The sequence below is a fragment of the Sphingobium sp. RS1 genome (genome assembly GCF_056156825.1).
The window spans coordinates 1,246,905-1,357,052 of record NZ_JBLZXE010000002.1 but is presented as its reverse complement, the minus strand read 5'-3'; the positions used below and the strand labels follow the sequence as shown (position 1 = coordinate 1,357,052).

The 110,148-nt window shown below is 64.2% G+C and carries 113 protein-coding genes, 1 tRNA gene and 1 pseudogene (2 of these 115 running past the window's edge); 64 read left to right on the top strand and 51 right to left on the bottom strand.

The window, feature by feature from the left end; all coding sequences use genetic code 11:
- The 4 genes from ACNHGR_RS08185 to qhpE form a co-directional block, all read left to right on the top strand.
- Positions 1-390, top strand: partial view of a YncE family protein gene (locus ACNHGR_RS08185; protein WP_475285298.1) — the final stretch only. Its footprint begins 702 nt before the window's first position; the window shows 390 of its 1,092 coding nt (coding positions 703-1,092); the start codon falls outside the window, past its left edge; its stop codon occupies positions 388-390.
- 64 nt (positions 391-454) lie between these two features.
- The gene (locus ACNHGR_RS08180; RefSeq protein WP_475285296.1) at positions 455-1,459 is read left to right on the top strand and encodes a hypothetical protein; all 1,005 of its coding nucleotides are present in this window, start codon (positions 455-457) and stop codon (positions 1,457-1,459) included.
- The gene (locus ACNHGR_RS08175) at positions 1,456-3,156 is read left to right on the top strand and encodes an ABC transporter ATP-binding protein (RefSeq protein ID WP_475285294.1); all 1,701 of its coding nucleotides are present in this window, start codon (positions 1,456-1,458) and stop codon (positions 3,154-3,156) included. The genes ACNHGR_RS08180 and ACNHGR_RS08175 overlap by 4 nt, the downstream gene beginning before the upstream one ends.
- On the top strand, positions 3,122-3,805 hold the full coding sequence (qhpE, locus tag ACNHGR_RS08170; RefSeq protein WP_475285292.1) for a subtilisin-like serine protease QhpE: 684 nt from the start codon (positions 3,122-3,124) through the stop codon (positions 3,803-3,805). Before ACNHGR_RS08175 ends, qhpE begins: the two co-directional genes overlap by 35 nt.
- Here qhpE and ACNHGR_RS08165 read toward each other — a convergent pair.
- Positions 3,781-5,817, bottom strand: a complete 2,037-nt coding sequence (locus ACNHGR_RS08165) for a sulfotransferase family protein (RefSeq protein ID WP_475285291.1) — start codon at positions 5,815-5,817, stop codon at positions 3,781-3,783. The two genes, qhpE and ACNHGR_RS08165, sit on opposite strands and share 25 nt — an antisense overlap.
- Before the next feature lie 393 nt (positions 5,818-6,210).
- Here ACNHGR_RS08165 and ACNHGR_RS08160 point away from each other — a divergent pair, with 393 nt between their 5' ends.
- Both ACNHGR_RS08160 and ACNHGR_RS08155 read left to right on the top strand, forming a co-directional pair.
- Positions 6,211-8,868 carry a TonB-dependent receptor gene (locus ACNHGR_RS08160; RefSeq protein ID WP_475288362.1) on the top strand — a complete coding sequence of 886 codons (2,658 nt, stop codon included), beginning with the start codon at positions 6,211-6,213 and terminating at the stop codon, positions 8,866-8,868.
- A 17-nt stretch (positions 8,869-8,885) separates the two neighbouring features.
- Positions 8,886-9,182 (top strand): hypothetical protein, encoded by a 297-nt coding sequence (locus ACNHGR_RS08155; protein WP_475285289.1) that lies wholly within the window; start codon positions 8,886-8,888, stop codon positions 9,180-9,182.
- 14 nt (positions 9,183-9,196) lie between these two features.
- Here ACNHGR_RS08155 and ACNHGR_RS08150 read toward each other — a convergent pair whose 3' ends face one another.
- From ACNHGR_RS08150 to ACNHGR_RS08115, 8 genes are all read right to left on the bottom strand, one after another.
- Entirely contained in the window at positions 9,197-9,904 is a 708-nt protein-coding gene (locus ACNHGR_RS08150) for a hypothetical protein (RefSeq protein ID WP_475285287.1), read from the bottom strand.
- A gap of 69 nt (positions 9,905-9,973) precedes the next feature.
- The gene (locus tag ACNHGR_RS08145) at positions 9,974-10,486 is read right to left on the bottom strand and encodes a c-type cytochrome (protein ID WP_475285285.1); all 513 of its coding nucleotides are present in this window, start codon (positions 10,484-10,486) and stop codon (positions 9,974-9,976) included.
- A 12-nt stretch (positions 10,487-10,498) separates the two neighbouring features.
- Positions 10,499-11,044, bottom strand: a complete 546-nt coding sequence (gene mauA, locus ACNHGR_RS08140; protein WP_184265860.1) for a methylamine dehydrogenase (amicyanin) small subunit — start codon at positions 11,042-11,044, stop codon at positions 10,499-10,501.
- A 26-nt stretch (positions 11,045-11,070) separates the two neighbouring features.
- Positions 11,071-11,673 carry a methylamine utilization protein MauD gene (locus ACNHGR_RS08135; protein WP_184265857.1) on the bottom strand — a complete coding sequence of 201 codons (603 nt, stop codon included), beginning with the start codon at positions 11,671-11,673 and terminating at the stop codon, positions 11,071-11,073.
- Between the two features lie 4 nt (positions 11,674-11,677).
- Positions 11,678-12,211 (bottom strand): MauE/DoxX family redox-associated membrane protein, encoded by a 534-nt coding sequence (locus ACNHGR_RS08130; RefSeq protein ID WP_475285283.1) that lies wholly within the window; start codon positions 12,209-12,211, stop codon positions 11,678-11,680.
- Between the two features lie 2 nt (positions 12,212-12,213).
- Positions 12,214-13,392, bottom strand: coding sequence for an amine dehydrogenase large subunit (locus ACNHGR_RS08125; protein ID WP_475285281.1), 1,179 nt, complete (start codon positions 13,390-13,392; stop codon positions 12,214-12,216).
- Positions 13,393-13,547: 155 nt separating this feature from the next.
- Entirely contained in the window at positions 13,548-14,729 is a 1,182-nt protein-coding gene (locus tag ACNHGR_RS08120; RefSeq protein ID WP_475285279.1) for an MFS transporter, read from the bottom strand.
- Between the two features lie 79 nt (positions 14,730-14,808).
- Positions 14,809-15,462, bottom strand: a complete 654-nt coding sequence (locus tag ACNHGR_RS08115) for a TetR/AcrR family transcriptional regulator (protein ID WP_475285277.1) — start codon at positions 15,460-15,462, stop codon at positions 14,809-14,811.
- A 212-nt stretch (positions 15,463-15,674) separates the two neighbouring features.
- Between ACNHGR_RS08115 and ACNHGR_RS08110 the strand changes: the two genes are divergently transcribed.
- On the top strand, positions 15,675-16,151 hold the full coding sequence (locus ACNHGR_RS08110; protein WP_475285276.1) for a c-type cytochrome: 477 nt from the start codon (positions 15,675-15,677) through the stop codon (positions 16,149-16,151).
- 13 nt (positions 16,152-16,164) lie between these two features.
- Here the strand turns inward: ACNHGR_RS08110 and trmB are convergent, their stop codons facing one another.
- The 6 genes from trmB to ACNHGR_RS08080 all read right to left on the bottom strand — a co-directional run bounded on the left by trmB (position 16,165) and on the right by ACNHGR_RS08080 (position 22,099).
- Positions 16,165-16,872 (bottom strand): tRNA (guanine(46)-N(7))-methyltransferase TrmB, encoded by a 708-nt coding sequence (gene trmB, locus ACNHGR_RS08105; protein ID WP_475285274.1) that lies wholly within the window; start codon positions 16,870-16,872, stop codon positions 16,165-16,167.
- Between the two features lie 43 nt (positions 16,873-16,915).
- A complete protein-coding gene (locus ACNHGR_RS08100; RefSeq protein ID WP_475285272.1) occupies positions 16,916-18,010 on the bottom strand; it encodes a hypothetical protein in 1,095 nt (364 codons plus the stop codon).
- A 149-nt stretch (positions 18,011-18,159) separates the two neighbouring features.
- Positions 18,160-18,339, bottom strand: coding sequence for a hypothetical protein (locus ACNHGR_RS08095; protein ID WP_475285270.1), 180 nt, complete (start codon positions 18,337-18,339; stop codon positions 18,160-18,162).
- Positions 18,340-18,615: 276 nt separating this feature from the next.
- Positions 18,616-19,815, bottom strand: a complete 1,200-nt coding sequence (metK, locus tag ACNHGR_RS08090) for a methionine adenosyltransferase (RefSeq protein ID WP_184265828.1) — start codon at positions 19,813-19,815, stop codon at positions 18,616-18,618.
- 57 nt (positions 19,816-19,872) lie between these two features.
- The gene (gene lnt, locus ACNHGR_RS08085) at positions 19,873-21,462 is read right to left on the bottom strand and encodes an apolipoprotein N-acyltransferase (protein ID WP_475285268.1); all 1,590 of its coding nucleotides are present in this window, start codon (positions 21,460-21,462) and stop codon (positions 19,873-19,875) included.
- A 1-nt stretch (position 21,463) separates the two neighbouring features.
- Positions 21,464-22,099, bottom strand: coding sequence for a YqaA family protein (locus ACNHGR_RS08080; protein WP_475285266.1), 636 nt, complete (start codon positions 22,097-22,099; stop codon positions 21,464-21,466).
- A gap of 142 nt (positions 22,100-22,241) precedes the next feature.
- Between ACNHGR_RS08080 and ACNHGR_RS08075 the strand changes: the two genes are divergently transcribed.
- From ACNHGR_RS08075 to ACNHGR_RS08045, 7 genes are all read left to right on the top strand, one after another.
- Positions 22,242-23,084 (top strand): hypothetical protein, encoded by an 843-nt coding sequence (locus ACNHGR_RS08075; RefSeq protein WP_475285264.1) that lies wholly within the window; start codon positions 22,242-22,244, stop codon positions 23,082-23,084.
- A gap of 87 nt (positions 23,085-23,171) precedes the next feature.
- Positions 23,172-23,789: a DJ-1/PfpI family protein gene (locus ACNHGR_RS08070; protein WP_475285262.1), complete on the top strand. Its 618-nt coding sequence runs from the start codon at positions 23,172-23,174 to the stop codon at positions 23,787-23,789.
- 117 nt (positions 23,790-23,906) lie between these two features.
- Positions 23,907-24,554, top strand: coding sequence for a glutathione S-transferase family protein (locus ACNHGR_RS08065; RefSeq protein ID WP_475285261.1), 648 nt, complete (start codon positions 23,907-23,909; stop codon positions 24,552-24,554).
- A gap of 179 nt (positions 24,555-24,733) precedes the next feature.
- On the top strand, positions 24,734-25,267 hold the full coding sequence (locus ACNHGR_RS08060; RefSeq protein ID WP_475285259.1) for a hypothetical protein: 534 nt from the start codon (positions 24,734-24,736) through the stop codon (positions 25,265-25,267).
- A gap of 263 nt (positions 25,268-25,530) precedes the next feature.
- Entirely contained in the window at positions 25,531-25,914 is a 384-nt protein-coding gene (locus ACNHGR_RS08055; protein ID WP_475285258.1) for a hypothetical protein, read from the top strand.
- A gap of 109 nt (positions 25,915-26,023) precedes the next feature.
- Positions 26,024-26,347 (top strand): YnfA family protein, encoded by a 324-nt coding sequence (locus ACNHGR_RS08050; RefSeq protein WP_475285256.1) that lies wholly within the window; start codon positions 26,024-26,026, stop codon positions 26,345-26,347.
- Positions 26,348-26,402: 55 nt separating this feature from the next.
- On the top strand, positions 26,403-26,729 hold the full coding sequence (locus ACNHGR_RS08045; protein ID WP_475288361.1) for a hypothetical protein: 327 nt from the start codon (positions 26,403-26,405) through the stop codon (positions 26,727-26,729).
- Positions 26,730-26,748: 19 nt separating this feature from the next.
- Here ACNHGR_RS08045 and ACNHGR_RS08040 read toward each other — a convergent pair whose 3' ends face one another.
- Both ACNHGR_RS08040 and ACNHGR_RS08035 read right to left on the bottom strand, forming a co-directional pair.
- Positions 26,749-27,108 (bottom strand): hypothetical protein, encoded by a 360-nt coding sequence (locus tag ACNHGR_RS08040; RefSeq protein WP_184265808.1) that lies wholly within the window; start codon positions 27,106-27,108, stop codon positions 26,749-26,751.
- Between the two features lie 159 nt (positions 27,109-27,267).
- Positions 27,268-28,104, bottom strand: coding sequence for a hypothetical protein (locus tag ACNHGR_RS08035; protein WP_475285254.1), 837 nt, complete (start codon positions 28,102-28,104; stop codon positions 27,268-27,270).
- A gap of 186 nt (positions 28,105-28,290) precedes the next feature.
- Between ACNHGR_RS08035 and ACNHGR_RS08030 the strand changes: the two genes are divergently transcribed.
- From ACNHGR_RS08030 to ACNHGR_RS08005, 6 genes are all read left to right on the top strand, one after another.
- Positions 28,291-29,601 carry a M20/M25/M40 family metallo-hydrolase gene (locus ACNHGR_RS08030; RefSeq protein ID WP_475285252.1) on the top strand — a complete coding sequence of 437 codons (1,311 nt, stop codon included), beginning with the start codon at positions 28,291-28,293 and terminating at the stop codon, positions 29,599-29,601.
- A 115-nt stretch (positions 29,602-29,716) separates the two neighbouring features.
- On the top strand, positions 29,717-31,045 hold the full coding sequence (locus ACNHGR_RS08025; protein WP_475285250.1) for a DNA-packaging protein: 1,329 nt from the start codon (positions 29,717-29,719) through the stop codon (positions 31,043-31,045).
- Positions 31,046-31,139: 94 nt separating this feature from the next.
- Positions 31,140-31,481 (top strand): endonuclease domain-containing protein, encoded by a 342-nt coding sequence (locus tag ACNHGR_RS08020; RefSeq protein ID WP_475285248.1) that lies wholly within the window; start codon positions 31,140-31,142, stop codon positions 31,479-31,481.
- 191 nt (positions 31,482-31,672) lie between these two features.
- Positions 31,673-32,320, top strand: a complete 648-nt coding sequence (locus ACNHGR_RS08015; protein WP_475285246.1) for an NAD(P)H-dependent oxidoreductase — start codon at positions 31,673-31,675, stop codon at positions 32,318-32,320.
- Between the two features lie 98 nt (positions 32,321-32,418).
- Positions 32,419-32,757, top strand: coding sequence for a hypothetical protein (locus ACNHGR_RS08010; RefSeq protein WP_184265796.1), 339 nt, complete (start codon positions 32,419-32,421; stop codon positions 32,755-32,757).
- 107 nt (positions 32,758-32,864) lie between these two features.
- Complete coding sequence (locus ACNHGR_RS08005) at positions 32,865-33,998, top strand: phage portal protein (protein WP_475285244.1); 1,134 nt, start codon at positions 32,865-32,867, stop codon at positions 33,996-33,998.
- Here ACNHGR_RS08005 and ACNHGR_RS08000 read toward each other — a convergent pair.
- Together ACNHGR_RS08000 and ACNHGR_RS07995 are read right to left on the bottom strand one after the other, a co-directional pair.
- Positions 33,995-34,135: a hypothetical protein gene (locus tag ACNHGR_RS08000; protein WP_184265790.1), complete on the bottom strand. Its 141-nt coding sequence runs from the start codon at positions 34,133-34,135 to the stop codon at positions 33,995-33,997. The genes ACNHGR_RS08005 and ACNHGR_RS08000 overlap by 4 nt on opposite strands.
- Before the next feature lie 18 nt (positions 34,136-34,153).
- Positions 34,154-34,333, bottom strand: a complete 180-nt coding sequence (locus ACNHGR_RS07995; RefSeq protein ID WP_184265787.1) for a hypothetical protein — start codon at positions 34,331-34,333, stop codon at positions 34,154-34,156.
- A 48-nt stretch (positions 34,334-34,381) separates the two neighbouring features.
- Between ACNHGR_RS07995 and ACNHGR_RS07990 the strand changes: the two genes are divergently transcribed.
- The 9 genes from ACNHGR_RS07990 (at position 34,382) to gp17 (ending at position 40,056) form a co-directional block, all read left to right on the top strand.
- Positions 34,382-34,702: a DUF6127 family protein gene (locus tag ACNHGR_RS07990; RefSeq protein ID WP_184265784.1), complete on the top strand. Its 321-nt coding sequence runs from the start codon at positions 34,382-34,384 to the stop codon at positions 34,700-34,702.
- A gap of 3 nt (positions 34,703-34,705) precedes the next feature.
- Positions 34,706-35,137, top strand: a complete 432-nt coding sequence (locus tag ACNHGR_RS07985; RefSeq protein ID WP_475285241.1) for an HK97 family phage prohead protease — start codon at positions 34,706-34,708, stop codon at positions 35,135-35,137.
- Positions 35,138-35,232: 95 nt separating this feature from the next.
- A complete protein-coding gene (locus tag ACNHGR_RS07980) occupies positions 35,233-36,360 on the top strand; it encodes a phage major capsid protein (protein ID WP_475285239.1) in 1,128 nt (375 codons plus the stop codon).
- Positions 36,361-36,547: 187 nt separating this feature from the next.
- Complete coding sequence (locus tag ACNHGR_RS07975; protein WP_475285237.1) at positions 36,548-38,371, top strand: tail fiber domain-containing protein; 1,824 nt, start codon at positions 36,548-36,550, stop codon at positions 38,369-38,371.
- Complete coding sequence (locus ACNHGR_RS07970; protein ID WP_184265768.1) at positions 38,358-38,522, top strand: hypothetical protein; 165 nt, start codon at positions 38,358-38,360, stop codon at positions 38,520-38,522. The genes ACNHGR_RS07975 and ACNHGR_RS07970 overlap by 14 nt, the downstream gene beginning before the upstream one ends.
- Positions 38,519-38,797 (top strand): phage fiber-tail adaptor protein, encoded by a 279-nt coding sequence (locus ACNHGR_RS07965; protein WP_475285235.1) that lies wholly within the window; start codon positions 38,519-38,521, stop codon positions 38,795-38,797. The genes ACNHGR_RS07970 and ACNHGR_RS07965 overlap by 4 nt, the downstream gene beginning before the upstream one ends.
- A gap of 3 nt (positions 38,798-38,800) precedes the next feature.
- The gene (locus ACNHGR_RS07960) at positions 38,801-39,337 is read left to right on the top strand and encodes a head-tail connector protein (RefSeq protein ID WP_475285233.1); all 537 of its coding nucleotides are present in this window, start codon (positions 38,801-38,803) and stop codon (positions 39,335-39,337) included.
- 10 nt (positions 39,338-39,347) lie between these two features.
- A complete protein-coding gene (locus ACNHGR_RS07955) occupies positions 39,348-39,533 on the top strand; it encodes a hypothetical protein (protein WP_475285231.1) in 186 nt (61 codons plus the stop codon).
- A gap of 118 nt (positions 39,534-39,651) precedes the next feature.
- A complete protein-coding gene (gene gp17 / locus ACNHGR_RS07950) occupies positions 39,652-40,056 on the top strand; it encodes a tail completion protein gp17 (RefSeq protein WP_475285229.1) in 405 nt (134 codons plus the stop codon).
- A 57-nt stretch (positions 40,057-40,113) separates the two neighbouring features.
- On the opposite strand, the gene ACNHGR_RS07945 is transcribed toward gp17, so the two are convergent.
- Positions 40,114-40,437 carry a hypothetical protein gene (locus ACNHGR_RS07945; protein WP_184265752.1) on the bottom strand — a complete coding sequence of 108 codons (324 nt, stop codon included), beginning with the start codon at positions 40,435-40,437 and terminating at the stop codon, positions 40,114-40,116.
- Positions 40,438-40,573: 136 nt separating this feature from the next.
- Between ACNHGR_RS07945 and ACNHGR_RS07940 the strand changes: the two genes are divergently transcribed.
- The 10 genes from ACNHGR_RS07940 (at position 40,574) to ACNHGR_RS07895 (ending at position 49,806) form a co-directional block, all read left to right on the top strand.
- Positions 40,574-40,981 (top strand): phage major tail protein, TP901-1 family, encoded by a 408-nt coding sequence (locus ACNHGR_RS07940; protein ID WP_184265749.1) that lies wholly within the window; start codon positions 40,574-40,576, stop codon positions 40,979-40,981.
- Positions 40,978-41,292: a gene transfer agent family protein gene (locus ACNHGR_RS07935; protein ID WP_475285228.1), complete on the top strand. Its 315-nt coding sequence runs from the start codon at positions 40,978-40,980 to the stop codon at positions 41,290-41,292. The genes ACNHGR_RS07940 and ACNHGR_RS07935 overlap by 4 nt, the downstream gene beginning before the upstream one ends.
- Positions 41,289-41,486 carry a phage tail assembly chaperone gene (locus ACNHGR_RS07930; RefSeq protein WP_475285226.1) on the top strand — a complete coding sequence of 66 codons (198 nt, stop codon included), beginning with the start codon at positions 41,289-41,291 and terminating at the stop codon, positions 41,484-41,486. The genes ACNHGR_RS07935 and ACNHGR_RS07930 overlap by 4 nt, the downstream gene beginning before the upstream one ends.
- Before the next feature lie 87 nt (positions 41,487-41,573).
- Positions 41,574-42,128, top strand: a complete 555-nt coding sequence (locus tag ACNHGR_RS07925; protein WP_184265743.1) for a tail tape measure protein — start codon at positions 41,574-41,576, stop codon at positions 42,126-42,128.
- Positions 42,128-44,458 carry a DUF2460 domain-containing protein gene (locus ACNHGR_RS07920; protein WP_475285224.1) on the top strand — a complete coding sequence of 777 codons (2,331 nt, stop codon included), beginning with the start codon at positions 42,128-42,130 and terminating at the stop codon, positions 44,456-44,458. Before ACNHGR_RS07925 ends, ACNHGR_RS07920 begins: the two co-directional genes overlap by 1 nt.
- Complete coding sequence (locus ACNHGR_RS07915) at positions 44,455-45,270, top strand: DUF2163 domain-containing protein (RefSeq protein WP_475285223.1); 816 nt, start codon at positions 44,455-44,457, stop codon at positions 45,268-45,270. The genes ACNHGR_RS07920 and ACNHGR_RS07915 overlap by 4 nt, the downstream gene beginning before the upstream one ends.
- Positions 45,267-45,644, top strand: a complete 378-nt coding sequence (locus tag ACNHGR_RS07910; RefSeq protein WP_475285221.1) for an NlpC/P60 family protein — start codon at positions 45,267-45,269, stop codon at positions 45,642-45,644. Before ACNHGR_RS07915 ends, ACNHGR_RS07910 begins: the two co-directional genes overlap by 4 nt.
- Positions 45,645-45,805: 161 nt before the next feature.
- Positions 45,806-48,004, top strand: coding sequence for a phage tail protein (locus tag ACNHGR_RS07905; RefSeq protein WP_475285219.1), 2,199 nt, complete (start codon positions 45,806-45,808; stop codon positions 48,002-48,004).
- A 27-nt stretch (positions 48,005-48,031) separates the two neighbouring features.
- Complete coding sequence (locus ACNHGR_RS07900; RefSeq protein ID WP_475285217.1) at positions 48,032-48,529, top strand: DUF2793 domain-containing protein; 498 nt, start codon at positions 48,032-48,034, stop codon at positions 48,527-48,529.
- 200 nt (positions 48,530-48,729) lie between these two features.
- Positions 48,730-49,806 (top strand): OmpA family protein, encoded by a 1,077-nt coding sequence (locus tag ACNHGR_RS07895; RefSeq protein ID WP_184265727.1) that lies wholly within the window; start codon positions 48,730-48,732, stop codon positions 49,804-49,806.
- A 265-nt stretch (positions 49,807-50,071) separates the two neighbouring features.
- Here the strand turns inward: ACNHGR_RS07895 and ACNHGR_RS07890 are convergent, their stop codons facing one another.
- On the bottom strand, positions 50,072-50,335 hold the full coding sequence (locus tag ACNHGR_RS07890) for a hypothetical protein (RefSeq protein WP_475285215.1): 264 nt from the start codon (positions 50,333-50,335) through the stop codon (positions 50,072-50,074).
- 516 nt (positions 50,336-50,851) lie between these two features.
- On the opposite strand from ACNHGR_RS07890, the gene ACNHGR_RS07885 reads away from it, so the two are divergent.
- Complete coding sequence (locus ACNHGR_RS07885; RefSeq protein ID WP_475285213.1) at positions 50,852-51,385, top strand: superoxide dismutase family protein; 534 nt, start codon at positions 50,852-50,854, stop codon at positions 51,383-51,385.
- Between the two features lie 244 nt (positions 51,386-51,629).
- Entirely contained in the window at positions 51,630-52,472 is an 843-nt protein-coding gene (locus ACNHGR_RS07880) for a hypothetical protein (protein WP_475285211.1), read from the top strand.
- Positions 52,473-52,658: 186 nt separating this feature from the next.
- Here ACNHGR_RS07880 and ACNHGR_RS07875 read toward each other — a convergent pair whose 3' ends face one another.
- The 5 genes from ACNHGR_RS07875 to ACNHGR_RS07855 all read right to left on the bottom strand — a co-directional run bounded on the left by ACNHGR_RS07875 (position 52,659) and on the right by ACNHGR_RS07855 (position 57,145).
- A complete protein-coding gene (locus ACNHGR_RS07875; protein ID WP_475285209.1) occupies positions 52,659-53,018 on the bottom strand; it encodes a YciI family protein in 360 nt (119 codons plus the stop codon).
- Between the two features lie 146 nt (positions 53,019-53,164).
- Positions 53,165-54,043 (bottom strand): 3-hydroxyisobutyrate dehydrogenase, encoded by an 879-nt coding sequence (mmsB, locus tag ACNHGR_RS07870; protein ID WP_475285207.1) that lies wholly within the window; start codon positions 54,041-54,043, stop codon positions 53,165-53,167.
- Positions 54,044-54,127: 84 nt separating this feature from the next.
- Positions 54,128-54,907 carry an enoyl-CoA hydratase-related protein gene (locus ACNHGR_RS07865; RefSeq protein WP_475285206.1) on the bottom strand — a complete coding sequence of 260 codons (780 nt, stop codon included), beginning with the start codon at positions 54,905-54,907 and terminating at the stop codon, positions 54,128-54,130.
- Positions 54,897-55,991, bottom strand: a complete 1,095-nt coding sequence (locus ACNHGR_RS07860) for an enoyl-CoA hydratase/isomerase family protein (RefSeq protein ID WP_475285204.1) — start codon at positions 55,989-55,991, stop codon at positions 54,897-54,899. The genes ACNHGR_RS07865 and ACNHGR_RS07860 overlap by 11 nt, the downstream gene beginning before the upstream one ends.
- An 11-nt stretch (positions 55,992-56,002) precedes the next feature.
- Positions 56,003-57,145, bottom strand: coding sequence for an acyl-CoA dehydrogenase family protein (locus ACNHGR_RS07855; RefSeq protein ID WP_475285202.1), 1,143 nt, complete (start codon positions 57,143-57,145; stop codon positions 56,003-56,005).
- A 68-nt stretch (positions 57,146-57,213) separates the two neighbouring features.
- On the opposite strand from ACNHGR_RS07855, the gene ACNHGR_RS07850 reads away from it, so the two are divergent.
- Positions 57,214-57,519, top strand: coding sequence for a GIY-YIG nuclease family protein (locus tag ACNHGR_RS07850; protein ID WP_475285200.1), 306 nt, complete (start codon positions 57,214-57,216; stop codon positions 57,517-57,519).
- Between the two features lie 68 nt (positions 57,520-57,587).
- Here the strand turns inward: ACNHGR_RS07850 and ACNHGR_RS07845 are convergent, their stop codons facing one another.
- On the bottom strand, positions 57,588-59,084 hold the full coding sequence (locus tag ACNHGR_RS07845; protein ID WP_475285199.1) for a CoA-acylating methylmalonate-semialdehyde dehydrogenase: 1,497 nt from the start codon (positions 59,082-59,084) through the stop codon (positions 57,588-57,590).
- A gap of 101 nt (positions 59,085-59,185) precedes the next feature.
- On the opposite strand from ACNHGR_RS07845, the gene ACNHGR_RS07840 reads away from it, so the two are divergent.
- Positions 59,186-60,061: a LysR family transcriptional regulator gene (locus ACNHGR_RS07840; RefSeq protein ID WP_184265698.1), complete on the top strand. Its 876-nt coding sequence runs from the start codon at positions 59,186-59,188 to the stop codon at positions 60,059-60,061.
- 97 nt (positions 60,062-60,158) lie between these two features.
- Here the strand turns inward: ACNHGR_RS07840 and ACNHGR_RS07835 are convergent, their stop codons facing one another.
- Positions 60,159-60,803 (bottom strand): DedA family protein, encoded by a 645-nt coding sequence (locus tag ACNHGR_RS07835; RefSeq protein ID WP_184265696.1) that lies wholly within the window; start codon positions 60,801-60,803, stop codon positions 60,159-60,161.
- On the opposite strand from ACNHGR_RS07835, the gene ACNHGR_RS07830 reads away from it, so the two are divergent.
- Both ACNHGR_RS07830 and ACNHGR_RS07825 read left to right on the top strand, forming a co-directional pair.
- Positions 60,802-60,978: a hypothetical protein gene (locus ACNHGR_RS07830; RefSeq protein WP_184265694.1), complete on the top strand. Its 177-nt coding sequence runs from the start codon at positions 60,802-60,804 to the stop codon at positions 60,976-60,978. The genes ACNHGR_RS07835 and ACNHGR_RS07830 overlap by 2 nt on opposite strands.
- A 50-nt stretch (positions 60,979-61,028) precedes the next feature.
- Complete coding sequence (locus tag ACNHGR_RS07825) at positions 61,029-61,682, top strand: YjbE family putative metal transport protein (protein WP_475285196.1); 654 nt, start codon at positions 61,029-61,031, stop codon at positions 61,680-61,682.
- Here ACNHGR_RS07825 and ACNHGR_RS07820 read toward each other — a convergent pair.
- From ACNHGR_RS07820 to ACNHGR_RS07805, 4 genes are all read right to left on the bottom strand, one after another.
- A complete protein-coding gene (locus tag ACNHGR_RS07820) occupies positions 61,666-62,706 on the bottom strand; it encodes an AbrB family transcriptional regulator (protein ID WP_475288360.1) in 1,041 nt (346 codons plus the stop codon). The two genes, ACNHGR_RS07825 and ACNHGR_RS07820, sit on opposite strands and share 17 nt — an antisense overlap.
- A gap of 91 nt (positions 62,707-62,797) precedes the next feature.
- Positions 62,798-64,105: a CitMHS family transporter gene (locus ACNHGR_RS07815; RefSeq protein WP_184265690.1), complete on the bottom strand. Its 1,308-nt coding sequence runs from the start codon at positions 64,103-64,105 to the stop codon at positions 62,798-62,800.
- Positions 64,106-64,142: 37 nt separating this feature from the next.
- Positions 64,143-65,609, bottom strand: a complete 1,467-nt coding sequence (locus ACNHGR_RS07810) for a porin (protein ID WP_184265688.1) — start codon at positions 65,607-65,609, stop codon at positions 64,143-64,145.
- Between the two features lies 1 nt (position 65,610).
- Complete coding sequence (locus ACNHGR_RS07805) at positions 65,611-66,684, bottom strand: ABC transporter substrate-binding protein (protein WP_475285195.1); 1,074 nt, start codon at positions 66,682-66,684, stop codon at positions 65,611-65,613.
- A gap of 110 nt (positions 66,685-66,794) precedes the next feature.
- Between ACNHGR_RS07805 and ACNHGR_RS07800 the strand changes: the two genes are divergently transcribed.
- The 3 genes from ACNHGR_RS07800 (at position 66,795) to ACNHGR_RS07790 (ending at position 69,470) form a co-directional block, all read left to right on the top strand.
- The gene (locus ACNHGR_RS07800) at positions 66,795-67,448 is read left to right on the top strand and encodes a response regulator transcription factor (RefSeq protein ID WP_184265686.1); all 654 of its coding nucleotides are present in this window, start codon (positions 66,795-66,797) and stop codon (positions 67,446-67,448) included.
- On the top strand, positions 67,438-68,811 hold the full coding sequence (locus ACNHGR_RS07795) for a sensor histidine kinase (protein ID WP_475285193.1): 1,374 nt from the start codon (positions 67,438-67,440) through the stop codon (positions 68,809-68,811). Before ACNHGR_RS07800 ends, ACNHGR_RS07795 begins: the two co-directional genes overlap by 11 nt.
- Before the next feature lie 98 nt (positions 68,812-68,909).
- Complete coding sequence (locus tag ACNHGR_RS07790) at positions 68,910-69,470, top strand: YkgJ family cysteine cluster protein (RefSeq protein WP_475285191.1); 561 nt, start codon at positions 68,910-68,912, stop codon at positions 69,468-69,470.
- 111 nt (positions 69,471-69,581) lie between these two features.
- On the opposite strand, the gene ACNHGR_RS07785 is transcribed toward ACNHGR_RS07790, so the two are convergent.
- From ACNHGR_RS07785 to ACNHGR_RS07765, 5 genes are read right to left on the bottom strand one after another with little or no spacing between them, the layout of a single operon-like run.
- Positions 69,582-70,793 carry an acetyltransferase domain-containing protein gene (locus tag ACNHGR_RS07785; RefSeq protein WP_475285189.1) on the bottom strand — a complete coding sequence of 404 codons (1,212 nt, stop codon included), beginning with the start codon at positions 70,791-70,793 and terminating at the stop codon, positions 69,582-69,584.
- Between the two features lie 37 nt (positions 70,794-70,830).
- Positions 70,831-71,442: a hypothetical protein gene (locus tag ACNHGR_RS07780; protein ID WP_475285188.1), complete on the bottom strand. Its 612-nt coding sequence runs from the start codon at positions 71,440-71,442 to the stop codon at positions 70,831-70,833.
- A gap of 1 nt (position 71,443) precedes the next feature.
- On the bottom strand, positions 71,444-72,133 hold the full coding sequence (locus ACNHGR_RS07775) for a HupE/UreJ family protein (protein ID WP_475288359.1): 690 nt from the start codon (positions 72,131-72,133) through the stop codon (positions 71,444-71,446).
- A 50-nt stretch (positions 72,134-72,183) separates the two neighbouring features.
- Positions 72,184-72,564, bottom strand: coding sequence for a hypothetical protein (locus ACNHGR_RS07770; protein ID WP_475285186.1), 381 nt, complete (start codon positions 72,562-72,564; stop codon positions 72,184-72,186).
- A 32-nt stretch (positions 72,565-72,596) separates the two neighbouring features.
- Complete coding sequence (locus ACNHGR_RS07765; protein ID WP_184265665.1) at positions 72,597-73,340, bottom strand: DUF4198 domain-containing protein; 744 nt, start codon at positions 73,338-73,340, stop codon at positions 72,597-72,599.
- Between the two features lie 42 nt (positions 73,341-73,382).
- On the opposite strand from ACNHGR_RS07765, the gene ACNHGR_RS07760 reads away from it, so the two are divergent.
- Entirely contained in the window at positions 73,383-73,541 is a 159-nt protein-coding gene (locus ACNHGR_RS07760) for a hypothetical protein (RefSeq protein ID WP_475285184.1), read from the top strand.
- A 173-nt stretch (positions 73,542-73,714) separates the two neighbouring features.
- Here the strand turns inward: ACNHGR_RS07760 and ACNHGR_RS07755 are convergent, their stop codons facing one another.
- From ACNHGR_RS07755 to ACNHGR_RS07740, 4 genes are read right to left on the bottom strand one after another with little or no spacing between them, the layout of a single operon-like run.
- Positions 73,715-76,945, bottom strand: a complete 3,231-nt coding sequence (locus ACNHGR_RS07755; protein WP_475285182.1) for an efflux RND transporter permease subunit — start codon at positions 76,943-76,945, stop codon at positions 73,715-73,717.
- Positions 76,942-78,096 carry an efflux RND transporter periplasmic adaptor subunit gene (locus ACNHGR_RS07750; protein WP_475285181.1) on the bottom strand — a complete coding sequence of 385 codons (1,155 nt, stop codon included), beginning with the start codon at positions 78,094-78,096 and terminating at the stop codon, positions 76,942-76,944. The genes ACNHGR_RS07755 and ACNHGR_RS07750 overlap by 4 nt, the downstream gene beginning before the upstream one ends.
- Positions 78,093-79,361 carry a TolC family protein gene (locus tag ACNHGR_RS07745; RefSeq protein ID WP_475285179.1) on the bottom strand — a complete coding sequence of 423 codons (1,269 nt, stop codon included), beginning with the start codon at positions 79,359-79,361 and terminating at the stop codon, positions 78,093-78,095. The genes ACNHGR_RS07750 and ACNHGR_RS07745 overlap by 4 nt, the downstream gene beginning before the upstream one ends.
- Before the next feature lie 57 nt (positions 79,362-79,418).
- Positions 79,419-79,847: a hypothetical protein gene (locus ACNHGR_RS07740; protein WP_475285177.1), complete on the bottom strand. Its 429-nt coding sequence runs from the start codon at positions 79,845-79,847 to the stop codon at positions 79,419-79,421.
- Between the two features lie 454 nt (positions 79,848-80,301).
- Between ACNHGR_RS07740 and ACNHGR_RS07735 the strand changes: the two genes are divergently transcribed.
- The 5 genes and pseudogenes from ACNHGR_RS07735 to ACNHGR_RS07715 all read left to right on the top strand — a co-directional run bounded on the left by ACNHGR_RS07735 (position 80,302) and on the right by ACNHGR_RS07715 (position 87,404).
- Positions 80,302-83,265 carry a TonB-dependent receptor gene (locus tag ACNHGR_RS07735; RefSeq protein WP_475285176.1) on the top strand — a complete coding sequence of 988 codons (2,964 nt, stop codon included), beginning with the start codon at positions 80,302-80,304 and terminating at the stop codon, positions 83,263-83,265.
- 65 nt (positions 83,266-83,330) lie between these two features.
- Positions 83,331-84,026: a response regulator transcription factor gene (locus ACNHGR_RS07730; protein WP_475285174.1), complete on the top strand. Its 696-nt coding sequence runs from the start codon at positions 83,331-83,333 to the stop codon at positions 84,024-84,026.
- Complete coding sequence (locus ACNHGR_RS07725) at positions 84,023-85,432, top strand: sensor histidine kinase (RefSeq protein ID WP_475285172.1); 1,410 nt, start codon at positions 84,023-84,025, stop codon at positions 85,430-85,432. Before ACNHGR_RS07730 ends, ACNHGR_RS07725 begins: the two co-directional genes overlap by 4 nt.
- 6 nt (positions 85,433-85,438) lie before the next feature.
- On the top strand, positions 85,439-86,560 hold the full coding sequence (locus ACNHGR_RS07720) for an alkaline phosphatase (protein WP_184265638.1): 1,122 nt from the start codon (positions 85,439-85,441) through the stop codon (positions 86,558-86,560).
- Positions 86,561-86,771: 211 nt separating this feature from the next.
- Positions 86,772-87,404 (top strand): annotated as a pseudogene (locus ACNHGR_RS07715) (tyrosine-type recombinase/integrase).
- A gap of 20 nt (positions 87,405-87,424) precedes the next feature.
- On the opposite strand, the gene ACNHGR_RS07710 reads toward ACNHGR_RS07715, so the two are convergent.
- The 3 genes from ACNHGR_RS07710 to ACNHGR_RS07700 all read right to left on the bottom strand — a co-directional run bounded on the left by ACNHGR_RS07710 (position 87,425) and on the right by ACNHGR_RS07700 (position 88,539).
- On the bottom strand, positions 87,425-87,673 hold the full coding sequence (locus ACNHGR_RS07710) for a hypothetical protein (RefSeq protein ID WP_475285170.1): 249 nt from the start codon (positions 87,671-87,673) through the stop codon (positions 87,425-87,427).
- Entirely contained in the window at positions 87,670-88,101 is a 432-nt protein-coding gene (locus ACNHGR_RS07705; protein WP_475285168.1) for a Rieske 2Fe-2S domain-containing protein, read from the bottom strand. Before ACNHGR_RS07705 ends, ACNHGR_RS07710 begins: the two co-directional genes overlap by 4 nt.
- Before the next feature lie 87 nt (positions 88,102-88,188).
- Entirely contained in the window at positions 88,189-88,539 is a 351-nt protein-coding gene (locus ACNHGR_RS07700; protein WP_475285166.1) for a TonB-dependent receptor, read from the bottom strand.
- A 370-nt stretch (positions 88,540-88,909) separates the two neighbouring features.
- Here ACNHGR_RS07700 and ACNHGR_RS07695 point away from each other — a divergent pair, with 370 nt between their 5' ends.
- The 4 genes from ACNHGR_RS07695 to ACNHGR_RS07680 all read left to right on the top strand — a co-directional run bounded on the left by ACNHGR_RS07695 (position 88,910) and on the right by ACNHGR_RS07680 (position 93,211).
- The gene (locus tag ACNHGR_RS07695) at positions 88,910-89,995 is read left to right on the top strand and encodes a serine hydrolase domain-containing protein (RefSeq protein ID WP_475285164.1); all 1,086 of its coding nucleotides are present in this window, start codon (positions 88,910-88,912) and stop codon (positions 89,993-89,995) included.
- 13 nt (positions 89,996-90,008) lie between these two features.
- Positions 90,009-90,485 carry a nuclear transport factor 2 family protein gene (locus tag ACNHGR_RS07690; protein ID WP_475285162.1) on the top strand — a complete coding sequence of 159 codons (477 nt, stop codon included), beginning with the start codon at positions 90,009-90,011 and terminating at the stop codon, positions 90,483-90,485.
- A gap of 338 nt (positions 90,486-90,823) precedes the next feature.
- On the top strand, positions 90,824-91,807 hold the full coding sequence (locus ACNHGR_RS07685; protein ID WP_475285160.1) for a hydroxyacid dehydrogenase: 984 nt from the start codon (positions 90,824-90,826) through the stop codon (positions 91,805-91,807).
- Positions 91,808-91,831: 24 nt separating this feature from the next.
- Entirely contained in the window at positions 91,832-93,211 is a 1,380-nt protein-coding gene (locus ACNHGR_RS07680; RefSeq protein ID WP_475285158.1) for an MFS transporter, read from the top strand.
- Positions 93,212-93,278: 67 nt separating this feature from the next.
- Here the strand turns inward: ACNHGR_RS07680 and ACNHGR_RS07675 are convergent, their stop codons facing one another.
- Both ACNHGR_RS07675 and ACNHGR_RS07670 read right to left on the bottom strand, forming a co-directional pair.
- Positions 93,279-94,340, bottom strand: coding sequence for an MBL fold metallo-hydrolase (locus tag ACNHGR_RS07675; RefSeq protein ID WP_475285156.1), 1,062 nt, complete (start codon positions 94,338-94,340; stop codon positions 93,279-93,281).
- A gap of 43 nt (positions 94,341-94,383) precedes the next feature.
- A complete protein-coding gene (locus ACNHGR_RS07670) occupies positions 94,384-94,611 on the bottom strand; it encodes a hypothetical protein (RefSeq protein WP_475285154.1) in 228 nt (75 codons plus the stop codon).
- 171 nt (positions 94,612-94,782) lie between these two features.
- Here ACNHGR_RS07670 and ACNHGR_RS07665 point away from each other — a divergent pair, with 171 nt between their 5' ends.
- From ACNHGR_RS07665 to ACNHGR_RS07655, 3 genes are read left to right on the top strand one after another with little or no spacing between them, the layout of a single operon-like run.
- Positions 94,783-97,629 carry a TonB-dependent receptor plug domain-containing protein gene (locus ACNHGR_RS07665; protein WP_475285152.1) on the top strand — a complete coding sequence of 949 codons (2,847 nt, stop codon included), beginning with the start codon at positions 94,783-94,785 and terminating at the stop codon, positions 97,627-97,629.
- 17 nt (positions 97,630-97,646) lie between these two features.
- On the top strand, positions 97,647-98,321 hold the full coding sequence (locus ACNHGR_RS07660; RefSeq protein ID WP_475285150.1) for an RraA family protein: 675 nt from the start codon (positions 97,647-97,649) through the stop codon (positions 98,319-98,321).
- Between the two features lie 47 nt (positions 98,322-98,368).
- The gene (locus ACNHGR_RS07655) at positions 98,369-99,106 is read left to right on the top strand and encodes an IclR family transcriptional regulator (RefSeq protein WP_475285148.1); all 738 of its coding nucleotides are present in this window, start codon (positions 98,369-98,371) and stop codon (positions 99,104-99,106) included.
- A 321-nt stretch (positions 99,107-99,427) separates the two neighbouring features.
- Here the strand turns inward: ACNHGR_RS07655 and ACNHGR_RS07650 are convergent, their stop codons facing one another.
- The 4 genes from ACNHGR_RS07650 to ACNHGR_RS07635 all read right to left on the bottom strand — a co-directional run bounded on the left by ACNHGR_RS07650 (position 99,428) and on the right by ACNHGR_RS07635 (position 104,867).
- The gene (locus ACNHGR_RS07650) at positions 99,428-101,599 is read right to left on the bottom strand and encodes a methyl-accepting chemotaxis protein (protein ID WP_475285146.1); all 2,172 of its coding nucleotides are present in this window, start codon (positions 101,597-101,599) and stop codon (positions 99,428-99,430) included.
- Between the two features lie 541 nt (positions 101,600-102,140).
- Positions 102,141-102,215, bottom strand: a tRNA-Glu gene (locus ACNHGR_RS07645).
- A 294-nt stretch (positions 102,216-102,509) separates the two neighbouring features.
- Positions 102,510-103,310, bottom strand: a complete 801-nt coding sequence (locus ACNHGR_RS07640) for a SapC family protein (RefSeq protein ID WP_475285145.1) — start codon at positions 103,308-103,310, stop codon at positions 102,510-102,512.
- Between the two features lie 117 nt (positions 103,311-103,427).
- Positions 103,428-104,867: an FAD-binding oxidoreductase gene (locus ACNHGR_RS07635; RefSeq protein ID WP_475285143.1), complete on the bottom strand. Its 1,440-nt coding sequence runs from the start codon at positions 104,865-104,867 to the stop codon at positions 103,428-103,430.
- 80 nt (positions 104,868-104,947) lie between these two features.
- On the opposite strand from ACNHGR_RS07635, the gene ACNHGR_RS07630 reads away from it, so the two are divergent.
- Both ACNHGR_RS07630 and ACNHGR_RS07625 read left to right on the top strand, forming a co-directional pair.
- Entirely contained in the window at positions 104,948-105,382 is a 435-nt protein-coding gene (locus ACNHGR_RS07630) for a hypothetical protein (protein WP_184265621.1), read from the top strand.
- Between the two features lie 124 nt (positions 105,383-105,506).
- A complete protein-coding gene (locus ACNHGR_RS07625; protein ID WP_475285141.1) occupies positions 105,507-106,943 on the top strand; it encodes a DEAD/DEAH box helicase in 1,437 nt (478 codons plus the stop codon).
- A gap of 147 nt (positions 106,944-107,090) precedes the next feature.
- Here the strand turns inward: ACNHGR_RS07625 and radC are convergent, their stop codons facing one another.
- On the bottom strand, positions 107,091-107,792 hold the full coding sequence (gene radC, locus ACNHGR_RS07620) for a RadC family protein (RefSeq protein ID WP_184265614.1): 702 nt from the start codon (positions 107,790-107,792) through the stop codon (positions 107,091-107,093).
- A 126-nt stretch (positions 107,793-107,918) separates the two neighbouring features.
- Between radC and ACNHGR_RS07615 the strand changes: the two genes are divergently transcribed.
- Positions 107,919-110,148, top strand: partial view of an intermembrane phospholipid transport protein YdbH family protein gene (locus tag ACNHGR_RS07615; protein WP_475285139.1) — the 5' portion only. Its footprint extends 1,001 nt past the window's final position; 2,230 of the gene's 3,231 nt are visible here — the first part of the coding sequence; the start codon lies at positions 107,919-107,921; its stop codon lies off the right edge, out of view.

Genomic DNA, 110,148 nt, shown 5'->3' with positions numbered 1-110,148 from the left:
ATCCACAGCAAGATGTTCGGGCTGGCGCGCTTCGACCTCAACAGCCGCCAGTTCGATTTCACGCCGATCGGCCCGGCACCAGCCGCGATGGCGGGGCTGGAAATCACGCCCGACGGCAAGCAGGCCTATACGGTCGTGACCAATGGTACGCTGGGGGCGAAGCGGTGCGAATTCTGGCACATGGACCTTTCCACCAACGCGGTGGTGGACAAGGCGGAATTCCCCTGCCGATCGCGCTTCCGCTTCGGCATGTCGATGGATGGGGCCAAGCTCTATATCTACGGCGCCAGCTTCGACATCGAGGTCTATGACGCCAAGACGCTGAAGCTGGAAGCGACCTGGGATCTGGGCAATGACGCGACCGGGGCGGGCATGGTGGCGGTGCCGTGAGGATGGGGCGCCGCTCCGCTCTGCCCGTTTCTCGACTTCGCTCGAAACGAACGGGTGCGAGAGCGTGAAGCATGTGGCCATCCGGGGTAGCGGGATGGCCGCCAATGCCTGCGCGCATCTGCTGCAAGGAGCGGGGCTCCGGGTCGGACAGGAGCCAGCCCATCGCCCGCCGGTGCCCAGCCTGTTGCTGAGCGAGGCGGCGCTGGCCTTGATGCGCGATTTGTTCGCGCGGCCGGATCTGTTCGCCGATGCGCCGCGCGTGCGGCGCCGGCTGGTCGCCTGGGGCGGGGCGCCGGTGATGGTGCCGCATGAGGCGGTGCTGGCGTCGGAGGCGACGGTGCAGGCGGCGCTGGCCGTGCCGGGCGACGCGCCGATGGCCGCGCCCGATTTCACCCTATATGCCGCGACGCCGCTGCCTGTGGGCGAACTGCATGTCTTTGGCGAGCGAGATGCGGTTGCGGTCCGTGTGCGGTTGCGCGATGCGGCCTGCCGCGAGGAAGGGCGGGTCGAGGCGGTCGAGAGCGGCTGGCTGTTTCTGGTGCCGGCGGAGGAGGAAGAGGGCTGGCTGCTGGGCGTCGGCGGTGCGATCGACGCGCTGCTGGCGCAGAGCCGGCTGATCGCGCCGGTGGTCGATCCGATCGGCGGATCGTCGCGCCCGTTTCCGGCCGCGCCGCGCATGCATTTGCCGCTGGTTGGCGACGACTGGCTGGCCTGCGGCACGGCGGCGATCGGCTTCGATCCGATCTGTGGCGATGGCACCGCCCAGTCGATGCGCGAGGCGATATTGGCGAGTGCAGTGCTGATGGGAATCGCGGAGGGCGGCGATCGGGCTGCGCTGCTTGGCCATTATCAGGCGATGCTGATCGCGGCGATGCGGCGGCACCTGCTGCTCTGCGCGCAATTTTATGCCGATGGCGGGCAGGGCGAGTGGTGGCGGGCGCAGCATGCGGCGCTGATGAAGGGACATCACTGGTGTACCGGGTTGCTGGCGACGCTGCCCGAACCGCAATTTGCGCTGCACGGTCTGCGGCTGGTGCCAAGGCGGGTGCCAAGGTGGGCTGCGGCATGAGCGGGCCTGCGCCTGTCGCCGAATGGCGCAGCTATCGCCGGTTGCTGCCCTATATCCGGCCCTATCGATGCGGGCTGCTGCTGGTGCTGGCGATCAGTGTGCTGTCGACCGTGCTGGGATTGGCGCAACCCTATCTTTCCAAGCTGATGATCGATCAGGCGCTGTTGCAGCGGGACATGGGGGCGCTGTGGCGGATCGCCGGGATCATGGTCGCGGTCACGATATTGGGTTTCGGCGTCAACATCCTGGCGAGTTACCGCTATGTCCGGCTGTCGGCGGCGATGCTCTATGACATGCGCGCCGCGCTGCTGCGGCATCTCCAGACATTGTCGCCGCGCTTCTATGCTAGCTTTCGGCTGGGCGATCTCGTTTCGCGGATGAACAGCGATGTGAGCGACGTGCAGCGGATTGCGTCGGATACATTGCTGTCGGTGGTCAGCAACCTGCTCTTCTTCATCGGCTGCGTCGCGATGATGGTCTGGCTCGACTGGCGGCTGTTTCTGGTGGGCGTGCTGCTGGTGCCCGCTAGTCTTGCCGCCTTCATCCACTATCAGCGCCGGCTGACTGCGCTGACCCGCGACATGCGGGAACGGGGCGCGGATCTGGGGAGCCTGCTGGTGGATACGGTGATGGGCATGCGTGTCGTTACGGCGTTGCGCGCGGGCGAGCATGAGGTCGGGCGGTTCAAGGCGAAGAATGACGCCTTTATCGGCGCGATGCTGCGGATGCAGGTCGCCTCCTACATGACCGGGGCGCTGCCGGGGACGCTGATGGCCGGGGCGACCTCCGCTGTCATCCTCTATGGCGGCTGGCGGATCATTGAAGGGGACATGAGCATCGGCACGCTGGTCGCCTTCATGACCTATCATATGCGGCTGTTGTCGCCGATCCAGACGCTGATGGGGCTGACATCGGGGCTGGCCTCGGCACGGGTGTCGCTGGGGCGGATCTTCGAACTGTTCGATACCCGGCCCGATGTCGAGGAGCGCGCCGATGCCGTCGCGATCGGCCGGGTGCGGGGCGAGGTGCGTTTCGAGCGGGTGGCGATGCGCTATGATCGCGATCCGGTGCTGCGTGCCATGGATCTGGTCATTCCCGCTGGCAGCATCTGCGCGATTTTGGGGCCGAGCGGTATCGGCAAGTCGACCATGGCCGACCTGATGGTGCGCCATGCCGATCCGACCGGGGGACGCTTGTTGCTCGACGGGCATGACCTGCGCGACCTGCGGCTGGACGATCTGCGGCGCGAGGTGATGCTGGTCGACCAGTCGCCCTGGCTGTTTAATGACAGCATCGCCGGCAATATCGGCTTTGCCGTGCCGGACGTTCGGACCGAGGATATCGAGGCGGCGGCGCATGCGGCGGGGCTGGATGGCTTTTTGGCGCGGCTGCCCGATGGGCTGGAAACGCGCACCGGCGAGCGGGGGCTGGCGCTGTCGGCGGGGGAGCGGCAGCGGATTGTCATCGCTCGCGCGCTGCTGCGGCGGCCGTCGGTGCTGATCCTGGACGAGCCGACTTCGGCGCTGGATGGAGAGACGGAGGCACTGGTGGCGGGACGGCTGCGGGTTGCTTTGCCGGACGCGACGATCATCCTCATCACCCACAAGCCGGCGCTGGCGCGGATCGCCGATCAGGTGGTCACGATCGCCGACGGACAGGCGCATGTCGCGCAGCGGACCGAGCCGGTTGATGCCTGATCCGCTGCGCATCGCCGTGATCGACAGCGGGGTTCATCCCGAGCATCCGCATATCGACGCGGCGCGGCTGTTGCCCGGCTTTGCGCTTGCGAAGGATGGTACGGACCCGGGCGGGGACGTGATCGACCGGCTGGGCCATGGCACGGCGGTCACCGCCGCGATCCAGCATCGGGCGCCCGATGCGCTTTGCCTGCCGATCCGGGTGTTTCATGATGCGCTGAGCACGACGGCGCGGGCGCTGATCGCAGCGATCGACCGGGCGGTTGCGGCGCGGGTGGATATCATCAACCTCAGCCTTGGCACGGTCAATCCCGCGCATGGCGATGGCTTTGCGGCAGCGGCGGATCGCGCTTTGGGCGCGGGCATATTGATCGTCGCGGCACGGGATAAGGACGGGGTGCCGTGTTATCCGGGGAGCCTGAGTCAGGTGTTGGGCGTGGGGCTGGACTGGGATTGTCCGCCGGGCGCCTATCGGCTGCGCGAGGGGCTGGCCTTTGCGTCCGGCCATCCCCGGCCGATCCCCGGCGTGCCGCAAAGGCGCAACCTGTTCGGCGTCAGCTTTGCCGTGGCCAATATGACCGGGCTGATCGCGCGCGAAGGGCAGGTCGATCCGGCGGACTGGATTCAGATGGCCGGGACGTCCGGATAGGCATCCACCAATGGTCCCAGCGCGTCGGCCAGCGGGCCGAGATGGGATGCGAAGCGCTGCCAATGATCGACGCTGCCGCTGTAGATGGGCTGACGCACCTGTTCGGAACTGGCGGTGCGCACGGCGCGGTCGGTCTGCCAGAAGGACAGGCAGGCCGGTTCGAAATCGAGGCCCAGATAGGCAAGCAGCCGGTCGACTTCGCCCGGCGTGTCCGCGACCATCTGTTCGTAGATGACGCGATGGACGCGGCCGGGCGCGGCGGCGTCATAAGCGGCCATCAGGGCGACATAATCGCGATAATAGCGGCCTATGTCGGTGAGATCATAGCTGAACGCCTGACCACGGGCGAAATGCTGTTTCCAGGCCGAAAAGCAGCAGCCCATCGGATGCCGGCGCGCATCGATGATGCTGGCGTTGGGCAAGATCAGCTTGATGAGGCCGACATGCTGCCAGTTATTAGGCATCTTGTCGATGAAGCGGGGCTTGTCGCTCTGGCGGTGGACGCGGGTCTGGTCGACATATTCCTCACCCAGCCGCTTGCGGTCGGCGGGCGAGAGGGATGCGGCCATCGCGGCAAAATCGGCAAATTCGCCATCGTCCACGCGCGATTGCAGGCGGCTGGCGATGACCATCATTTCGGGCAGTTCCATCGTGCCTTCCACCCGGCTGTGGCTGGCGAGGATCTGTTCGACCAGCGTCGATCCGGACCGGGGCAGGCCGACGATGAAGATCGGATCGGGGGCAGGGCAGCCGCCATCGCCCATCGCGGCGATCAAGGGAACGGTGAAGGTGGCGGCGGTCGCCGCGACCTCGGCGGAAAATTCGTTCGCGTCGTGGCGGATCATGGCGCGACGCAGGCGATTGCCCGCGTCATAATGGCGGAAGGCGGCGTCGTCGGCCTTCCTGTCCTCCAACGCCTTGCCCAGCGAGAAATGGAGGTGGAAGACGTCTTCGCCCTCGCTCTGGCTATCCTGTGCCAAGGTGGCCAGCGCCTGTTCCATGGTTGCGATATCGTCGGCGTCGAACTTCACCGTCTTGAGATTGGCGAGGCTCCACCAGGCTTCGCCCATGGTCGGGCGGTGATGGACGGCCTGACGATAGGCATGGACGGCATCCGCCTGTAGCCCCAGGGTTTTGAGCGCATGGCCGAGATTTTGCCAGACCTGCGGCTGGTCGGGGCGGTCGGCGAGCAGGCGTTCGTAGATGGCCCGCGCGCCCTGCTGGTCGCCCAGACGCACCAGCACCGAGGCGCGGATCAGGTCATAGCCCGGATTATGGATCGGCGAGCGCGCCAATATGTCGGCATGGGACAGTGCTTCGCGCAGGCGATTGTTCTGGAGCAGCAGCCGGATGAGGAAATCGCGCGCCAGATCGAAGCCCGGCGCGAGCGTCACCGCCCGTTCGACCAGTGCCAGCGCGGTCGTCATGTCGCCGCGCCGCCACTGGACCTCACCGCGCAGACGGGTGCCGGCAGGGTCTTGCGGCAATCGTTCGGCGCGGGCGGCCAGCAGCGCGTCGGCTTCGCCCAGATTGCCCGCATTCATCGCCATGGCCGCTTCCAGCAGGTCGCGGTCGCGCGAGGCGGCATGGACTCCGGACAGGTCGGCGCGCCAGCCATCCTCTTCGCGCCCGACCATGCGGAGCAGGCCGGCGAGCAGGAACCAGCCGCCCGCGACCGCCGGTTGCAAACGGGTCAGCGCTTCCAGCGCGGCAATGGCCTGTGGCTGGTCCCCGGCCTCCTGCGCGGCCTGCGCCAGTTCCCACAGAACTGCCGGGGTTTGGGGATGCTGACGGGCGAGCGGGGCGAGGCGGGCAAGAGCCGCCTGCGGCTGGCCGAGGCGCCGCAGCGCCTGCCCGACCAGCAGTTCGGCGGGAGGAAGTCGGCCGGCGCGACGGATGATCGCTTCCGCCTGCGCCAGCGCCCTGTCGGGATGTGTTTCAAGCCAGCCGGCCGCCTGTGTCAGTGCCGTCTGGATGGTATCGGTTGCCGTAGCGGCAGGCGCGTTCCCCATAGCCCCTCATATTTGTGCGACTGCTCAAAATTCTATGGCGCGCGCAGGCCCCCGTCGAGTCAGCCTGTCGCAAAAGTTTCAAAAACTTGCCGAACCGCCGCTTGACATGCCGTGTCCTATTGGCAGTATCGAATTTAGGACAGTTGTTATGAATGCTGCCAAAGCGAACTGTCCAAGGGTGTAGACGAGATAATCAGCGTGACCGGCGCCGTTGCGGCGATCCTGAAGGGCATGTCCTTCGGGCAGGGACATGTTTGCCCTGTCCAGATCGACCGCGAGCGCAATGCGTCATGCAAGACCCGGAAAGCCGGGCATAAAAATGGGAGAGGCCGAGTCGCAACGCATACAGGGGGTATTCGTATGGCCATTCGTCTCCGTTCGCGCAGGGTGCGCATGTTTTGCGCGCTGGGTACGAGCACGTTTCTGACACCGATGATCGCACCTGCCATGGCGCAGGAGCCCGTTCCGCAGGCGGCGGACAGCGCCGAGGCGGCCGCCGACGCGGCGTCGGGCCTGGGCGAGATCGTCGTCACCGCGACGCGCAGCGCGCAGAGCATCCAGAAGGTGCCGATTTCGATGCAGGCGCTGGGGGCCGAGAAGTTGGCCGAACGGCAGGTGAAGGGGCTGAGCGATTTCGCGTCGCTGCTGCCATCGGTATCGTTCGAGGGGATTGGGCCGGGCCGCAATACCGCCTTTTTCCGCGGCATCGTGCCGGCGGGCGGCGCCTATGCCTCGGTCGGCTATTATCTGGACGATATTCCGATCACCGGCACCGAAGTGCCCGATATCCATGCCTATGACATGGAGCGGGTCGAGGCGCTGTCCGGGCCGCAGGGGACGCTTTATGGCGCGGGGTCGCTGGCCGGTACCATCCGTCTCATCACCAACAAGCCCAAGCTGGACAAGTTCGAGTTCGGATACGACGTCGAAGCCAATAAATATGGCAAGGGCGATTTTGGCGGGCAGCTTGAATCCTATATCAACGCGCCGCTGAGCGACACGCTGGCGGTGCGGGCGATGGGCTATTATCGGCGCGATGGCGGCTATATCGACAATACACCCAATAATGGCCTGCTGAACGATGGATCGCCGGCGGTCTATAATCTGGGCGACAATAATCCCAACACCTTCTGGAACCTCGACAATAGCGATATTGCCAAGGACGATTACAACACGATCAAGGAATTTGGCGGTCGCCTGCAATTGCTGTGGGAACCGGTTGATGGCTGGTCGTTCAACCCGTCGATCACGGCGCAGAAGCAGGTGTCGAACGGCTATTTCGGCTATGACCCGCGCGTCGGCGACCTGGAAGTCCATGACTATGACCAGACGAAGAATGACGACCGCTGGTATCAGGCGGCCTTGTCCATCCATGGCCATATCGGCGACTGGGAGGTCGTGTCCGCAACCGGCTATTTCAAGCGGCGGCAACGCACGCTCAATGACTATACTTATTATACCGTGACCTATGACGGGTTCGGGCCGGGCTATGAAAGCTATCTGCAATTTTTCGACAATTGCACCGGGACTGGCGCATCGCAGCAATGTTCGCTGATCGACCCGACCCAATATTATCATGCCGATACCAAGCGGAACAAGTTCACGCAGGAATTGCGGATCAGCACGCCGAAGGACTGGCCGTTCGACGTCACCATCGGTGGCTTCTATCAGCGGCAGTCGAACAAGCTGAACACCAGCTATGCCATTCGCGGGCTGGACACGATCACCGGCTATACCGCGACCGGCGGCGGCGATGTGGCGGGCGGGCTGATCGGCGTGCCGGCCATGTATGGGATCGCCTATGACGAGGATGGCAATCCCTATTTCGATACCAGCGACGTCATCAATCCGAACGGCAATCCGCTCGGCACGATGATTTTGGGGACGCAGGCGGTGAAGGGCGATGCCTTCTACTTCGTCGAGCAGGACCAGCTTTATCATGACAAGGCGATCTTTGCCGAAGGCCATTATAATATCACGCCGACGCTGAAGCTGACCGGCGGCATCCGTTATTTCTGGACCGATTATAAGGTGAAGGGCTTTGCCGGCGTGGCCGGATCGGCGGCGGGTGTGGGTTGTACGACGCCCTTCCCCGATGATGAGCGGCTGACCTGTATCAACACCAACACCAATGCCGCCGATGGCACGGGCCGGTACAAGGAAGATGGCGAGACGCACAAGATTGCGCTCGACTGGCAGTTCCAGCCGGACAAGATGGCCTATTTCAACTATTCGACCGGTTTCCGGCCCGGCGGTTTCAATCGCCCGCTGCGTATCCGCAGTCTTGGCAAGATCGTGGACGTGGCCCCGTTCGAATCCGAAACACTCACCAATTTCGAGCTGGGCGTGAAGACGACCTGGAACAATATGTTCCGGTTCAATGCCGCCGTCTATTATGAAAAGTGGAACAATATCCAGTATAGCGTCGTCGTCGCTGGCGCGCAGGGCGCGGGCATGACCGGCAATGCGGGCAAGGCGGTGGTCAAGGGTATCGAATATGATGCCGACCTGAAGCTGGGTGAGATTACCATCTCGACATCTGGCGCTTTTAACGACGGCAAGCTGAAGGGCGATTTCTGCAATTTTGCCCTGAATGATGCCGGCACCGCGATCGGCCAGTTGAGCAGTTGCGCGCCGGGCGTGGATGTCGGGGCCAACCCGCCGATCCCGTCGGTCGCGGCGGCCGGTGGTACGCGCCTGCCGCGCCAGCCCCGGTTCAAGGGGACGACGTCGGTCCGCTACGACACGATGCTAGGCGATTATAGTGCCTTCCTTCAGGGGGCTGCACTGTATCAGACCGGGGCGACGCAGGATCTGAATGTCGATAGCAATGCATTGCTGGGCAACACCAAGGGTTTCGTCAGCTTCGATTTCTCCGGCGGGATCAAGAAGGATAATTGGAGCCTGACCCTGTTCCTGCAAAATGCCTTCGACAAGCGGGGACAATTGACGCGCAATACCTTCTGCTCGATCGATTTCTGTTCGGGATCGTCGCGCACCTTCACCATCAAGCCGCAATTTTTCGGCGTAAGGTTCGGCCAAAAATTCTAAAGAGGTCGCCGAACTTGATGGCCATGCTCCGCCGGATATCCGCGCGGGGCATGGCCATTTTCCTGGGGGTGGCTGGCCTGTTACTTGCCATACCGGCGGCACCGCGCGCGCAGGAGGATCATTCCGGCCTGACGCGGGCGGACTATCGCCGCAAATGCCTGATGTGCCACAGTCGCGCCGCGCCCGAGGGGGTGGCGCCGGAGATATTGGCGGGGCTGCATCCCGAACCGGGACTGACGCCGGCCGTGGCGATGCCGGGGGTCACATGCTGGCGGCGTTGCACGACATGCTGGCCGGGGGACGGGCGGGAGTAGGGGGGCGATTGCGGTTAGTCGCGGCTGATCCACGCCCTCAACCGATCAATGATGCGAGGTGGCCCGAGCAAGCGGGTCGCATCGGGCACAGAAATTGCCAGCAGATAAGCGATTTCCTCGAAAGAGATATCAGGCCTTTCGCAGCGCAAGTCTTCCGCCGTCGCAATCAGCGCGGGCGAGCGAGGATTGAGGAATGTCCATGGTTCGCTCATTGTCCTGCCGAGCCACAGAACCTGCTCGTAGGTTAGAAACTCGTCGGGCCATTGGCTGCTTTCCTCAATGGCTTCCCGCGTGAGCGACGATATGCGGTAAAGGTAGAAATTGTCGTAAATGCGGTCGTCCTGCGCGATCATCCAGTCTTGCGTGCAGACCCGGCAATGGGAGATGTATAGCCACCATTTTTCCCGACCATAATCCATGATCGGGTCAAAATGTGCGAAAACCTGTTCGGAGTAGAAATCGCCGCCCATCCTGATGACGTCGAGATTGCACAGGGAGAGGCATTCGCATTGCTTGCTGGTTTCGAGAAAGCTTTTTAGTTCCTGTCGGAGGGGCCAAAGCTCATCCCGATTGCGATAATCGGCGAACTGCAATTGCTGATGGCGTTCTTCACCAAGCCATTTGCCCAGATCGACCTGAACGAAGAGCCATTGCTCGAAATCCGGGCCGGGCATGTCGCCCCGGACGAACTCCCAGCACGTGCGTAATTGCTCTTTGGTCATGGTAAAATCTAGACAGCAAGATGAGGTTGCTCACAAGCTGCGTCATAGCTTTTCAGTGCAACGCCGATACTACCGCCCCGCAGACGGAAACAACAGCCGCAGCGATGCTGGCGCGTGGCACTGTCTGATCGCGGCCTCCACATGGCGGGCGCGTTCGGCGGTCAGGGAGGCGGAGGACAGGGCGAAGCGCCGTTCGCGGGCGACTTCCTCGGCGGTGAAGGGGGCGCTGCCTTGCGGTACGCTGTTGCCGCCCAGGCCGAAGACGACGAAGTTCATCATGTCGGCGAGCTGCTGATTATCCCTGATCCGGCTCAATGCGACATTGGGCAGGCGGATGAGATAGGCGCGGGTCTGGGGCGTGCAGAGGAACCAGCCGACCCGGCCGCGTAGTTCGGGCAGGGCTGCGGGGGCGGCGCTGCCCTGGACCCCGTGGCAACCGCCGCAATTTTCGACATAGTCGGACCGGGCGAGATCGGGATCGGTGATCGCGGCAGGCAGCAGCCCCATGGGCGGCAGCGCGGCGCGGCCGATGCCGACTGCGCCGAGCAGCGCCAGCGATCCGATCAGCCATAGGCGCTTCACGGGTCCGTCGCCCTAGCTGGCCGCGCCCACCAGCACGGCGGTGGAGCAATGATATTCCATGCTGCTGGTGCCGAAACACCAGATCACGTCATTGTTGAGCTGGGGCATGTAGAGCTGGGTTTCGCGGTCGGTATTGTCGCAGCCGCACTGGCCGCAGGCAGGCTTGCCGCAACAGTCGCGATAGGCGATCAGATAGGCCTTGCCATCGTCCGGGTTGATGCAGGTACCGACCCAGGAGACGGGCGAAGGCTCCGACCCGGCCGGGCAGCTATGGATGCCGCCGCCGCAACAGGTGCAGAGCGCGCCGTCGATCGCGCAATAGCGCCAATAGTCGCACTTGGTTTCGTCCTTGCTCTGCGCGGTGCGGGCGAAGGCGGTCTTGGCTTCGGGCGAGCGGTCGGGCTTGGCGGCCTCTGCGCGGCTGACCGGCAGCAGCGGGAAGGCGGGGGCGGCGACCAGCGCCGCCCCCAGCCGCGAGAGCATGGAGCGGCGCGAGGTGCCGCCGGCCAGCTTGCGCAGCAGCTTTTCCCCCATGGCATCTGCGTCGAACTTCTTCATGTCACGGACCCCCTATGTTTGAAAAATCAGGCCGCCTGCGCCTTGAGCGAGCCGATATAGTCCTGCACCGTCCTGATCCCCATTTCATGCGCGACGATCAGGCTTTCCAGATGTTCGCGGCTGTTGACCAGCCCCTTGGACAGGATGGTGCCTTCGGCATCGAGCAGCACGGCGAAGGGCAGCTTGGCGACGCCATAGGCCTGACCCACATCGGGGCCGTTGACGAAGGCATAGCCGTCCAGCCCATGCTGGGCGATCATCGCGCGCTGGGCGGCGACATCATCATCGCCGACGAAGGTGAGCGCGACCCGCTCGTCCCGCGCGAAGGACTTGGCCATCGGGATGATATTCTTGCACAGCGGGCATTGGGCGGACACGAACATCAGCAGGCGCAGCGCCGTGCCATGGGCATGGCCGCCGATCGTCACCGGCGCGCCGTCGATGGTGCGGGCGTCGATCCTGACGATGGCGTCGCCGACCGCGGGGCCGCCGCTGGTGGCGAGCGCCCCGGCCGGGGCGACGCGGATATGGAGGACGCCGACCTGCCGCGCGACCGCCAGCAGCCCGACGCCAAGCGCCAATATGACGACCCAGGAGAGGATCTGCGCGATGATGAGCGAGGTCAGCATATATCTATCTCCGGTAGGCGGCGGCAGGGGCGGCGATCAGCGCGAGCAGGGCGCCGAGCAGATGGTAGGCGAGGAACAGCGCGACCCCGCCGGCGGCGGCGGTGGCGATGTCCAGCGATGACAGCGGCGGAGCGGGCAGCAGGCGCGGCGCGATCAGGGCGATGAGCAGCAGGTTGCGGACGACGAGCGGCCAGCCGATCGGATGGCGCAACTGGGACCGGCCGCAGCCGCAGTCGATATGGCTGCGCCCGCGTCGGATGTTGATCGCCATCGCGCCGGCAAAGAGGCTAAGCAGCAGCATGGCGAGCAGCACCGGCACCGGCGCCAGGCCGGCAAGCAGCGTGGCGCCGATGACGATCTCCGCCAGCGGCAGGAGAGTGGCGGCGGGCGCCACCAGCACGGGAGGCAACAGCCGGTAACTGGCGATCACGCCGGGCAGCAAAGCGCGATGGCGCAGTTTCGACAGGCCCGCCTGCAACAGGATCAGGCCGATCCCGATGGCAGCCGCCAGCGCGGCGATCGCCAGACCCAGCGCCATGGTCAGGACGGGTCCGCGACCGTAATGGTGCTGCCGCCGGCCTTCTCGATCTTGTGCTTTTCCTCCCAGGTGGCGAGGTCGATGACGATGGCGGTGCCCTTTTCCCCGTCCATGATGAGCAGCGGCTTGTCCGACTGGGTGACCTCGATATTGTTCATCGGTTCTTCGAGCGGACGGCGCTTCACCACCTTCTGCGTGGCAAGGTCGACCTCCCACACTTCCGTGCCCGACGCCTTGTGCGACCAATATTCGCCCATGTGCATCAGCACGAACAGATGGCCGGTCGCGCGGTGCAGCGCCATCGGCTGACGCCCGCCCGGATACCAGTTCAGTTCCAGCGGCTTGGTTTCGCCCGGCCGGATGCCGGCGGCCGCCTGGATCGAGAAGGGGGCGGAGATGGTCGGCGCCGGGCCGAGCTTCGCGGTCCAGACCTGGCCGGTATAGCTGAGGAAGGTGGTTTCCTTCTTCTTCCGGTCATAGGTGAAATTGTCGAAGATCGGATCGTCGGTGGACGAGAAGAAGGGCGCGCTGTGGGTGATGTCGGCCTTCGACCCGGTCAGCTTCACCGTGGCGAGCGACCCGTCGCCGCACAGGGCGGAAAAGCCGACGCCCGGATTGGGCATCATGCTGGCGCAGCCGGGCAGTTCGACATTGGCGACGAACTTGCGTTTCACCAGATCGACGATGTTCACTGATGAGGCGGGGCTGAGATTGTAGACGAAGCCGGTCTTGCCGTCGTCGCTGATGATGAAATTATTCTTGCGCGATCCGATGAGGATGCGGTCGGGAATGGTGATTTCGGTGACCAGCTTCAATTCGCGCGTGTCATAGACCGACACCATGTCCTGCCGGGTGCCGCGATCGCCCTTCGACCAGATGGTTTCGGCGACATAATAAAATTTGCCGGCCGGGTCGATCGCCATGTCGGCGAGGCGCCGGGTTTCGACCATGCCCTTCATCTTGCCGGTTTCGCCGTCGAAGATGCTGGTGCCCGGCATGTCCCAGCCGCCGTCGATGAAGAACCAGTTGGGCTTGGGCGGCTCCATCGTCACGACATCGGACGTTTCCGGCTCCAGCGCGGCCGTCGTGTCGGCGGGGGCGGCATGAGCGGTGGCGGCTGCGCACAGGGCCAGGCCCAGAGCAGTGGCGGCGAAAAATCCCCTGACGGCGGCATTCGACATCTGGTGTGATCCCCCTTGATCGGTGCGGCGCCGCCGGACTCATATGGTCCCGATTACGGTGCTGGAAGGAAGGCTGGACAAGTGTCAAGGATTGGTCAAGGGGGTAGGTCGCGCCAATGGAAATATTTTCATGCCCTTGCCGCGCTAGGGCAGCGTCAGGCGATAATCTGATGCACGCCATCGATCCGTCGGGTGCCCGAATGCCCCGGCATGCCGGCGATCAGCAGGGCGATGCAGCCGGCGATCAGGGCAACCAGTGCGCCATCGACCAGTCCCTGCGGCCCCAGCCCGTCCGACAGCATCGATCCGGCGACCGGGCCTGCAATCATGCCGAGGCTGTGGACGCACGCAACGAAACGGCGGAACAGCGGGCTGCCGCCGCCCGCCGTGGTGGCAAGGCCCGAAAAGCGGATGATGGTGGCGGTCGACCCGATATTGAGCAGGCCGATCGCCAGTATGAACAACGTCGGTGCGCCGGGCCGGGTGAGCGCGAGCGGGGTGAGCAGGCAGAGACCCGACAACAGGCCGGTCAGCGGCAACGGGATGACGCTGCGTTCGCGCATCAGGGCGATCGCAGTCAGCGCACCAATCACCGATCCGATCGCAACCGCCTCGCCAATCACGTTGTCGTCGATGCCGGCGGCCAGCGCCAGCGCGCCGGAAAAGCTCCAGATCATCATCGTGGCGGCGATGAAGCAGAACAGGGCGGCGGCCAGCGCCCATGCGCGGGGCGGAGCAGGCGTGCGATCATGGGCTTCGTCCGGCTGCGCTCGTGTCGGGACGGCGGTGGACATGAACGCGCACAGCAGCAGGACGCCGATCGGCGCCAGCGCCAGCAGTCGCAGCGCAGTGGCAGGGCCGGCGGCGTCGCCGATTGCGGGAAGCAGCAATGCAACCAGTGTGGAGAGCAGCAACTGGATCAGGAAGACAGCGGCATAGGCGCCGGTCGGGCGATGCGAGGCGGCTGCACTCATCGCATGGGTATAGGCAACGCCCATGCCGACACCGAACAGGCCGCGCACGGCGACCAGCATGCCCATCTCTTCCACCGCGGGCGTAGCGAGGCTCGCTACGGTCGCGATCAGGGCGGCGAGGGCAGGCGTCCCGGCAGGCAGATGGGCGCCGCCCCGCCATATCGCGATTGCGCCGATCGCCATGCCGCCCTGGGTTGCGCCGACGATCCAGCCATGATCGGACGGGTCAAGGCCGGTGACGGCGGTCAGCAGGGTGAGGAAGACGGGGTCGATGCCGGGCTGCAACATGGCGAGCGCGGCAGCGGCCATGCAGGCGATGCTTCGGTCGGTTGCCCATGCGGGCAAGAGGCGGCGTCCTTCCATGATGGTCCCCACAGCATAAACCGGCGCCGGTGGCGCCGCTGCCGTTCAGACCATCACTCTCCCCCCATCAAGAGCGGCGTCAGGCCGCTTCTGTCATCAAGGCTGCAAGATCGCGCGAAGTCACCGTCTTGGCAAGATGCACGAAGGAAGTCGCCGCAAGTGCGGTAAAGACCGGCATCTTGTGCGCCCATGGCTTCTGATGGCCGAGAAAGGGCGTCGATCCTTCCATCGAGGCGCTGATGAACAGGGCGACGCTGTGCACCTCATCCGGGGTCAGGGCCGGATTGATCTGGGCCACATATTCGCCGATCACTTCCTGCGCCTTGCGATAGAAGAGGCGCACCCGATCCGCGACGAACTCGCTCTGGTTGGCGAGCGCCCAGAGTTCGGTGAACAAATAGGTAGTGCGCTTGGTCTGGATATCCTCCAGACACAGGATGATGACGAGTTTCAGCCGTTCCTCTGCGGTGAGGCCGGGCTTTCGCACCATTTCCTCCAGCAGCTTGTCATAGGATTCCAGCATCTCGTCCAGCATTACCTGGATCAGCATTTCCTTGCGCGGGAAATGATAGCTGACATTGCCGACCTTCATGTCGCAGCGCGCGGCGATACGGCGCAGGGTGAAGGCATTGGCGCCTTCATCGATCAAAACGTCGAGGGCCGCCTTGAGGATCTGGTCGACCGTTTCGGACCCGCGGGCATAGATGCCGGGCCGTGAGGGAGCGAGTATCATATCAGATTTGCCTTGATCGGCTTTCTATCATGGCTTGGGTTCCCGCGCCACCCTTTGCGCGTGTCGGAAAATGAGCGGCTTGACGAATATTTGAAGCATGTCCAGTATTGCTGCATTCATATAAGATTGGGAAGAGGCGGAAAATCCGGCATCGTGTCCAGAGCGGCGCGGTTCCCGGACAGTTGTCCGCCATGTCCGGGGGAAAACAGGCGATGATTCAGGGTATCAAGCGCGTCACTCTATCCCTTCTGGCCGTCATGGCGGCGCATGTGCCGGCGGTGACGATGGCGGCGGGGCCGCAGACCTTCGCCAGTCGCTGCTCCATGTGCCACCAGCCATCGGGTGCCGGCCTGCCCGGCCAGTTCCCGCGCCTGAGCGGTCGCGTGTCGCAGATCGCGACCAGCACGGACGGGCGGCGCTATCTGGCCATGGTGCTGCTTTATGGCATTTACGGGCCGATCACGGTGGACGACAGGAAGATCACGGGATTGATGCCCGGCATGGGGACGCTGAGCGACCAGGATGTCGCCGACGTGCTCAATCATGCTGTGTCGCTGAAGAAGGCCGCAAAGCCGGCGGCGGCCTTCACCGCGGCGGAAATTGCGAAGGTCCGGGCGGGCGGCAAGATGACGGCGGCGCAGGTCGCGGCGGAACGCGGACGCCTCGCCGCCAAGGGGCTGATCCCCTGAAGATTTCCCTGCGTCAGGCCGGCAAGGCGCGGCGGCGGTAGCGGAAATACCAGACTTCGTGGCCGATGCGGCGGGCCTTGGCTTCGTAGCGGGTTTCGGGCCAGCCGCCGGGGCGGGTCTGGAAATCCTTCGGCTCGCTGGCCAGCCAGTCGAAATCGGGATGGCCGTTCATCACCATCAGCGCCCAGCGCAGATAGACCGGATGATCGGTCCCGAAGCGGAATTCGCCGCCGGGCTTCAACTTCTTCGCGATCATGGCGACCGGACCGGGGTTCATCATCCGGCGCTTGGCATGGCGCGCCTTTGGCCATGGATCGGGGTGGAGCAGGTAGACGAAGCTCAGTGAGCCGTCGGGGATACGGGCAAGCACATCAAGCGCGTCGCCCATGTGCAGGCGGACATTGCCGAGCGCGCCGTCGCGGATATGGCCGAGCGCCTGCACCACGCCGTTGAGGAAGGGTTCGCAGCCGATGAAGCCATGATCGGGCAGCATGTCGGCGCGATAGGCCATATGTTCGCCGCCGCCGAAGCCGATTTCGAAATGGAGCGGGCGATCGTAGCCGAACAGGTCCGCAGAAGTCACGGCACCCTCCGCCGGCACCGACACGGCGGGCAGGAGGGTATCGACCAGTTCCTGCTGCCCCTTGCGGAGCTTTGGCCCCGACTGGCGGCCATAGAGGCGGTTGAGGGTCGTGGGATCGCCGGATTTATGCGCTGTCATGGGCAGCGCCGATAGCGGGACGCGGCGATGGGGGCAAGGCCGCCTATTTATCCTTGATGGCGTCGGGCGAGAGGGTGACGCTATTATCCTTCCCATAGACCGTCGTGACCGAGACGGGATGTTCCGACTGGACGGCCAGGATTGCCTGAGCCGGCGGCGGCATTGCGTCATAGCTGGCATATTGGAGCCATTTGTCATGCTTCTTGACGGTAAGCGACCAGGGGACGGGGCCTTTGCTGCCAAGCAGCAGGCCGGAGAGCGAATCGCGCTCTACCACAAGCAATTCGCCGGAATCGCCGAGCGGAATGGCATAGCCGTCTTCCCGTTTTTCGCCCTGATAAATGGGCAGGCGGCCGGATATGCGATCGCTGTGGACGCACAGGACAAGCGGGGCGGGCGCTTCGCCTTTCTCCCGTGCCTTGCTGCGATCATCGGTATCGACCTTGCCGGCCATGGCGCCGAGCAGCACGGCCGCGCCGTCCAGTTTCAGCTTCTTGGCGTCCGAGCCGAAGGGGCGGGCCTTCTCGCAGGCGTGGAAGGGCGTCGCGGCGGCCAGCGGCGGGAGCGTTTTGGGCCAGCCGACCTGCCGGATCATCCGGTCCATCGCAGCGTCGAGCTGGGCAGCGTCATAGACTGGCGATGTCATGCGCAGTTTGACCACCCATTCGCCGAGCGCGATCAGCGCGACGCCGCTGCTGCGGCCAAGCTGAGTGACGGAAAAGCTCTGGCGCAATCCTGCCGAGACGGTGGCGCCGGGGATGGGGAAGGCAACAGGATCGGTCTGCGGCGTCACGGTGCCGAACTTGCTGTTGGTGGCGATCATGGTCGCTGCAACATCGAACCAGAGCGCGGTCGAGGGTTCGGCGGCATGATAGACGTAGAAATTGACGTGGGTGCGGCCGATCGGGTCGTCATAGGCGACCGAAACGTCGAGCAGCCGGCCGCCGCTCAGATCCCTGACTTCGCTGCGGGCGAAGCCGTCGATCGCGGCGGGGAAGGTGATATTGCCGGGTTCATGGACCCAGGGCTGGTCGGCCGGCGCCGTGATCGCTGTGGGCGGCGCGGGCTGGGCCATTGCAGGTGCGGCGAGCGCCGACGATGCCAGCGCGATGGCCAGAACCAGAAATCTCTTATGCATGAACTGCCCCTTCCCGAACCCCTACGGTGCAGCAGGGTAACGGGAAGGGACAGAATAACAAGCGGTTGGCGACGACGGCGAGGAGGGATGTCGTCGGATTTCGGCGGGGCCTGGCTGAAAGCCGCCCGCCGCCACCATTCGTCTTCAGGTCATTTGCACTTGATGAAACGACCCTTTGCATCCTTGCAGGGCGCCTTTTTGACGGGCGGTTTGGGGGCGCATTTGACGAACTTGCCCTTCGCGTCCTTGCACGGCGCGGCAGATGCAGGAGCAACATTGCCGGCAATCAGAGCGAGGCCGAGGAGGGCCATGGCAACCATCTTTGTCATGATATGCCTCTTTGGGGAGAGGTGTCGGGTTCGACAGGGGTTGCGAACCCGACAGGGGTTGTATGCGCCGGGCGGGGGCGCTTTCCTAATGAACTTTTCGTCATTTTATGGACAGGAACGGAGCATGAAAAAGGGCGCCGTGGAGATGCCAGGCGCCCTTTTATGATGGTGCGATGTGCCCACCCCGCTGCGGCTAACGCGCTGTGCGCGTAAGTCTCGCTGCCCTTGGCCGGAGTCACGTGCCTCCGGCCAACGCAAGCGGGAGGGGGGAGATCGTCAGGCCAGAGCCGCCTTGAGGGCGTCGACCAGGTCGGTCTTTTCCCAGGGGAAGTAATCGCCGTCGGGGGTGCGGCCGAAATGGCCGTAGGCGGCGGTCTTCTGGTAGATCGGCTTGTTGAGGCCAAGATGCGTACGGATGCCCTTTGGCGTCAGGCGGACCAGCGTCGGCAGAACGGCTTCGATCGCCGAAGCCTCGACCGTGCCGGTGCCATGCAGGTCGACATAGAGCGAGAGCGGCTCGGCCACGCCGATGGCGTAGCTGAGCTGGATCGTGCAGCGACGGGCGAGGCCGGCGGCGACGATGTTCTTTGCAAGGTAGCGGGTGATGTAGGCGGCCGAACGGTCGACCTTGGTCGGGTCCTTGCCGCTGAACGCGCCGCCGCCATGGGGCGACGCGCCGCCATAGGTGTCGACGATGATCTTGCGGCCGGTGAGGCCGGCGTCGCCATCCGGGCCGCCGATTTCGAACAGGCCGGTCGGGTTGACGTAGATGCTTTCGTCGCCGGGCAGCCAGCCTTCGGGCAGGATGTCGGCCATCACGCCCTTGACATAATCGCGCAGCTTGGCGCGGCTGTCGTCATTGTCCATGCCGGCGGCATGCTGGGTCGAGACGACGAGGGCGGTCGCGCGGACCGGCTTTTCATCGATATATTCGAGCGTCACCTGGCTCTTGGCGTCGGGCTCCAGGAAGTCGACGACCTTGGCGTGGCGGTCGGCGGCCATGCGTTCCAGGATCTTGTGGCTGTAATAGAGGGTGGCGGGCATGAGGTCGGGGGTTTCGTCCGACGCATAGCCGAACATGATGCCCTGATCGCCGGCGCCTTCATCCTTGTTGCCGCTTTCATCGACGCCCTGCGCGATGTGCGCGGACTGGCCGTGCAGGTTGTTTTCGAAGCGGAACGTCTCCCAGTGGAAGCCGTCCTGCTCGTAACCGATACGCTTCACCGTCGCGCGGACGGCGGCTTCGATTTCTTCCTGCGCGCCCGGTGCCCAAGCGCCGTTTTCATAGACGCCCTTGCAGCGGATTTCACCGGCGAGGACAACGAGCTGGGTCGTGGTCAGCGTTTCGCAGGCGATGCGGGCTTCGGGGTCTTTCGACAGGAAGAGATCGACGATGGCGTCGGAAATCTGGTCCGCAACCTTGTCGGGATGGCCTTCGGAAACGGATTCCGAGGTGAAGAGGAATTGTTTGCGCATAGGACTCCCGTAAGACGATGACGGACGAAAGGATATAAAGAAAACTTTATGTCGCTATTAGCTTTTGCCTTTGCGGAGCGCAAGGGCTGCGCCGAGCAGCAGAAGCATCAGTGCGAAAGGCGCCCAGTTGCCGAGCCGCGCAAACAGCGTGGGCGGGAGCGCGGGGGGCAGGCCGGAATCGAGGAAGCCGGCGCGGTTGAGGCCGAGCGCGTGGACGACCTGGCCGCGCGCGTCGATGATCGCGGACACGCCAGTGGGGGTGGAGCGGATGATGGGGATGCCTTCTTCCAGCGCGCGCAGGCGGGCTTGGGCGAGATGCTGGACCGGTCCCCAGCTGCCGAACCAGGCGTCGTTGGAGGGGTTGAAGAGGAAGTCGGGGCGGTTGGCCGGATCGATCACTTGCCCTGAGAAGATGATTTCATAGCAGATCTGGATGCCCATTTTCAGCGGCGGGCGGCCGGGATTGGCGGGCAGGGTCAGGCTTTGCGGGCCGGGGCCGGGCCAGAAATCCGCGTCGCCCGGCACGAGGCGGGACAGGCCGATGGGTTCGAGGATATTCCGCATCGGCAGATATTCGCCATAGGGAACCAGATGCGCCTTCGAATAGCGGCCGGCGATGGTGGCGGCGGGGGTGACGATCCAGACGCTGTTATTGGCGCCGGAAAGCTTGTTGACGAGGGTGCCGTCCTGCTCGACTGGCTTGAAATAGACCTTGTCTCCGCCGGTCATCAGCAGGTCGTTGGGGCCGAGCAGGTGCGCGAGGCGGGCGCGCCAGTCGGGTTCCATGTCGAGATAGGCGGGGATCGCGGCTTCGGGCCAGAAGATGAGGCGCGGGGCAGGGCGGGGTTGGCCCGACAGGGTCGAGAGCTTGCGGAAATTGCGATATTCCGCCTCGATCGAATATTTCTCGTCCTGGCCGATATTGGGCTGGACCACGCGAATGCGCGGCGCGCCTACGGGCGTGGTGGGGGCAGAGGACAAGATGCCCCAGAGCGAAAAGGCGAAGAAGGGCAGCAGAAGCGCGGTAGTGGGACGGGTCTGAGCACGCAGAGCGAGCAGCAGGCCGCCGGCGGTCAGGATGGTGATGGCGCCAAGGCCGTAAGTCCCGATCAGGATTGCGCCGATCGCCGCGCGCGAGGGCAGCAGGGTGACGCCCAGCGGGTTCCAGGCGAAGCCGGTGAAGAGGGTCGAGCGCAGATATTCGGTGGCGATCCACAGGGCGGCGAAGAGGAGGATGAAGGATACTGGCTCGCTTTGCTCGCCTACCCACCCCCGGCCCCTCCCTGAGAGGGAGGGGAGTTTTCGGGAGAGCCACCATGCGCCCAGCGTGGCGAGGCCGGGATAGGCGGCGAGGTAGAGGGACAGGAGGACCACCGCGCCATAGCCGAACCAGTGGGGCATGGCGTCCTGAAAGGTGAAGGCGTGGGCGATCCAGTTGAGGCCCAGGGTGAAATGGCCGACGCCGAACAGCCAGCCGCGCAGGAAAGCGGCGCGGCGGTCTGGTGCGCGCTCGATCAATAGGATCAGCACGATCAGGCAGGCGAGCGTGACCGGCCAGAGATTGAGCGGGGCGAAGCCGGTGGCGGAGGCGAAACCCGCCAGCAGCGCCGCGACTTTGGGGTGGCGGGCGAAGGCTTGCTTCAGCACGTCAGCGGATCGATTCCATCGTGGCGCCGGAGCATTTGTCGCTCTTGTGCCCGCCGCCGGTCAGCATCGAGGCGGCGATGAAACCGCCGACGATGAGGACGAGGAACAGGGCGGAGAGGAGGGCCAGATATTTCTCGATGAACGCCTTGATCGGGCGGCCGAATTTCCAGAACAGGAAGCCGACGAGCATGAACTGGAAGGCGCGGCTGACGATGCTGGCCCAGAGGAAGGTGAAGAGCGACAGGCCGACAAAGCCCGCCGTGATGGTGATGAGCTTGAACGGGATGGGCGTCGCGCCCTTGATGAGGATGATTTCCGCCCCGTAATCGCGCAGATAGCAGGCCGCGACCGGGAATTTGGCAGCAAGGCCGAGGGCGGTGAGGATCTGTTGCCCGACCGCTTCATAGAGGAAATGGCCGATGCCATAGCCCAGCAGGCCGCCCAGCACCGAGGCGAGGGTGCAGATGAAGCCGAAGCGGATCGCCTTTTCCGGGCGGGCGAGGCACATCAGGCCGAGCAGCGGGTGCGGCGGGATCGGGAAGAAGCTCGATTCCATGAAGCTGATGGCGAAGAGCCACCGTTCGGCGTGGCGGTGCGCGGCCTTTGCCAGCGTCCATTGATAGAGCCTGTTGAGCATTGCCGCCGACCTAGCCGAGATCGTTTCGGGTCGCCAGCGCTTTTGCGTGACGATTGGGCGACAGGATAGAGGGGGACGGGCTTGATTGTTCGGCGCCGTCTGGGCATGACCCCCACTTTCCAAGACCTGTTCGGCGCCGCATTTGACCTTTTCTTCGATTCCCTGGGACAAGGTGCGGCAACGTGCGGGCGGCATCGCCTTTGCGCTGGTGCTGAACCTGTTGCTGTTGCTGGCTTTGTTCACCCTGTCGCCGGGGTTCCAGCCGCCCAAGCAAGACGATCGCCTGCCGGTGACGTTCGACGTCGAGACGGGCGAGAAGACCGACCAGCAGCAGGCCAAGGCGGAACAGACGCAGAAGCGCGAAGAGAAACAGTCTTCGCCGCAAAAGCAGGCCGACCCGGTGGTGCGACCGCCGGTGCCGGTGGAGAAGCCGGCCGAGCAGCCGCCATCGCCTTTCCCCTTCCTGACGCTCAATCGCGAGCAGATGGCGTCGGCCGATATCGGCAACATGCCCAAGGGAACGCAGGGCGTGGGCGAAGGCAAGGGCGACAGTTCCATGGTGCAGGGGCCGGGCGAAGGGCCGGGCGGGGTGCAGTTGTACGAGGCGGAATGGTATCGGCGGCCGACCCATGCGGAATTGTCGACCTATCTGCCGGTCAATGCGCCGGCGCGGGGCTATGGTCTGGTCGCGTGCAAGACAATCGACCATTATCATGTCGAAAATTGCCAGATTTTGGGGGAATATCCGCGCGGATCGGGCCTGGCCAAGGCGGTGCGGCTGGCGGCCTGGCAGTTTCTGGTGATGCCGCCACGGGTCAATGGCAAGAAGATGGTGGGTAGCTGGGTGCGTATCCGCATCGATTATACGCGGACAATGGTGCCGGGCGGAGTGGCGCCGGGGCCTGAGCCGGATGATGACGCCGGGGCGCAAGCGCGGCCGCAGTCTAAGCCGCTGGCGCCGGGTGTCGCCGGACCGCAATTCTGAAGGACGCCAATTCGTCGCGAGCGGATCGGGCGGATGGGTGCGCCTGCCTCTAAGGCAATGACGAGGTTCTGGTGTGCGGAGGCGGGGATGCGGGTGGCGGTGGTCACGTTCGATGGATTCAACGAGTTGGACAGTTTCGTGGCGCTGGCGCTGCTGAACCGGGTGCCGGGATGGCGGGCGGAGATTTGCGGGCCGGGCGCGGCGGTGACATCGATGAATGGCGTGCGGGTCGATGTGCAGCAACCGCTTGAATTTGCGGGTGAAGCCGATGTCGTGCTGATCGGCAGCGGGGTGCGGACGCGGGAAATCGTATCGGATGCGAAACTGATGGCGGATATGCGGCTGGACCCGGTGCGGCAGATTATCGGGGCGCAATGTTCGGGCGCGCTGCTGCTGGCGAGGCTGGGGCTGCTGGAGGCCGTGCCGGTCTGCACCGATGTGACGAGCAAGCCCTGGGTCGTGGCGACCGGCGCGCAGGTGATCGAGGCGCCGTTCCATGCGGCCGGTAACGTCGCAACGGCTGGCGGGTGCATGGCGGCGCATTATCTGAGCGCCTGGGCGATCGGGCGCGGGGCGGGGGAAGATGCTGCTCGGGACGTGATCGACTATGTCGCGCCGGTGGGGGAGAAGGCCGATACGGTCGCGCGGGTGATGGGGGTGGTGGCGCCGTTTCTGAGGCGCGATGTACTTCGCGTCGCTCAGTGAAAGGGCTTCGACGTCGCTCAGCCCGAACGGTTCATATTGAGGGCGTATAAATAGATTGCATCCTGCTACTGGATTGGCAGGATGCCCCGCCCGACCTGACGACAGAAGGAGAGAGAAATGATTATCCATGGCGCGCGGCCGTCGCCCTTTGTGCGCAAGGTCATTGTCTTTGCGGCGGAAAAGGGGATTGCTGTCGAGGTGCAGGCGGCCGGGTTCGGACGCGGGGCCGAGGGCTATCTGAAGGGATCGCCGTTCGGCAAGATACCGGCGCTGGAGGATGGCGATTTCCTGCTGTGCGATTCCACCGCGATCATCACCTATATGGATGCCCTGCGCCCCGGCACGGAGATGATCCCAGCGGAACCGAAGGCGCGTGCCCGGACGATATGGTATGAGGAATTTGGCGATACGGTGGTGCAGCCGATCGGGCAGAAGATCTTCTTCAACCGGGCGGTGGCGAAGCGGCTGAAGCGTGAGCCGGATCTGGCGGCGGCGGATGCGGCCGAGGCTGATGAGATGCCGAAAATCTATGATTATCTGGAGAATGTGCTGCCGGAAAGTGGCTGGCTGGTGAAGGATCGCTTCACGCTGGCGGATCTGGCAGCGGCTTGCCCGATCATCAATGTGGACTATGTGTCGGATGGGCTGAGCGCGGATCGCTGGCCGAAGGTTGTGGCCTGGATCGGGCGGGTGAAGGCGCGGCCGAGCGTGGCTGCGGCGATGGAGCAGGAAGCGGAGGCAATCGCGGCGATGGTTAGAAAATAACCCATATGGAACATTTTTCTTGACATCGTCACGCTGATCTGACAGAGATTGGCACAGTGGAGAAATGTGAGTCGCCGACGCGCTGATGCGGGTGACGGCAAAAGGGCTGGTCCGGAGGGACCGGCCTTTTTTGTTTTGGGCCTTTTGGCTTTTGGGTGGGGCGGACGGGGGAGGGAGGCATGGCGGGTAAGGCGGAGCGGGAACTGGTGGCGGGGCGCCAGCACAGGGGCGGCGGCGCGCGGGGGCAGAAGCGCAAGGTGCGTGAGGATAGCTGGACAGTGGAGAAGGTGCAGGCCTTCTTTGCGGCGCTGGCGGACAGTTGCAATGCCAGCGAGGCGGCGCGCGAGGCCGGGGTTTGTCGCGCCAGCGCCTATCGCCGGCGCAAGCTGGACGCGGGCTTTGCCGAGGCGTGGGACGATGCGCTGGAGGAGGGCTATGGCGAGATCGAACTGATGCTGATGCGCGAGGCGCTGCATGGCAGCGAGGTCGAGGAAGTGGTGCTGGACGGTGAGGGCGCGGTGAAGGCGCGTAAAGTGAAGCGCGGGCGCAACCTGGCCGTGGCGTTGCGGCTGTTCGCGCTGCATCGCGAGCGGATGGAGAAGCGGCGCGCGGTGAGAGAGGCGGCTGGACGACCCGACAGTGCCGACGCGATCGCGCGGGTCGAGGCCGTGCTGGGCGAGATCGGATGGCGACGGGAAATGGCGGGGGTTTAGTGGGGGTGTGGCTGTACGGAAAGGGAGCGAGCAGGGGCGGGTAGGAAACAGGGTGGCGGATTGCGATCACTTGCGGACACCCCACATCCGTTCGGGCTGAGCCTGTCGAAGCCCTGCTCTTTCTTTTGGGCTTATGTTGGAAGAAAAGTGCGGCCCTTCGACAGGCTTAGGGCGAACGGATGTTTGGGTCTGGAAGCGACCATTTGTGGACGTTCCATCCTTGGGCACATAGGCCTACAAGCTGCCGTAGGAGGCGTGCTGTTGTGGACAAAGTGGAACGATGGATCACACAGGCGCTGGCTTCGGCTGTAACCCCAGGTATCGGACAATGGGAAGTTGCCCCGGTTTCGGTTTTCGGCAAACCGATCTATAAATTTGCGGACGGCACGATGGTGCTCACGCTTTCGGAATTGGGCTTCAGTTATGACGGGCCTATGTCTGCCATAGATTGCCGATATGACGAGATTGAAGCGCTGAAACTCGCGTCTCTTCGGGATGTCATGAGGCTGCAAGGCGATCTTGATGCGCCGATTGCTGTAGGGATTGTTATGCGAGGCGCGTCTCGTTCCCTTGAGATGCATTGGCCCTTTCGCGTGTATTCAAGCGTAGCGACGGTGCTAGATCGGATAGTGAGGGAGTTGACCTAGTCGGGTGAGCGGCCGTTATGCCTAGCTTTTCATTAAGGAGCCGACCGTCCCCTATCCACCCCCTTCCCGCCCTTGCGATCGGGGCGGGATGGTGTCACGGCGGCTGGCAATGACCGTGCTTGTCTATATCGGCGCCGCGCTGGCGGAGATTGGGGGCTGTTTCGCCTTCTGGGCCTGGCTCCGGATGGGCCGGTCGGTGTGGTGGATCGGGCCGGGCGTCGTGTCGCTGTGCCTGTTCGCCTGGCTGCTGACTTTGGTGGAGGCGGATAATGCCGGGCGGGCCTATGCCGCCTATGGGTCGATCTACATCATGGCGGCGATCGTCTGGCTGTGGGTGATGGAGGGCGTGCGGCCGGACCGGTGGGATCTGATCGGCATGGCTATTTGTTTGATCGGTGGTGCGGTCATCCTGTGGGGGCCGCGATCGGCCTGAAGATTGGGTCTGGGCCGTGATGGCCGGATGATGGGAGATGCATGTGCGCAAGTGGATGATGCTGGGTCTGGCCGCAATGCTGAGCGGGGCGCTGGCTGGCTGTGGTGATGGCGGGACGGATCAGGTCGCGGCGGAGAACCGGGTCGAGCCGGAAACCGGCGCGGCGGCGCAGGTGGCCAAGCTGGACGAGGATCTGCGCAATGGCGTCTTTGCCAAGGCGATCCGCGACAGCGGCGCGGCCTGCCCGGAGGTGACGGGATCGGAGCGGGCGGACATCCGCCATGGCGTGCGCGGATGGAAGGCGCAGTGTAATAATGAGAGCGCGCACCTGATCCAGATATTGCCCGACGGCACGGCGAAGGTGACGAGCCGGACGCACTGATCGCGGCCGGGCGCTGCCTTCAGTCCAGCAGCCAGCGTTCGGCGGAGACGGGGTCGTCGAAGAAGCGAACCCCGTCCCGATCGGTCAGTCGTTGCGCCTGAAGCCGGGCGAGGGTGGAGCCGCAGAGAAAGGCCAGCTTGTGCGATCGCACGTCCGGCGCGGCGAGCAGCGCGGAAAAGGCGGCCACGACATCCTGCGCCTGAATCTTCATCGCCTTGATATCCACCAGCGTCAGATGACCCGGCGCGGTCAGGCCGGCAAGGGCGCAGCGATAGGCGGCGGCGAAATGCCGCACATGATCCTGATCGAAAAAGCCGGCCATCCTGACCCGTATCAGATTATGACGCGGGTCTGGCCTGATGTCGAAATCCGCATCCATGCGCATCGTCTCCCGAAATGGGAGAACGACCGGAACGGCAATGGGTTCAACGGGCAGTGTTGAGGTGAGTGCGGGCGGCGGCGAGAAAGGGGGACTGGCCCTGTCTGCACCGCCGCCCGCGCGCCTGACGATCAGTTGGTCTTGATCTCCAGCGAGGGGTCACACGCCGAAGTCGAAGATGCGCGCAGTCATTGCGCCTGCCGAGCCACCCCCGGTAAGGGCGTAGATGAAACCATATTCACCGCTCTCCAACTCTTGCGTGGGGGTTACTTTGAAGACGCCCGGCCGGACCATTTCATAGTCGAAGGGGAGGCGATCCTTGTCCATAACGCCCGTTTTCGCTCCGCCGATGTTCGCGCTGCCAACGCGGGCTTCCCGACGGCCATCCTTCTTCATGAGTTTGATTAACGTAAATTCGGATGGGGAGGAGACGGTCGCTGCGGTGCCGGCTGCCCAAGCGGTATTTGCGCGCGCGGTGTCAGGATTGGATTCGTCGAAAAAGAAATAGAAGCTGGGGCGACCTGGTTGGCTACGGACGCGCGCAGCCTCGTTCTGAATGGCGGCCTTGATGCTCATCGACGCTATGCCGCCCGTAAAGGCGTAACCGATGATGCCGCCGGTTTTGGCCTGATTGGTGGTGGTGGGATCAATACGTTGCATCTTGCGGCCAGCGCCGGTGCTGGACAGGAGATAAACGCCAGCAGGATGCGGGACGAGTGGATCGGGTGAATCCATCGACATGGCCGGAGCGGTGGTAGTCGCACCGCTGTTCAGCATTGCAGCGATGACTGGGCCGGAGACGCCCTTGCTTTTAAGCATCAGCATTTCGTCGGTCGTCAGATCGAACTTAGTGCCGGATGTCTTGATCTTGGCAATTACGGCTTCGTCGCCAATGCCCGCTCCCGATAATGCGATCACGCTATCCACGGTCAAAGTTTCCGCAAAGGCAGGCGAAGCGATGGCAAGCGCCATCGCCGCAATAGCTATTCTGAACATCTAAACCCCCAAAAGAGACTCAGCTCCCCCGAGCTGAATAGCGCACTGGTGCATTTGCGGCGGGCTGGTCGTCAAGGGATAAATATTTGATCTATATTGGGGATTATTGTGCAGGCGCGAGAAAGGCGGCGGGTGCTTTACAGATGTGCGACTTTACAGGCCGGGGAATGGCGGTAGATCGGGGCGATGAGAAAGATCCTATTGCTGGCCGCAGCATCCGCCCTGAACGTTGTTCCCGCCGTCGCGCAGACCCGCGCGCCCGATCCTGTGCGCTTGAAGGCGACGGTGGAGAAACTGGTGAGTTTCGGTACGCGCCATACGCTGTCGTCGGCGACCGACCCCAAGCGGGGGATCGGCGCGGCGCGTAAATGGGGCGCGGACGAATTTGCGAAGATCAGCAAGGGGTGCGGCGGGTGCCTGAGCGTGGAGACGATATCCGGGCCGTTCACCGGGCCGCGCGCGCCCAATGGTGTCGAGGTGGCCGATGTGCTGGCGATCCAGAAGGGGACGGGTGATCCGACCCAGGTGGTGATCGTCGCGGGGCATATCGACAGCCGCGTGACTGATGTGATGAACATCAAGGATGATGCGCCGGGCGCGAACGACAATGCGTCGGGCACGGCGCTGGTGATCGAGGCGGCGCGGGTGCTGGCGGGCGAAAAGTTCGACGGCACGATCGTCTATGCGCTGCTGTCGGGCGAGGAGCAGGGGCTGTGGGGCGCCAAGCTGCTGGCCGAGACGGCGAAGAAGCGCGGATGGCAGGTGCGGGCGATGCTGAACAACGATATCGTCGGCAATACGGTCGGCCAGAATGGACAGATCGTGGCTGACCGGGTGCGGGTTTTTTCCGAGGGCATCCGCTTTTCGGAAGATGCCAAGGCCAATCTGACGCGCCGGGCGATCGGCGGCGAGGATGACGGGCCGTCGCGCGCGCTGGCCAAGAAGATCGACGGGATCGCGGAGGGCAATCCGCAGATCGGGCTGGACGTGTTCGCGGTGCGGCGGCTGGACCGGTTCGGGCGCGGGGGCGATCATTCGCCTTTCCTGGAACTGGGTTTTCCCGCCGTGCGCTTTTCGGTGGGGATCGAGAATTATGACCGGCAGCATCAGGATTTGCGGACTGAAAATGGCCGCGTCTATGGCGATACGGTCGAGGGGATGGACTTTCCCTATCTGGCGAAGGTGACGGCGCTCAATATCGCGGCGCTGCGCGATCTGGCGGATGCGCCGGCGGCGCCCGCGACCGTGTCGCTGGACGGGGCGCTGTCGATGGATACGCGGGTCTTCTGGGACGCGGTGCCGGGGGCTGCGGCTTACAAGGTTTACTGGCGGCGGGCGGATGCGCAGGACTGGAGCGATAGCCGGGTCGTGACGGGTGCGACCGAGACGGTGCTGAAGGATATCGTGGTGGACGATCATTTCATCGGCGTGGCGGCCGTGGCGAAGGACGGGGCGGAGAGCATCGTCACCTTTGGCGGCATGGCGCCGCGGAAATAACAGGTTCGCGCAGAGGCGCAGAGGAGATAGAGATTATTAAGGAAGGCCGCCTTTGTGCGGCCTTTTTTGTCTCTGCGATCTCTGCGCCTTTGCGCGAACATGGTGGGGGAGGGGCATGGAGATTCCGGGCAGGGAAATTTCGGGCAGGGAATGGCTGGCCGAGGAGGATGCGGCCGCCCGGGCGGTGCTGGACCTGCTGGACGACTTGCCGGCGGCGGAGCGGCTGGCGCAGGAGTGGCGCTATCTGGCGCGGCCGGGGCAGTTGCCGCCGCCGGGCGACTGGCGCATCTGGCTGATGATGGCCGGGCGCGGCTATGGCAAGACGCGGGCCGGGGCGGAATGGGTGCGCGCCGTGGCGGAGGCGGACCCGGCGGCGCGGATCGCGCTGGTGGGCGCAACGCTGGGCGAGGCGCGCAGCGTGATGGTGGAAGGGGCGAGCGGGCTGCTGGCGATCGCGCCCTGGTGGAACCGGCCGGCCTATGCCCCGGCGCTGCGGACGCTGCGCTGGCCCAATGGCGCGATGGCGACGCTGTTCGGCGCGGCCGAGCCGGAAAGTCTGCGCGGGCCGCAGTTCAGCCATGGCTGGGCCGACGAGATCGCCAAATGGGCGGGCGGCGAGGCGGCCTGGCATAATCTGATGATGGGATTGCGGCTGGGCACGCATCCGCAAATGCTGGCGACGACAACGCCGCGACCGGTGCCGCTGGTGCGGGGGCTGGTCGCGCGAGAGGGCGACGATGTCGTAGTGACGCGGGGGCGGACGGCGGAGAATGCGGCGCATCTGGCGCCCGGCTTCGTCGCGGCGATGACCGACAGCTATGGCGGCACGCGGCTGGGGCGGCAGGAACTGGACGGCGAACTGATCGAGGAGGTGGAGGGCGCGCTGTGGTCGCGCACCCTGATCGAGCGGTGCCGGGTCGCGCATGTGCCGGGCATGCTTCGCCGTGTGGTGGTGGCGGTCGATCCGCCGGCGTCGGCGGGCGGGGATGCGTGCGGGATCGTGGTGGCCGGGATCGGCGGCGACGGGCGGGCCTATGTGATCGCGGACGCGAGCGTGGCGGGACAGTCGCCCGAAGGCTGGGCGCGGGCAGTGGCGGCGGCCGCTCTGGTCCATGGCGCCGACCGGGTGGTGGCCGAGGCCAATAATGGTGGGGCGATGGTGGCGAGCGTGCTGCTGGCGGCGGAGGAGGCGCTGCCACTGAAGCTGGTCCATGCGAGCCGGGGGAAGGCGGCGCGGGCGGAGCCGGTGGCGGCACTGTACGAGGCCGGGCGGGTGGCGCATCGCGGCGCTTTTCCGGAGATGGAGGACCAGATGTGCGGCTTGCTGGCGGGCGGCGGCTATGTCGGGCCGGGGCGGTCGCCCGATCGCGCCGACGCGCTGGTGTGGGCGATGACGGAACTGATGCTGGGGAAGAAGGGCGAGGCGCGGGTGCGGGGGATGTGAGGGGGATTGGGGGGAGCGATCGGTGTTATATAGCCCTCTCCCGTTTTCACGGGAGAGGGTTGGGTGAGGGTTTTTCTTTCTGTATGACAGGCCGATGCATCCTGTTCGACGTCAGATCAGTCCTCATGCGGCACGGCTGCGTCGAGACGCTACAGATGTTGAACAGAAATTATGGTCTGCTTTGCGTAACCGCCGACTGGATGGTTTCAAATTCCGTCGTCAGGCAACGATCGGTCCATTCATTGTCGATTTCCTGTGTGTAGAGCGACGGCTGATCGTAGAACTCGATGGCGGCCAACATAATGAGCGCGAGGATGAAGCGCGATCGACATGGCTGCAAGCCAAGGGCTATCGACTTTTGCGCATCTGGAACCATGATGTGATCGAGAATTTCGATGGTGCAATTGAAGCCATCCGGTTGGCATTGATCCAGTAAGAAGACCCTCACCCAACCCTCTCCCGCGAAGGCGGGAGAGGGCTTTGCAGCTGCCCGTTATTGATCGTTCGCCGGGCTGTCCGACTGAATGGCCAGGACAGGATATCCAGTTTTTAAATGATACCTTTATTTCGGCGGCCAAGCCTCTACATCATGGCGTCATGCGCCGGGCTTAGGCCGGGCGCTCTGTCATGAAGAGGTATCCGATGCTGATCGACCGTTTGAACTGGCGCTATGCCACCAAGAAGATGAACCCGGACAAGGCCGTGCCCGAAGACAAGGTGGAGCGCATCCTGGAGGCGGTGCGGCTGGCGCCGACGTCGAGCGGGTTGCAGCAGTTCGAGCTGATCGTCGTCACCAACAAGGAAATCCGCGAGAAGATCAAGGCGATCGCCTGGAATCAGGAGCAGGTGACGGATGCGTCGCACCTGATCGTCTTTGCCGCCTGGGACAATTATACGCCCGAGCGGATCAACCATATGTTCGATCTCGTCAATGACGAGCGCGGCTTCAGGAATGAGGGCTGGGAAGCCTATCGCCAGATGTTGCTGGGCACCTATCCGCAGCGCGACGCGCAGACCAATTTCGAACATGCCGCGCGGCAGGCCTATGTGGGCCTCGGCATCGCATTGACGGCGGCGGCTTTCGAAGAGGTGGATGCGACGCCGATGGAGGGCTTCGACCCGGCGGCGCTGGACGAGATACTGGACCTGCGGGCGCGTGGCCTGCGGTCAGTGGCGATCATGCCGGTCGGCTATCGCGCGGATGAGGGCGATTGGCTGGTGAACCTGAAGAAGGTGCGGCGGCCGGTGGAGCAGTTCATTTCGCGGGTGGACTGATATTGCAGATGGCCCCGCCGGCACGGGAACCGGCCGGCGGGGCGCTTCGTTTCTTAGTCATTACAAATATGGTTATGGTTAGAGACGGAGTAAGTGCGATGAAGATGGCCAGTATCTGCGCGGCTGTCGTGGGTGTTTCGCTGATGGCGGGACCGGTGATGGCGGCGAGCCTGAACAGCAAGGACCGGGCGCGGGTGGCGCGTGCGGCGCCGCGCGATCGCGACGATGTGCGCTACTGCCTGCTCAAGGGCAAGCAGGGCCGTGACAAGGGCACGGTGATCGGCGCGGCCGGTGGTGCGGGCATTGGTGCGCTGGCGGGCGGTAGCCTGGGCGAGACTTTGCTGGCGGGCGCTGCCGGCGCGGTGGCGGGCCGGGTGATCGGCAAGAGCGAAGGCACGAACAGCGTGTGCGACCGGGTGCTGGCGCGGAATAGATAAACGGGGCGCTGCCCTTCTCTCAGTTTCGGTAAGCGGCTTTGCCGCCTTTGGCTTCACCAACCCTCTCCCCCGCCGGGGAGGGGGTTTTTGCGTTTGGGGATGGGCTTATGAAATGGTTCGGGACGAAAAGCGTTGCGCAGGCGGATGCGCGGCCGGTGCTGGCGCGGGCGTGGGGATCGGGCGCGGTGGCATTGGGCGAATGGCCGGCCAGTTATGAGGCGCAATTGCGCGCGGGCGTGATGGGCAATGCGGTAGCGCAGCGGGCGATGCGGCTGGTGTCCGAAGGGGCGGGGGCCTGTGCGCTGAAGGTGCGGGGCGTGGACGATGCGGCGGTGGCGGTGGTGGCCGCTCTGGTCGGGCGGGCTTCGGCGGGGCAGGGGCTGGTGGAGACTCTGGCCTGTCACCTGCTGCTGCACGGCAATGCCTATGTGCAGGTGATTGCCGGGGCGGAGGGCAAGCCGGCGGAGCTTTATGCGCTGCGGCCCGAGCGGGTGAGCGTGGAGGCGGATGCGCGGGGGTGGCCGGCGGCCTATCTGTATCGGGTGGGGGAGAGCATCACCCGGCTTTCGCCGCAGGATGGCGCGGGGCGGACGGGCGTACTGCATATCAAGGCGCTGCATCCGCTGGACGATCATTATGGGCTGGGCTGTACCGGCGCGGCGGCGGGCGCGGTGGCGATCCACAATGCGGCGAGTGTCTGGAACAAGGCGTTGCTGGACAATGCGGCGCGGCCCAGTGGCGCGATGGTCTATGATCCGGGCGACGGGTCGGTGCTGTCGCCCGATCAGTTCGAACGGGTGAAGCGCGAGATGGAGGTCGCCTTTGCCGGGGCAGCCAATGCCGGGCGGCCGATGCTGCTGGAGGGTGGGCTTAGCTGGAAGGCGATGAGCCTGACGCCCGCCGAGATGGATTTTGTCGGGCTGAAGGGAGCGGCGGCGCGGGAGATTGCGCTGGCGTTCGGGGTGCCGCCGATGCTGATGGGGCTGCCGGGCGACAACGCCTATGCCAATTATCGCGAGGCGAACAAGGCGTTGTGGCGGCAGACGATCCTGCCCTTGGTCGCGAAGATTTGCGGGGCGTTGGCGCAGGGGCTGGACGATTGGTGGCCGGGGCTGCTGATCGAGCCGGATCTGGATGCGGTGCCGGCGCTGTCGGACGAGCGCGCGGCGCTGTGGGAGCGGGTGGCGGCGGCGGATTTCCTGAGCGCGGAGGAGAAGAAGGCGTTGTTGGGGATCGCCTAATATTCGCAGGCGGCGGTGGCGGCGGACCAGCGGCCACCGCTGTCAAGGCAATGATCCTGCGCGAGCCAGTCACTGTTCCAGAGGGATACGGCGATGGCGGTCGCGACCAGCATGGTGGTGAAGAACAGACGCTTCATGACGGCGCGGAGCGGGATTCAGGGCGCGTCGGGTGCGCGGGCGGGCAGGGAATCGAGGCGGCAAAAGCCATTGTCCCAATTCCAGCTGCCGCCCTGCACCATGCAGTCGCCCGCCCGGAACAGGCCGAAATGCCAGGCGAGGGCGGCGAGGACCACAAGGGCGAGGATGATGAGGACTTTGCGAGGGGCGCGTTTCATGCGCGCGCAGATAGGCATTGTGCGGCGCGAAGGGAAGGAGGGCGGGACATGAAAGAGGAGATGCTGGCGCGGCTGGTGGCGCAGGCGGAGGGGCGGGCTTTTGGCGGTTGCGGGGATATCGTGACCATCCGTGCGCTGATCGAGGAGGCGAGCGATCTGGGCGCGGGGCGGGCGCTGGAGCGGCTGGGGCTGGCGGATCGGCGAGCCGAAGGCGACATGCGGGAATTGCGCGAATTGCTGTCCGCCTGGCGCGACGCGAAGAAGGCGGCGCGCGGCGCGGTGATCGGCTGGGTCGTGCGGATCGCGATGGCGATGATCCTGCTGGGCATTGCGGTGAAGGTTGGGCTGGTCGGGCTGGTGCGGGGGTGAGCGATGGAAGGTGATGTGCGCTTTGCCGGCTATGCGGCGATATTCGACCGGGTGGACCGGGGCGGCGACGTGGTGCGGGCGGGCGCCTTTGGCGCGATCGACCCGGCAGGCGTGCCGCTGTTGTGGCAGCATGGGCCGGGGCAGGTGATTGGCGTGGTGGAAAAGGCGCTGGAGGACAGGCGCGGGCTGCGCGTGATCGGCCGGGTGTCGCGGCGCACGGCGGCGGGGCGGGAGGCGGCGGCGGCGCTGGCGCAAGGGGCGCTGGACGGGCTGAGTTTCGGATACCGGGTGAAGGCGGCGCGCGGGGCGCGGCCGCGGGAGTTGCTGGGGCTGGAACTGGTGGAGGTCAGTCTGGTGACGCATCCGATGCAGCCATTGGCGCGGGTGGTGGCGGTGGAGGGGGGCAGTGATGCCCCCTCATCCAACTTCGCCTAGCCAGCAAGCTGGCAAGGCTGCGTATCCTTCTCCCACGGGGGGAGAAGATTTGATCGGGCGGTCCTTCCGGGCCGCCTTTTTTTGTGGAGACGGGCATGACGGATCAGGTGATGGACAGCTTGGAAGCCAGCTTTGACGCGGTGTTGCAGGGGGAGCGGATTGATGGGCTGGAGGGGGAGATTGCGGCGCTGAAAGGGGCGTTGCTTGCCGCACGGCGGCCGGCGCTGGATGGGGTGAAGGGCGGCAGCGTCGATCCGGCGCGGGCGGCCTTTGTCGATCGCTACCTGCGGCAGGGGCAGGAAGCGGGAGTGGAGCTGAAGAGCTTTTCCGGCGCGAGCGGCGCGGCGGGCGGCTATGCGGTGCCGCGCGAGATCGACCAGCTGATCGGCGCGACGCTGAAAAGCATATCGCCGATCCGTGGCATCGCCAATGTCGTGCGCACCGGGACGGCGGGGTACCGCAAGCTGGTGACGGCGGGCGGCATCGTGTCGGGATGGGCGAGCGAGACGGGCGCGCGCGCCGAGACGGGGACGCCGAGCTTCAACGAGATCGCGCCGCCGTCGGGTGAATTGTTCGCCAATCCGGCGGCGAGCCAGGCGATGCTGGATGACGCGCAGTTCGATGTCGAGGGCTGGCTGGCGGGCGAGATTGCGCGTGAGTTCGCGGTCGCGGAGGGTGCGGCCTTCGTCAATGGCAATGGCACGAACAAGCCCAAGGGCTTCCTGACCTATACGACCACCAACGAGGCGGACAGCGTCCGGGCCTTCGGGTCGCTGCAATATGTGGCGTCGGGCGCGGCGGGTGGCTTTGCCGCGTCGAACCCGCAGGACAAGCTGATCGACCTGGTCCAGAGCCTGCGCGCGCCATATCGGCAGGGGGCGAGCTTCGTCATGAACAGCGCCACGCTGGCGGCGGTGCGCAAGATGAAGACGAGCGACGGCGCCTTCATCTGGCAGCCGGGGCTGACGGGCGGGCAGCCGGCGACGCTGCTGGGCTATCCGGTGGTCGAGGCCGAGGACATGCCGGACATCGCGGCCAACAGCCTGTCGATTGCGTTCGGCAATTTCCAGGCCGGCTATGTCATCGCCGAACGCAGCGAGACGAGCATCCTGCGCGATCCGTTCACCAACAAGCCGTTCGTGCATTTCTATGCCGTGAAGCGGATCGGCGGCGCGGTGGCTAATAGCGAGGCCATTAAGTTGATGAAGTTCGCCGCTTCGTAAACGAGGCGGTGGCAAGCTGATGAAGTTTGCCGCTTCGTGATGATGAGGGGGCGGCGGCGTGCTGCCCCCTCATCCAACTGCGCCTAGCCGGCAAGCTGGCAAGGCTTCGTATCCTTCTCCCACAAGGGGAGAAGGTTTTGGGGGGAGGCTTCTGGTCTTCCCCCTTTTTGTTTTTGAGGGGGCGGCGGTGGCGATCACGGATTGGGAGATGGCGGACCTGGTGCGGGAGGTCTGCATGGATGCGGGTGCGGGGTCGCTGGCGCTGGGCGGGCCGTTGCAGGGCTATCGCGCCTTTGCCGCGGCACTGAATGCGGGGGCGACCTTTCCCTATGTGATACAGGGCGTGGCCGATCCGGGGCAGTGGGAGACCGGCAGCGGCACGATCGACGGCGCCGGGCGGCTGGTGCGGACCCCGCATGCGTCATCGGCAGGCGGCGCGGCGGTGGATTTCGTCGCGGGCGAAAAACATGTCGGGCTGGCGTTGCATGCCGACTGGGTCGCGCGGGTCGAGGCGCATGGCCATGCGATCGACGCGATCGACGGGCTGGCGAGCGCGCTGGCAGGCAAGCAGGCGGGCAGCGGTGAACTGAGCGCGATCGCGGCGCTGACGACGACCGGTTTCGGGCGCGGCGCGCTGACCCTGGGCGATGCGGCGGCGTTCCGATCCTATATCGGGGCAGGGACGTCATCGACCGGCGGAACCGTGACCAATGTGGCAGCGGGCGGCGGCATGAGCTTTGCCGCGATCAGCGGGGCGGGCAGCGTGGCGCTGGGCACGCCATCCAGCATCACGCTGGCGTCGGTGAATGGCGTGGCGGCGGGCACGCACAGCCATGCCTTCGCGCCGGGCGGGACGAGCGCGCAATATCTGCGCGGCGACGGATCGCTGGCGACATTCCCCACCGGCAGCGCGCTGGGCAAGGTGGACGATGCCAATGTGACGCTGACGCTGGGCGGCGGGGCGGCCAATGCCCTGTTGAACGCAGCGACGATCACGGCGGGCTGGTCGGGGCAATTGGCGGTGGCGCGCGGGGGGACCGGGGCGGCCAGCCTGACCGGCTATATGAAAGGCAATGGCACGGCGGCGATGAGCGCCAGCGCGACCATTCCAAGCAGCGATGTCAGCGGCCTTGGCACGATGGCGTCGCAGGCGGCCAGTGCCGTGGCGATCAGCGGCGGGGATATCACGACCACCTATTTTTCCGCGACGGCGGCATCCCCGGTGTTGCAGGCCCTGTCGACCACGGCGATCGATACCGGGACGCCCGCGTCGGCAGGGGCGCTGGGCAGCATGGTGCTGAACGCCGCGGGAATGGGTGCGGCCGCGCTGGGCGACTATGCCAGCGGTATCGCCTTTACCCGAAAGGGCAGCGGGCGGCGGGGGGCGCTGATCGTCGGCAAGCATAGCGGCACCGACATCAACCAAATGGGCATCGCCTTTCTGACGAAAAGCAGCACAACCGCCGCCAGCAGCGGCGTGGTGGAACGGATCGTCATCGACCATGCCGGCATCCTCTATCCCAGCGCCGACAATAGCGTGAGTTGCGGGCAGGCAACGAACCGCTGGTCCACCATCTATGCCGGCACAGGCACGATCAACACGTCGGACGCGCGCGCCAAATGCGATGTCGGCGCCGTGGACGAGGCCTTGCTCGACGCCTGGGGCGCGGTCGACTGGCAACGCTATCGCTTTATCGATGCGGTGGCGGCGAAGGGCGAGGAGGCGCGCTGGCATATGGGGCTGGTGGCGCAACAGGTGCGCGAGGCGATCGATCAGCACCTGGGCGACGGCGCGGCGGTGCGCTGGGGCCTGATCTGCCATGATAGCTGGGATGCGGAGCCGGCACGGGAGAGCGCGGATGGCGTGCCGCTGCGGATGGCGGGCGACCGCTGGGGACTGCGCTATGACGAATGTTTTGCGCTGGAGGCGCTGTGGCAGCGGCGCGCGATCGCGCAATTGGCCGCGCGCGTGGCGCTGCTGGAGGTGGGAGACGGCCATGCTGGCGGGTGAGGCGATCGGCGGGCGGCCGCTGGCCGATGTGCGGCTGGAAAGCTGGCAGGGTCCATGGGGCTGGGGCGTGCGGCCGGGGCAGGATGTGCGGGTGAGAGCGCCGGTCAGGGTGATGCGGCCCGAGGCGAACAGGGGGAGCAGGACAGGATGAGCCTTTATGTCAAAGACCCGCAGGCGCGGGTCGATCATGCGATCGACTGGTCCGCCTATCTGGCGCAGCAGAGCCTGGTCGCGAGCCTGTGGACGGTCAGCCCGCAGGAAGATGGCGGGTTGCAGGTGGAGGATGCCGCTTTCGAAGCGCAGCGCAGCAGCGCGCGATTGAGCGGCGGGATCGTCGGGCGGGTCTATCGGCTGACCAACCGCGTCACCCTGTCTGACGGGCAGGTGGACGAGCGGTCGGTGACGATGCGGGTGGAGGAGCGCTGAACCATGGTGGAAGAAAGCGAGAGCGGGGCGCTGGCGGCATCGCTGGCGGAACTGAAGGCCTATTTGCGGATCGAGACGGCGGGTGAGGATGCGGTGCTGGCCGGCCTGCTGCGCAGCGCGGCGGCGCTGTGCGAGCAATTTATCGGGCAATGGCTGGTACGGCGGAGTGCGCGCGAGACGGTGGCCGGGGACGGGCGCTGGCAGCGACTGGCGGCGCGGCCGGTGGTCGCGATCGACGGAGTGGAGGCGGTCGATGTCGATGGCGTGGTGCAAGGGCTGGCGGTCGGGGCCTATGCGATCGACATCGATGCGGCGGGGGACGGCTGGGTTCGATCGACCCGCGCGGAGGAGGGGCGGCGGCTGTCGGTCCGCTATCAGGCGGGGCTGGCGGTCGAGATGAATGGCGTGCCGGAACCGCTGCGCCAGGGGATCGTGCGGCTGGCGGCGGAGCATTTCGCGGCGCGCGGCACGGACAGCGCGACGCCGCCGGCGGTGGTGAGCGCGCTGTGGCGGCCGTTCCGGCGGATGCACCTGACATGAACGAGCGGCCATGAGGGCGCGACTGGTCGCGCTGCTGGAAGCGCGCGCGGGGGGACGGCGGGCGCGGATCGCGGACGCGCTGACGGATATGGGCATCGACGCCGTGGTCGAGGGAGATGGCGTGCGGGCGTCCGCGCCGGGGCTGGCGGCGCGCTGGTGGCGCGACCTGGCGATCCGGGAGGCCGGGCGACGCTGAGAGTCTGTTTGGAAAATGCGCGAGAGAGCGCATTTTCGATGCGGCACCGGGCCGGTGCGGATGCGCCAGAGGCGCATTTCCAAACAGGCGCTGAGAGCAGGATCGGGGAGGACGGGATATGAGCGCGGAAGTGGCGGCGCGGGCGGCGGTGATGGCCGGCCTGCGGGCGGACGATGCCCTGATGCAGGCGTTGAACGGCCTTCATGATGGCGAGCCGGCGCGGGCGAGTGCGCCCTGCGGCCATGTCGGTGCGTGCATCGGCGCAGACTGGGGCGGGAAGGATGTCGACGGGCGCGAGGTGCGGCTGAGCATCGGCCTGCGCGTGGCGGACGAGACGCCGGCGCGGCTGGGCGGGATGATCGCCCGGGTCGATGCGGTACTGGCGGGGCTGGGCGCGCAGGATGGGTGGCGGATCGTCACCGCCCGGCTGCTTCGGTCACGGGTGGCGCGCGACGAAGGGCGGCCGCCAGCGGAATGGCGGGCGTTGATCGACTATCGGCTGCGGCTGGTGCGGGAAGAGTGAAGGTGGGCCAGCCCCGGCGTGTTCTGGCGCGTCGGAGCTGGTTCCTCGTTCCCAATATCAGCGCGGCTGGCTATTCTCGTCATATTCGCTGGAAATCTTGTCGACATATTCGCTGATCTGATCGTCCGCATCCGAATTGGCGGCGGCGTCCGACATCTTGTCGGCCTTGTCAGAGGCGACGATGGCGGCGCGGAAGGCCGCTTCCTTGTCGGCGCAGGCGGATTTCAGCAGCGCCTGAAAGTCGGCGATCGGCAATTTCTTGTCGAGCGCGGGCTGCATCTGCGCGCTCAGGCATTTGGAAAATTCCTTGCGACCAGTGCCGACGGCGTCGGCGGACGGCGCCGCGGCCAGCATCATCACGAGCGAAGCAGCAACAATCATAACGACCTCTCCATAAGCGGCGGATCGATGCTGCGACCCTTTGGCCGCGCTCCCGCCGAGTCCCCTCATTTTTCGCGATTTTCCGGGCGGCAACAGGGTGTTTCCGACGCGGGATCGCTTGTCTGGAGAATGCGCCATGGGCGTCGAAAAGGGAAGTGCGTTTCTGTTGAAAGTGGGCGATGGCAACATGCCCGCAACATATGCGACGGTGGCCGGCATGCGGACCACGCAACTGTCCGTCAATGGCGAGGCGGTGAACATCACCAGCAAGGATTCGGGCGGCTGGCGCGAATTGCTGTCGGGGGCCGGGGTGCGGTCCGTCAGCGTATCGGCGGCGGGGCTGTTCACCGGGTCGGCGGCGGAGGTGCGCATCCGCAATCATGCACTGTCGGGCACGATCGAGGATTATGAACTGAGCTTCGAGAGCGGCGAGCGGATGCGCGGGCGCTTTCTGGTCACGCGGCTGGACTATGCCGGCGATTATAATGGGGAGCGCAATTATGCGCTGAGCCTGGAAAGCAGCGGCGCGGTGGTGAGCGAATGAGCGCCGGGGTAGTGAACCCCATGCGGGGCGAAGCGGCGCTGGACCTGGGCGGGGAGCGGCTGGCGCTGCGGCCGAGTTTCGGGGCGCTGGTGGCGGCCGAGGCGGAACTGGGGCCGCTGTTCGATCTGGTCGAGCGGGCGGCGGACGGGAAATTGTCGCTGGCCGATCTGGTCGCGCTGTTCTGGCATTGTCTGGTGGATCGCGACGCGCTGAGCCGCGAGGCGCTGGGCGAGGCGATCGTCGCGGTGGGGCTGGCGAAGGTGACGCCGGCGCTCAAGGCCATATTGCAACAGATATTGGCGGGGAAGTGACGCGCTTTGCCGACGGGGCGGGGCGGCTGGCGGGGGTGGCCGGATGGCTGCTGGGCTGGCGCCCCGAGGAGTTCTGGCGCGCGACCCCGGCGGAACTGGCGGCGGTGCTGCGTGCGGCGCGGGGGGAGGAAGCGCCGGAGAGCGGGATGGATGGAGCGGAGTTGAGGCGGTTGATGGGGGTGATGCCGGATTGAGGGCATGAAGGTGGGTGTGTGGGGCACGCCCCCACCCCAACCCCTCCCCTAAAAAGGGGAGGGGCTTTCCAAGGAAAGGCCATGGGGATGGACGAGGACATCGAGACTTTGGTGGTGCGGGTACGGGCCGATACGCAGGGGCTGAGCCGGGATGTCGAGGCGATGCGGGCGGGGCTGGAAGGGCCGCTGGGCGACGGGGCGGACCGGGCCGGGCGGCGGATCGAGCAGGGGCTGATGCGGGCGGTACGGACCGGCAAATTCGGGTTCGAGGATCTGCGGCGCATTGCCGTCAGCGTGCTCGACGAGATTGCGGCCAGCGCGCTGCGGTCGGCCGTGGGGGGCGGGGGCAGCGGCGCGGGCGGGCTGGCGAGCCTGGGCGCATCGGTGCTGACGTCGGTGCTGGGCCTGCCGGGGCGGGCGACGGGCGGGCCGGTGGCGCCGGGGCGGGCCTATATGGTCGGCGAGCGGGGGCCGGAAATGTTCGTGCCGACGTCCAGCGGGCAGGTGGTGGCCCATGGCGGTGGCGCGCGGGATGTGCGGGTGAGCATTGCGGTCAATGGACGCGGGGGCGAGAGCGAGCCGCGATTGCTGGCGCGCAGCGCACGGCAGGTGGCGCGGGCGGTGAAGGGGGCGCTGGGCTGATGGGGGACATAGGCTATTGGCTGGCGGACGCGCGGCGGGGGCAGGATATGCGCTGGATGAAGCGCTTTGCCGCGACGCACTGGACCGTCAATTTCCCGCGCCCGATGATGGCGAGCGTCGTCACGACCGGGCCGGATGCGTTGCGGGTGGATGCGGTCTTCTACGGGTCGGGCGATCTGGCGGGGCTGATCTGGGACGCGGCGGATAGGTGGAGCCATCCGCTGCTGGCCTATGAGACGCGGCGGGACTTCCGGGATTGTAGCCTGTCCTTCCGCTGGCGCAGTGGGGGCGTGCGGCGGCTGGACGAGACGCACGGGCCGACGCTGACGATCGAGGGGCGGGATGAGGCAGGGGCTCCGCGCGCCTGGTATGTGCGCTTGTGGAATTATGCGAGCGGTGGCCCGGAAGATGCGGTCATTACGCTGGATTTTGCCGCGCTGACGGGCGGATATGATTTGCCGGAGGATGACGATCCGGTGTGGGCGGGCGATGTCGACCGGATGTTCATTTCGCTGGTGCCGCCCGGCTATGACGAGGGGGATACGCCCTTTGCCGTTGCGGTCGAGGGCTGGGCGGAACTGAGCGACATCGTCTGCGACGGGGCGGGATCGGTGCTGGCGGTGGGCGACGTGATGCTGCCCGAACATGGGCTGTCGATGGCGACCGGCTATGACGATTGCTTCAACCAGACGCCCGAGCGGGTCGTCGGCGCCATTCATGCGCTGGGCTATCGCGGGGCGATCAACCATTATGTCGGGATGAGCCATTATTTCCGGCTCGAACGACTGGGCGACGGGCTTTACGTCAGTCTGGCGGGCGGGGTGCTGAACGCGGCCTGTGCAGCCTGGCATCGGGATTTTGCAATCCGGGCGAAGGCACTGGGGTTCGATATCATCTGGTCGCTGTCCTATGAATTGTTCGACGCCCATTGCTGGAACGACTGGAAGCAGCGGGCGGAGAATGGCGATCCGGCGCTGACCGGATGGTCGCCGCCTTCGACCCTGCTGTCGCCAGCGCATATGGGCGCGATGGCCTATGTGCAGGCAGTAGCGGGTGCCTTTGTTACCATGGGGTTGGAGGCAGGCCTGCCGATCCTGTTTCAGGTCGGTGAACCCTGGTGGTGGGTGATGCCGGGGGACGGGCGGATATGCCTGTATGACGATGCGGCAAGGGCGGCGCTGGGCGGCAGTCCGGTGTCGATCTCAAGCGTCTGGGCAGAAATGGATGCGGAACAATGTGCGTTGCTGGATGCGGCGGGTGCCTTGCTGGCGGCGTCGACGGCGGCGCTGTGTGCAGCGGTGAAGGCGGTGGCGTCGGGGGCTGTGACACATTTGCTCGCCTATCTGCCGACCATATTGGACCCGCGCGCGCCGGAGGCCAAGCGGGCGAACATGCCGGTCGGGTGGGCGGCACCGGCCTTCGATGTGCTGCAACTGGAAGATTATGACTGGGTGACCGAAGGCAGGCCCGGCCTGACCGCGCAGGGGGTGGCGCTGGCGACGGCGCGTCTTGGCTATCCGATCGGTGAGCAGCATTATTTTTCCGGCTTCGTGCTGTTGCCGGAGCAGGCCGGGCAATGGGCGCGGATCGCCGACGCGGCGCAGGCGGCGATGGCGCGGGGGACGGCGCAGACCTTTATCTGGGCGCTGCCGCAAGTCTGTCGCGACGGCTTTACCTGCTTCAGCATTGGTGGAGAGGATGCGATGCAAGCCTTTGACGATATAGTTTTTCCGATCGCGATCGGTAGCCAGGCGAGCGTGTCGCCGGCCTTTTCGACGCAGATCGTGGAGAGCCCTTCGGGACATGAGCGGCGCAGTGCCGACTGGGCGGATGCGCGGCTGTCCTATGATGCCGGGCCGGGGGTGCGATCGGAGGCGGATATCGCCGCGCTGATCGCCTTCTTCCGGGCACGGCGGGGCGCGGCGCGCGGTTTTCGCTTCACCGATCCCTATGATGATCGCAGCGGCGCGCCGGGCACTGCGCCGGAGCCGATCGACCAGCGGATCGGCGTGGGCGACGGGGTGACGGCCGAGTTCCCGCTGATGCGCCATTATGGTGTGGGGGAAGAAGCGCAGGCGCGGCGCATTACACGGCCGGTGCCGGGCAGCATCCGCGTGGCCGCCGATGGGGTGGAATGGACCGAGGGGTGGAGCCACGCCGGGCTGGGCGTGATCCTGTTCGACACAGCGCCGGCCGAGGGGGTGGTGCTGACCGCCGGCTATCGGTTCGACGTGCCGGTGCGTTTTGCCGAAGATCGGCTGGATATCAATCGCGCGACATTCGCGGCGGGCGAGGCGCCGTCGGTGATGCTGGTGGAGATACGCGAATGAGCGATCTGGCAAGGCTGAGCGAACCGCTGAATACGCTGGCTTTCTGCTGGCGCATCGAGCGGCGGGATGGGGTGACGATCGGTTTGACGAGCCATGATCGCGATCTGGTGATCGGTGGGCTGACCTATCGCGCGGCGCCGGGGATGACGCCATCGGCGGTGCGCAGCGGCATTGGGCTGGAGGGCGAGGATAGCGATGTCGCGGGCGCGCTGACCAGCGATGCGATCGGTGAGGCGGACCTGATGGCCGGGCGATGGGATGGCGCGGCGCTGGAGTTGCGGCTGACGCAGTGGGAGGCGCCGGGCGCGTTGTGGCTGCTGCTGGCGCGCGGCGAAATGGGGGCAGTGGCGTGCAAGGGCGGAGCGTTCACGGCGGAATTGCTGGGCGCGGCGGCGGTGCTGGGCGGGCCGGTGGTGCCATCCACCTCGCCCGATTGCCGGGCAAGGCTGGGCGACATGGCCTGCCGGGTCGATATGGCCGGGCGCCGGCGGATTGTGGCGGTTGCGGGTGTCGAGGAGGCAGATGTCGCGATCGCCGGGCTGGAGGCGGGCGCCTATGCGTTCGGGACGTTGCGATGGTTGAGCGGGGCCAATGCCGGGCTGGTACAGGCAGTGGTGGACAATGACGTGGGCGGCGTGAGTTTGAGCGATCCGCCGGCCTTTGCGGTGATGGCGGGGACGCTGGCGCTGCTGACGGAAGGGTGCGACCGGCAACTGGCGACCTGCGCCGGGCGCTTTGGCAATGCGGTGAATTTTCGCGGCGAACCCTATTTGCCGGGCATGGACCTGCTGACCCGCTATCCCGGCGCATGAACGCGGTAGTCGAGCGCGCGCGGGCGATGATCGGCGTGCCGTTCCGGTTGCATGGGCGCAGCATGGCGGGACTGGACTGTGTGGGACTGGCGGCGGTGGCGCTGGGGCGGGTGGCGTCGCCAGACGTGCCCTGCGCCTATGGGTTGCGTAGCGGGGATGTCGCACGGGCGGAGGCGTGGCTGCGGGCGGCGGGGTTGCGGCTGGTGGAGGCCGCGCTGCCGGGCGATCTGGCGCTGGTGCGACCGGGACCGTTGCAACTGCATCTGATGATCGGGACGGGGGCGGGATTCATTCATGCCCATGCCGGCTTGCGGCGGGTGGTGGAAATGCCGGGGGCGTCGCCATGGCCGGTGCTCGGCTGGTGGCGGGCCTGACCGGCGACATTCAACCCATGCGGGCCTGCAAAACGCGCTTTTCTCCGCTCCGGAGCTCAAAAATCCCGGTGTTCGGCTCCACCTGAACTGAATGTCGATCGGTCAGGCGAGATGCGTAATTCCGCCACCAAATAAGCAAAAGTCGAGGTTAGGAGGCATATATGGCGACGGTGGTGCTGACGGCGGTGGGGACTGCGCTGGGCGGGCCGATCGGCGCGGCGATCGGGGCGGTGATCGGTAACGTCATCGACAATCAGATCCTGTTCAAGCCCAAGGGGCGCGAGGGTGCGCGCCTGTCCGACCTGCAAGTGCAGACATCGAGTTACGGGACGCAGGTGCCCAGGCTGTTCGGCACGATGCGGGTGGCGGGCACGGTGATCTGGGCCACGGACCTGAAGGAGGTGAAAAGCAGGAGTGGCGGCGGCAAGGGGCGGCCGAGCGTGACCAGTTACAGCTATTCGGCCAGTTTTGCGGTGGCGCTGTCGGCGCGGACGATCGGTCAGGTGAAGCGGATCTGGGCCGACGGCAATCTGCTGCGCGGGGCGGCCGGGGATTTCAAGACGGAATTGTCGGCCTTTCGCATCCATACAGGCGGGGAGGACCAGCCGGTCGATCCTTTGATGGCGGCGGCCGAGGGGGCGAGTATGACGCCGGCGCATCGCGGCATCGCCTATGTGCTGTTCGAGGATCTGGCGCTGGCAGATTATGGCAATCGCATCCCGTCGCTGACATTCGAGGTGGAGGCCGACGGAGCGGCGGTTACGATCGGGACAATGGCGGAGGCGTTGAGCGAGGGGCGGCTGGGTGGCGAAGCGCTGGCCGCCGTCGATGGCTTTGCCGCGAGCGGGAATGACGTGCGGGCGGCGATCGCGCCGCTGGTCGAGGCGCATGGGCTGGCGCTGCGATCGGACGAGGCCGGCCTGCGGCTGACGGCGGCAAATCCTGTGGCCGAGGGCGAGATCGATGCCGGGACGCTGGCGCGGCGGGTGAACGGGCAGGACATCGACCCGGTCGAGCGATCGGGCGCGGCGGCCGACGCCGTGCCGGTCGCGCTGAGCCTGCGCCATTATGACGCTGCGCGCGACTATCAGGCCGGGGTGCAGCGGGTGACGCGGCCGGGGCCGGGGCGGCAGGAACAGGGGGTGGAATTGCCCGCCGTGATGGCGGCCGATGCCGCACGGGTGCTGGCGACCGAGCGGCTGGCGGGCGGATGGACCGGACGGGTGACGATGGGGCTGCGCTGCGACTGGCGGGCGCTGGCCTTCGAGCCGGGGGCAGTGGTGACCGTGGCTGAAGCGCCGGGGCTGTGGCGGATCGAGGAACGCGAATGGGAGGCGATGGCGGTGCGGCTGGCGCTGCGCCGGGTGCCGGGCGCAGGCGGGGTGTTGCCGACGGGCGCGTCTTCCGGCGCGATCGTACGGCAGGTGGATGCGCCCCATGGGGTGACGACCCTGATGCTGGCGGACCTGCCGCCGATCCGGGACGGAGTGACGAGTGCGCCCCTGCTGGTTGCGGCGGCGAGCGGCGGGGCAGGATGGCGCAGCGCGGCCTTGTTCGTGATGAGCGAAAGTGGCGAGGCGATGCCGATCGGACGCAGCGCGCTGCGGGCGGTGATGGGCGTGACGGAAGCGGCCTTGCCCGAGGGGAGCGCGACGCTGGTGGACCGGCGCCATGGCCTGACCGTGACCTTGCTGGCCGAGGATATGGAACTGAACGGCGCGGATGAAGCGGCGCTGGGGCAAGGGCGGAACCTGTGCCTGGTAGGGCGGGAACTGGTGCAGTTCGAGACGGCGGAGCGGATCGGCCCGGAACGCTATCGGCTGAGCGGGCTGCGCCGGGGGGTGCGCGGGACCGAATGGGCGATGGCGGCGCATGGGGTTGGCGAGCCGTTCCTGCTGATCGAGGACGATCGGTTGGTCGAGCCACTGGCGGCGCTGGGCAGCGCGGGCGAAGCGGGTGCGACGCTGCGGGTGGCGGCGGTCGGGCTGGGCGATGTCGCGCCAGTCGAGGCTGCGCTGACGATCGAGGGGGCGGCGTTGATGCCGCCATCGCCGGTGCATTTGCGGGTGCGGCCGGAAAGCGGGGGCTGGCGGCTGGATTGGGTCAGGCGCAGTCGTGCGGGGTGGCGCTGGAACAGCGGTGGCGACGTGCCGCTGGGCGAGGAAACGGAGCGCTATGCCATCCGTCTGCTCGATGGCGGGTTGGTCGTGCGAAGCAGCGAGAGTGCGATGCCGCGATGGACCTATGACGCCGCGATGATCGCGGCGGATGGCAGTGTGGGGCGAACCATGACGGCGGAGGTGCGGCAATTGGGAATGCTGGCGCCGGGGCGGGCGGCGCGGATCGGCTTTGTCGCCTGAGCGAGATCAAGATGAGGAGGACAGGATATGGACGGAACGGCACGCTGGGCATTGCCCCTGTTGTTCGCGGGGCAGGCGCAGAAGGAAATCACGCATAACGAAGCGCTTGTGCTGGTCGATGCGTTGCTGCACGGCCGGGTGGAGAGTGCCGATCTGGACAATCCGCCCGGAGCGCCGGCAATCGGCCAATGCTGGATCGTGGCCGGCGGCGCATCGGGTGACTGGGCCGGGCACGCAGGAGCGGTCGCGCTGTGGACCGACGGCGGATGGCGCTTCATCGCGCCGCGCACCGGCCTGTCCGTCGCGGTGGCGGACCGGGGGCACGACCTTTTTCACGACGGGACAGAATGGCGGGGCAGCGCGATCCGAGACGATGGCCTGTATATGAACGAAGACAAAGTGGTTGGGGGGCAAATGGCGGCTATCGCCGGACCGACGGGCGGCAGCGTGATTGATGCCGAGTTGCGCTCAACCGTCGCCGCCATTCTGGAAGCCTTGCGCGGCCATGGCCTGATCGCGAGCTAATATTACGCTATTGTGTTTTTCTTGTTGCGGCGCCGCGTCAATAGTCTAGGATTCCTCCGCATTAGCTGGGAAAGCCTCTGCTTGCCGAGCTAGTGCGTTATTTTTGCAACGGTTTCACTAATTGTGGACTTGCCATGAAACCTTCTCGCGATTACAGGGTTTCAGCAGTCCTTCGTGACACTCTTGAAAGGGGAATTCAAATGCGGAAGCTTGCCCTCGCGGCTGCGCTTGCGACCAGTGCCCTGGCCACCCCGGCCTTGGCGCGTGACAACAGCTGGTATGTTGGCGTTGACGCCGGCGTGCTGCTGGTCGAAGACCAGAACCTGACCTTCTCGTCCGTCCCTCCGGGCGGTTCGGCGGTTCCGTCGATCGATTACCACAAGGGTTATGATTTCGACGCCAACATCGGCTACGATTTCGGCGGTTTCCGTCTGGAGGCCGAAGCGGCCTACAAGCGCGCCAAGATCGACTTCGACAAGACCGGCGGCGGCTTCGGCGGCGCAGCTTCGGCTCTGTCGTTCATGCTGAACGGCCTGCTCGACTTCGGTCCCGATGACGGCCTGCAGGGCTTCGTCGGCGGCGGTGTCGGCGTGTCGCGCGGCAAGCTGGCTTCGGACATCGTGAACGACAGCGACACCGGCTTCGCCTGGCAGGCGATCGCGGGCGTTCGCTACCCGGTCACCAGCAATGTCGACGTCTCGCTGAAGTATCGCTTCTTCAACCAGGATGACATCAAGCTCATCCCGGCTTACCAGAGCATCTACGGCCAGGCCGGTTCGACCGCTGACACCCGTCTGCGCACGCACAGCCTGCTGCTCGGCCTGACCTACAACTTCGGTGGTGAACCGGCTGCTCCGCCGCCGCCCCCGCCGCCGCCCCCGCCGCCCCCGCCGCCCCCGCCGCCTCCGCCGCCGCCGGTGGCCGAGTGCAACCCGGGGCCGTACATTGTCTTCTTCGAATGGGACAAGTCGGACATCACGCCTGACGCCGCCACCATTCTGGACAACGCGGTTTCGGCCTACAGCAGCTGCGGCAGCGCCCAGGTCATGCTGGCCGGTCACGCTGACCGTTCGGGTTCGGCCTCGTACAACGTCGGCCTCTCGCAGCGCCGCGCTGACGCGGTCAAGGCTTATCTCGCCTCGAAGGGTATCCCTGACGGCGTGATGACCACTCAGGCCTTCGGTGAATCGAAGCCGCGCGTCGACACCGCGGACGGCGTTCGCGAAGTCCAGAACCGTCGCGTGGAAATCAGCTACGGTCCGGGTTCGGGCATGTAAGCCGATTTCCATTCCTCGGAATGGAAACATATTGGGGGCCGGTCTTCAGGGACTGGCCCCTTTTATTTTGCCTGCGGCAGATCGCCCGTTGTCATTTGTTATCCCGAACGCCTTTTACTGTTGGCCAAGACAGGATGGGCCGGGCGGCCAGCGTTGTGACGGGTGGGGCAGGGAGAATGACAAGTTGGAGGTATGAGGGAGGCGGTCTGAAGACTGATTTTGCGATCGTGGGACCGGAGCGCTGCATCCGCTCATCCTCTTCGCGTCAAGTGGATGCGTTCAATCCGTCATGAAGCAGCTGGAGAATGGCGTCGCCCTCCGCTGAGCTGGAGATCAGGCAAGGCTCGTTCCAGTCATCCGCGAAGGTGAAGTGGCTCCCGCCAAAATGATAGCTTTTGCAGGCGGGATAGCGGCGGATGTCGGGCGCGCCATAAGCCTGACGGATTAACGTCATCAGCAGCGCTGCGTCGGTGGCTGCGAACTCCAGGCTATAATGACCGTCGGAAAGGCGCAGCAAGGTGGCCGGCATGGTCTTAGAGCCTCATGATATGAGGTTGATCTACGTCGTCCTTGCGAGCGTAGCGAAGCAATCCAATGGCGCAACGATCATTTGGTTGGGCGTCGCCCGCCTTCGGCCCACCATGCTCGCAAGCACGAACCAATGTGAAGCCATCCTGCGCTAGAGCAGCTTTCGATCCGATTGCATCAGATCGGCTGCTCTAAGTTTTTGGTTTACCGCGTTTTCCGAGCCAGCAGATGATGCAATCTGCTTCGAAAATGCTCTGGCAAGGGCGCAGATATTGTTGCCCGCAGGCGCGGGCAGGCGGTTGGCCAGAGTTATGGCATGAAGCAAAGCAAGCGGACGGACGCGGATCGCTTGCGATAGCGGTTCAGTGCACGGGTCGCCAAAATATGTTTTATTATTGCCTCGCAAAATCATTTGTTCCGCGTCAGTCAGGTGGTGACAAATCGGTTCGAATGGGCAACAAAAAGCCTGTTGCAGCGTTCGCGATCATATCCTTCCCCTTTCCCCTGGGAGTCTGTCATGAAATTTCTTCCGCTCGTCGTCGCCCTGCCTGTTGCCCTTGCTACGTCAGCCTGCGCGACGACGGCCGATACCCCTGCGGCGCCGACCGCTTCGGCGAAGCTGGCAGCGGGCGACGGTACCGCGCGGGGCACGGCGAGTGTGACGCAGGCGGCCGATGGCCTGCATGTCGTGGTCAAGGCCATGGGCGTGACGCCGGGCATCCATGCCGTCCATATCCATACGACCGGACAGTGCGCCGGCCCCGATTTCACCACCGCCGGCGGGCATTGGAACCCGACCGCGCACAAGCATGGCAAGGATAATCCGGCCGGTCCGCATATGGGCGATATGCCCAATATGACGGTCGGATCGGACGGTACCGGCGCGATCGAATATGTCGTCGCTGGCGGCACGATCAGCGAAGGCGCATCGCCGTTGCTGGACAGCGATGGCGCTGCGATCGTGATCCATGCGCAGGCGGACGATTATGCTACCGACCCCACCGGCAATGCCGGCGGCCGCGTGGCGTGCGGCGTGCTGACCAAGGGGTGAGGACCGTGTCGCGCCGCTGATGGCGCGGTTTGATGATGCGGCGCCCGGGTCGTGTCCTGAGAGGGATACGGTCCGGGCGTCTTGCTGTCTGGGGCCTGGTGCTGATGGGGACGGGGCTTCCGATCGGCGCGCCCTTTCCGCCGCCGTTCGCGGCGGCATGATCTGTGCGGCTGATGGCAGATATGGGCTATCGGGCGGCAAGATCGGATCTATTCTCTTCTCACGAACATGGGGAGGGGACAGGATGCGATTGGGATCTGGCGTGGCGCGATCGCTGATCGGCATATTGGCGATGGGCGGGATGGCGGGCACGTCCGATGCCCGTATGGCCGCCGATATTTCCAAGATGGAGGCGCGCCCCCTGCCGGCCGCCAAGGTCAGGCGACGCGTGATGGATCAACTGTCCGCCATCCTGACGGAGCAGCGATTTCCGCGAAAAGTGCAACCGAAGCGGTTGCTGACCGACATGGCTTTCATCACGAAACCGAGTGCGACCTCGGTTCCCGGCCTGTGCCGGATCGACCGGTTGACCCTGTCGTTTCGGTCTGACGATGACAGGGCTGGCGACGCCAGCACACCGGTTTCGGTGCATGGATTTGAAACGACGCATTTCTATCATTTCAAGCGTCCGCCGTCAGAATCCTTCGGCAGCATCGTCGATTGGAACAAGGGAAAGCGTGACGGGCAATGCCGGGATGCCACCTTGTCGGATGATCCCTTTTTCTCCGCACCCGACGATCGGGTCGCGACCGATGGCTATATGATGGCGCATCGGGCGATGGATGCGATCATTGCGGGCGATCCGCCTTTCTCCCTGTCCTGCGACCTGTATCCGATCGAAGCCGGACGGCCGTGTAGCGACGTGATGCGCGAGGTTCGCGCGGCGCCCATATCCTCCATCGAGGCTTGCGAAACAGACCTGCCGGATCATCAATCCGACCTCTGCTATCGCGCCTATGTGGGCGATCGGTCGCTGCGCATTCTGGCGAGCGGCCATATTAATGGGCCAAACAGCCTGCCGCCCTTGACGGTCAGGAAGGTCGTCATGGAGTCGCTCATCGTGATGACGCATGAGCGGGTGGATTAAGCATTTAGCGCATTTTGAAATCATGCAGAATAGATGACGATCCGCAAAATACGGAAAATAAAGAAGTTTAGGGCGCGCTGAGTTGAATTTGACGCGGGTCGCGCGCTTCAGCTTTTTGTTGCCGCATCCTTTTAAGCGGAAAACTGGTTCCCACTTTTCCGCAGGATGCTTCAAGGCCGGCGCGCCTCAGTTCAGTTCATGGAACGGGCGGATTTCGATCTCGCTTGGTCCGGGCATGGGGTTGGGGCAGCGCTTTACCCAGGCGACAGCTTCATCCATGTCCTTGACCTCCCAGAGCCAGAAGCCGGCGACCAGTTGGCCGGGCTCCGAAAATGGGCCGTCGATGACGGTGCGTTCGGGGCCAGCGAAGGCCACCCGCTTGCCCTTTGATGAGGGAGCGAGGCCATCGGCCATGATGAGAATGCCGGCGTCGCGCAGGGCGTCGTTGAAACGCCCCATCGCTTCCATCATCGCATCCGTCTCCGGCGTGGGATGATAGCCTTTCTCGCTGTCCTCGGTCGCTTTCACCAACACCATCACGCGCATCGCCTTCTCTCCCTTTCGGTCCGGCACACCAGCCGGCATAGGCATGAAGCGGCAATTGTTCGGAAATCTCCGTCGTGGCGCAAATAAATTTATCGGGGCGGGACAGGCGGGTGCGTGAAGATGCGCGCCACCTGTCCCTGCCGCTGTCAGCTCAGCAACTGGATCATGGAGGAGAAGTCGCGTCCGCCTTCGCCCTTGTTGACCAGCAACTGATAGAGGCTTTCGGCCTGCGCGCCCATCGGCACGCTCGCATTGACGGACGATGCCGCCTCCATGGCCAGCTTCAGATCCTTGAGCATCAACGCGACGGCGAAGCCCCCCTGATAATCGGCATCGGCGGGCGTTTGCGGGCCGACGCCGGGCAACGGGCAATAGCTGGTCATCGACCAGCTCTGTCCCGACGATACGCTGGAAATGTCATAGAAAGTCTGCGGATCGAGGCCGATCTTCTGTGCCATGGCAAAGGCTTCGCAGGTCGCCACCATCGTCGCGCCGAGCAGCATGTTGTTGCAGATTTTCGCGGCCTGCCCATTGCCCGCGCCGCCGGCGTGGATCACCGCCTTGCCCATGGCCGACAGGATCGGCCTGGCCTTGGCGAAAGCGTCATCCTGTCCGCCGACCATGAAGGTCAGGGTGCCGCCATTGGCCGCGGCGATGCCACCGGACACGGGCGCATCGACCATTTCGAACCCCTTCGCCACGGCGGCGGCGATGACCCGGCGGGCGGTCGCCACATCGATGGTCGAACAGTCCAGGAACAGGGCACCAGCCTTGGCCGCGCCGAATATCTCGTCATTATAGACGCCTTCGACATGCTTGCCGGCGGGCAGCATGGTCACCACCGCATCGGCGCCGGTCGCCGCATCGGCGGCGCTGGTGGCGCGGACCGCACCAGCAGCCTCCGCCTTGGCCAGCGCATCGTCCGACAGGTCGAAGGCGCGCACGGCAAAGCCGTTCCTGACCAGATTGGCGGCCATGCCACCGCCCATATTGCCAAGGCCGATAAAGGCGATTGTCTGCGTCATATCCTGCTCCTTACAGCGATCGTCCTTGGGCGATCATGCTTGCTCATCTTTCACCCATCGCGGCCTGTGTCAGCCGCCGGGCAATCAGCGTCCCTTCCAGACGCCGGCGCGCTTTTCGACGAAGGCGGTCATGCCTTCCTTCTTGTCTTCGGTCGCGGTCAGTATCTGGAACAGGCGCCGTTCGGTCAGCAGTCCCTGCGCCAGCCCGGTTTCGAAGGCGATGTTGACCATTTCCTTGTTCACCATCGCAGCCATCGGCGGCAGCGCGGCGATCGTCGCAGCGGTCCTAAGCGCGTCGTCCAGCAAATCGGCGGCGGGCACGATGCGGCTCACCAGCCCCGAACGTTCGGCTTCGGCCGCATCCATCATCCGGCCGGTGAGGCACATGTCCATCGCCTTCGCCTTGCCCACGGCGCGGGTCAGGCGCTGCGATCCGCCCATACCCGGCGCCACGCCCAGCTTGATCTCAGGCTGGCCGAACTTCGCCGTGTCGCCCGCGATGATGAAATCCGCCATCATCGCCAGTTCGCAGCCGCCGCCCAGCGCAAAGCCCTGCACGGCCGCGATCCACGGCTTGCGGGTGGCGACCACGCCGGTCTGCCAGCCGGAAAAGAAATCCTCCAGGAAGAAGTCGGCGGCCTGCTTGTCGACCATCTCCTTGATGTCGGCACCCGCCGCAAACGCCTTTTCGCCGCTGCCGGTCAGAACTGCGCAACGCTGGGTCGGGTCCGCATCATAGGCGGCGAAGGCGGCGCTCAGATCCTTCAGCACCTGGCTGTTCAGCGCATTGAGCGCCTGCGGCCGGTTGAGCGTGATGAGCGTGACTGCATCGCGCTGTTCGACGAGTATGGTTTCATAGGTCATGGCAGGTTTCCGTCTGAGGCAGAGGGGTCCATTCCTTTTCCGGCGCCAACGGCGCGAAAAGGCTGTCGATCAGGGCGTCGTCCACCGCCTCCGGCGTGGCAGGCGTCCATTGCGGCGCATTATCCTTGTCGAAGATCACCGCACGCACGCCTTCCACGAAATCGGGCCGGCGGATGATGTGACAGGCAAGGCGATATTCGTTGCGCATATTGTCGGCGAAATCGGTAAAGGCCGCGCCCTCGGCCAGCTGGCGCAATGCGACCTTGACAGTCTGCGGCGATTTGGTGGCGAGCACGGCACGTTGTTTCTGTGCCCATTCCGACCCGTCCGCCTGTAGCGCGGCCAATATATCCTCATAGCGGTCCGACGCGAACAGATGATCTATCCGGTCGCGTTGCGCCATCAGGCGGGACTCTGGTGCCGCCTCATTCGCGCGCTCCAGAAGTGCCGGCAAGGCGGCTGGATCGGCCAATATCCCGGCTTTGAGCGCGTTCAGTCTGTCCGATCCGACATAATGGGTCGCGATGCCGATGGCCGCGCAGTCCGCCCCGTCGATCCGCGATCCCGTCGCCGCCAGCCAGGCGCCGATGCGGCCGGGCAGGCGCGGCAGGAACCAGCCGCCGCCGACGTCGGGGAACAGGCCGATACCGGTTTCGGGCATGGCGAAGCTCGTCCGCTCGGTCGCCACACGATAGCGGCAGGGCAGGGACAGGCCGACGCCGCCGCCCATGACGATGCCGTCGACGAAGGCGACGATCGGCTTGTCATAGACGAACAGCAGATGGTTCATCCGATATTCGACATGGAAGAAGCGCTCGGCCTCGACGCAATCGCTCTTGGCGCTGTTGGCGATCAGCGCAATGTCGCCGCCTGCGCAGAAGCCGCGCGACAATTTGGGATCGCCATCGGCCGCGGGCAGGTGGTCGATCATCACGGCGACCACCGCCGGATCGTCCCGCCATGCCAGCAGCGCCTGATTGATCGCCTCGCACATGTCGGGGGTCAGTGCATGGATCGCCTTAGGGCGGTTCAGCCGGATACGGCCGACGCCATTGTCGATGATGGTCAGGACTTGGTCGGTCATGGCCTTCTCCTTCACGGACGCAGCATGTCGCGGGCGACGATCATGCGCATCACCTGATTGGTACCCTCCAGGATCGAATGGACGCGCAGGTCGCGCCAGATGCGTTCGATCGGATAGTCCATCAGATAGCCATAGCCGCCATGCAATTGCAGCGCGCGATCCACTACCGAAGAGCCGGTATCGGTGGCAAAGCGCTTGGCCATGGCGGCAAAGCGCGTCTTGTCTGGTGCATTGTCCGTCACCTTGACGGCGGCGGCGTAGAGCAGGGTGCGCGCGGCCTCCAGTTCGGTCTGCATGTCGGCCAGCGTGAATTGCGTATTCTGGAAATCGGCGATCGACTGGCCGAATTGCTTGCGGTCCTTTGTGTACTGGACGGCCTCGTCAATGGCGCGCTGCGCACCACCGAGCGAGCAGGCGCCGATGTTGAGACGGCCACCGTCCAGCCCCATCATCGCGATGCGGAATCCTTCGCCCTCGCTGCCGACCAGATTTTCGACCGGCACGCGCACGCCGTCGAAATTGACCTGCGCGGTCGGTTGGCTGTGCCAGCCCAGCTTGCGTTCCTGCGCGCCGAAGCTGACGCCCGGCATGTCCTTTTCGATGACGAGGCAGCTAATGCCCCTGGCGCCATCCTCACCGGTGCGGACCATGACGACATAGATGTCGTTTTCGCCACCGCCGGAAATGAACTGCTTCGATCCGGTCACGACATAATGGTCGCCGTCCCGCACTGCCTTGGTCTTGAGCGCGGCGGCATCCGATCCCGCGCCGGCTTCGGTCAGGCAGTAGCTGGCCATGCGCGTCATCGGAACCAGATCGGGCAGATATTTGTCCTTCACCGCCTGGCTGCCGAACCGGTCGATCATCCACGCGCCCATATTGTGAATGGAGATGAAGGCGCTGGTCGACGGACAGCCATAGGCCATCGCTTCCATGATGAGCGCCGCTTCCAGCCGGCCAAGGCCGATGCCGCCCGCCTCCTCCGATACATAGATGCCGCCAAAGCCTAATTCCGCCGCCGCGCGGATCGTGTCGCGCGGGAAGATATGCTTTTCGTCCCACTCCGCCGCATGCGGCGTGATCGCATCGGCGGTGAAGCGCTGCGCCATTTCCTGAATGGCTCGCTGGTCGTCGGTCAGGTCGAATTGTGTCATGCTGACTTGTCCATGCAAAAAATTCCGTCATGCTGACGAAAGTCAGCATCCATTAGCGCGGCGTTGGAATGGATCGTCAACCGAGCGTCTATATTCTGGCTAGCGGGCGTCACGGCACCATCTATATCGGTGTGACGTCCGATCTGATGGCGCGCCTGCATCAGCATCGCTTTGGTCTGATCGACGGGTTCACATCGCGCTATGGTGTGAAACGGCTGGTTCATTTCGAGGTCGCCGACACGATGGAGGCGGCGATCATTCGCGAGAAACGGTTGAAAGCGTGGCGGCGCGACTGGAAGGTCGCGCTGATCGAGAAGGACAATCCCTTCTGGGAAGATCGGGCCATCATGCTCGGATTTCCGCCTCTGTCGTAGCGCAGAATGGATCCTGACTTTCGTCAGGATGACGAGGAAGGAGAGGCGGAGCCTCTCCCTCAAACCCATCAGCCCATGGTCGGGATGACGAAAGCGCTGTCGCCGGTGCCGCCGCCGTCGGGCCAGCGCTGGGTGATGGTCTTGACCTTCGTCCAGAACTTCACGCCTTCCATGCCGTGCTGGTTGGTGTCGCCGAAGGCCGAACGCTTCCAGCCGCCGAAGGTGTGATAGGCGACCGGCACCGGGATCGGCACGTTGATGCCCACCATACCGACATTGACGCGGGCGGCGAATTCACGCGCGGCATGGCCGTTGCGGGTGAAGATAGCGACGCCATTGCCATATTGATGTTCGCTCGGCAGTGCGAGCGCCTCCTCGAAGCTGTCCGCGCGCACCATCTGGAGCACCGGGCCGAAAATCTCTTCCTGATAGGAACGCATGGTCGGCTTCACATGGTCGAACAGCGTCGGGCCGACGAAGAAGCCTTCCTCATGCCCCTGAAGCGTGAAGCCGCGACCATCGACCACCAGTTCCGCGCCTTCGTCCACGCCCATCTGGATATAGCTTTCGATCTTCGCCTTGTGCGCGGCGGTGACGACCGGGCCATAATGGGCGTCGGGATCGGTGGAGACGCCTACGCGCAGAGCCTCGATCGCGGGGATCAGCTTTTCGCGCAGCGCGATCGCTGTCTTCTCGCCCACCGGGGTCACGACGGGGAGCGCCATGCAGCGCTCACCCGCCGACCCGAAGGCGGCGCCGGAGAGGTCATTCACCACCTGGTCGAGGTCCGCGTCCGGCATGACGATGCCATGGTTCTTCGCGCCGCCCATGGCCTGCACGCGCTTGCCGTTGTCGACGCCGCGCTTGTAGACATAATGGGCGATGTCCGACGATCCGACGAAGCTGATCGCGCCGATATCCGGATGGTCCAGGATGGCATCGACCATTTCCTTGTCACCCTGCACGACCTGAAGAATGCCTTCGGGCAGACCGGCTTCCAGGAAAAGTTCGCACAGCCGCACCGGCACCGACGGATCGCGTTCCGAAGGCTTCATGATGAAGGCATTGCCGGTCGCGATGGCGACGCCCGACATCCACAGCGGGATCATGCCGGGGAAGTTGAACGGGGTGATGCCAGCGCCGATGCCGATCGGCTGGCGGAAGCTGTAGACGTCGATGCCCGGCCCGGCGCCCTGCGTATATTCGCCCTTGAGCACATGGGGGATGCCGCAGCAAAATTCGATGACTTCCAGACCGCGCTGGATATCGCCCTTGGCGTCGGCGATCACCTTGCCATGTTCGGAGCTGAGCATATGCGCCAGCTCGTCCATATTCTTTTCGACCAGCGCCTTGAAGTTGAACATGACGCGGGCGCGGCGCTGCGGATTGACGGCGGCCCAAGCGGGCTGCGCCTTCTTCGCGGCTTCGACCGCCTTGTCGAGCAAGGCGGCGTCGCCCAGCGCGACACGGGCCTGCACCGTGCCGTTATTGGGATCGAACACGTCGCTGTACCGTGCGGCCTTGCCGTCATGGGCAAAGGCCAGCTTGTGGGAAATGTCGCGCATCAGGACCTCTCGCTAAGATTTGCGCGGATCATGCATTCATGCGATATTGCGCGCAATATATAAATTTCGCAGACTGTGTCTGCATTTTTGCAGGATGATGGATGTTCGACTGGGACGATCTGCGTATCTTTCTGACCGTGGCCCGGCTGAAACGCATGGCGCCGGCGGCGCGATCGCTGGGTGTCGATGCCACCACCATCGCCCGGCGCCTGACCCGGCTGGAACAAGCGCTGGGAACCAAGCTGTTCGAGCAGTCGGGCGGTGAGCGCGTGCTGACCCAGCGCGGGGTCGTGCTGCTGCGGCATGCCGAAAGCGTGGAGGGGGCGACGATCGACGCGCTGGTGGATGTACGCGGGGAGCAGCATAGCCTGAGCGGCCATGTCCGCCTGTCCGTTGCCGAAGGCTTCGGTACCTGGATATTGGCGCCGGGCCTGCGCCGTTTCCATGAAGAACATCCGGGCATCCATCTGGACGTGGTGACGGCGTCCGGCTTCCTCAACCCGTCCAAGCGGGAAGCGGACATGGCGGTTATGCTGGCGCGGCCGCAAAGCGGCTATCTGACGGTGCAGCGGCTCGCCGACTATCATCTGCATCTCTATGCATCGACCGATTATGTGGAACGGCATGGCCAGCCGGAGACGCGGTCCCACCTGATCGATCATACCTTGATCGGTTATGTGCCGGAATTTCTGTTCACCCCGGAACTGGACTATCTGGACGAGGTGGATACCGGGCTGGAAGCCACCTTGCGATCCAGCAGCATCGGCATCCAGCGGCGGCTGGTGATCGATGGCGCCGGCATAGGCGTGCTGCCCGATTTCATGGCAGCGCATGATGGCCGACTGACCCGCATATTGGCCGACATGGTGGAAATCCGGCGCAGCTTCTGGCTGGTCACGCACCGGGACATGACGAAGCTCGCGCGCATGAGCGCCGTTTCGGACCTGTTGCGCCGACAGGTGGCGTTGAAGCTCTGATTGGGCATGGCTTCGCGCTGACAGGAGCCAGCTTCGCGCGCCCCTTCAATGGCTGCACTGGCCTTTGCCTCAGCCTATCAGCTGGTTGCCACGCCTTTTAACGGACGGATGTCTGCTTGAGCCGGAGGCGAGGCTTGCCGGCGATCCGCAATGCGATCCAGCCTGCCAGCATGGGAATGGTCAACAAGGCGCCGCCGATGAGCAGCAGATGTTCGCTTTGCAGGTCGAACTGCGCCAATTGCCCACCTGCAAAATAGCCGGGAAGCAGCAGCGCGGGCACCCACAGGATCGCCGACAGGATGTTGGCCGTCTGGAAATGGCGTTGCGGCATCTTCACCACCCCCGCGACGACCGGGACGGTGGACCGGACCGGACCCAGAAATCGCCCGATCAGAACCGACATGAAGCCATAGCGGCGGAAGAAGAGCCGCGCGCGCGCGAAAGCCAGCTTGTGCGTTTTCAACCAGCGATGGCGATAGATGGCCGGGCCGATGCGGCGACCCAATGCGTAGGAAGTCCAGTCCCCCAGGATCGCCCCGATCACGGCACAGGCGAACACCGGTGCCGGATCGATGATCCCGGCGCCGATCAGTCCGCCGATCGCGATCATCGTCGCAATGGCCGGGACGAACAGGCCGATCACGACCAGCGACTCGAAAAAGGCCAGCAGTCCGATGATCGGACCGCTCCATCCGGCATAGCGGGTGACGGCATCAAGGAGGAGGTCTGATGGGTCGGACATGCTCGATCGGTTCGATGAGAAAGGACGCAGGGTAGCGCCGCCGGATGAGCCTTTGGTTAACGAAGCGCAATGGAAAAACGATCTGCCAAAGCCGGATGGTGGCACGTGGGCGACACGCGGCTTCGGCATCTGGCGGGAAGCATGGTGCAGGGCAGGCGATCTGAAAGGTGGATGACAGGATAATCACCTAAGCATCCGCCGCATTTTTGGATGGCGAGAGGATTTATGAACGACATCTGGGCTCATATCATAGCCGATTTTTCCAATATCGGTTCGCCCGCCGCTTTGGCGGCCTTTGGTCAGGTAGTGCTGATCGACATCATGCTGGCGGCGGACAATGCCATCGTCGTCGGCGCACTGGCCGCCGGCCTGCCGCCCGCATCGCGCCGCAAGGTGATCGCCATCGGCGTGATCGCCGCACTGGTGCTGCGCATCGCCTTCGCCCTGCTGGTCACGCAACTGATGCAACTGGTCGGCCTCGTCTTTGCCGGTGGCCTGTTGCTGGTCTGGGTCGCGTGGAAGATGTGGCGTGAACTGCGTTCGGGCGGCGAAGCCGAAGATGCCGAGGATATTGCCGGCAAGGCCGCGCCCAAGGGCTTTGCGCAGGCGGCATGGGCCGTCGCCATTGCCGACGTGTCGATGAGCCTGGACAATGTGCTGGCGGTCGCCGGCGCCGCCCGCGAGCATCCGGGCATATTGGTGGTCGGCCTGATCCTGTCGGTTGCGCTGATGGGCGTGGCGGCGAACCTGCTGGCCCGCGTCATCGAACGTTATCGCGCGATCGCCTATTTCGGCCTGGTCGTGATCCTCTATGTCGCCGGCAAGATGATCTATGAAGGGGTGATCGATCCGGCGACGGGCCTCATGACTCTTTTCTGATATCCATGAGCCTGAACCCGAGTGGTGCGCCGATCAGGACCAGCACCACCCGGGTCAGGTGATGAATGATGACCACGCCGGGTTCCAGCGCCAGGCTGAGTGCCACCATGCTCATTTCGGCGAGGCCGCCGGGCGAATAGGCCAGCGTCAGCAGGATCGGGTCCAGCCCGGTCAGCGCGCTGACCCCGGCCGCCCAGGCGAATGTGACCGCCAGCAGGATCAATGTCGATCCCGCCGCCAGCGCCAATGTGCGCAGCAGCGCCTTCAATGTCAGGCCGACGAAGCGGCAGCCGATGGTAGCGCCAAGGCCGACCTGCGCGGCGGCCAGCGCCCAGCCGGGAATGCGGAAGTCGGCCAGCCCGCTCATATGCACGGCCGCACTGACCGCTAGCGGCCCGACCAGATGCCAGGCGGGCAGGCGCAGCAACTTCCCGACCAGCAGCCCCAGTCCCACGCAGCCCGCCGCCCAGAACAGCAGGCTCCAGTTGGCGACTTCTCCCGTCACGGCAGCGGCCGGCGCGATGGCGACCGGCGCATGGTCCAGCCGGATAAGGAAGGGCAGGATGAACACGACCAGAAAGATGCGCGCGCCATGGATCAGGCCCAGAGCGCGCTCGTCGGCCCCGCGTTCGCCGCCCATCACCACCATTTCGGCAATACCGCCGGGCATGCCGGCGAAATAGGCCGTCACCGGGTCGAACTTGGCAACCGTGCGGAAATAGGTGACGCACAGCAGTGCGGCACTGGCCAGGAAGAAGGGCAGGGCGATGAGCGGAACGATCCAGTTACTCGCCTGTGTGCCCAGATGCGGACCGAAGCTGCTGCCCAGCACCACGCCGATGACGGCCGCCATCGGGCGACGGCTGGCGGACGACGCTCGGATGGGCAGGCCCGCAACGCTGGCGATGGCGCAGGCGGCCATCGATCCCAGTACCCAGGGCAGGGGCGCGCCGATCCAATGGAACAGCGCGCCGCCCCCTGCGCCCACGGCCAGTGCCGCGAGAAAAGGGAGAAGCGCGCCGATGCCATCCGACCATGATCCGATCGATTGAGGGCGGATCATGGTCTAATTCCTTATATATGCGTGACTTTCCAAGCGGCCGGATGCCCCCTTGTCAGGCGACGAAGGGGAAGGCCAGCGCGATCATGCCGACCAGCGTCATCACGATGCAGACCGCCGCGGCGGGCAACAGGGTGAAGCGCTGATGGTCAGCCAGGTCGATCCCGGCCAGGCTGACCAGCAGATAGGTGGACGGCACCAGCGGGCTGAGCAGATGAACCGGCTGGCCCATCAGCGACGCGCGGGCGATCGCCATCGGATCGACGCCATAATGGGCGCCGGCTTCGGCCAGGATCGGCAGCATGCCGAAATAGAAGGCGTCGTTGGAGATGAAGAAGGTGAAGGGCATGGACAGCAAGGCCGTGATCGGCGCCATATACGGCCCCAATGCGGGCGGGATGAAGCCCACCACTTCCTTGCTCATGGCTTCCACCATGCCGGTGCCGCCGAGGATGCCGGTGAAGATGCCGGCAGCAAAGATCAGCGATACGACCGACAGGACATTGCCGGCATGGGCGGCGATCCGTTCCTTCTGCTGCGCAACGCCGGGATAGTTGACGATCATGGCGATCGCGAAGGCGATCATCATCAGCACCGAGAGCGGCAGGATACCCCAGACCAGCAGGCCGAGCAGGGCGATCACCAGCACCGCATTCACCTTGCGCAGGTGCGGGCGACGGGCTTCGGGATATTGCGAAACGCCAAGGTCGGCGATGTCGACCGCCTCGCGCTGCGGCAGGTGGACATGGCCGAGGCGACGGCGCTCCTTGATCCCGAACCAGAAGGCGAGGCCGAGCAGGAAGGCAAGGCCCGCGATCATGCCGGGGATCAGCGGCAGGAACAGCGTTGCCGCGTCCAGCTTCAGCGCGCTCGCGGCGCGAGCCGTGGGGCCGCCCCACGGCGTCAGGTTCATGATCCCGCTCGTCACCATCAGCAGGCAGACGAGGTAGATGCGCTTCATGTCGAACCGCTTGTACAGTGGCAGCAGCGCGGCGCAGGTGATGATGTAGGTGGTCGACCCGTCACCATCCAGGCTGACGATCGCGCACAGCACCACCGATCCCAGCAGGATCAGCAGCGGGTCGCCATGCACCAGCTTCACCAGCCGGCCGACGAGTGGATCGAACAGGCCGGTGTCCGTCATGGTCGAAAAGAACAGGATGGCGAACAGCAGCATCACGCCGGTCGGTGCCAGATTCTTGATGCCGTCGATCATCATGTCGCCAAGGCCGGCGGCCTGGCCGGCGACGACGCCGAACAGGGACGGGATGACGATCAACGCCACCAGCGGCGTCATCTTTTTGGTCATGATCAGCGTCATGAAGGTGGCGACCATCAGGAAGCCGAGCAGGGCAAGGTTCATCGCTGCATCCTTGAAGAGGCGGGAAGAAGAAGGAGGATCAGAAGGTCACGCCGACGCGTGCGCTGACGGTCTGACCGTCATCGTTGCCGGTGTAGCTGCCCGCGCGATTGTCGGTATGCCACTGGATGCCGTTCAACTGGATGCGGGTGAAGCTGTTGAGATACCAGTTCACGCCGACTGTGGCGGCCCAGCCGTCGCCACCAAGGACGAGGTCGGTATAATCCAGATTTTCATAGCGGGCGGTCAGTTCGATCGCGCCCGAGCCGCCGTCCAGCACCGGATCGATGACGTTGGGTTGGCCGAAACTGCCCAGACGCGGGTTATAGGGGGGCAGTTCCCCGGTCAGGAAGAAGCCGGTCGACAGGCTCCACGCCTTGCTCTCGAAATCGGAACGCCCGCCGGTCAGCCGCGCGACGCGCCGGCCCGCTTCGCCCATCACCCACAGGCCGCCGGTATAGCCGCCCAGTTCAACGCCATAGCCGGTGGTCGACTTGCCACCCAGCAATTCGCCGGACGATACCCGTACCGCGCCGTTGAAGCGGCCGCCGATGACGGTGCTGCGCGTCAGCGTCGTCGCGGCCGAGGACAATGCCTCGTCAAAGCCCCATGCACCGACATGCAGAAGTGAGTTGTCGGTCCTGATCGGGTTCCAATGGGCGCGGAAGGCGGCGGTGCGGCTGTCGTTTGTCGCCTGCTGGCCATCGACCCGGTCGCCGGTCACGCTGACCGAAGCGTGCCAGTTCGGGCCGAACATGCGGCCCATGACGCCGATGCCATAAAAGCCGCGCTGCGGGATGATCGCGGTCGACACCACGCCGCGCTCCAGGAAGGGGGTGGAATCGGAGCCGGTGCTGCCCTCGAACGCCCGGTCGTTGAACAGGTGGCCGACGCGAACGTCATAGTCCACCTTGCTGCTGAGGCGGTTGCGCCAGCCCATGAAGGCGGTGACGATGTCGACTTCATTTTCGGAAAAGTCGGTTTCGAACTGATAGAAGAAATGTGGGCCGACGCCGCCTTCCAGGCCCAGACGCAGCGCGCGCATGCCGGTGGTGGTCGTGTTGCGGCCGTCATATTTCGATCCCATGGTCGAACTGACGTCTACCAGGATGCGGCCGCGCGGCTTGTAGGTGAAGACGCCATCGGCGGAACGGAAGACCGGCAGGCCGGCACCCCATTCGGTCTTGACGCCGACTTCCTTGGCGATGGCGCGGGCCTGCGCCACGTCGATATCGGCGGGACCGGGCGGCACGATCTGCGGCGCGAACGGCGCAACCGTCAGCGGCGGCGTCGCCGCCTGCTGCGCGACCTGTGCCGGTGCGGGCGCTGCTCCGGTAGCAGCCTGTCCCTCAATCTTGTCGAGCCGCGCCTTGAGCGACGCGATTTCGGCGGCCTGCGCCTTCACCAATGCCGCCAGTTCTTCGGCACTCGGGGCCTGCGCAAGCGCGGGGGTGGCGGCGATCAGCGCCAGCACGGCACAACCGCCGCGCAACATCAGGGACGTCATCTTACTTGGCTCCAGAGGCGAGGATCGCGTTCCAGTCGCGCAGGAAGCGCTGCTGTTTCAGGCGATCGAGATTGGCGAGAAGTTGCGGGCCGACGCGCACCGGGCGGGCCTGTGCCGCAGGAAGCCGGCGACCGCGAATGTCGGTGCGGACCGGCCAGAGGCTGTGCTGGGCGAGCAGGGACTGGCCCTGACGCGACAGCAGGAAATCGAGGAACAGTTTCGCGGCGGCGGGATGTCGCGCCTCCCGCGCGATGAAGGCGATACGCGACATCACGATCGTGTAATCCTGCGGGAAAATGACGCCGATGCGCGGGTCGCGGCGCGCGCGTTCCAGCGCATAGGAACCGATGACATTATAGGCGATCGAGAGCTTTCCCTCAGCCACGCCGCGCAGCATCGGTTCGGTGGTGATGGACAGGTGCGGACGGGTCGCCGCCATCGCTTCCACCAGCGACCTTGTGTCGCCGGTGATCGCGAAATCCTGGGTCAGATAGAGGTAGCCGGTGTTCGACCGCGCCGGGTCGAAGGTCGCGACCTTGCCCGTCAGCGCCCGGCGATCCTTGCGCAGCATCGCCTCCAGCGCGGCATGGCTGCGCGGCGGATTGGGTATTGCCTTCTTGTTGTAGGCGTAGGCGATCGGTTCGGCGGTGATGCCAAAGCCCATATTCTTCCACACGGCCGACGGCGGCAGCGCCGGCTTTTCGGGGCTGGCATAGGCCTGGGCGAAACCATCGTTGATGAGTTTTACCTGCTGGTCCATGGCCGATGACCAGACCAGGTCGGCCGACGGCTTGCGGACCCGGGATTCCGCCACGAAGCGACGATACATTTCGTTGGAGCCAAGGTCCGCGTAGCGCACCGTGACGCCCGGATAGCGCCGCTGAAAGGCGAGGATGACCGGCGCCATTTCTGACGTGTCGGCATTGGCGTAGACGATGACCTGCCGTTCCGCCTGCGCGTCCGCGATCAATTGGTCATAGGAGCGCGGATAGCCTGCCGGCCGTTCCGCCACGGCCAGGCTTGCCGGCATCGCCAGACTTGCCAAGATGGAAACTATCTGAATAACCCGTCGCACGAACCCTGCTCCTCGCTTTTCCGTTTCTGTCGCCGGATAAGATGTGAGGCTCAGTTACGAAGCCAAGCTGTCATCAACCTTTCAGCATCGGGTGCCCCATTCGGATTTTGATGATCGAGGACGACGCCGCACTGGCGCGCAGCATTTCCGCCCTGCTTCGCGCGGGGGGGCATGCCGTGGATCATGTCGCGACCGGGGAGGATGCGCTGTCGGTGGTCGGCAGCGAACCCTATGCGCTGGTGATTCTCGATGTCGGCCTGCCCGACATGGACGGCTTTGCCGTTCTGGCGGAGTTGCGGCGGCGGGGCGAGAAGGTTGCGGTGCTGATGCTGACGGCGCGCGATGCGCTGGACGATCGGGTGCGGGGGCTGGACCTTGGCGCCGACGATTATCTGCGCAAGCCCTTCGACCCGGAGGAACTGGAAGCGCGGGTGCGTGCGCTGGGGCGGCGTCGCGGCGGCGATCCGACTCCGGAACTGAGCGTCGGTACGCTCATCATCAATCGCTCCACGGGAACGGCAGAGGTAGCGGGGCGCCCGCTGGATCTGCGTCGCCGCGAACTGGCCGTGCTCGAATCGCTTGCCACCCGCGCCGGTCAGGTGGTGCCGCGGGAATTGCTCATTGGCGAGGTGTTCGGCTTTGACGAACCGGTCGGCGGCAATGCGATCGAGGTGCATGTGACGCGGCTGCGCGGCAAGCTGGCGCCCGATGGCCCCGGCATCCGCACGGTGCGCGGCGTCGGTTACATGCTCGATGCGGGGTAAGTCTCAGGCGATCGCGCTGCGAACCCGACTGCTGGCGGCGATGCTGGGGCCGTTGCTGGGCGCCGCGGCGATCATCGGCGTGGGCGGCGCAACGCTGATTTCCGACGTGGTGCGACGGACCAACGACCGGGTGCTGGGCGGCGCGCTGGGCGCCATTGCCGAAACGGTACAGGTGGAACGGGGGGAGGTGACGCTGGACCTGCCGCCCGCCGCCTTCGGCATGCTGGAGAATAATGAGCGCGACAATGTCTATTATCGCATCGCCGTGGGCCGCGAACTGCTGACCGGCTATGCCGATCTGCCCGCGCCCGATCCGGCGACGATGACCGTCGACCAGCCCCGCTTCCGCTTCGCCCGCTACCGCGATCAGGGCATCCGTATCGCGGAGGTGAAGCGGATGCTTCCGCGCATTGCCCAGCCGGTCATCATCCAGGTTGCCGAGACGCTGGACAATCGCAAGACGCTGGCCGGGCAGTTGATCATCGCCTTGTTGCTGGGAGAAGTGGCGCTGGTCGGCGTCGCGGTGCTGTTGTTGCGGCCGGCGCTTGGCTGGAGCCTGCGGCCACTGGCGCGGTTGCGCCGCACCGTGGAGGCGCGCGACGGCAGCGCGCGGCCTGATTTCTCTCCGCTCGACGCCGGGCCGCTGCCCAACGAATTGCAACCGCTTGCCACCGCCTTCGATCATATGCTGGCGCAGCTCGACACGGCGACTGGAGGCATGCGCCGCTTTACCGCCGACGCCTCGCACCAGATGCGCACGCCGCTGTCGGTGCTGAAGGTGCAGGTCGAACTGGCCCGTCGCGGATCGTCGGCGGCGCTGGACGAGATTGCCGATGCGGTGCAGCGACTGGAACGGCTGGTAACGCAGCTTCTGGCGCTGGCACGAGCCGAGGAAGGGGGCGTGTCCCCGCCACTCGAAGCCGTCGACCTGAAGGAGGTCAGCACCGCCGTTATCGGCCGCCTCATCAATCAGGCGATCCAGGCCGAGGTCGAACTCAATCTCGATGCGGCGGACGGCGAAACCTATCTGGTGCAGGCGCACCGGACCCTGGTGTTCGAAATCATCGCCAATCTGATCGACAACGGCATTCGCTATAATCGACGGGGCGGCGCGGTGACGGTGACGCTGTCGCGTGATTCCGGCCATGTCAGGCTCACCGTCAGCGACGATGGTCCGGGAATCGCGCCCGAATATCAGGACAAGGTGTTCGAGCGCTTTTTCCGCGCCACCGGACCGCAGGGCGCGGAGGGGACAGGGCTGGGCCTTGCCATCGTCCAGTCCGCCGCATCGCGGATGGGCGCAAGCGTCACGATCGGGGATCAGTCTCCGGGGCTGGCCGTTATCGTGCACTTTCCGGTCTGATGTCCCGGAACCTGCCGTGTGGCACGCAGGCTGATCGCTGAATTTCAAGCGTGACACAACTCTTGCATTCCCGAACTGGCCAAGGCACCCCATCTTGCATGCATAGCGAGACTGATCTGGAAACCGTGCTGCTGGGGCCAGTGCTCTCCGATCGGGCCTGCGGCGAATGCACCATGTGCTGTACCATACTCAAGGTCGACACGGCAGATATCCGGAAACCGGCCGGCACGCGCTGCGTCCACCTCGCTGCCCACGGATGCAGCATTCATGCCGATCGCCCGCATATCTGCCGGACATGGTTTTGCGCCTGGCGCAGGGTTGAGGGGCTGCCTGATGAGGCTCGTCCTGACCTGTCCGGTATATTGGTATCGCTCGACTTCGTTCAGGAGCCGCGCAACTGCTTCGAAGGTGTTTCGATCATAGTCCGCATGACCCCAGGCAGCGAGGCGATCGACAATGGCATGGCAGGCACCATTCTCGATACGCTTTGCGATGGGTTGGTGCCGGTATGGTTCACTGACGGATCGAAGAAAATGCTGATGCATCCCGACAATGATGTCGCCCGCTTCGTTCTGTCGGGAGACGCGCCGCCGGCGCATCTGCGCGCGGAAGTGGCGGCATGGCGAGAGCGCTATGCGGTGTTCGCTAACAAGGGGTAATTGGGGTCGGGACCGCTGGCATCTGTGTCTTTGCCCGTGCCTGCCAGTTGGCATGCACGGGCAGCGCACCCCATATGGGCCATCCTTCCGGGGAAAGATGGCCCATGAAAGTCACAGATATTTAAGCCACCATATGTCCTTGCGGCGCTGTTTCAGCCGCGCGAACCAGCGGGTCGGGAAATAGAGGACCGGGATCAGGATGAAGACCCAGATCCATACCCAGCGCAGATGATCGACCCCGAACACTTCGCCCTTGGTTGGGCCGTAGAGCAGCATTGCGATATTGTAGAGCAGCTTGAGCGTGTAGAGGTGCAGGATGTAATAGAACATCGGCGCGCCGCCCAGCATGGCGAGCGTGGGCATGACCTTGCTGTTTTCGAACCGCTCGCACAGCGCCAGCAGCAGGCAGCCTGTGCCCACCGTCAGCATCAGGAAAAGCAGCGAAGGCGGATATTTGGTCAGGGCCAGAAAGCTCATCACCGTGCGGATCGGCGTTTCGGCAATGAACCATGGCTTGTCGCCATAGATGTTGAGCGTGCGGATGAGGACGAAGCCGATCAGCAGGCCAAGGCCCAGCATCGCCAGCCGCCTGATGCGCGGCTTTGGATCGGTGCCGCGCGCGAACCATGGGCCGCAGGCATAGCCCAGCAGGATGACGCCGATCCATGGCAGCACCGGATAGGTCGTCTTGAAGACGATGCCCGCCATCTCGAACTTGTCGCGCTGATGCAGCATCGCCCAGGGAATGAAGAAGGGTGAATCCGGCGTCAGGCGGATCGGATCGAGCAGATTGTGCAGGCAGACGATAGCCAGGCCGAGCGCGAATTGCGCCGGGCGCGGCAGGTGCAGCAGGCCCGCCAGTGCGATCATGCTGATGCCGATCGTGTAAATCACCTGAAACCAGATCGTCGGCGGTGGGAAGACATTCGCCTGTGTCGGCCAAGCGTAGCAGACAATGGTGAATTCCAGGAAGATCAGGAACAGCCCGCGCTTCAGCAGAAATTCCGACACCTGTCCCTTCGTGTGCGACTGGCCGTAGAGCCAGGCGGACAGGCCCGTCAGCGCCACGAAGGTCGGTGCGCAGAAAGTGGAAAGCAGGCGCGTGAAGAACAAGCCGGGATCGGTCGTATGGGCATCGACCGGATCGGTGACCTGCAAATGCAGGAACCATGTTTCGCGCACATGATCGACCAGCATGAACAGCATGACGAGGCCACGCAGCGCGTCGATCGCGATCAATCGCGTGCGTGCCTTCGCCGCTTCGATGGGAGAGGATGAGGCCCGTAGGCCGATGGAGGGCGGCTGCCCCGCGATGCTGTTCATGACCCTGTCTTCCGTTTCTTTATTTAGGCCGTTTCTTTCATTCAGGCTTTGGCTGATAGAGATCCTTGTAGAAGCCGACCGTCTTCACGGTGACGGTGATGGGCGTGTCGCCCTTGTTGCGGAAATACCAGCCATGGATGCCGGCGAAGGGGGCGGTGAAATCGCCCTGGCCGCCGCTGATTTCCTTTTCCTTCCAGTAATCAGTGAAGGCGCCGTCGGTCGCATGTTCGACTTCGCCGTGCATCTCCGCCTTGACCGGAGCGGTGGACTTCCATTCGAAGATGAAGCTGTCGCCGGTCTGCATATGCGCCTTCACTTCCTGTCCGCTGTGCGGGGGCAGGGTGATCGTCATGTCATCCTGACGCCAGGGCGTCGTCTTTGCGATGCTCTCCTTGGTCGGCGTCGCGATGGCACCAGCCGTGGCCGGAGCCGCCGCAGCGGGCGCTTCCTCCGCCGCTTCGCCTGCAACCATGCCGTTAAGGCCCAGTGCCGTGCCGACGCCCGTCGGATCGATGCCATATTCGGCAGGCAGGACGAAGAAGGTCAGGATCGCAACGGCGGCGATCGCGGCCCCGCCCGTCGCCTTGGCGAGCGCAGAGGGCGAAACCTTGATCGAGGTCGGAAGCGAGGAAATGGTCTGCGTGTTCATGTCAGGCACCCTGGGTGAAATAGCCGGCCAACTGGAAGCCGATGAGGACGAAGCCGGCGGTCATGAGCGCGGCATTGGCGAGGATGGCGCTACGGCGAAAGCTGTCGGACAGGCGCCAGATGTTCATCAGCAGCAGGATGATGGTCAGCGCCATGAACTGACCCATCTCGACGCCGATGTTGAAGCTGATGAGGTTGGGGATCAGCCCGTCCTTCGCCAGCGTCAGTTCCTGAATCTTGGTGGCCAGGCCAAAGCCGTGGAAGAAGCCGAAGATCAGCACCGCCGCCTTGGGATTGGGCGATACGCCGAACCAGGTCTTGAACCCGTCCAGATTGTCGATCGCCTTGTACACCACCGACAGGCCGATGATGGCGTCGATGATGAACGGGTTGGCGCGGATGTCGAGCAGCACGCCCAGCAACAGCGTGGTGCTGTGGCCGATGGCGAACAGCGTCACATAGGCGCCGACATCCTTCAGCCGATAGAGGAAGAAGATGACGCCGGCGAGGAACAGCAGATGGTCGTACCCGGTGACCATATGCTTGGCTCCCAGATACATGTAGGGGATGATGTTGACGCCGGATGCGCCTTCGATGAAGGCCTTGTCATTCTCGTTGACGCCATGCGCCCAGAGCGCGCTGCTCATGAACGCAAAGGCCAAGCCCAAGAGCAGCAGCGCGATCCGCCGCATATTCTGGGATTGGAGCGGAGACGGAAACGCGCTGTGCATGCCCTTGCGCCTTACTTGGCCTGGAAGGTCGCGAAGATTTTCGCGCCGCTCTTGTCGACCAGCGCGACGACCAGCTTGGCGCCCTTGGTCGCCTTGAACCCGGCGGCGGTCAGCTTGTTGCCGCCAGCGGCCTTGAGCGCGGCGTCGGTCTTCTTGCCAGCAGCGGTCTGGGTCAGCTTGGCGGTGTAGCCAGCGGCCGCGACCGGCTCATCTTCTTCGCTGAGGTAGACGTCCACGCCTTTAGGGCCGGACACCAGTTCGATCATGGTTTCGCCGGACATCTGCACCATGCCGCCATGCTGCGGCTTCATGCTGCCATGGGCAAAGGCGGTGGCGGGCAGGGCAGCGAGCGCGAGAGCAGCAAGGCCGGTGCGGAAAAGGTCGATTTTCATGATGCGTATCTCCAATGGATTGGTCGAAGGACTTATTCGGGCAGGTGCGGGATCACGAAGGACAGCGAGGCGCGATATTCCTCATGATCGACCTTCTTGTCGGTGGTCTGACCGACATAGATGGCCATCAGCACGTTGATGCCCTGGTTGCGCAGCTTGATGGTGGTGGTGCCGTCGGGTCCGGTCTTGGCAGGGGCCGCTTCGTCCGGATCGTTCACATAATCCTGCATCACGGTCGCGCCCTCGACCGGCTTGCCCTTGTAATAGACGCGCACCTTCATTGGCTCGCCCATCTTCTGCGGGATGTTGAGGTCGGCGGGCACCAACTGGAGCGTGTGACCCTCGATCAGCGGAACCGGCTTGGTCGGCACCTGCGTCAGATGGACGGCATATTTGAAATTATGCTCGGCCAGTGTGGCGTTGGGCACTTCGTCGCGGCCCTTATTGTGCCATTCGCCGTCCGGCGTCTTGCTCCAGTAGCCATAGTCCATGATCGCGGCGACAGCGGCGATCGGCTCATCGCTGTCGACCACCGGGATGGCCCCAGCTTCGCGCAAAGTGACGGTCACCGGTGCCCAGTCGCTGTCGAAGCCCGCGACGGATTTGACCAGCGGCAGACGCTTGACGGCGTCCAGATCGTCGGCGCCCACGCCGTAGATCAGGGCCAATTGGCGCGCGCGCTGGGCGAACCAGATGCCATGGGCGCTGAGCGGAGCGGCCGCCGCGAGCATGACGCTCACACCGACACCTGCGGATAGCAGTCGAACCAACTTCATAAATGCTTCCCTTCCATCATTTTATGCACGAAATTTTATGCCGTGGTTGCGGTGGATGCGCAGGGCAAGCGCCCTCCTTTGCAGGGTCATCACCGCAACATCGTCATCATTCAGATATCGGACGCCGATACCGTTTCCGTCGGCTATCCGCTGGAAATGACCTTAGAATGCCGCGTCCGGCGTGATGTCTCTTTCCAATGACAACAGGCGTATCGGGTCGGCATGACACAGGATTTCATTTCTGTTTCACCAAGCGATAGATTCTGCCGAATATTCACTCGATGCCCTATCTTATCCCATGCTTTCGACTTGGCCCGAATCCGCCGGTTGACTGCGGGAATCACCGGCCTGAAAGGCACCGATCCCCGCATGTTTCAGGCTTCGACCGCTTGCCCGTCGGCCGCCAACCTCCTTTCTTCACGCCATCTTCCAAGCCATGCGGTAACGGCCGGAAGCACTAGCAAAGTGAGCGCAGTCGAGGTGATGAGGCCGCCGATCACCACGGTCGCGAGCGGCCGTTGAACCTCCGCACCGGTGCCGGTTGCCAGCGCCATCGGTACGAAACCAAGGCTGGCAACCAATGCTGTCATCAGCACCGGACGCACCCGTTCCATGGCGCCATCGATGATCGCGGCATCATGGTCCGCACCATCTGCACGATGCTTGGCGATCGCGCTCATCATGACGAGGCCGTTCAGAACCGCGACGCCGGACAGGGCGATGAAGCCCACCGCCGCCGTGATCGAGAAAGGAATGCCGCGCAGCAAAAGTGCAAAAACGCCGCCGGCCAGTGCCATCGGCACCGCGCTGAACACGATCGCCGCCGGCATGAAGCCGCCCAGCGCCATGGTGAGCAGGGCATAGATGGCCACGAAGCAGATCGGCACGACCAGCAACAGGCGCAGTCGCGCTGATTGCAGGCTTTCGAACGTGCCGCCCCATTCGGTATACATGCCCGCCGGCAACGGCATCCTGCCGATTTCCCGCTGCGCTTCCTCGACGAAACCGCCCAGATCGCGGCCGCGCACATTGACCTGAACGACGACCATCCGCTTGCCATTTTCGCGGCTGATCTGGTTCAGGCCCTGTGTGTAGCTGAACCGCGCCACTTCCCGCAGCGGGATGGACCGCGCCACCTGCCCATCGGCGGCAGGCAGCATGACGGGGATGGACCCCAGCGTTTCCAGATCATCGCGCTGCGCATCCGGCAGGCGAACGACGACCGAAAAGCGACGATCGCCCTCGAACAGCAGCCCGGCTTCGCGACCGCCCAATGCCGCGGAAACGGTGTTGGCTACCTCTTCGACAGACAGGCCATACCGCGCGGCCGCCGGCCGATCGATCTTCACGTCGAAGGTCGGGGCGCCATCGGTCTGCTCCGCACTCACATCGCCAGCGCCCGGAATTTTCCGCAGAACGCCGGCGATCTTGCGGGCCTGATCGCTCATCACGTCGAGGTCGTCGCCATAGAGCTTCACCGCCACGTCGGCGCGCACCCCGGCGATCAGTTCGTTGAAGCGCATCTGGATCGGCTGCTGAATTTCGGTGCGATTGCCGATCAACGGCTTCATCCGTTCCTCAATGCGGCGAAGAATATCCTCCTTGGATGTGACGTCCGCAGGCCATTCGCTTTCCGGCTTGGGAATGACATAGGTGTCGGACGAATTTGGCGGCATCGGATCGGTGCCGAGATCGGCATTGCCGTTCTTTGAAAAGACCAGTTCCACTTCCGGCAGCGTCTTGAGCGCATCCTCGATCTGAAGCTGCATCTGGGTCGACTGGTCGATGGAGGCTGATGGCACGCGGAAATTGGTAACCGTGATGTCCTTCTCATCCAGCTGGGGCATGAATTCTTCACCCAGAAGCCCGAAAGCGAAGACGGACGCGACGAACACGCCGGCGCCCGCCGCGATGAAGGGCAGAGGACGGGCTACCGCCTTGTTCAGCAGCGGCGCATATTTGGCCTTGAACCAGCGGATCGGCTTCACTTCCGTTTCGCTGACCCTGCCTGTGACGACGATGGCGATCATTGCCGGCACGAAGGTGATCGACAGGATGAAGGCCGATGCCAGCGCCAGCATCAGCGTGGTCGCCATGGGGGAGAAGGTCTTGCCCTCAACCCCCTGGAACGTCAGCAGCGGCACGAAGACGAGGAAGATGATGAGCTGGCCAAAGACGGTCGGTCGTACCATTTCCTTCGCCGCGTCGATGGTTTCATGCAGCCGCTCATCCAGCGTCAGCAAACGGCCTTCATGTTCCTGCCGCTCGGCAAGGCGCCGCAGCGTATTTTCCACGATGATGACTGCGCCATCGACGATCAGGCCGAAATCCAATGCGCCAAGGCTCATCAGATTGCCCGATACGCCAAGGCCGTTCATGCCGGACGCCGTCATCAACATGGTGATCGGGATCACCGCAGCGGTGATGAGTGCAGCACGGATATTGCCGAGCAGCAGGAACAGTATGACGATGACGAGCAACGCGCCTTCGATCAGGTTTTTCTCGACCGTGGCGATCGTCGCGTTGACCAGCTTCGACCGATTATAGACCGGTTCGGCAAAGACATCCGGCGGCAGCGATTTGTTGATCTCGACCAGTCGATCCGCGACGCGGGTTGCGACAACGCGGCTGTTTTCGCCCACCAGCATCAGGATCGTGGAAATGACCGCTTCGGACCCCATGCGGCTACCCGACCCGGTACGGACCGCGCCGCCAATGACGACATCGCCGACGTCGCGAACGTGCACCGGCACGCCTGCGCGGGTGGCGACGACCGCATCCTGAATATCCTCGATCGACTTCAGCCGCGCGTCGGCGCGAACAAGGAAACTTTCCCCGGCCCGGCGCACATAATTCGATCCGGCCGACAGGTTCGCCCGCTCCAGCGCATCCGCCAGTTCGGTGATCGACAGGCCATAGGCGGCGAGCGCGTTCAGCTTCGGCTCGACCAGATATTGCTTCACATAGCCGCCGTTGGAATCGACTCCCGCCACGCCCAGAACATTGCGCATCTGGGGGCGGATGACCCAGTCCTGGACCGTGCGCAGATAGGCGGCCTTCGCCAGTTCGGTCGTCAGTCGCTCGCCCTCTGGCGTAAGATAACTGCCGTCCGACTGCCAGCCGGGTTTGCCGTCCGCGACTTTCCCGCCCTTGCCGTCGGGGTGACGGAAAGCGACGGAATAGAAGAAGATTTCGCCAAGGCCGGTGCTGAGCGGCGCCAGATTGGGCTGGATACCGGCGGGCAGGCTATCCTTTGCCTGCGCCAGCCGCTCCGTCACCTGTTGCCGCGCGAAATAGACGTCGGTGCTGTCGGTGAAGACCGCCGTCACCTGACTGAAGCCGTTGCGGGAAAAGGACCGGGTCATTTCCAGTCCGGGAATACCGGCCAGCGCCGTTTCCACCGGGAAAGTGACCTGCTTTTCGATGTCGACCGGCCCCAGGGTCGGTGCGAAGGTGCTGATCTGCACCTGCCGGTTGGTGACGTCGGGCACCGCGTCGATTGGCAATTTTGTGATCTGCCAACCGCCAAAGGCGACGACCAGCAGCGTTACAAACGCCACCAGCCATCGCATTCGGACGGATAGTCCAAGGATGCGACCGATCATTCCGCCGACTCCTTCTCCAACTCCGCCTTCAGCAGGAAGGCGTTGGTGGTGGCGATCGACTGGCCTGCCTTCAGGCCTGATGCGATGGCGACCATGCCGCCGCTGCGGCTGGCGACCTGGATGGTCTGCGCCTTGAAGCCTTTGGGCGTGCGCACGAACACCACCGTCCGGTCGCCGACGGTTTGCACGGCATCCTGCGGAACGGTCACGCCGCTCGCGCTTTTGCTGCCGCCGCTGGCGAAGATGCGGGCCTGCACCATCTGGCCCGGTGCGATGACGCTACCGCCGCTTTCGGGCGCTATGATGATGGTGGCCTGCCGGGTCGTCACATCCACGACCCCGGTCGTGGACCGAACACGCCCTTCCAGCACCTGTCCGTCATGGGTGGTCAGTTCCACCCGATCGCCAGCCTTCACCCGGCCGGCGTCGCCAGCGGGCACGCTGGCTTCGATCTGGGTGCGGCGTGGGTCAGCAACGCGAAACAGTTCGGTTTCGGCCTGCACATAGGCGCCAAGGCTGGCGGGAGCGGCGGTGATCCGTCCCGATACGGCGCTGGTCACGGCAACCGAACGGCCATCGCCTGTGACGCGAGCGGCGCGGGCGGCGGCATCCGCCTGCCGCGCCTCGGCCTGTGCAACGGCCAGATTGGCCTGCGCAGTTTCATAGTCGGCGCGGGCGGACACGCCCTGCGCCAGCAGCCCCTTCTCCCGCGCCAGTTGCCTTGCGGCGAGCGTCGCCCGCGCGGCCGCAGCACCACGATCGGCGGCAATCATGGATGCATCGCGGCTTTCGACCAGCGCGATGGTTTCCCCGGCACTGACGGCATCGCCAATCCGCTTGAAGATGCGCGTCACCGTGCCGGGCGCCCGTGCCGTCAGCACCGCTTCCGCGTCGGGTGTTGCTTCCACCGTGGCGCTGGCCAATATGATGCCGTCCAGGCTGCTGCCAGACGCCGACGCGACCGTGATCGCGGAAGATTTGATGCCGTCCGCGTTGATCTCGATTTCATCGCCAACGGGCGCGGCTGCTTCTTCCGCGCTTGCCTCGACAGGGGCAGCAGGCGCCGTCATGCGCGCCACGCCGAAACCCGCAAGGGCTGCGAGGATGAGGCCGACAGCGGCCCCGGCATATAGCTTGTTATCCGATGTCATTGAATCTCTTCCCCCGTAATGGTGCGGCCCGACAGGCGGGCCAGACGCGCGCGCGCGTCGAAGCGGGCGGCTGCGGCATCGAGGACGACGCCCCGTGCCGTGCCAAGTCCGTGGCGTGCGGCCAGCAATTCGATCAGCGGGGACTTGCCCGCTTCATAGGCGATCCGGGCCAGCCGGTAGCTTTCCTCGGCCGTCCTGAGCGTGCGATCCGCCGCAATGGCCCGCGCATCCGCCGCCTCGTTCAGCGCCAGTGATGCCCTGATCTCCGCTTCCGTCTCCAGCAGCAGCGCGGCCTTGCGCGCTTCTGCCCCGCGCAGGTCGGCCTGCGCCGCATCGATATTCCCGCGATTGCGATCGAACAGCGGGAAGGGCAGGCTGATGCCCGCGATCAGCGCATTGGCATTGTCGATTTCCAGGCGCCGCAGGCCCACGGAGACGGTGAGGTCGGGAACCGCCTGACGCTGGGCGAGGGTGACGCGATGCCGCGCGGCTTCGCTGTCGGCCTTGGCAGTCAGGAAAGGCGCGCTGGATTGCGGATCGATCGGGCCATAGCCCGGTCGTGCTTCCAGCCGAGCGAGCAAAGGCTCCGCCAGCCCTGTGAAGGCGGTTGGCTGGCCCGACAAGGCGGAGAGCCGCGCATAGGCGCCCACACGGTCTGCCTTGGCCGTATCCAGCATGGCGCGCATGGCATTGGCTTCGGTTTCGGCCTGGAGGCTGCGCAAACGTGCTTCCTTGCCCGCCTGAACCAGCGCGTGCGCGGCTTTCAGGTCGGCTTCGGCTTCCTCGACCTCGTCCTGCGCCAGATCGATGCGGCGGTCCGCGATTTCCGCTGCCGCATAGGCCCGCGCCAGATCATAGGCGAAGGTCAGTCGGCCCTCCCGCGTTCTGGCCTGCGCTGCCTCGACACCGGCTTCCCCCGCGGCAATGCGCGCGGATCGCTTGCCGCCCAGTTCGATCGGCTGATTGACCTGGAACGTGTTTTCCGACCGGCCAAAGCCGTCATAGGGGCGATCGCCGGCCACATTTTCCGTCATCAGGCTGACGGTCGGGTTCGGCCGCGCATGCGCCTGCTGCGCCAGCCCCGCTGCCCTATCGGCCTCCGCCTGCAATTCGACCCGTCTTGGCGCATGTTCCGTCTCGCGGAAAAGCTGCGCGAAGGGCGGCGCAATCTGCGCGCGCACCGGTGCGACACCTGCCAGCAGGCAGGTCGCCAGCACCATGCCGGACACCGCAACGCGCGGCGCCCAGCCATGAAAGGCTGTCATCCAAATTCCCCTTGTCGCTCAAGATCGCCAGGACGCGCAAAAGCGCGCCACGGACGATCAGGCGCGGGGGGGCCTCAAAAGGGAATCCGGCTTGACGGAGTCGATGTGTTTGGCCGGCGCCATGTCCCAAAGATTGACTGCCGCAAACTGGGTCATGCCCACCACGGGCTGTGCCGGCACATCAACGCCCTGCACGACGGCATGCGCCGCCACATGCACGATGTCACTACTGCCTGCATCATCATCTTCGTCATCATGACTATGATGGCCGCTGGCATGTTCATGATGGTGGCCTGATGCCCGTACATGGTGGTCGAGTCCGGTCGCATGCGCATGTTCGACATCGTCCATATGCGGCAATGCGTCATGCCAGGTTGCCAGCGTCACCATGCTGAACAACGCCAAAATGCCGCAAAGCGCCGTCAGACGCCTCCGCATTTTAAGCGCTGGAATCGCGCGCGATGATGCATGGAACAGTGCCATCATGCCATGAGTATCGCGCAAGCAAGGGCGCGACAAGCCCATCAAGGGAAAAGAGGGCGACACCATGCAGTTAGGCATTTTATGCCTGAAAGCGGGGCTGTATCGGCATAATCCAGGGTCAGGGCCTATCAAATCTCCTTCTGGGCACTGGAGCATCCGGCAAACCCGGGCGGTTCAGTTTTTGGCAAGGACGGGTCGGTTGCACACCGTCGAGGTCACAGTTTCTCGTGAAACTGGCCATCAATTCTAAATTTTTCCTAATGTTCCCATCTGTAATATAACCGTAAATCGCCGCTCCTAGTGCCCCCCGTAAGCAAAAAAGAGCAATCGGGTTGATTTCATCGCTGACGTCGATTTGCAGAAATCGGCAGGACAAGCGCGAATATTCGCTCAGTTGAAATCAAGAATTATTTTGAGAACGTGACATTCTATCATGTCGCGAACGGGGGTGTGCATCATGTCTTCTATTCGTATTTCCAAGCATCGTCTTCTGATGCGCGCGGCGATGATGGCGATGGCTGTCAGCACTGTCGCAATCGCTACACCGGCTTACGCACAGGAAGCCGGTCAGGGCGACGGTCGCATCAGTGGCATCGTGACCAATTCGTCGGGCAATTTCCTGCGCGGCGCCGAGGTGCGCGTCGACGGATCGGACATCGTCGGCGTGACCGACAGCGATGGCCGTTTCGTTCTGCGCCGTGTCCCTGCCGGATCGCAGCAGCTTAGCATCAGCTATTTCGGCTTTGAAACCGGGCATGAAACGGTCGCCGTCACCGCCGGCGCCACAGCCGAAATCAAACTGATGCTGGCACCGAGCGCGGTGGTGTCATCGGGCGAGATCGTCGTCAGCGGCAGCCGCCCGATCGCCGAGTCCGAAGAGGCCGCGATCCAGCTGAAACGCGCATCGACCTCGCTGATCGACGTGATCGCCGCCGACAGCGCTGGCCGCTTCCCCGACCAGAATATCGCCGCGGCCGTCAGCCGCCTGCCCGGCGTCAGCGTTGGCCGCGACCAAGGGCAGGAACGCTATATCAGCCTGCGCGGGTCGCCGGCGAGTTGGACCACGCTGGCTTTCGATGGCGTCAACGTCATCAGCCCGGCGGGCCGGGAAACCCGGTTCGACACCATCCCTTCGTCCATCGCCAGCCAGACCGTTATCAAAAAGGCGGTGACCGCCGACATGCCGGGCGAAACCGTGGCCGGCAACATCAATATCGTGACCCGCAGCCCGTTCGACTATCCCGGATTCAAGGCGGCGCTGGACGGCGGTTATGGCTATAATGACCTGGGTCAAGGCAAGCAGTATAATGTCGGCGGCTTCATTTCCGACCGTTTCGCCAACGACACGATCGGCATCCTGATCGGCGCCTCGCGTTACGAGCGTGACATGGTGACGGACAATTTCGAGAATAGCTGGGAAGTCTCGTCGGAAGACCAGGAGGAAGGCGGCGAAAACCGCATCTGGAACAGCAAGACCCAGAACAAGCTGTATCGCCTGACGCGCAGCAACACTTCCTTCTCCGGTCGTCTGGAATGGCGCCCGAACAGCGCGCACCAGATTTTCCTCAGCTCCATCTACAGCCAGTTCCGCGACGACGAACTGCGCAATGCCTGGGTGTTCGACCTGGATCAGGACGCGAAGAAGACCGGTTCCAGCTTGGTCGGCACGACCACCGGCTATGCCGATATCCGCACCGGCAACACGCCGACGCAAGGTACGCTCTATGGCGCGGAGATCGAAAGCACGCTGAACAGCAATTCGTCGCGTCAGAGCATCTTCACCAACACGCTGGGCGGCGAGCATGATCTCGACACCTGGAAGGTGAAGTGGCGCCTCAACTACACGCAGGCCGATAATCGCAGCAAGCCGCCCTTCGGTTCGTCCTGGGGCAGCCCCAGCGATTTTACCAAACGTCCGACGCTCGTCTATGACTTCACCAATCCCGACCTGGCGAAGGTGCAGCTCTATGATACGGTGAAGAATGCGGACGGCACCTACAGCGCCGGCGCGGCGCGGCCCTATATCTCGCCGACCGAACTCAATTTCCTGTCGATGACGCGCAATCGCCAGCTCGACCGGACCAACGCCTACACCGCGAAAATGGACATCGAGCATGACGCCTCGCTGTTCGGCGCGGAAACGGTATTCCAGGTCGGCGGCGAATATGACCGTCGTACCAAGACGTCGCGCCGCACAGTGCTGGAAGTGACGCCCGCCACGCTGGCGGCGGCTGGCCTCTCCAATCCGACCCAGGCCGACATCAGCATCGACACACCCTATAAGGGCGATCTGCCGCTCGGCTATGGTTTCAAATATTTCTCCAGCGACCTCGGCGAAGCGCTGTTCGACAGCTATGTCGCGGCTGGCGCGGCACAGGTGCAGGCGGGCGCCAGCGAGGAAAACAACTATCGCGTGACCGAAGAGGTGATGGCCGGATATCTGATGGGCACCACCTATTTCGACTGGGGCAACATCGTTTATGGTGCCCGCGTCGAACGGGTGAAAAATACGGGTTCGGCCATGTCGATGATCGACGACGCCTATGTCCCGACCCATGTGTCGAGCAATTTCACCTCCGTCTATCCCAGCATCCACCTGAACTGGGATATCAACCGCGACATGAAGCTGCGGTTGTCGGGTAACACCGGTGCGGCGCGCCCGGACTATGACGAACTGCGCCCTAACTTCTCCTTCGATGATGTCGAACAGATGGTTTCGGGCGGCAACCCGAATGCGCGGCCGGAACGGGCGAAGGGCGTCGACCTCTATTTCGAATGGTATATGCCTTCGCGTGGCTTCTTCTCGGCGGGCGTCTATTACAAGAAGCTCAGCGACATTCTTTATGATGTGGAACTGTCTGCCTTCGGGTCGGACGCGCTCAACTCCGACGGTATCGACCGGTCCGACTATCGCTATTCGACGATCGCCAACGGCGGCGGGGGCCATATCAAGGGCATCGAATTCTCCTTCTCCCAGCCGCTGGAAGGCGTGGCCCGGTCGATCGGTCTGCCAGATTGGGCGCAGGGCTTCGGCCTTCAGGCCAATCTGACCCTGAACGACTCCAAGGCAACCACACCCGATGGCCGCACCACCGACCTGCCCGGTTCCTCGCCGCTGATCTACAATGTCACCGGCTATTACGAGCGTTACGGCTTTTCGGCACGGGTCAGCTATCAGTGGCAAAAGGCCTATCTGGACTCGATCGGTTCGGGCGACATATTGGGCGACACCTATTGGGCCGACGTGGCGCGTCTCGACTTCTCGTTGCGTTATTCGATCAGCCCCGCCGTGCAGCTCTATGTCGATGCCAATAATCTGACGAATGAGCCGGGCATCCGCTATCAGGGCAGCATGCAGCGCCAGATCGAACATGAGACGTTCGGCCGCCGCTATCTGGCCGGCGTGCGCCTGAACTTCTGATCGAACGGGAAGGGGCGCCGTCCGTCATGGGCGGCACCCCTTCGGCTTTTCCCGAAGATCGCGACATGCACAGACAGATACTTATCATAGAGGATGATCCGGCCACCGCCGCCTTCATCCGCGCTGGGCTGGAGGAAGAGGGCCATGGCGCGGAGGTGGCCGCCGATGGCGAGCAGGGTTTGACGATGGCGCGCGGCGGAAGGTTCGACGCGATCATCCTCGATCGGATGCTTCCGCTACTGGACGGGTTGAGTCTGCTGGAGACGTTGCGGTCGGAAGGGAACGACACGCCAGTCATCATTCTGTCCGCGATTGGGGCAACCGACGAACGGGTGCGCGGGTTGCGTGCCGGGTCGGACGATTATCTCGTGAAACCCTTTGCCATGTCGGAATTGCTGGCGCGGCTGGAGGTGTTGCATCGCCGCCGTTCCGCATCGCCCGCGTCGGCCCGGCTTTGCTGCGCGGATCTTGTGCTGGATGTGCGCACCGGTACAGCGGAGCGGGCGGGTCAGCCGTTGCTGTTGCAGCCGCGCGCCGTGCAGTTGCTCGAATTTCTGATGCGCCATCAGGGACAGGTCGTCACCCGGCTGATGATCTTCCAGAAGGTGTGGAACTATGATTTCGATCCCGGCACCAATGTGATCGACGTCTATGTCAGCAATTTGCGCAAGGAGATCGACCGGCCATCTCAGGCGCCACTGCTGCAGACGGTACGCGGCGTCGGCTACCGGCTGGGCTTGCCGGGAAGCGTGCGGCCATGACCGGAGGGCGGCGGAGCTGGCGGCTGTTGCCGTGGCGGTCAACGTCGGGCCGGTTCGTGCTGTTGCATCTGGTGCTCAGCCTGACCTGCATCCTGCCGATCCTGCTCTACGTCTATTATCAGATCGACGGCATTTTGCTGGCCGACTTCACCCGACCGCTGGAATTTCGCCAGAGCAACCTAGAAAAACAATATGATGGCGGCGGGCCGACCCGCCTGACAGCCGAAGTCGCGAGCCGCGCGGCGCGGGCGCACCGGGACCAGACGGCGATCCTGCTGGTCGATGCGCAGGGGCGGAGGTTGGCCGGCAACCTGCTTGTCTGGCCGCAGAGCATCGCCGCCCCGAAGAACTGGACACCCGCGACGCTGCATCGTGAGGGTGCGGATCGTGGTGAGGAATTTCTGGTCCGCACCACTGTTTTCCCGTCTGGCCACAGACTGTTGCTGGGCGGATTGCTCGACAATCGCGCCGATATGCACTGGGCGATCCTGCTGGCGCTGCTTGCTGCTTTTGCTTTGGCCATTCCGATCGGCTTGCTCGGCAGTTTCGTCAGCGTGCGCGAGATGAACCGGATGGTGCAGGCGATCGGTAGCATTGGTGAGCAAGTGGGCGCCGGCGACCTCAGTCGCCGCGCGCAGAGCGACTGCAGCGATGATCCGGTCGATCGGCTCAAAATCTCGCTTAACGCGATGCTCGACCGGATCGAAGCACTGGTCGAGGAGCATCGCACCCTGACCGATGCGGTCGCGCATGACCTGCGATCGCCCTTGATGCGCATCCATATTCAGGTGGCGCAGGCGCTGGCCGAACCGCCTGGCATGGATCAGCAGGCCCGGTTCGAGACGATCGGGCAGGAAGTGGCGCGTGTTCTCCACATCCTCGAAGGCGCGCTGGAGATCAGCCGGGCCGAAGCCGGCGTCGGGCGCGGTAATTTCCAACTCTTCGATCTTGGCGCCATCGTCCGCGACCTCGCTGAAATCTATCAGCCGCTCGCGACCGCCAGCGGTGTGCAGATCGTGCTGGATTGCCCGGTCCCGCTCCAACTGCACGGCAATCATGCGCTTGTGGCGCGGGCCTTGGCCAATCTGATCGACAATGCACTCAAATATGGCGCACGGGGCGGGCAGATAAAGCTGGCGGTCCATATCGTTGGTACGGCGGTGCATCTGAGCGTCGCGGATCGCGCGTTGGGCATCCCCACTGACCGCCATGGCGAGGCGCTGCGCAAGTTCGGCCGGCTCGATGGCGCGAGAAGTACGCCAGGCAGCGGCCTTGGCCTGACGCTCGCCAAGGCGGTGGCATCACTGCATGGCGGCGATTTCCTGCTGGCGGACAATCATCCGGGTCTGCGCGCTACCCTCATCCTGCCGCTTTCTCATTCCAATAATTTCAACAGCAAGGATTGATCCCTCATGCCTTATCGTCACTCCCTCCGCGCCCTGGCGCTGGCCGCCGCAGCACTTGTCGGCCTGACCGCCGACGTCGTACAGGCGCAGGAAGCCCGCAACGTCATCGTCTTTCTGGGCGATGCCGGCGGCCTGTCGACCGTCAATGCCGCCGGCATCCTGGCGCATGACAAGCCGCAGTCGCTTTTCATTCAATCCATGCCCAATATCGGTCTGTCCGACACATCTTCGCTCAATCGCTGGGTAACGGATTCGGGCGCAGGCATGACCGCGATCATGACCGGTCACAAGACCAACAACTCCATGGTGTCCGCCGTGCCGACCGGCGCGGGCAATGCGGTGCGGCCATTGAAGAGTTTCCTTGAATATGCCGAACAGCGCGGACTTTCTACCGGCGTCGTGACCAATATGAAGATCTGGGACGCGACCCCGGCCGCCACCTACGCCCATGTCGCATCGCGCAAGGACAAGGACGAGATTTTCCGGCAGATGCTGGCACCCCGCTTCGGCAATGGCGTTGATATTCTGATTGGCAAGGGCCGGGCGGACGCGATCGCTTCCTTCGCCAGCCGCCAGACTTCGGCGGAGCAGGCTTTCGCCAAAGCCGGCTATCAGTTCGGCGAAGACCCTGCGCTGGTGAAGCAGGCCGGCCGTGCCGCCATCCTGCGCGACAGCGACTATGCGCCGCTGCCTGCGGTGGAGGCTACGATCGCCCAGTTGGCGCGCAATCCCAAGGGCTATTTCCTGATGGTCGAATGGGACATGCACACCGATAATCCGACCAAGGGATTGCAGCATGTGATCGAAATGGACGAGATGATCCGCCGCGTTAGCGCCATTGCGGGCAAGGATACGCTCATCTTGTTCACCGCCGACCATAGTTTCGGCCTGCGTATGGGTGGCGGCAATCGTGGCGCGCCCCTTGCGGAACAGTTCGCTGCCGAAGCGGCCAAGCCCGATGTTACGGCGACGACCAACAAGGTCATCAGCGTGCAGGACGGCCATACCGGCGAGGAAGTCATCGCTGCTGCCTCCGGCCCCGGCGCCGACAAAGTACGCGGCTTCCTGCCCAACACCCGTCTGTTTGACATCATGATGGCGGCGGTCGGCTGGAAGCGCGACGAGTAAATCTGGGCTCGGCATGCTGGCAACAGGTGTCTCGCGCTCCGTTGCCAGCATAGACTGAACCGCCCAGGCTGCCAAAAACGTCACTAGCCGAACTGCTGTAACCGGACGGTCTGCACTTCGAGATCGAAAATTGGGCACTGAACGGCTTGGAAGGGTCGATCTCCCCTTAAGCGTTCTTCTTCCGGGCCATCGTGGCCCAAGGAGAAGTGTCATGGGATTATCAGAATTTGATCCTGCCGCACGCGAGCGAGTGTCGTGGAACGCTGGGCGCAAGGTTGGTGCAAAGCGAGCGCTCAAACCCCGCCAGATCTGAGCGATCCGCTTCTTTCTTGATCAGCATGGACGGACGCGGGATTGCGCTCTTTTCGATCTTGCCATCGACAGCAAACTGCGCGGCTGTGACCTGGCGAAGATCAAAATCAGCGATATCGTTTGTGACCGTAAAATTCGGATGCGGGCGATCGTCGTCCAGCAAAAGACCGGGCGGCCGGTTCAGTTTGAACTGAAGGACGATGCTCGCGCCAGCCTGCTCCGATGGCTGGAATTGAGGGAAGGCTCCCTGGAGGATTATGCCTTCCCGAGCCGAACCGATCATTCGACCCATATGAACACCCGCCAGTACGCTCGCCTAGCGGATGAATGGGTAACGGGCATCGGTTTGCCAAGCGAGGACTATGGCACGCACTCTTTGAGGCGGACGAAGGCGTCGATCATTTACACAGCGACGGGAAAGCTTCGTGCGGTCGAAATTTTGCTTGGAAATACGAAGATCCAAAGCACGGTCAGATATCTTGGCGTAGATTTGGAGGGCGCCCTGAGTTTGGCAGAAGGCACAGAAATTTGAAGGTTGGCTGGCTCCTCGCATCAGCGAGGAGCCAGAACCGGCTCATCCTCCTGCTCGAACGACTGCTGCGTGCTGAAGTACAGCATCTTCGAAATCTGCTCGTCACCGTGCCGGCAGTTGCCACCCGCGGCCCAGAAATAATGCGTGCTGTCCTCGGTTTCAGGGGTGAGCAGGTGAACCACGGGGATACGGGGATCACCCTCTCCAATTTCGTCAGAAAGGCTCATGCCGGTCTGGAGAAAGAGATTGGAAGGCGCCCGCCTGCTCATATAGGCGATAAGGTTGCCGACCGCGTTCGGGCTGCCGTCCCATGGAAGCTAGAACAAGCCCGTGATCGGCTCGCCGCGAACGTCAATTTTGCATGGACTTCGCCGTCGCGCTCCTCGGTGCGGAACGCCGTGCGGGCCGCATTGCCGTGCGGATTGCGGATGCACTGACCGTCTGCCGCGAACTCCAGACCGTGATAACCGCATGTGATCGTGCCGTCACTGATCCTTCCGCGGCTCAGGGGCGCGAAACGGTGGGGCCAGGCGTCATGCAGAGCGCGGGGCGCGCCGTCTGCATCGCGAAACAGCATGATCGGCTGTTCAAGGATCGTGCGCGCGACCGGCGCATCGGTCAGTTCATGCGCCCAGCATGCCGCGTGCCAGGCATTTTTCAGATAGGGCATGCGCTCGTTTCCATCAGGCTCGATCATTCTTCTCTCGGCCGTACGCGGCCTTATCGTTCATGATGGCATGGGCCGCCGAGTTTACCCGCCGGCCCATGGCTTACCAATGCGCAATCAGAATTTGTAGCCAACCCGAACGCCATAGGTCCGCGGCGCTTCCAGCGTGAACGACGTTACATCGCCAGTCCTGGCCTGATAGGTCGAACGCATCTTCTCATTAGTGAAGTTACGCACGAACAGCAGTACCGAGACTGGAAGACTCTTCGGCTTGAACGAAAGCGATGCGTCAAGTGTCCAGTCGTCCCCGCTCTGGCCGGTCGGCAGAAAGTTGAAGCCCAACTCACGACTGGTGCGATAGCGGGCGCCGAACGAGCCGGTCAGATCGACATCGCCTAGCTCGACCGTCTGATCCACGCCAAAATTCAGCATCCATTTCGGCCTGCTTGCCGGAGCAATCAATGTCAAACGATCGCCTTGGCGTAGTGACTTGCTGCACGGCGCAACCCTTCACCGGCATCAGGGAGTTCAGCGGGTCCGTCGGTTGTGAAGTATCGACCTGATTATAGGTGAAGTCGGTATATTTGGCGTCGAGATATTGGACGTTGGCGCGCAGACGGGTGGTCCGCGTCACCAGCCCCCTCATGTCGATTTCCACGCCCTTGATGCGCGAGGCCCCCACGGTTGAGACGATGAAAGAATTGCGACCTTCGCTATCGACGCCAAGCGCGCCAAGCTGCTGATCGCGATATTTCCAGTAGCGGTTCTCACGTCCGTCACGTCGATGACAAATGCGATCCAGGTTGCGGTCAAACTTCGATGTTGCTAGCCGTTGCATATGAGTAATACAGTTAGCGCGTTGCAACGGGGCGTTCGAGTCTGCATGGTCGCGTCGATGGCTTGCGCCTCGATGGCGGCCGCCAAGGCGAACAGCGCGCTGCCGGATATGACCACAATCCTCCGCGAACAGCGCGTGGAAAGCGTGTCTGTCGCTGTGATCCGCGACGGACAGATCGTCTCGACGGGAGCTTGGGGCATCGCGGGGCCGAACCGCGCGGCTACCGTCTCCACGCCCTACAATCTCGCTTCGCTGACGAAGCCGCTGACGGCGGAGGTCATCCTGCGACTGGCGGCGGCCGGCAAGCTGTCGCTTGATGAGCCGATGGATCGCTACTGGAGCGACCCCGACCTGTCGCGCGATCCCCGCCGAATGAAGCTGACAGTCCGCATGGCGCTGAGCCATCGCACTGGGTTGCCGAACTGGCGCGATGCTAAGGGGCTGGCGTTCGATCATGATCCCGGTACGACCACCGGCTATTCGGGCGAGGGGTATCAATATGCGGCGCGCTACGCCGAACACCGCACCGGGCAGTCGTTCGAGAGGCTTGCTGGCCGCTGGCTGTTTGCCCCCGCCCATATGCGCGCGTCGGGCTATGTGGCGGCGCAAGGCAAGACGGTGCCGATCGCCGTGCCATATGATGACGCAGGCAAGCCGCTGCCGGTCGGGCGGGTGACGCGATACAACGCTGCCGATCTGGCGCACGCGACAGCGCGTGATTATGCGCGCTTCCTCATCGATGCCCGCAACGACCGGGGCCTGGTCGCGTATTTAGCGGTGGAGCGCAGCAAATCGCAGGCCGACCTGACGCCCGAAACATGTGCCGGATCGAAAGCGGCCACCTGTCCGCCCTGGACTGGCTTCGGACTGGGGTGGCAGCTCCTCGGTTTTCCCAAGGGCACGACTATGCTCCACACCGGCAAGGATGCCGGGGCGTTCACCTTTGCCGCGATCGATCGTGCGAGCGGCGACGGCATCGTCATCCTGACCAACAGCGACAACGGGTGGCGGGTCATCCTGCCCATTCTCGAACGTACGGGGAGCGATCCGCAGTTGATCGCCTTCCTCCGCGGCCAGATGAACTGACAGGACCATGAGCATGATGACCGCGATCGCCGTTGCCGCAGCTTTGCTCGCGACGTCCGCGCCGCCCTCGACCGATCGGTTGACGACCGAGATCGGCGCGCTCGATGCGAAGGTGTTCGACGCCTACAACCGCTGTGACCTGCCGACCTTCTCCGGCTATTTCGATCCGAAGGTCGCCTTCTACCACGACACCGGCGGTGCGACGTTCGAGCGTGACGCGATGGTCGACGGCGTTCGCAAATATATTTGCGGGAAAGTGAAGCGCGAGCTGATCCCGGAGACGTTCCGCGTCTATCCGATCAGGGACTATGGTGCCATTGAGGAAGGCGAACACCGCTTCTGTGAACTGGCAACAGGACGATGCGAAGGGATCGCCAGGTTCGTGATGGTCTGGGCGAAGCAGGATGGCGCTTGGCAGATTACCAGCGTCCTCAGTTACGGGCATCGCGCCGCGACGCCTGCGGATCAGCGAAGCGCCACTGACAGATAGCCTGTGGGCTGCTTCCCAATTGGGACCGTGATTCGGGCAGCCGGTGACGGCATGCGCAGGCACCTGGATGGCAGGCTTGGCTTTTTTGCCGTTTCTGGCGGTTCCGCTATGGCGAATCCCGGGACATAATCTGCGGGCCGATTAGCGCCCCAACGCCTGACATTCAGATGAAAGACCGAGATGTCTGAAAACGGCTACCGTGCCCGAAGCAGCCATGTCCGTAGAGCGCAAATAACACAACGTTATTTTGAAACGACGTTGCAAAATAACTTTTCTGCGATATTGTGCGCCCTGCGAAGGGGCGCGACGCCTCTCGATTTTTTGGATCGAGGATGAACATGTCGAAATTTTCTGCGCTGATCGTCGGCGGTGAAATCGCGCCGAAGGCCAGTGCATTGGCAACCGACCGCGCATTGCTTCTGAGTTCCTGCAAAAGCTACCCCAGTGAAGATGAACTCGTCGAAGCTGCCAACGCCGCCGGGGCGCAGGCGCTGATCCTGCGCATGGGCACGATCAGCCGCGGCGCGATCGAGCGGATTCCTACCCTTAAGGTGATCGCCAAGCATGGCGTCGGCTATGACACGATCGACATCGCAGCCGCCGCCGATCATGGCGTGATCGTTCTGGTCGCCGGCGGTGCCAATGCCCTGTCCGTGGCGGAGCAGGCGCTGGCCTTGCTGCTGAGCGTTGCCCGTTCTACCGCCTGGCTGGACCGCCGGTTGCGCGCGGGCGAATGGGACAAGTCGACCTATACCGGAGTGGAAATATCCGGCCGCTCGATCGGCCTGATCGGCTTGGGTGTGATCGGCCGCACTTTTCTGGATCTGTTGGCACCGTTTAACATGACCGTGCGCATCTACGATCCTTATCTGGCGGACGATCAGGTTCCGGCCGGAGCGGAGCGTGTGGAGACGGTCGAGGCACTGCTTGCAACCAGTGACATCGTCAGCCTCCATTGCCCGCTAACTGACCAAAACCGCAATCTGATCGATGCAGCAGCGCTCGCCGCGATGAAGCAGGACGCCATTCTCATCAACACCGCGCGGGGCGGCCTGATCGATCAGGATGCGCTCTTCGTTGCGCTGCGCGACGGGACCATCCGTGGTGCAGGTCTGGACACGTTCGCAAAGGAGCCGACGTCGGCGGACAGCCCGCTATGGACCTTACCGAATATCGTGGGGAGTCCTCATGTCGGTGCCAACACGCTAGAAGCGCGTGATCGTGTCGGCATGTCCTGCGTCGACCAGATCATGACCTATCTGGATCATGGCGAAATCGATGTCCGCAATCATGTGAACCGTATCGTCAAGGCCGCGGCCTGACGGTGTCTGCATCAGCGGGCGGCGTTGACGCCGGCCTGCGGCAAGACAAGAAGAGGCGCAGCCAAGCGCCCGCTCTTAGAGTCCGAGGAGAGTGAAGCCATGAATTCCGATCGCGCCCTTGAAGCGCAGACGATGCGTAAGGTGACCTGGCGCCTGTTGCCGTTTCTGATGCTCTGCTACCTGATGGCATTCATCGACCGCACCAATGTCGGCATGGCCTCGCTCCAGATGAATGCTGATGTGGGGCTGAGCAGCAAGGTGTTCGGCTTTGGCGCCAGCCTGTTCTTCATTGCCTATTTCCTGATGGAAGTGCCCAGTAACCTGATGTTGCAGAAGGTCGGCGCCCGTTTCTGGATTGCGCGTATCATGATTACTTGGGGCCTGGTTTCGATGACTATGGCGCTGGTCTGGAACGCGCAGTCCTTTTATGTGATGCGCTTCCTGCTCGGCGCGGCGGAGGCAGGCTTCTTCCCCGGCATCATCCTGTATCTGACCTACTGGTTGCCTCCGCGCTATCGCGGGCGTTTCCTCGCGTTGTTTGCCATCGCTATCCCGGTGTCGAGTTTCATCGGCTCGCCCTTGTCCGGTCTGCTTCTCTCTATGAACGGTCTGGGCGGGCTGCGCGGGTGGCAGTGGCTCTTCATCCTGGAAGGTGTCCCGACCGTGCTGCTCGGCATCGCCTGTCTGAAGATACTGACGGATCGGCCCGCGCTGGCGACGTGGCTGACGGCAGAGGAGCGCGACTGGTTGCAGCGCGAACTGATCGCTACCACACAGCAAAAGCCGATGGTCAGCGGTTCGGCGTGGCGTCTGGCCGTCACGCCGGCCTTCTGGGCGATGGTCATCGCTTGTTCGGGCGCATCGGCGGCTGGCAGCGTGCTCAGCATCTGGCAGCCGCAACTGCTCAAATCCTTCGGCCTGACGGATCTTCAGACCGGCCTCATCAACTCCATTCCCTATGGTGTCGCGTCGATCTCCATGGTGCTGTGGGGCCGCCATTCGGATCGCACGAATGAACGGCGTTGGCACACCGCGCTGCCGCTGATCCTCATCGCGGTCGGTGCGGTTGGTACCTTCGTGCTGAGCGGGTTGGCGCCTACCGTGCTGCTGCTAACCTTCGTGCTGGTGGGGGCCTATTGTTTCAAGGGGCCGTTCTGGAGCATGGCGTCGACCTGGCTGTCGGGCAGTACCGCGGCGGCCGGCATTGCGGCGATCAACGCCACCTCCAACCTCATCGGTGGCGGCCTGATGGTCAATGTCTATGGCTTCATCCATGACGCCACCGACAGCTATGTGCTGGCACTGGTGCCGCTGGCGATCCTGACTCTGGCCAGCGCAACGGCGGTGGTGATCGTTGGGCGCGCCACGAAGGCAGAGCGGGTGGCAACGACCGTCCGCGCCTGACAAAAAAAGGGGAGGAGCCTGGCGCTCCTCCCCTTGCCGAAAGGTGCGACCCTCGGCTCTTGGTCGATCATGGCTTTGCGGATTGAAGCGTCGGCAACAGCATCCCCGGCGCAGCCTTCGACACCGCCTCATCAATGTCAGCGCTCAGACACATGCGCCATTCCGCGTCATAGCGCACCACGCCTGCGCGACCGACGACATAGGGATTGGGCTCGCCCACCTTGCGATTGAACAGCGCTGCTACTCGCGTCAGACCGTCGTCGCCGACCGTGTGATTGGACAGTACGACATCGGCCTGCATCAGGTCGGTATAGTCCGAGAAATGATTGAGTGATCGGCGAAATTCCAGAAGCGACGCCACATCGCGCGGCGACCCCTGCCCACCGAACAGCGACGCCATGTGCGGTACCCCCTTGTCGGTCACGGGGAACAGCAGCGACACGGTGCCGGGCGTATGGCCGGGCGTGAGCAGGACTGTCAGTTTGCGTTCGCCCAGCGACACGATTTGTCCGTCGGTCAGGAAAAAATCGTCCCCGGATTTCACCGGCAGCTTGCCCCATTTGGGATCGCCTTCCCAATCCTCCTGGCTCATCCCGATCCGCGCGCCGGAGAGCGCCTTGAGATAGGCCGCGCCGCCGAAATGATCGAGATGATCATGGGTGATGAGTATGATGCGGATGCGTCTGGGGTCCAGGCCCAGCGCCTTCATATTCGCGACGATCACATCCTTGGCATCCGCCTCGGTCGTCAGCGCGTCGAGCAGGATGATGCCGTCTTTGGTATCGATCGCCCAGATATTATTTTCCGCCGTGCCGATCGAATAGACTTTATCGAACACTTCGATCGGCTTGGGGGCAGGGGCTTTGAGCGGGCGGCGTTCCCGAACCGCCTGGCAACGATAATAGAGGGTGACGGGCCATAGCCGGCCGCCGGCCTCCGCCGCCATGTCGGCATAGGCGCGCGCACCCGGCGCACTATAGCCGCCGACCTTACGCATTTCGTCGACATTATGGATTTCCGGCCGACCGCCATTGGGGTTGTCCGGCATGGATTTCTGTTCCTGCGCCAGTGCCGGCACGAGCGCGATCTTCGCTGCCAGTGAGGCGAGGAGCCATGAACTAGGTCGCATAATCTTTCCTTGGTTTCGTGATGGGATAAAGGGGTGGCGATCGTCAGCGAGATGATTCCGCGATTATGGTGACGCGCTGGGTGACCCGCTGCGCCAGCGCACGGCGCACGGGTCGTCCCGCGACCAGCTTGCGCCATGTATTGTAGCTGATCCCGAACCGGTCGTTGAGCGCTTCGTCCGTCTGGCCGGTAACGAGCCGCTTCATCATCTCGACGATTTCAGGCGCCAGGACGATCTGACCCTTTGGGGCGACGCTATCCATGTCGATCATCTTCCCTGTCCATGCAGCCTCTCCTGTCGATCGCTTTCTGCGATCCGATTCCCAGAATAAGAGCGACAGATAAAAACGCAACGACGTTTCAGAATTATGTTGCAATGAATTTTGAAGCGGATAGAAGCTGCCCTCACATCCACATATGGATAAATATCGGGAGAGGATCTGATGGGAATGGTTCGGTCGCACGCTCGCACGATGCGGGTTTCCTTGCTCGCCGGCGTTGCGATGAGTTTCGTGGTGGCGCCGGTCGCTTATGCGCAATCTGCGCACGATGACGCGGCTCAGACCGCGGCCGACCCGTCGCAGCCGACCGATGCCGTCGCCGATCAGGCTGCATCTGTCGCTCAGCAACAGACCACTGACATCGTCGTCACCGGGTCGCGCATCGGTCGCAGCGGTTTCACGACGCCGACCCCGGTCACGGTGCTCAGCGCCGATCAGCTTACCAAGGCTGCTCCCTCGACCATTGCAGATTCGCTGCGGACCCTGCCGGCGCTCACCGCGACCAGCGGCCCGCAGCGCGCCAGTGGCACGCAGGGCGGCGGCCAGAGCTTCCTCAACCTCCGCAATCTGGGAGCGACCCGCACGCTTACCCTGCTGGACGGGCGCCGCTTCGTCGCGGCCAGCCAATATGGCACGGTGGACGTCAACCTGTTGCCGGCTGGCCTGATCCATCGTGTCGACGTGGTCACGGGCGGTGCATCGGCGGCTTATGGTTCCGACGCCGTCGCCGGCGTGGTCAACTTCGTTCTCGACACCAAATATGAAGGGCTGAAGGGCGAAGTCTCTTCCGGCATTTCCAACGAAGGCGACAATCAGGAACTGCGCGGCACATTGACGGGTGGCATTTCGCTGGCCGACAATCGCCTGCACCTGCTCGCCAGCGCCGAATATTATCGCAACAAGGGCATATTGGAAGGCGAGCGCGAATGGGCGCGGCGCGGATCGAACCTGATCAACGGCCCGGCCGGCGGTCCCGCTCTGATCGCAGCGGAGGATGTTCGCGCGATCGGCAGCTATGGCGGCATGATCACCACCGGTAATGGCGGCACCGCAGCTCAGAACGCGCTGTTCCGGGGCCTGCAATTCGGTCCCGGTGGCACGGTCAGCGCGTATGATTTTGGTTCCTACACCACCGCGACGCAGCAGATTGGCGGCGATGGCGTCAACACCGAACTGCTTCAGGAAATCAACCGTCCGCTGGAGCGCGCCGCCTTCTTCGGTCGCGCCGAATATGATCTGACCGACGACTGGTCGATTTTTGGCGAAGCGTCCTATGGCACGACCTCGACCCGCTATTCGACGTCGACCAACCGCCATCTGGCGACCAACCCGATCACCATCCGCCGCGACAATGCCTTCCTGCCGGCGCAGGTGCAGGCGATGCTGGCGGCCAACCCCAACGTCACCTCGCTGACCATGCTGCGCTGGTCCGTGGAGGGCGGGCTGGCCGACGTCGCGGTCGATACCGATACGGATCGCTATGTCGCTGGCTTCAAGGGCGAATTGGGCGGCCTCAAGGTCAACGGCTATTACCAGCACGGCCGTACCAAGCAGCGCACGGACGTCATCAACAACGAGATCACCGCCAACTTTACCCGCGCGGTCGATGCCGTGGTCGATCCGGCCAGCGGTCAAATCGTTTGCCGATCGACGCTGACCAACCCCAATGACGGTTGCGCACCCTTCAACGTCTTCGGTCAGGGATCGCCTTCGGCTGCGGCGCTGGCCTATACGCGCGGCGTCAGCAGGACGGACTCGACCTTCAAGGAAGATGTGGCCGCGATCAACATTTCGGGCACCCTGTTCGAAGGCTGGGCCGGTCCCATCTCATTCGCGACGGGCGGCGAATATCGCAAGGAACAGGCGCAGCTGAGCGTCGACGAGATATCGCATGCCGGCGGCTTCCTCTTCGCTAACCCGCAGCCCTGGGCGGGCAGCTATGACGTGAAGGAAGGCTATGTCGAAACCGTCATCCCGCTGCTGAAAGATCTGCCCTTCGCAAAGGATGTCGAGTTCAACGGCGCCATCCGTTACACCGATTATTCCACCAGCGGCGGCGTGACGACATGGAAGGCGGGGCTTAGCTGGACGCCCTTCGACTCCCTGCGTCTGCGCGCCACCCGCTCGCGCGATATCCGCGCACCCAACCTGTCGGAACTCTTCACCAGCGGCCGTACACAGTCGGCCACGGTGGTCGATCCGTTCATGGGCAATGTGCGCACGTCGGGCATCTTCATCACCACGACCGGCAACGCCAGTCTTCAGCCGGAAAAGGCCGACACGCTCACGCTGGGTGCTGTCTATCAGCCGACCTTCGTGCCGGGCCTCAGCATTTCGGCCGACTATTATGATATCAAGATCAACGACGCGATCGGATCGCTGTCGGCGCAGCAGGGCGTGGACCAGTGCTTTGCCGGCAACCAGCTGGCCTGCGGCTTCATCACTCGCGATACCGCCGGCAATATCTCGGCGCTGACCGCCTATCCGATCAACCTGTCGACGCTGGAAACCAACGGTGTCGATGTGGAACTCAGTTACCGCGTGCCCTTTGCCGACGATGCCACCTCGCTGTCGTTGCGCTCGGTCATCTCCTATGTCGGCAAGCTGGCGACGACCACGCCGGGTTCGCCCTCGATCGACCGGGCCGGGGAAGTCGGCATCAATTCCAACCCGCACTGGCGCTTCAATGCGCAGGCGGATTTCAACCGGGGCAATTTCAACTGGTTCAACCAGCTCCGCTTCATCGGTGGCGGTCGCTACGACAATACCAAGGGCCCGGCGGCGGTCGAACTTCAGACCATCAAGCCGCAGGCCTATTGGGACATGCGCTTCGCCTACAAGTTTCCGGATCTGGGCAAGGGCGCTGAAATGTATCTGAACGTCCAGAACGTCCTCGATCAGGATCCGCCCTATGCCCCTGGCGACGGATCGATCGCCGTAGCGACCAATACGCAGCTTTACGACACGTTCGGCCGCGTCTTCCGCGTCGGCTTCCGTTTCAACTTCTAATCAGACTGGAGTGAAGAATGAGCATTGGTTTTCGCGTCCTGCCCGTCGAACGCCGGGTGCCCGCCGAACTGGTCCAGCAATATCGTGACCTGCCGGTGGCGAATGTCAGCGACGCGATGAACCGCATGTTCGCCGGCGGGGCCGCGCTTCGCCCGATGCATGGTGGCGGCATATTGGCTGGACCCGCCGTTACCGTGAAGGCGCGGCCGGGCGACAATCTGATGTTGCACCGTGCCCTCGACATCGCCCAGCCGGGCGATGTCGTGGTGGTTGACGCTGGCGGCGACCTCACCAACGCACTGATCGGCGAACTGATGGTCGCCCATGCAGAAAGCCGGGGCCTTGGCGGCATCGTCATCTTCGGCGCCATTCGTGACGTCGCGGCGATCCGCGCCGGCAGTTTCCCGGTCTTCGCGGCCGGGGTCACGCATCGTGGTCCGTACAAGGATGGCCCCGGCGAAGTGAATGTGCCGATCGCGATCGACGGCATGGTCATTCATCCGGGCGACCTGCTGCTCGGCGACGATGATGGTCTGGTCTGCGTCGGCATCGATGAAGCGGAAGCCATCTACGCCAAGGCCAGCGCCAAGCATGCCGCCGAAACCGCACAGATGGAAAAGATCCGGCGCGGGGAAAATCCCCGTGCCTGGGTGGAAGAGACGCTGAAGCGTCTGGGTTGCGAAGGCGTTTGATAGGCGCTGCTCTGTTCGCTACAGCAGTCTGACTATTGAGGATTGCGATGGCGACGGACGTAAAAGACAGACCGGCACTTGAAGGGGTGGCAGCACTTGAAAGAGGGCTGCTGCTCCTGACCTGTTTCAAGCAGGGTGATGGCGTGGTTGGCCTGGCTGAACTGGCCGAGCGCACGGGGCTCGTCAAAAGCACGATCCTGCGGCTGGCGGTATCGCTGGAGCGCTATAATCTGATCGTGCGCATGCCCGACGGGCAATATCAACTGGGCAGTGAAGTCGCTCGCCTGAATTCCGTCTTTCGCGAAAGCAACGATCTTGAACGCCATATTCAGCCGATCCTGGCGAAATTGGCGGTCGAGACGGAGGAGACTGCGACCTTTTACGTCCGTCAGGGCGATGTACGGCTCTGTCTGTTCCGGGTGAACTCGCCCAGCAATCTGCGCCTCGACGTGCAACCGGGCACGCAACGGCCGCTCGACGGCTCTGCATCGGCGCAACTACTCCAGTTGTTCGAACAATGGCCGGACGTGAAGCCTGACCTGCCGCCGCTGCCGGTGTACACGTCCGGCGTCACGACGCCGCATGTGGCGTCCATGTCCGTACCGGTGATCGGCCATGGTGATCGCCTGATCGGGGCGCTGAGCTTGGCCGGTCCGGAAGTGCGGTTGAGCGAGGGACGTTCGCGGCTAGCGCTACCGCTATTGCAGGCAGGACTGAATCTGTGCCGATCGCTCGGCGGCGACGCGGAAGCGATTTACCGCGTGCCGATTGCCTTGGCGACTTAACCAATCCCGAAGCCCGCTATCGTCGAAATCAGTCGTTCGTCGAACGGAAAATGAGGGCCAGCTCTGGTCGGCAGCGGCCGAGAATCGGACAGTCCGCTCTTGAGGGGCGGGATCGTTCGCTGAGTGAGCGACATGGGGCGATGGCGGTAGGGCAGGGGGTGGGCCTTCTGAGAAGTTCGGAGGGGCCGCTTTCGGGAGATGAGCGAAGCGCTGACGACCGACGCTTTTAAAGCCTGTTACGATGAAGCTCGCAGTATCTGATACTAGGGGTTGGTGAACGAGCGGGAACCTGGAACCGCATTGGAACCAGATCGTCCACCGTTAAGTCCGCGTTTTGACACGGTCTCCGAGATCCAGATCGATGTGCCGATCGGATCGACAGGCACTCAGGTCCGATACGACCGTGAAATTTTTCGCCCGTGCGGACATCGATCTGACTTCCGCAGAGAGATTGCGGGCAGCGGCAGACGTCTGCTCGACCATTGCCGCGTTCTGCTGGGTCGATTGGTCCATTGTGACGATGGCGACGTTGATCTGGGTGAACGTTGTCGATTGCTCCTGATTGTCCGTTGCCATCTGACCAAGCAGACCGTGGACCTCGCCCACATCATCGGAGATACCGGCCAGCGCGCCATCGACCTTTTGCACCATCTCAACCGCGGCGCCGATGTCACGCTGGATGGTGGACAATTGCTCGCTAGCGCGACCGGCCTCTTCTTCGGCGCGCATCGCCAGCGCGGAGACGAGATCGGCGACCACCGCGAAGCCGCGTCCGGCATCGCCGGCACGCCCCGCTTCCACCGCAGCGTTCATCGCCAGCACCCGGGTTTGGAACGCGATCTTGTCCAGACCCTCGACGACATCATCGATATTTTTCGCGCTTTCGCTAACGCGCGTCATGGCCTGCACGGTCTCTTTGGCGATCTCGCGGCCGCTCGCAACGGTTGCGATCGCGCCATCTGCTCGATTGACCGTGCGGTCTGCGGCATCGGCCGTCTCCTGTAGCCGCGCGGTCATGCGCGCGATCGCCGAGCCCGTTTCGGTGAGGCTGGCTGCGCTGGCTTCCGTCCGTCGGGCAAGATCTTCGGACGCTTGGGCGATTTCGCCCGATCCAACGCGAATCGTCGACGCGCTTTCCATGACGGAACCGATCAGGCGGGAGAGTGATCCCAATGCCGTGTTGAAATTGCCCTTGAGCGCAGCATAGGCAGGCGGAAAATCCGTGGAGATTGCCATGGTGAGATCGCCACCTGCCAGCGCCTCGAGATGGTGGGAAACCGTCTCCACCACACGCTTCTGCTCAGCCGCAGATCGCGCGTCGGCGCTGGCGCGCTCCTCACTGGTCTGACGAAAGACATTGGCAGCGCGAGCGAGCGTTCCGATTTCATCCTCGCGGTCGAGATGGGGGAGCGGAAGCGTTTCCCCTTTCGCAAGGCGATCCACGGTCGCGCTCAATGTTCCGAGCGGGCGACCGATGATCACTCGGATAGCCTGAAATAGCCCGCCGATCACCGCGCCGAGGATCAATAGCCCAACAACGATGAGCTGCCAGGCGAGCTGCTTTGCCGGCGCGCCAAGTGCGGCGGCGGGCACGTCGAATACGACCGCCCAGGTCGTGTGAAGGCTGGGCAGGGAGATCGGGCGTATCGTGCGGACAATGTCGCCATCGGGGCTGGACAGCACGAAATGCCGGGTTTCATCCATATCCAATGCGCGCATGACCTCGCTCCGGTGGGCATCAGCATATGGTTTCATCCTGGCCGCGGCGTCAGGGTGGGCGACCCACAGGCCGGTTTTGGACAACAGCATGACCCGGCCCGTACCGAACGGGTGCATTTTGGCGAGACGATCGGAGATGTTGGTGAGCGCAATGTCTATGCCTGCCACGCCGATGACCTTGCCGCGCGAGAATACCGGACGTGTGACCGATGTCATCGTTATCGTCCGGCCGCCGGTTTGGTAGTTGTAGGGCTCGGTAATCACTGCTTTGCCGCTCTCGCGGGCCAATTTATAGTAGTCTGCCGAATACAGGCCCGGCTCCGTGTCCGGCTCCATCGCGATATGGCCATCGCGCTTGATCCAATAGGGCATGAACGCGCCGGAGGGCGTGGAGCCGAGATGTCCCAGCATCGCCTTACCATCGAAACTCAGCGGCTCCTCAAAGAACCAGCTTGCCAATGCGAGCGGTGAGGCATTGATGTTGGGCTTCAGTATCGACATCGCGATGTCGCGGTCATGGATGTCCGATTGATGCAGGGTCGAAAGCGATTCGCTCATCGAGCGAACGGTCGCATCGATAATGCCGATCTCGCCAATCAACTGCTTCGATATCGTGTCGGCTTGGGCGTCAGCGGAATCCTGCGACAGCCGGGAAACCGAATCAGTCGCCTGCGTGATCACGATAGCAAAGCCGATCATGAGCAATACGGATGTAAGTGCGCCTACGATGACCAGCAACTTGGGAGCAATCGTCAGACGACGGAATGAAAGCATGAAGATGGTTCTCGTTATCAGGGCTACGTGGGAATCCCCTTAAAGACATTATAGGGCGCTTGGTCGCCCTGCGGTGGCGACGGTCGATAATTTTGCCGCGAAGTGATACCCGTTCCCTCGAAGGCTGCAATTTGAGGTAAAAGCCCAAAAGGCTACTGAACCGGTCCCGGCATGAGCGGACATTCCAGCATCGACTGGAGCATCGTGCGGAAAAGTGGGAACCGGTTTTCCGCTTAAACGATGCGACAACAAAAGCTTAGAGCATGCGATCCGCGTCGGATTTAACGCAGCAGGCTCTAGGGAACAGCTAAAGCTGGTCGTGATCTACCTCAGCCTCCAACGCGTAAAATGGTCGAGAGGTGGCCCTGCCGCCATTCGTCTCGCAGAGCCGCTCGGCACTGGTAGTTTCAGCCTTCAATGTGCTGAAATGGGGCTGCTAAGCCGCTGAAGTTATTGGGAGTGCTGAAAAAGCTGAAAGACTATCTCTAAATGAGAAAATGCCACTTTCGGCCGTTCTGCGCATCTAACCCATTGATTTTATTGGTGACCCCTACGGGAATCGAACCCGTGTTTCAGCCGTGAGAGGGCCGCGTCCTAACCGCTAGACGAAGGGGCCATTGATCGCTCCGGGCGATCGGCAGGGGGTGGCGTTTAGGCAGCGGCTCGGTCCGCGTCAAGCGAAACGGACCGCCTTTCGCAGGCCCCAATAAAAAACCACCCCATGCAAGCATGGGGTGGCCAAGGTTCAGGGAGGAGACGCCTCCAAAGGGGGAGGCGCCCATACGACACACCCGAAAGGGGGGCAGGTGCATCGCATGATTGATAGATAGGGCAGGTCGCATCGCCTTTCAAGGGGGGATGCGATGCCCTTTCCATCAATTTTTCAAACCCTTTCGGGTTAATTTGTCATTCAGGCGTTTGCCGCTTCCGGCTCGGCGTCGACGGCGGCGGGGGCCGCGATCGGTCCCTTGCCCTGCGAAACCTGCCCTTCGAAGATTTCGCGCATCAGTTGCAGCGAGAAGAGGTGCGCGTAGATCAGCGGCAGCATGCCGTTCTGGTTGATCTTGCGCAGCTGGTCGCCGCGCAGGTCACGCAGCTTTTCCTCGTTGATCATGCGGAAACCGCGATAGACGAAGGGCTGTTCGGCCAGCGGCGTCTGGATGGCGACTTCGCCGTCCATCAGCAGGTCCATTTCCTGAAGGTCGCGAACGAACTGCGCGGTGCGGGCGGCCGCCTGCTCGAAATCCTCGCAGAACTTCATCACGCCTTGGGTCAGTTCGCTGGGCTTGCCATCCTCGAACAGCGGCTGGCCGTCTTCGAACGCGCCGATGGTCGGGGTGGTGGGGTCGAAGCAGAGCGACAGGTCGTCGCTGTCCGGGCGCAGCTTGGCCAGCATCCAGGGATAGCGACGAACATAGGCCGGCACATAGGCCGGGCCGCGAAGCTTGCCTTCATCGTCGACAAAGACGTTCACGCCCTCGTTCAGGCCCATCAGCAGCAGCGGCACGGAGTCGTTGCCGGCCGAAAAGATAATCGGCGCGAAACGCTGGGCCGGAACGAACTCGTCCACGGTCAGCGGGATGGCGTGCTGCGTGGTCAGGAACGGAGCCGAATCGGCCGGGCGGGTGCGATAGTCGACATGATCCACGCTGCTGAGCGGCTGCAGGTCATTGTAGAAGATCGGCAGGTTATTGGCGGGCGCGCTGGCCATTTCGGGTCATCCTGTTACGTGCGGCCGCTTTCAACAGGCAAACCGCGGGCTTGATATTGGGGCAGGGCGATAATGGCCTTGCCGGGCAGAGGCAATCGCTTTGTCGACGGGGCGCGCTCAGCCTTCGCCCGGCAGCGGGATCAGCTTGCCCGGATTGAACAGCCCCTGGGGATCGAGCGCCGCCTTGATGGCGCGCAAGGCACCGATCCGGGCCGGGCTGGCAAGGCGCCCCAGTTCCGCGCGCTTCATCTGGCCGATCCCATGCTCGGCGGAGATGGAGCCACCCGCCGCGACCACGGCATCATGGACGAAGGCGTTGATTGCCTGCCCCTCGGCCGCGATCCAGCCCGGGCCGTCGCTGGTGCCCTTGGGCGCGCGCACGTGAAAATGGACGTTGCCGTCGCCCAGATGGCCAAAGGAGGAGGCCGTGGTTCCGGGAAAGGCCCGTTCGGCCGCCAGCGCCGCGTCGATCATGAAGGCGGGCATCTTCGCCACCGGCACGCTGATATCATATTGCAGCGCCGGTCCCTGCGCCTTTTCCGATTCCGACAGGGATTCGCGGATGCGCCAGAAGGCTTCGGCCTGCGCCTCGTTGGCGGCGATGGCGGCGTCGATCGCGATGCCCCGCTCGAAGGCTTCCGCCAGTGCGCTCTCCAGTCGATCCGATGGTCCCGGTTCCGACAGGTCGGAATGGTCGACTTCGATCAGCACATGCCAGGGCGTGCGCGTCTCGATCGGCGATCGCGTGCCGGGAATATGGCCCAGCACGAAGCCCAAAGTCTCGTCCGCAATGACCTCGAACCCTTCGATGCTGTCGCCCAGCATCGCCTCGGCCAGCCGCAGCAGCGCCAGCGCATCGGCCGGCGTCTGAACCCCGACCCAGCCCACCGCCCGCGCCGCGATAGCCGGCGCCAGCCGCAAGGATGCGGCGGTGACGACGCCCAGCGTCCCTTCCGCGCCGATCAGCAACTGCTTGATGTCGTACCCGCGATTATCCTTTTTCAACGCGTCCAGCCCGTCGAAGATGCTCCCGTCGGGCAGCACTGCCTCGATCCCTTCGACCAGCGCGCGCATCGTTCCGTGGCGCAGCACTTGCGTCCCGCCGGCGTTGGTGGACACCAGTCCGCCGATCGTGGCGGAGCCTTTGGCGCCCAGGCTGAGCGGAAAACGACGGCCTGCCTCCTCGGCGGCATCATGCAATATGCTCAGGATCACCCCGGCCTCGCACACGGCTAGGTTGTCGTCGGGCGACAGGCTGCGAATGCGGTTCATCCGCCGCAGCGACAGGATCAGCGCCGATCCGTCCGCCGGTGGCGTGGCGCCGCCGACCATCGACGTATTGCCGCCCTGTGGTACCAGCGCGACGCCCAGTTCCGCCGCCAGCGCCACGGTCGCGGCGACTTCCTGCGTCGATATGGGCGCAAGGATCGCGACGGCAGCCCCATGATAACGGCCGCGCCAGTCGCTGACCCATGGTGCAATATCGTCAGGGTCCGTGACGACCCCTTTGGGGCCGAGCAGGGCGATGAAGCGGTCGATCATGTCTTGTCCAATCATGGGATGGGCTTATGCCTCGGAATTCATCGACGGTTCAACCATTGGCCGATAGCGTATTCGTCCCATAAAAGGGGTCCGTCTTGGTTCATTCCATTCTGCTGCTGCTGTCCGCATCGACCGGTGATCCGGTGCAATGGGCGCAATTGTCGATCCAGCAGCGCGTCATCATCCGCGTGCCGATGGTGAAGAAAGGGCGTGCGCCCGCCCGAGTCGCGCCGGATGCACGCAACGCCTGGGAAGAGAAGAAGGGGCCGCGCTGCGTCGCGCTGCGATCGATCCGGGGGGCGGCCATCGTCGTGGAAAATGGCGTGGACCTGATCCTCGCCGACAATCATCGCTATCGCGCACGACTTGAGCGAGGCTGCGACTCGACCGGCTTCTACTCGGGTTTCTATGTCGAGCCGGATGAGGACGGATCGCTCTGTTCGGGCCGGGACGAATTGCAGGCGCGCAGCGGCATCAGTTGCGCAATAGACAGCTTCCGCCGCCTCATCCCGGTCGATGATGAGGATTGATCGCCCGGCTTAGCCTTTCATTTGCGCGATTTTCTTGACAAGTGGCCAATATTTCCGCAATGCGCGCCCGATTTCCGTCTCGCATCCGCGCAGGACGGATAGGCCTCCTGTCCCGGACCATTGAATGACTTTTGCCGATCTCGGCCTTTCCGACGAATTGCTCAAGGCCGTAACCGAATCGGGTTACGACACGCCGACGCCGATCCAGGCGCAAGCCATTCCGTCCGTCCTGATGATGCGGGACATTATCGGCATTGCCCAGACGGGGACGGGCAAGACGGCCAGCTTCGTGCTGCCGATGATCGACATTCTGGCCCATGGCCGCGCCCGCGCATTGATGCCGCGCAGCCTGATCCTGGAGCCGACCCGCGAACTCGCCGCGCAGGTGGCTGAGAATTTCGAGAAATACGGCAAATATCACAAGCTTTCCATGGCGCTGCTGATCGGCGGCGTGCAAATGGGCGACCAGATCAAGGCGCTGGAAAAGGGCGTCGACGTGCTGATCGCCACGCCGGGCCGGCTGATGGACCTGTTCGGCCGGGGCAAGATTTTGCTCAATGGCTGTAACATGCTGGTCATCGACGAAGCCGACCGCATGCTCGACATGGGCTTCATCCCGGATATTGAAGAAATCTGCACAAAGCTGCCGACGCAGCGGCAGACCCTGCTCTTTTCCGCGACCATGCCGCCGGTCATCAAGAAGCTGGCGGACAAGTTCCTGTCCAATCCCAAGTCGATCGAAGTGGCGCGCCCTGCGACCGCGTCGACCAACATCACGCAGCGGCTGGTGAAGGTCGATTCGCGCAAGAAGCGCGACACGCTGCGCGACATGCTGGAGGCGGAAAATGTCGCCAGCGCGGTCATCTTCTGCAACCGCAAGACCACCGTGCGCGAACTCAACAAGAGCCTTCAGCGCCATGGCTTCAGGTCGGGCGAAATCCATGGCGACATCGATCAGGCGTCGCGTATCGCCGAGTTGGAGAAGTTCCGGGACGGCAAGGTGAATATCCTCGTCGCGTCGGACGTCGCAGCGCGCGGTCTGGACATCAAGGGCGTGTCCCACGTCTTTAATTTCGATGCGCCCTGGCATCCGGACGATTATGTCCATCGCATCGGCCGCACCGGTCGGGCGGGCGCGACCGGTACCGCCTACACCTTCGTGACGGCGGAGGATGCCGAAGCGATCGACAATATCCAGAAGCTGATCGGCACGAAGATCGACTATGTCAGCGCGCCGGCGCGCGAAGAACGGGCCGAGCCGGCGCGTCCCGAAGCGGCGCGTGAGGAAAAGCGCGAAGAGGGGCGGGGCCGTTCGGACCGCAAGCGTGACGATAAGACGCGCGAAGCGCGTCAGCGTGAAGACAAGCCGCGTGACGGCCGTCAACGCGACGATCGTCCGCGTGGCGACAGGCCGCGTGACAGCCAGCCGCGCGATTCGCGTCCCGACCGCACCGCTTCGGCGCCGCCGCCGCGTCGCCGGCATGATCCGATCGATGACGGCCCGGACGATGGCTGGAACGGCCCGGTGCCCGAATTCCTGAACTTTGGCTTCACCGACTGATGCGGGGAGGGCTGTCCTACAGTCCCTCCCTTTGTTACCGTGCGGACGCTGCCGTTCATCCGGTCGGGGGTTTTCCGATAGGGATCGCCCGCACGTAACTAAATGTCATGATCTGCGGGAAATGTGCGAAGTTAAGCGGCGGTAATCCTACAACAGGCCCTGCGCCCGAAGGCTCGTGTGCCCACTAGCAGCCATGATGATATGGTCATGGACCGCGATGCCCAGCCTTTTGCCGGCCTCAACGATCTGCCGGGTGATGTCGATATCCTGTCGGCTGGGGGAGGGATCGCCCGACGGGTGGTTGTGCACCAGGATCAGCGCTGCCGATCCCAGGTCCATCGCCCGCTTGATCACTTCCCGCACATAGATGGCCGCCTGATCGATCGACCCGTCCCCCATATGATCGTCGCGGATCAGCATGTTACGACTGTTCAGGTGCAATACCCTGACCCGCTCGACACTCAGATACGCCATGTCGGCGCGCAGATAGTCGAGCAACGCCTGCCAGCTCGCTAGCACGGGCCGCGCCGCCACATCGTTGCGTAACATCCGCAGCGCGGTCGCCTGCACGATCTTGATCGCCGCGACGCTGGTGTCGCCCATGCCGGGCACCCGCGCGATCGCCGGCCAGTCGGCCGTCATCAGTCCGCCGATGCCGCCAAATTCCCGCAGCAACGCCTTGGCCAGCGGCTTGGTATCGCGCCGGGGAATGGCCAGCGCCAGTAGATATTCGATCAGTTCATGGTCGTGCAGCGCTTCGCCGCCGCTGTCGGCCAGCTTCTGCCGCAACCGGGCGCGATGGCCGGTGCCATCCTGCGGAACTTGTCCTTCCAGATCGGCCAATTGCATCCCCTTTGCCGCTGATAGTGACGCTATGCGTTGCGGAATCGACGGGCAAGGATATTTAGGAGGTCAGGGACGTTATGCTCCCGTTACGGACGGTGACGTCATATCAAGCCGGGGTTGGCCATAGGCATGGAAGAACAGGACGGCGAAGACACGGTTCGCCGGGCATGGCTGCGTTGGCTGGGCGTCGGCACGGGATCGCTCGCGCTGGTGCTCGTTGCGCTCTGGACGCAACGCGCGCCGATCGCGGAGAATTTCGTCAGCCGCGAACTCAACCGGCGCGGCGTGCAGGCCAATTATGATCTGGTCGATGTCGGTTTCCGTACCCAGCGGATCGAGAATATCGTCCTTGGCAATCCCGCCCGGCCGGATTTGACGGCGCGCTGGGTGGAGGTCGATATCGCCTTCGCCGGCCTGACGCCGCAGGTGGCGGCGGTGCGCGCAGGCGGCGTGCGCCTGCGCGGCAGCTATCATGACGGCATCCTGCGCCTCGGCGAACTGGACAAGTTCCGCGATCCTGATTCCACGGCGCCGTTCAGCCTTCCCGACATGCTCGTTTCCATCGCCGACGCCCGGCTGACGCTGGATACCGATGCCGGGCGGGTCGGCATGCAACTGGATGGCAACGGCAATCTGCAGTCCGGCTTCCGCGGCCGTCTGGCCGCCGCCATGCCGCGCGCCGCGCTGGCGGGTTGCGGCCTGACGCGCGCCACCGCGATGGTCAATATCGCCATGCAGCAGGGCCAGCCCGCTCTTGCCGGCCCGGTCCGTGCCGACGCGCTGGCCTGCCGCGACGCCGGCGCCGCGATCGCCCGGCCCGCGGCCGTCATCGACCTCAATCTCAGTCAGGCGCTTGATCGCTGGAAGGGTCATGTCGACCTGTCCGGTGAGGCGCTCAAGGGGAATGGCCTGGTCATGGCTGCCCCTACGGGCCGCATCGACTTCGAGGGCACGGCCGCCCGCACCGGCGGCAAATTGCGCATGGGCGCGAAGGCGCTGACGGCGCAGGGTGCCTTGTTGCGAGGCGCCGCTCTTTCGGGTGATTTCGTTCTGGGCGCGGAGGGCAACAGCCTCAAGGGCGAGCTTTCCGGCGATAATCTGCATATGGGCGGTCGCGATCCGCTCGCCAGCTTGCGCGCGGCCGGCACAGGCACACCGGTCGGCCCGCTCACCGTGCAACTGGCCGATGCCGTCAACCGGGCGGGGCAGGCCAATCACCTCCGCACCCGTTTCGCGTTGGTGCAAAAGCCATCCGGCGGCAGCGTCGTCGTCACCGACGCAGCGTTGGACGCCCGCAGCGGTGCGCGCATTGGCCTCGCCCCCGACAGCCTCGTCACACTCGGCTGGCCGGGGAAGAAGGGTGGCCTCGACTGGTCACTCGACGGTGCGCTCAAGACCGGCGGCGGAGGCCTGCCCAACGCCGCGTTGCGGCTGGCGCGGCGGCCCAGCGGCGGCTTCGGCGGCGAATTGTTCGTCGATCCCTATACGGCCGGCGACGCCCGCCTCAGCCTCGATCGGGTCCGCTTCACCGCCGACCCCAACGGTGCCACCCGCTTCTCCACCGCCGTCCGGCTCGACGGCCCGTTGCCCGACGGTCGCCTGCGTGGCCTCAGCCTCCCGGTCGAAGGCCGCATGGCCGCCAATGGCGCACTGGCGATTAACCCGTCCTGCGTGCCCGTCTCGCTGGTGGAGGCTCGCTACGGCGCCTTCGCCCTTGGCCAGACCCGCCAGACTTTGTGCCCGGTCGGTGGCGCCATGTTCGCGACCGGCCCCGGCGGCACCAGCGGCGGCGCGGAAATCCGTGACCTCGCTTTGTCCGGCCGCAATGGCGACAACCCCATGCGCCTTACCGCCGACCATGCTCGCATGGTCCTTGGCCGCACCGGCTTTGCCCTCGCCAACCCGGCACTCACCATCGGCCCGCAGGACGCGCCCGCCGTGCGCCTCGCCGCCGCCACGCTGGACGGTGCGGCGACGAAGGACGGCTTTGCCGGCAAGGTCGGCGGGGCAGGGGGCCGGATCGGCGCCGTGCCGCTCATCCTGGAGCAGGGCGCAGGCGACTGGAGCTTCGCGAAAGGCGCGCTCGCCTTCCGCGCTGCCGTCACCGTGCGCGACTCGCAATCGCCGGCCCGATTCGTGCCCTTGCTTTCGCCAGACTTTGCGCTGGCGATGAAGGATGGCCGCATCACCGCCAGCGGATCGCTCACCGCGCCGCGCGGCGGGGCGCTGGTCGCCCGCACCGCCATCGTCCACGACCTGTCGAGCGCGAAGGGTCATGCCGACCTGACCGTCCCGGACCTCAATTTCGGTCCCGGCCTCCAGCCCGAAGACATCACCCCGATCGCGCTCGGCGTCGTCG

What these genes read in the sequence shown, in the direction of transcription:
- ACNHGR_RS08175 (WP_475285294.1), top strand. Translation starts at nt 1,456, where the DNA reads ATGAGCGGGCCTGCGCCTGTCGCCGAATGGCGCAGCTATCGCCGGTTG.
- qhpE (WP_475285292.1), top strand. Translation starts at nt 3,122, where the DNA reads ATGTCGCGCAGCGGACCGAGCCGGTTGATGCCTGATCCGCTGCGCATC.
- ACNHGR_RS08165 (WP_475285291.1), bottom strand. Translation starts at nt 5,817, where the DNA reads ATGGGGAACGCGCCTGCCGCTACGGCAACCGATACCATCCAGACGGCA.
- ACNHGR_RS08160 (WP_475288362.1), top strand. Translation starts at nt 6,211, where the DNA reads ATGTTTTGCGCGCTGGGTACGAGCACGTTTCTGACACCGATGATCGCA.
- ACNHGR_RS08155 (WP_475285289.1), top strand. Translation starts at nt 8,886, where the DNA reads ATGGCCATGCTCCGCCGGATATCCGCGCGGGGCATGGCCATTTTCCTG.
- ACNHGR_RS08150 (WP_475285287.1), bottom strand. Translation starts at nt 9,904, where the DNA reads ATGACCAAAGAGCAATTACGCACGTGCTGGGAGTTCGTCCGGGGCGAC.
- mauA (WP_184265860.1), bottom strand. Translation starts at nt 11,044, where the DNA reads ATGAAGAAGTTCGACGCAGATGCCATGGGGGAAAAGCTGCTGCGCAAG.
- ACNHGR_RS08135 (WP_184265857.1), bottom strand. Translation starts at nt 11,673, where the DNA reads ATGCTGACCTCGCTCATCATCGCGCAGATCCTCTCCTGGGTCGTCATA.
- ACNHGR_RS08130 (WP_475285283.1), bottom strand. Translation starts at nt 12,211, where the DNA reads ATGGCGCTGGGTCTGGCGATCGCCGCGCTGGCGGCTGCCATCGGGATC.
- ACNHGR_RS08125 (WP_475285281.1), bottom strand. Translation starts at nt 13,392, where the DNA reads ATGTCGAATGCCGCCGTCAGGGGATTTTTCGCCGCCACTGCTCTGGGC.
- ACNHGR_RS08120 (WP_475285279.1), bottom strand. Translation starts at nt 14,729, where the DNA reads ATGGAAGGACGCCGCCTCTTGCCCGCATGGGCAACCGACCGAAGCATC.
- ACNHGR_RS08115 (WP_475285277.1), bottom strand. Translation starts at nt 15,462, where the DNA reads ATGATACTCGCTCCCTCACGGCCCGGCATCTATGCCCGCGGGTCCGAA.
- ACNHGR_RS08110 (WP_475285276.1), top strand. Translation starts at nt 15,675, where the DNA reads ATGATTCAGGGTATCAAGCGCGTCACTCTATCCCTTCTGGCCGTCATG.
- trmB (WP_475285274.1), bottom strand. Translation starts at nt 16,872, where the DNA reads ATGACAGCGCATAAATCCGGCGATCCCACGACCCTCAACCGCCTCTAT.
- ACNHGR_RS08100 (WP_475285272.1), bottom strand. Translation starts at nt 18,010, where the DNA reads ATGCATAAGAGATTTCTGGTTCTGGCCATCGCGCTGGCATCGTCGGCG.
- ACNHGR_RS08095 (WP_475285270.1), bottom strand. Translation starts at nt 18,339, where the DNA reads ATGACAAAGATGGTTGCCATGGCCCTCCTCGGCCTCGCTCTGATTGCC.
- metK (WP_184265828.1), bottom strand. Translation starts at nt 19,815, where the DNA reads ATGCGCAAACAATTCCTCTTCACCTCGGAATCCGTTTCCGAAGGCCAT.
- ACNHGR_RS08080 (WP_475285266.1), bottom strand. Translation starts at nt 22,099, where the DNA reads ATGCTCAACAGGCTCTATCAATGGACGCTGGCAAAGGCCGCGCACCGC.
- ACNHGR_RS08070 (WP_475285262.1), top strand. Translation starts at nt 23,172, where the DNA reads ATGCGGGTGGCGGTGGTCACGTTCGATGGATTCAACGAGTTGGACAGT.
- ACNHGR_RS08065 (WP_475285261.1), top strand. Translation starts at nt 23,907, where the DNA reads ATGATTATCCATGGCGCGCGGCCGTCGCCCTTTGTGCGCAAGGTCATT.
- ACNHGR_RS08060 (WP_475285259.1), top strand. Translation starts at nt 24,734, where the DNA reads ATGGCGGGTAAGGCGGAGCGGGAACTGGTGGCGGGGCGCCAGCACAGG.
- ACNHGR_RS08050 (WP_475285256.1), top strand. Translation starts at nt 26,024, where the DNA reads ATGACCGTGCTTGTCTATATCGGCGCCGCGCTGGCGGAGATTGGGGGC.
- ACNHGR_RS08045 (WP_475288361.1), top strand. Translation starts at nt 26,403, where the DNA reads ATGATGCTGGGTCTGGCCGCAATGCTGAGCGGGGCGCTGGCTGGCTGT.
- ACNHGR_RS08040 (WP_184265808.1), bottom strand. Translation starts at nt 27,108, where the DNA reads ATGGATGCGGATTTCGACATCAGGCCAGACCCGCGTCATAATCTGATA.
- ACNHGR_RS08035 (WP_475285254.1), bottom strand. Translation starts at nt 28,104, where the DNA reads ATGTTCAGAATAGCTATTGCGGCGATGGCGCTTGCCATCGCTTCGCCT.
- ACNHGR_RS08030 (WP_475285252.1), top strand. Translation starts at nt 28,291, where the DNA reads ATGAGAAAGATCCTATTGCTGGCCGCAGCATCCGCCCTGAACGTTGTT.
- ACNHGR_RS08025 (WP_475285250.1), top strand. Translation starts at nt 29,717, where the DNA reads ATGGAGATTCCGGGCAGGGAAATTTCGGGCAGGGAATGGCTGGCCGAG.
- ACNHGR_RS08020 (WP_475285248.1), top strand. Translation starts at nt 31,140, where the DNA reads ATGCATCCTGTTCGACGTCAGATCAGTCCTCATGCGGCACGGCTGCGT.
- ACNHGR_RS08015 (WP_475285246.1), top strand. Translation starts at nt 31,673, where the DNA reads ATGAAGAGGTATCCGATGCTGATCGACCGTTTGAACTGGCGCTATGCC.
- ACNHGR_RS08010 (WP_184265796.1), top strand. Translation starts at nt 32,419, where the DNA reads ATGAAGATGGCCAGTATCTGCGCGGCTGTCGTGGGTGTTTCGCTGATG.
- ACNHGR_RS08005 (WP_475285244.1), top strand. Translation starts at nt 32,865, where the DNA reads ATGAAATGGTTCGGGACGAAAAGCGTTGCGCAGGCGGATGCGCGGCCG.
- ACNHGR_RS08000 (WP_184265790.1), bottom strand. Translation starts at nt 34,135, where the DNA reads ATGAAGCGTCTGTTCTTCACCACCATGCTGGTCGCGACCGCCATCGCC.
- ACNHGR_RS07995 (WP_184265787.1), bottom strand. Translation starts at nt 34,333, where the DNA reads ATGAAACGCGCCCCTCGCAAAGTCCTCATCATCCTCGCCCTTGTGGTC.
- ACNHGR_RS07990 (WP_184265784.1), top strand. Translation starts at nt 34,382, where the DNA reads ATGAAAGAGGAGATGCTGGCGCGGCTGGTGGCGCAGGCGGAGGGGCGG.
- ACNHGR_RS07985 (WP_475285241.1), top strand. Translation starts at nt 34,706, where the DNA reads ATGGAAGGTGATGTGCGCTTTGCCGGCTATGCGGCGATATTCGACCGG.
- ACNHGR_RS07980 (WP_475285239.1), top strand. Translation starts at nt 35,233, where the DNA reads ATGACGGATCAGGTGATGGACAGCTTGGAAGCCAGCTTTGACGCGGTG.
- ACNHGR_RS07970 (WP_184265768.1), top strand. Translation starts at nt 38,358, where the DNA reads ATGCTGGCGGGTGAGGCGATCGGCGGGCGGCCGCTGGCCGATGTGCGG.
- ACNHGR_RS07965 (WP_475285235.1), top strand. Translation starts at nt 38,519, where the DNA reads ATGAGCCTTTATGTCAAAGACCCGCAGGCGCGGGTCGATCATGCGATC.
- ACNHGR_RS07960 (WP_475285233.1), top strand. Translation starts at nt 38,801, where the DNA reads ATGGTGGAAGAAAGCGAGAGCGGGGCGCTGGCGGCATCGCTGGCGGAA.
- ACNHGR_RS07955 (WP_475285231.1), top strand. Translation starts at nt 39,348, where the DNA reads ATGAGGGCGCGACTGGTCGCGCTGCTGGAAGCGCGCGCGGGGGGACGG.
- gp17 (WP_475285229.1), top strand. Translation starts at nt 39,652, where the DNA reads ATGAGCGCGGAAGTGGCGGCGCGGGCGGCGGTGATGGCCGGCCTGCGG.
- ACNHGR_RS07945 (WP_184265752.1), bottom strand. Translation starts at nt 40,437, where the DNA reads ATGATTGTTGCTGCTTCGCTCGTGATGATGCTGGCCGCGGCGCCGTCC.
- ACNHGR_RS07940 (WP_184265749.1), top strand. Translation starts at nt 40,574, where the DNA reads ATGGGCGTCGAAAAGGGAAGTGCGTTTCTGTTGAAAGTGGGCGATGGC.
- ACNHGR_RS07935 (WP_475285228.1), top strand. Translation starts at nt 40,978, where the DNA reads ATGAGCGCCGGGGTAGTGAACCCCATGCGGGGCGAAGCGGCGCTGGAC.
- ACNHGR_RS07925 (WP_184265743.1), top strand. Translation starts at nt 41,574, where the DNA reads ATGGACGAGGACATCGAGACTTTGGTGGTGCGGGTACGGGCCGATACG.
- ACNHGR_RS07920 (WP_475285224.1), top strand. Translation starts at nt 42,128, where the DNA reads ATGGGGGACATAGGCTATTGGCTGGCGGACGCGCGGCGGGGGCAGGAT.
- ACNHGR_RS07915 (WP_475285223.1), top strand. Translation starts at nt 44,455, where the DNA reads ATGAGCGATCTGGCAAGGCTGAGCGAACCGCTGAATACGCTGGCTTTC.
- ACNHGR_RS07910 (WP_475285221.1), top strand. Translation starts at nt 45,267, where the DNA reads ATGAACGCGGTAGTCGAGCGCGCGCGGGCGATGATCGGCGTGCCGTTC.
- ACNHGR_RS07905 (WP_475285219.1), top strand. Translation starts at nt 45,806, where the DNA reads ATGGCGACGGTGGTGCTGACGGCGGTGGGGACTGCGCTGGGCGGGCCG.
- ACNHGR_RS07900 (WP_475285217.1), top strand. Translation starts at nt 48,032, where the DNA reads ATGGACGGAACGGCACGCTGGGCATTGCCCCTGTTGTTCGCGGGGCAG.
- ACNHGR_RS07895 (WP_184265727.1), top strand. Translation starts at nt 48,730, where the DNA reads ATGCGGAAGCTTGCCCTCGCGGCTGCGCTTGCGACCAGTGCCCTGGCC.
- ACNHGR_RS07890 (WP_475285215.1), bottom strand. Translation starts at nt 50,335, where the DNA reads ATGCCGGCCACCTTGCTGCGCCTTTCCGACGGTCATTATAGCCTGGAG.
- ACNHGR_RS07885 (WP_475285213.1), top strand. Translation starts at nt 50,852, where the DNA reads ATGAAATTTCTTCCGCTCGTCGTCGCCCTGCCTGTTGCCCTTGCTACG.
- ACNHGR_RS07880 (WP_475285211.1), top strand. Translation starts at nt 51,630, where the DNA reads ATGCGATTGGGATCTGGCGTGGCGCGATCGCTGATCGGCATATTGGCG.
- ACNHGR_RS07875 (WP_475285209.1), bottom strand. Translation starts at nt 53,018, where the DNA reads ATGCGCGTGATGGTGTTGGTGAAAGCGACCGAGGACAGCGAGAAAGGC.
- mmsB (WP_475285207.1), bottom strand. Translation starts at nt 54,043, where the DNA reads ATGACGCAGACAATCGCCTTTATCGGCCTTGGCAATATGGGCGGTGGC.
- ACNHGR_RS07865 (WP_475285206.1), bottom strand. Translation starts at nt 54,907, where the DNA reads ATGACCTATGAAACCATACTCGTCGAACAGCGCGATGCAGTCACGCTC.
- ACNHGR_RS07860 (WP_475285204.1), bottom strand. Translation starts at nt 55,991, where the DNA reads ATGACCGACCAAGTCCTGACCATCATCGACAATGGCGTCGGCCGTATC.
- ACNHGR_RS07855 (WP_475285202.1), bottom strand. Translation starts at nt 57,145, where the DNA reads ATGACACAATTCGACCTGACCGACGACCAGCGAGCCATTCAGGAAATG.
- ACNHGR_RS07850 (WP_475285200.1), top strand. Translation starts at nt 57,214, where the DNA reads ATGGATCGTCAACCGAGCGTCTATATTCTGGCTAGCGGGCGTCACGGC.
- ACNHGR_RS07845 (WP_475285199.1), bottom strand. Translation starts at nt 59,084, where the DNA reads ATGCGCGACATTTCCCACAAGCTGGCCTTTGCCCATGACGGCAAGGCC.
- ACNHGR_RS07840 (WP_184265698.1), top strand. Translation starts at nt 59,186, where the DNA reads ATGTTCGACTGGGACGATCTGCGTATCTTTCTGACCGTGGCCCGGCTG.
- ACNHGR_RS07830 (WP_184265694.1), top strand. Translation starts at nt 60,802, where the DNA reads ATGCTCGATCGGTTCGATGAGAAAGGACGCAGGGTAGCGCCGCCGGAT.
- ACNHGR_RS07835 (WP_184265696.1), bottom strand. Translation starts at nt 60,803, where the DNA reads ATGTCCGACCCATCAGACCTCCTCCTTGATGCCGTCACCCGCTATGCC.
- ACNHGR_RS07825 (WP_475285196.1), top strand. Translation starts at nt 61,029, where the DNA reads ATGAACGACATCTGGGCTCATATCATAGCCGATTTTTCCAATATCGGT.
- ACNHGR_RS07815 (WP_184265690.1), bottom strand. Translation starts at nt 64,105, where the DNA reads ATGAACCTTGCCCTGCTCGGCTTCCTGATGGTCGCCACCTTCATGACG.
- ACNHGR_RS07810 (WP_184265688.1), bottom strand. Translation starts at nt 65,609, where the DNA reads ATGACGTCCCTGATGTTGCGCGGCGGTTGTGCCGTGCTGGCGCTGATC.
- ACNHGR_RS07800 (WP_184265686.1), top strand. Translation starts at nt 66,795, where the DNA reads ATGATCGAGGACGACGCCGCACTGGCGCGCAGCATTTCCGCCCTGCTT.
- ACNHGR_RS07795 (WP_475285193.1), top strand. Translation starts at nt 67,438, where the DNA reads ATGCGGGGTAAGTCTCAGGCGATCGCGCTGCGAACCCGACTGCTGGCG.
- ACNHGR_RS07790 (WP_475285191.1), top strand. Translation starts at nt 68,910, where the DNA reads ATGCATAGCGAGACTGATCTGGAAACCGTGCTGCTGGGGCCAGTGCTC.
- ACNHGR_RS07785 (WP_475285189.1), bottom strand. Translation starts at nt 70,793, where the DNA reads ATGAACAGCATCGCGGGGCAGCCGCCCTCCATCGGCCTACGGGCCTCA.
- ACNHGR_RS07780 (WP_475285188.1), bottom strand. Translation starts at nt 71,442, where the DNA reads ATGAACACGCAGACCATTTCCTCGCTTCCGACCTCGATCAAGGTTTCG.
- ACNHGR_RS07775 (WP_475288359.1), bottom strand. Translation starts at nt 72,133, where the DNA reads ATGCGGCGGATCGCGCTGCTGCTCTTGGGCTTGGCCTTTGCGTTCATG.
- ACNHGR_RS07770 (WP_475285186.1), bottom strand. Translation starts at nt 72,564, where the DNA reads ATGAAAATCGACCTTTTCCGCACCGGCCTTGCTGCTCTCGCGCTCGCT.
- ACNHGR_RS07765 (WP_184265665.1), bottom strand. Translation starts at nt 73,340, where the DNA reads ATGAAGTTGGTTCGACTGCTATCCGCAGGTGTCGGTGTGAGCGTCATG.
- ACNHGR_RS07755 (WP_475285182.1), bottom strand. Translation starts at nt 76,945, where the DNA reads ATGATCGGTCGCATCCTTGGACTATCCGTCCGAATGCGATGGCTGGTG.
- ACNHGR_RS07750 (WP_475285181.1), bottom strand. Translation starts at nt 78,096, where the DNA reads ATGACATCGGATAACAAGCTATATGCCGGGGCCGCTGTCGGCCTCATC.
- ACNHGR_RS07745 (WP_475285179.1), bottom strand. Translation starts at nt 79,361, where the DNA reads ATGACAGCCTTTCATGGCTGGGCGCCGCGCGTTGCGGTGTCCGGCATG.
- ACNHGR_RS07740 (WP_475285177.1), bottom strand. Translation starts at nt 79,847, where the DNA reads ATGATGGCACTGTTCCATGCATCATCGCGCGCGATTCCAGCGCTTAAA.
- ACNHGR_RS07735 (WP_475285176.1), top strand. Translation starts at nt 80,302, where the DNA reads ATGTCTTCTATTCGTATTTCCAAGCATCGTCTTCTGATGCGCGCGGCG.
- ACNHGR_RS07730 (WP_475285174.1), top strand. Translation starts at nt 83,331, where the DNA reads ATGCACAGACAGATACTTATCATAGAGGATGATCCGGCCACCGCCGCC.
- ACNHGR_RS07725 (WP_475285172.1), top strand. Translation starts at nt 84,023, where the DNA reads ATGACCGGAGGGCGGCGGAGCTGGCGGCTGTTGCCGTGGCGGTCAACG.
- ACNHGR_RS07720 (WP_184265638.1), top strand. Translation starts at nt 85,439, where the DNA reads ATGCCTTATCGTCACTCCCTCCGCGCCCTGGCGCTGGCCGCCGCAGCA.
- ACNHGR_RS07710 (WP_475285170.1), bottom strand. Translation starts at nt 87,673, where the DNA reads ATGAGCAGGCGGGCGCCTTCCAATCTCTTTCTCCAGACCGGCATGAGC.
- ACNHGR_RS07705 (WP_475285168.1), bottom strand. Translation starts at nt 88,101, where the DNA reads ATGATCGAGCCTGATGGAAACGAGCGCATGCCCTATCTGAAAAATGCC.
- ACNHGR_RS07695 (WP_475285164.1), top strand. Translation starts at nt 88,910, where the DNA reads ATGAGTAATACAGTTAGCGCGTTGCAACGGGGCGTTCGAGTCTGCATG.
- ACNHGR_RS07690 (WP_475285162.1), top strand. Translation starts at nt 90,009, where the DNA reads ATGATGACCGCGATCGCCGTTGCCGCAGCTTTGCTCGCGACGTCCGCG.
- ACNHGR_RS07685 (WP_475285160.1), top strand. Translation starts at nt 90,824, where the DNA reads ATGTCGAAATTTTCTGCGCTGATCGTCGGCGGTGAAATCGCGCCGAAG.
- ACNHGR_RS07675 (WP_475285156.1), bottom strand. Translation starts at nt 94,340, where the DNA reads ATGCGACCTAGTTCATGGCTCCTCGCCTCACTGGCAGCGAAGATCGCG.
- ACNHGR_RS07670 (WP_475285154.1), bottom strand. Translation starts at nt 94,611, where the DNA reads ATGATCGACATGGATAGCGTCGCCCCAAAGGGTCAGATCGTCCTGGCG.
- ACNHGR_RS07665 (WP_475285152.1), top strand. Translation starts at nt 94,783, where the DNA reads ATGGGAATGGTTCGGTCGCACGCTCGCACGATGCGGGTTTCCTTGCTC.
- ACNHGR_RS07660 (WP_475285150.1), top strand. Translation starts at nt 97,647, where the DNA reads ATGAGCATTGGTTTTCGCGTCCTGCCCGTCGAACGCCGGGTGCCCGCC.
- ACNHGR_RS07655 (WP_475285148.1), top strand. Translation starts at nt 98,369, where the DNA reads ATGGCGACGGACGTAAAAGACAGACCGGCACTTGAAGGGGTGGCAGCA.
- ACNHGR_RS07650 (WP_475285146.1), bottom strand. Translation starts at nt 101,599, where the DNA reads ATGCTTTCATTCCGTCGTCTGACGATTGCTCCCAAGTTGCTGGTCATC.
- ACNHGR_RS07640 (WP_475285145.1), bottom strand. Translation starts at nt 103,310, where the DNA reads ATGGCCAGCGCGCCCGCCAATAACCTGCCGATCTTCTACAATGACCTG.
- ACNHGR_RS07635 (WP_475285143.1), bottom strand. Translation starts at nt 104,867, where the DNA reads ATGATTGGACAAGACATGATCGACCGCTTCATCGCCCTGCTCGGCCCC.
- ACNHGR_RS07625 (WP_475285141.1), top strand. Translation starts at nt 105,507, where the DNA reads ATGACTTTTGCCGATCTCGGCCTTTCCGACGAATTGCTCAAGGCCGTA.
- radC (WP_184265614.1), bottom strand. Translation starts at nt 107,792, where the DNA reads ATGCAATTGGCCGATCTGGAAGGACAAGTTCCGCAGGATGGCACCGGC.